We start from the raw sequence: 112,387 nt of genomic DNA, 5'->3' as shown, positions 1-112,387 counted from the left end.
TGGAAACGGTGGCTTTCGACTACTCGGTCATTCCCGGCATCACCAGCATCCAGGCGCTGGCCGCCAGCCACAGGATACCGCTCAATCTCGTCGGCAAGCCTGTCGAGATCACCACCGGACGGCGTCTTTCGGAGAGCTTTCCACAGAGAAGCGAGACTGTCGTCGTCATGCTTGACGGCGAGCAGGCCTTCATGAGGATCGAGGATCCGGATGCGCGTATCTACTGGGGCGCCTATCTCGGCACGGAACAGGAGATCGTCATTTCCGGCCGGCTGGCCGAGGTGAAGGAGGATATCCTGGCATCCAGAGCCGAGGCTCGGGCGCGGCATGGCTGGATCATGGATATCTATCTCCTGCAGAAGGGCGCGGATTTCGAAGAGTAGCCGTTGTACCAGGGTGCGCGGTTGCTTTGCAAAGTGGCATGGCGGCCGGTTTGTGTGTGCTGTAGAATGACTGTATTGACGGCCCGGCGTATTGATTGCGCCTTGAAACACTGAGGATGGCCAACCACCCGTAATGACGTTCTGTGCCGCACCATTTGAGGGATCGACGGATTCGGGGCATCGATCACCGATGCGCCGTGGAGCCTGTCCGTCACTCGCGACGCCGATGGTGACCGGCGACGGTCTCCTGGTGCGCCTGCGGCCCGTCAGGCCGGGATTCACGCCTGGCGAACTGATCGAGATCGCGAACGCAGCCGCGTTCTGCGGAAACGGTATTCTCGAAATCACGGCGCGTGGCAATCTGCAGATCCGCGGGCTGACGGCGGAAACGGTGCCGCTGCTGGCTGAAAAGATAGCTGATGCCGGGATAGAGATCGCGGAAGGCCTTGCGATCGAAACGCCGCCTCTGGCCGGGCTGGACCCTTCCGAAATTGCCAATCCCGTTTTCCTTGCAGAGCGGCTCCGTTTAACAGTCGCGGCACATCAGCCGCCGCTGAGCCTGGCGCCGAAACTCTCCATCGTCATCGATGGCGGCGGCCGCCTGAATCTCGGTGAACTGACAGCCGATATCCGCCTGCGCGCCGTTCGTACCGGCGGAAAGATACTCTGGCTGCTGGCTCTTGCCGGCACGGAAGCAACGGCCCTACGGATTGCTACCCTGGAGGAAGCCGCTGTCGTTCCGGCCGTCATGGACATTCTCGAAAGCCTTGCCTTGATGGGGAAAGACGCTCGTGCCCGAGATATTGATCCTGCGGCTTTCAACGTCCGTTTGGCTTCGGTGGTCGATCCCCATGACATCGAGTCAATGAAGCCCGCACCGAATTCTGCCGGCATCCATGAGCTTGGCGCAGGTCGTTCTATTCTGGGTGTTGGCCTTGCATTCGGTCAGATTCAGGTGCAGGGCCTTCGAACATTTCTTGAGGCGCTGGAGATTGTCGGCGCAACTGAAATCCGGCTGGCGGCCGGCCATGCAATGATGGTGATCGGAATTGCCGCTGATCGGATAGCCGTCGCGCAGGCCTTGGCACTCGGACACGGGTTGCGGGCCTTCCCGCGCGACCCGCGCAATCACATCGCCGCCTGCGCCGGCATGGGGGCCTGTGCTTCAGCTTTGATCGATACGAGAGCGATAGCGCAAATGGTAATCGATACCGCACCGTCGCTGCTCGACGGATCGCTGACGGTTCATGTCTCCGGCTGCACAAAGGGCTGCGCAAAACCGTCCGCCTCGGCGCTGACGATCACGGCTGCGTCAATAGGCTATGGGCTTGTCGTAAATGGCCCTGCTTTCGCTGCGCCAAACGCCTACATCGAAGAAAACAAGATAAGAACCGCGATGGCGCACCTCCACAAGCTGGTGTCCGAGGGGAAACAGGCTGGCGAATCGGCACGGTCCTGCCTTACACGGCTCGGAGCGGACGTGATCACAACCGCGGTTCAACAGGGATAGAGATGCCTGAATACGATTACATCCGGGATGGCGATGCCATCTACGAGCGCTCGTTTGCCATCATCCGCAACGAAGCCGATCTTTCGCGCTTTTCCGATGAAGAGGCCGATCTGGCCGTCCGCATGGTGCATGCCTGTGGGCTGGTCGATGCCGCGCAATATTTCGAGTTCTCTCCGGGTTTCGTTCCGGCAGCGCGTCAGGCCCTGAAAAAAGGTGCGCCGATTTTCTGCGATGCCTTCATGGTCTCCCACGGGATCACCCGCGCGCGCCTTCCGGCCGACAATGAGGTCGTCTGTACCCTTCGGGAGCCAAGGACTGCGGAAATCGCCAGCGAAATCGGCAATACCCGCTCCGCGGCGGCGCTAAAACTCTGGGTCGAGCGTCTGGCCGGATCCGTGGTTGCCATTGGCAACGCGCCGACAGCACTTTTCTTTCTGCTGGAACTGTTGCGAGACGGTGCACCGAAGCCGGCGGCGATCATCGGCATGCCGGTTGGCTTTGTCGGTGCCGCGGAATCCAAGGATGCGCTGGCTGAAAATTCCTATGGCGTACCCTATGCCATCGTGCGCGGCCGTCTCGGCGGCAGTGCGATGACCGCGGCGGCCGTCAATTCGCTGGCGAGGCCGGGTCTTTGAGCGCGCCGTCCGCAGGCAGGTTGATCGGCGTTGGCACAGGTCCGGGCGACCCGGAGCTTCTGACCCTCAAGGCGGTCAGGGCGCTGGAGGCCGCCGATGTGCTCGCCTATTTCGCCAAGGAAGGGCGGCGCGGCAACGGACGCGCGGTCGTGGATGGGCTGCTGAAGCCGGGTCTCCTCGAATTGCCGCTTTACTATCCAGTCACTGTCGAGATCGACAAGGATCACGACGACTACAAGAGCCAGATCACCGGCTTCTACGATGCGTCGGCGGCTGCCGTTGCCGAACATCTGGAAGCCGGACGCACGGTTGCCATCCTCAGCGAAGGTGACCCGATGTTCTACGGCTCCTACATGCATCTGCATGTGCGGCTTGCGGGTCGGTTTCCGGTCGAGGTCATTCCGGGCATTACCGCCATGTCCGGCTGCTGGTCGCTGGCCGGCCTGCCGATCGTCCAGGGCGACGATGTTCTCTCGGTGCTGCCCGGCACGATGGCCGAAGACCAACTCGTTCGCCGTCTCGGCGATACCGAAGCCGCCGTGATCATGAAAGTCGGCCGCAACCTGCCGAAGATCCGCCGGGCGCTCGCCGCCGCCGGCAAGCTCGGCCAGGCTGTCTATGTCGAGCGCGGCACGATGGCGAATTCCGCCATGATCCCGCTCGCCGAGAAGGCCGACGACATCGCACCCTATTTCTCGCTGGTGCTGGTGCCCGGCTGGAGCGGCAGGCCATGAGCGGCACATTATATGTGATCGGTACCGGGCCGGGTGGGCCACAGCAAATGACGCCGGAAGCGGTCGATGCCGTGTCGAAGTCAACCGATTTTCTGGGTTATGGCCCCTACCTCGACCGCTTGTCGCTGCGTCCCGACCAGAACCGTATTGCCTCGGATAATCGGGAAGAACTCGACCGCGCACAGGCAGCGCTCGTTCGTGCTATTGCCGGCACCAATGTCTGCGTCGTCTCTGGCGGCGACCCCGGTGTCTTCGCCATGGCCGCCGCCGTTTGCGAGGCGATCGACAACGGGCCGGACGAATGGCGCACGGTGGAGCTCGTCATCGTGCCGGGGGTTACCGCCATGCTTGCGGTTGCCGCCCGCATCGGTGCGCCACTGGGGCATGATTTCTGCGCCATCTCTCTTTCGGACAATCTAAAGCCCTGGCATATCATCACCCGGCGCCTGAAATTGGTGGCGGAGGCGGGCATGGTGATCGCGCTCTACAATCCGATCAGCAAGGCGCGGCCCTGGCAACTGGGCGAGGCCTTCGACATCCTGCGCACCGTGCTGCCGGCCGAAACGCCGGTGATCTTCGGCCGCGCTGCCGGCCGTCCGGATGAGCGCATGCTGGTCATGCCGCTCGGGGAAGCTGACGCCCAGAAGGCCGATATGGCGACCTGCGTGATCATCGGTTCGCCGGAAACAAGGATCATTCCCCGTCCGGGAAAATCCGATCTCGTCTATACGCCACGCTTCGTCTCAGGGGAGAAAAGGTGATCGACAAGGCCGAGCGCTTCTTCGACAGTATAAACCGCGCGGACATCGGCCGGTTGCTGGCGCTCGACCATGATTACCGCGATGCCGAGCGCACGGGCAGCGGCGATCTTGCCGTAGGTCGCCGTGCCGCCGCTGTTCTTGGCGACGATCACCTCAATCCGGTTCTCCGTCAGGAGGCCGCGTTCAGCGGCTTCCTCGAACGGGCCGGTGGCGAGGATGTAGCGCGCATCGGGAACGCCGAGGGGCGGTATCAACGGATCGACACTGCGGATGATGTAGTGATGCTGCGGGGCGCTCTCGAAATGGAACGCCTCCTGTCGTCCGATGGCCAGGAAAACACGCTTCGGCGATTCGCCGAGTGCACTGGCCGCATCGGCGACAGAACGGACGCTGGTCCAACGATCGCCAGGCTGCTGTTTCCAGGCAGGGCGGCGCAGGGCAAAAAGGGGAATGCCGGTTTTGCCCGCCGCAATCGCCGCGTTGTGCGAGATGCGCGCTGCAAAGGGATGCGTTGCGTCGATCAGAAGCTCGAAATTCTCCCCTGTGAGGAAGTTGGCAAGTCCGTCGCTGCCGCCGAAACCGCCGCTGCGCACCGGAACCGGTTGGGCCATGGGCTCCGCCGTCCGTCCGGCAAGCGAGAGCAGCAAATCGCAATCCGTGCGACAGGCCAGAGCGGCAGCGAGTTGCCGCGCTTCCGTGGTGCCGCCGAGGATCAGGATGCGGTGTTTGCTCATGGATGACGGTCAGACCTTTTCTACCGGTTGCATTACGCCTTGGCTGACGATCATCGGCCTTGGCGAAGACGGTTTAGCGGGTCTCGGCGACGAGGCCAAGCGTTGTATAGGGGCCGCCTCGGTCGTCTTCGGCGGCGCGCGCCATCTTGAACTCACCGCAACTCTCATCACTGGCGAGAGACGCCGCTGGTTGAGTCCGTTCGAGCGTTCCGTCGAGGCTGTGATCGCGCTTCGCGGCACATCCGTCGTGGTGCTGGCATCGGGCGATCCCTTCTTCTTCGGCGTCGGGGTGACGCTCTCGCGGCATATCGATCGCTCGGAAATGCGCGTTCTTCCGGCCCCATCCTCCTTCAGTCTTGCCGCTGCCCGTCTCGGCTGGGCGCTTCAGGATACTGTGACGGTCTCCCTGCATGGCCGTCCGCTCGATCTGATCCGGCGGCATCTGCAGCCGGGTTCCCGCGTCTTGGCGCTGACATCCGACGAGCATGGTCCGGCGGAGCTTGCCGCATTGCTCGCTGCAAGCGGGTTTGGGCAATCGAAATTGACGGTTCTTGAGGCTTTGGGTGGCGCCCACGAGCGGATAACGTCCCAAATTGCGGCTGACTTTTCACCCACATCCGTCAACCCGCTCAACGTCTGTGCGGTCGAGGTCGTGGCCGGTGTCGATGCGCGCATTCTGCCGCTGGCCAAAGGACTGGATGACGGCCTGTTCGAACATGACGGCCAGATCACAAAACGCGAGGTCCGTGCGCTGACCCTGTCGGCTCTGGCGCCACGACGCGGTGAACTCTTGTGGGACATCGGCGCGGGCTCGGGTTCGATCGGCATCGAATGGATGCTGTCCGCCCCGGCGATGCGGGCGATTGCCATCGAAGGCTCTGCGGAACGTGCAGAACGCATCAAAAGGAATGCAGCGCTTTTCGGCGTGCCGGGGCTTGCTGTCGTTCAAGGCTCTGCACCTGCCGCCCTGGCCGGGTTGGCTCGACCGGACGCGATCTTTGTGGGCGGTGGCGGCAGCGAAGAGGGCGTCATGGCGGCGGCGATCGCAGCGCTTGCTTCCGGCGGCCGGCTGGTGGCCAATGCCGTGACGACGCAGATGGAAACTGTGCTTCTGGAGCATCATGCCCGGCTGGGCGGCTCGCTGATCCGCATCGATATCGCCCGCGCCTCGCCTGTGGGCTCGATGACCGGCTGGCGCCCCGCGATGCCGGTGACGCAGTGGTCATGGGTCAAGCCATGACGTCGGAATTTCAAAAGGAAGCAGCATGACCGTTCATTTCATCGGCGCCGGCCCCGGGGCCGCAGACCTGATCACCGTTCGCGGCCGCGATCTGATTGCCCGCTGCCCGGTCTGCCTCTATGCCGGTTCGATCGTCTCGCCGGAACTGCTGCAATATTGCCCAGAGGGAGCGCGTATCGTCGATACGGCGCCCATGTCGCTGGATGAAATTGAGGCGGAATATGTGAAAGCAGCGGAAGCAGGCCATGATGTCGCGCGGTTGCATTCCGGCGATCTCTCGGTCTGGAGCGCCGTCGCCGAACAGGTCCGCCGGCTGGAAAAGCATGGGCTCGACTACACGATGACGCCCGGTGTTCCGGCATTCGCCGCCGCAGCCGCAACCCTTGGCCGTGAACTCACCATTCCTGCCGTCGCCCAGAGCCTCGTGCTGACGCGCGTTTCCGGCCGTGCATCGCCGATGCCGAATGCCGAGACGCTGGCCGGCTTCGGTGCCACAGGCGCGACGCTGGCCATTCATCTGGCGATCCATGCGCTGGGGCAAGTGGTCGAGGAACTAACGCCGCTTTACGGCGCGGATTGCCCGGTCGCCATCGTCGTCAAGGCGTCCTGGCCGGATGAACGAGTAATCCGGGGCACGCTTGCCGATATCGAGGCCAAGGTCGCGGCCGATCCGATCGAGCGCACGGCGCTGATCTTTGTCGGCCGCACGCTCGGCGCCACCGATTTCCGTGAAAGCTCGCTCTATGATGCGGCCTACCAACGCCGTTTTCGAGGGCGGGATAGCCGGTAGTCAGATATCGGCGGCCGATGTGTCGGCGTCCTCGCCGGTAGCCTTGCGCGGCACGTCGTTACTGCCTTCGATCCGGTCTCGGTAGAGCGCCGATTGGCCGAGCAGCATCAGCGTTACCGGCGTCGTCAGGATGACGAAGACAATGATCAGGACTTCGTGGATGATCCAGCGGTTCTGCAGGACGGCGAAGGTTATCATCGAGGCAAGGCAGATCAGGATGGTGCCGGCGCTGGCACCGAGCGTCGGTGCGTGCAGGCGGCCGTAGAAGGTCTTCAACCGGATCAGCCCCATCGAGCCGGCAAGTGTGATCGCGGAGCCTAGGAGGAGGAGAATGCAGACCGGGATTGCCGCCCAGACTGGAAGGTCGGTCAGATGGTTCATTCGATCACCTCGCCGCGCATCAGGAATTTCGCAAAGGCGATCGAAGAGACGAAACCCAGAAGTGCGATGATGAGGGCCGCTTCGAAATAGATCGAATTGGCCGTGCGTACTCCGAATGTCAGCAGCAGCAGCATGGCGTTGATGTAGAGCGCATCGAGTCCGAGGATACGATCCTGCGCGCGTGGCCCGCGGGCCATCCGAAACAGCGCGCAACCCATCGCAAGGCCGAGCAGCACCTGCGAGGCCAGGATCGACCAGATGATGAAGAGTTCGTTCATTCGAATATCTCCTTCAGCGGGGCTTCGTACCGGCGCTTGATCAGGTCTATCCAGTTCTGGCCGTTTTGGAGATCCAGCACGTGGATGAGCAGGACGCCTGTCTGCCGGTCGAATTCGAGCCAGGCGGTTCCAGGCGTCGCCGTCAGGATGCAGGCGAGCAGGGCCAGCGCGTTCTCGTCGCGCAGGCTGATGTCGATTGCCACGAAGCCAGAATTCACGGGTCGTGTTTTCGTGCGCAGGATCACGCTCATCACGGCGATGTTCGAACGGACGACGTCGACCGCGACATGGCCAGTCAGGATGACGATACGCCCGAATGTTTTCAGCCGGGTCTTGTCGGGCTGGAGGTTGACCATAACCCAGGCGAACGCAATGCCAAGCATGGTGCCGAGCACGATATGGCCCGGCGAAAGCGACTGGTTGATCAGCAGCCACAGGGCAAGCAAGGACAGAGACAGGAGCGGGTAGGGAAACCAGTAACGCATGATTTTACTCCCCTCCCGCCGGGCCGGCGCGGGGCGCCGACATCACCCGCCCGATGTAGTTCTGCGGCTCGCCGAGCGATTTTGCGGTGGCGTCCATGTAGCGCATGGCGGGGCCGGCCTGGAGGCTCAGAAAGATGCAGGCGACGAGAAGCAGGAGAACCGGGGTGATCTCGATCAGGAACACACGCGGAATGGTTCCTTCGATCGACGTCCAGAAGGTACGGATGCCGACGCGGTTCATGGCGATCATGGCGGAAAGGCCCGACAGGATGAGCAGGGCGGTGTAGGTCCACTCCGCCCCGGAGACCGGCGCATCGCCGCCAAAGCTTCCGGGATTGAAAAGTCCATGCAGCATCGCGAATTTGGCAAGGAACCCCGATAGCGGCGGCAGGCCGGAGAGAAGGATGGCGCAGATGCAGAAGCACAGGCCGAGAACGGCCATGGTCCCGGGTACGGCCACGCCACCTTCCTTTTCCTCCTCGTTTTCGTCGACATCGCCATAGGCTTCCATCGTCACGGCCAGAACGTCGGCGCCGGCATCGCGGGCACGCTCCACCAGTTCGATCAGCAGGAAGAAAGCACAGATCGTCAGCGTCGAACTGACGAGATAGAACAGCGCGCCGCCAATGACCGCGCCATTGCCGAGACCGATCGCGGCCATCAGCGTGCCGGAGGATACCAGCACGCAATAGCCTGCAAGCCTGCCCATGGCCTGCGAGGCAAGCACACCGATCGCGCCGAAGCCGATGGTCAACAGGCCGCCATACAGAAGAATGGGCTGCCCGAAGCCGAGAGATGCGCCCGCATCGCTGCCGAACAGCAGCATTGAAAGACGAAGAAGGATATAGACGCCGACCTTCGTGAGGATGGCGAAGATCGCTGCGACCGGCGGCGTCGCAGCGGAATAAGTGGCGGGCAGCCAGAAACCGAGCGGCCACATGCCGGCCTTGACGAGAAAGGCGATGCCGAGAATGGCCGCGCCGGCCTCCATCAGCATGCGGCTTTCCGGGCCGATGGTGGAGATCTTCAGGGCAAGATCGGCCATGTTGAGCGTGCCGGTCGCACCATAGATCAGGCTGACGCCAATGAGAAACAGCGAAGACGCCGCAAGATTGACGGCGATATAATGCAGGCCCGCCTTGACCCTCAATGGTCCCGAGCCGTGCAAAAGCAGGCCGTAGGACGCTGCCAGCATCATTTCGAAGAAGACGAACAGGTTGAACAGGTCGCCGGTGAGGAAGGCGCCGTTCAAGCCGGCCAGCATGAGCTGGAACAGAGAATGGAAGTGGTGGCCGGCACGGTGCCATTTCGCCATCGAGAACACCTGCGTCGCCAGCGCAAGAACAGCTGTGAGCCCAAGCATCAGGGCCGATAGCCGGTCGAGTACGAGGACGATGCCGAAGGGGGCCGGCCAGTTGCCAAGCAGATAGACGCTGGCGCCAGAGCCGCTATCGCCAGACGCCGCGACTGTCCGCATCAAAAGGACGCTTAAAAGGAAGACGATCAAGGTCGAGGCGAAGCCGATCACGCCCTTCAGCGTCCGATTGCGTTCATCGAGCGGGATCAGGCTGGCCGCCGTGATGATCGGCAGCAGGATCGGCAGGATGATCAGGTGGTGGAGCCAGTTCATGCGGTACTACTCCCTGCCGTCCACGTGGTCGGTCCCGGTCAAACCGCGCGAGGCGAGCAAGACCACAAGGAAGAGGGCGGTCATGGCAAAGCCGATGACGATGGCCGTGAGCACCAGGGCCTGCGGAATGGGATCGGTATGGGTCAACAGACCGCCGGTACCGCCCGGTTCAAGCACCGGCGGGGCGTTGACCCGGAGCCGCCCCATGCCGAAGATGAAGAGATTGACGGCATAGGAGAGCAGCGACAGGCCGATGATGACTTGATAAGTGCGCGGCCGGAACAGGAGCCAGGCGCCGGAAGCAGTCAGCACGCCGATGCCTGCGGAGAGAACCAGTTCCATTATGCGGTCTCCTTCGCAGCCAGCTTCGCCGCCCTGATCTGCGCGCGCGGCGCACGTACCGACTGGTGGGCAAGCGCGATCAGGATCAGCACGGTAGCGCCCAGCACCAGCGAGAAGACGCCGAGATCGAACAGGATGGCGGTTGCCAGCGGTATCTTGCCGATCACCGGCAGGGAGATGTATTGCGCGTGTGATGTCAGGAACGGATAGCCGAAGATCCAGGAACCGAGACCGGTCGCGGTGGCAACAAGCAGGCCTATCGCCATCCAGCGCAGGGGGTGGATGCGCAACCGCTCCTCGACCCAGCGTGTGCCGCCGGCCATGTATTGCAGGATGAAGGCGATCGACATGGCGATGCCGGCGGCAAAGCCGCCGCCCGGCAGATCATGGCCGCGGAAAAACAGGAAGGCGGCCAGCATGCCGATGACCGGGAACATCCAGCGCATGATGACCGAGGGAACCAGCAGATACTCGGCGATGCTGTCGCCCTTCTTGCGGTCCGGGTGATCGTCATCGAACGCGTTCTGCACACGCTGCTGTTCGGGCGTCTCCAGGCTCTCGGTGGCCGGACGGAAACGCAGCAGCAACGCGAATACGGTCAGCGCGACGATGCACAGCACGGCGATTTCGCCGAGCGTATCGAAACCGCGAAAGTCGACGAGAATGACGTTGACGACATTGGTGCCGCCGCCTTCGCTATAGGCGCGCTCGAGGAAATAGCTCGAAATCGTCTCCGGCATTTCCCGGCTCATGATCGTATAGGAGACGAGCATCATGCCAAGTCCGGCGAAGACCGCGGTGGCGAGATCGCGCAGACGGCGCAGGCGCGTGGAGATCGTCATCATCTCCGGATCGTCCGGATCCTCGATCCGCTTCGGCAGCCAGCGGAGACCGAGCAGGATGAGAACCGTCGTGACGATCTCCACGAGCAATTGCGTGACCGCGAGGTCCGGAGCGGAAAGCCAGACAAACGTGACGCAGGTGACGAGCCCGGCGCCGCCGAGTAGCACGAGGGCTGCCAGGCGGTGGAACTTGGCTTGATAGGCAGCACCGACGGCGCAGATCATGCCGATCAGCCAGAGCAGCGCGAAGGCCGGGTCGATACTGCGGAAGGCGATCACTGCCGGCTTGAAGCCCTGCGACAGGAGCGTCACCGCGCCGGCGACGAGGGCAACGGCGACGAGAATCCGCATCTGCGGCTGGAGGCGGCGGGTGCCAGCGCGCATCTCGATCGACCGCGCCCATTTCCATGACAGGGTGACAAGCACGCGCTCGAAGATGCGCTGGCCTTCCAGTCGCCGGAAGTAGGGCGGTCCTTCGGTGCTGGTGGCAAGATAGGGCCTCATGATCAGGAACAGCCCGACGCCGCCGGCAAGTGCGATCAGACTCATGAACAGCGGCAGGTTCCAGCCGTGCCAGACGGCGAGGCTGTAGACCGGGGTGGCGTCGCCGAGAACGGATTTGACCGCCGTATGCAGGAAGGGACCAATGGTCAGCGCCGGGATGACCCCGACGACGAGGCAGGAGAACACGAGGAAATAGATCGGCGCAAGCATCCAGTGCGGCGGCTCGTGCGGCGTCTTCGGCAGGTCACGGGGCGGCGGGCCGAAAAACACGCTGTAGATGAACCGCAGCGAATAGGTGACGGCGAACATGCTGGCGAGCGTCGCGACATAGGGCGTGATCGTGTCGAGCAGATTGTATTTGTGCGTTTCGATCGCTTCGGCGAAGAACATTTCCTTCGACAGGAAGCCGTTCAGCAGCGGCACGCCGGCCATCGAGGCGCTGGCGACCATGGCAAGCGTCGCGGTGATCGGCATGTATTTGAACAGGCCGCTCAGCCGCCGCATGTCGCGCGTGCCGGATTCGTGGTCGATGATCCCGGCCGCCATGAAAAGCGAGGCCTTGAAGGTCGCGTGGTTCATGGTGTGGAAGATCGCAGCGACTGCCGCCAGCGGACTGCCGAGACTGAGAAGAACGGTGATGAGGCCGAGATGGCTGATCGTCGAATAGGCAAGCAGTCCCTTCATGTCCTGCTGGAAGATGGCGAAGTAAGCCCCGAGCAGCAGCGTGCTGAGACCGGCGAGACCGACGATCCAGAACCATTGGTCGGTGCCGGCCATGACCGGCCAGAGGCGGGTCAGAAGAAAGACGCCCGCTTTGACGAGTGTGGCGGAGTGGAGATAGGCCGACACCGGCGTCGGCGCCGCCATGGCGTGCGGCAGCCAGAAATGGAACGGGAACTGCGCGCTCTTGGTGAGCGCTCCCAGAAGGATGAGGATCAGCACGGTCGTGTAGAGCGGATCGTTGCGGATCAGGTCGCCGGAATTGAGCACCACGTCGAGATCGTAGCTGCCGACGATATGGCCGATCAGCATCAGGCCGACGAACATGCACAAGCCGCCCGTGCCGGTAACCGTCAGTGCCATGCGGGCGCCGTCGCGGGCATGCGCGTTGTGATGCCAATAGCCGATCAGCAGGAAGGAGATGATGCTGGTCAGTTCCCAGAAGATCGCCAGCAGGATCAGGTTACCGGAAAGGACCACGCCAAGCATCGCGCCCATGAAGGCGAGGAACAGGGCGAAGAAACGCGGTACGGGATCGCTGGCCGACATGTAATAGCGTGCATAGATGACGACGAGCAGGCCGATTGCCGTGACCAGGCTTGCAAACATCCAGGCGAAGCCATCCATGCGCAGCGAGAAATTGAGCCCCAATTCGGGAAGCCAGTTTACATCGTAGCGAAGAACCCTGTCCGAAGCGACGATGGGGTAGAGCCCTGCCGATGTGACAAGGCAGAACAAGGAGATCGATCCGGAAAGCCAGGCGCTCGCGGTGCCCTTGTGCGTCGGAATACAGATTGCAGCAAGGCTTCCCGCGAAGGGTGCAAGAACCAGAACCAGAAGCAATGTCGCTGCGATCTCTATGTGCCCGTTTCCTTAAAGCTTTCCGACTGAAAAGAACCACCAGGGTTCGCGAAGGCCGCGGCATCTGCGCGCTACGACCGGAGCCCGAAGCGCACCGCAAAGCGGCGCGACGGCATGGTGTTTTTATGTCTGCTTTCGACCGCGATGCCAACCCGCAACGACGATAAAAATCGGCCCCTGCGGCAATTCGTTACCTGGAATTCTGCGAAACCATAATCCGTGGGTTCAGCCACCGCGCGCGCCGGGTTCGCCGTATCGGGAAATATTCGGGCGTGATTTTTGTAACGAAATGTACGTTCGGCGCGGCTGGAAATATTTCGACACTGAAAACGGCTGACTGCAAAGGCGGACCGCGTGCGTTTTGGCGCGCGGCTGATATAAATGCCCCATGGATACAACACCGCATATTCTTGTCGTTGACGATGACCCCGAGATTCGCCGCCTGCTCGGAAAGTACCTTGACGGACAGGGCTTTCGCGTTTGCCTGGCCGGGAGCAAGGGGGAGTGCGAGGCGAAGCTTGCCGAGCTGAAGATAGACCTCCTGGTTCTCGACGTCATGCTGCCGGACGGTTCCGGGCTTGACCTCTGCCGTGAGCTGCGTGGGCGGATGCCGCAGTTGTCGATCATCCTGCTGACGGCGCTGAAGGAAGATGTCGACAGGATCATCGGGCTTGAATTCGGCGCTGACGACTATCTGGGAAAACCGTTCAATCCCCGTGAACTGTCCGCCCGCATCCGTGCCGTACTGCGGCGGGGCCGCAGCGAGCCGCAACCCGCAGGCAGCCGTCAATACGTCTTTGCCAACTACGTCGCGGATATCGAAAGCCGCACCTTGCTTGCACCCGATGGCAGCGCCGTCGATCTGACCGGTGGCGAGTTCGAGCTGCTGATGGTGTTTCTCCAGCGCCCGGGCCGGGTCCTTTCGCGGGACTCTCTGCTTGATCTCACGCAAGGGCGGCCAGCCGATCCATTCGACCGTTCGATCGATATTCTGGTCAGCCGTCTGCGCCGCAAACTCGGCGATGCCAGCGTTTTTGCCATGTTGAAGACGGTGCGCAATAAAGGCTATCAGCTCGCGGTCCCTGTCGAACGGAGCAACTAGAGATGTTGTCCCTGCGCACGCGGTTTACGGCGCTGTTGGTCATCTCGGTCGTTCTTGTGCTGGTGATCGCCGCATTCGTCACGGCATCGCTCTTGCGGAAGCCGCCGGAGGCGATGTTCGATCGTGTTATTGCCGAAAAGGCCGAATTCGCGCTTCTGCTGCTTCGCGCCGATCCTTCGGCGGCGGAGATCATGCACATCCAGATCCAGGAGAAACCCGAGCAGGATCGTATCGACCAGGAACGGACGGACAGCATCCAGGAAGAGGGCCGGCGCCAAGGCTACACAGCCAATGTCATCGCGCTCAAGAGCTTCAATACGCATCGCAAGGATATCGCTGTCCAGCTCGACGGAACGCGCTGGGCCTATCTCGATTTCCCAGGCCCCGGTCCGTTTCCATATCTGCCGCTCGCGGCTTATCTGGCGCTGGTTGCAATCGGCATGGCCGGTATCTCGATTTATGCCAGCAATGTGATGATGCGGCCGTTGCGTATTCTCGACGAGACGATCGCCAAAATCCGCCCCGATGGCATTATTCCGGAATTGCCGGAGACGGGGCCGATGGAGGTGCGCACGACCGCAAAGACCATTAACCGGCTGGCCACACGCCTCAATGCCGCGGTTTCCAGCCGTATGCGCATGATTGCGGCTGCGGGACACGATATGCGCACGCCGATGACGCGCATGCGCCTTCGCGCCGAATTCGTCGGTGACGGAGACGACCGGCAGTCCTGGCTGAAGGATCTCGATGAACTCGATCATATCGCCGACAGCGCCATCCGGCTGGTGCGCGAGGAGGTGAGCCCCGCCGCCCAGGAGCAGGTGTCGCTGGACACGGTTCTGCGGTCAGTCGCCGAGGAGGTCCGCGAAACGGATATGCCGATCGAGCAGGGGCTGGTCACGCAGGTTTTGGTTAAGGGATCGCCCTTCGCGCTGAAGCGCGCTGTGCGCAATCTAGTGGTGAATGCCGCGACCCACGGCCAGGGCGCTCGTGTTTCGCTTTCCAGCAATGGTGTCGAGGCCGTTTTGACGGTTATGGACAGCGGACCCGGTATCCCACAAAACCTGCTCGATCGTGTGTTCGAACCGTTTTTCCGCGTCGACCAGGCACGCCGGCAGCTTGTGCCGGGTGCGGGGCTTGGGCTCGCCATTTCGCGCGAGATCATCGAGAACCATGGCGGCACGATCACCATCGTCAACCGCTTGGAGGGCGGTCTACTGCAGACTGTACGCTTGCCGCTGTGTGCGGCAGCGCAGGTTTGATCGAACCCGAAACTGGTGGCTTTCCGTCGGCCGGGAAAGGCAGATCAATTCCAAGTGCCCTGTTATGCAGATGCCGGTCCTGCGTCGCGAAACTGCGCTTTCGGTGTCGGCCGCGAAGTGCCGCCAGCCTTTCGTTTGCGCGGTTGGATGTTGAAGGCCATCACGCTGTTTGCTGACAGCGCAATGCGCAACGGGAGAGGTCGATCCAGCTTCATCTGTCTCCATGCGATGGCTTCAAATGCAGCAAACAGCGTAGACCCCAAAGAAAAGCGCAGTGGATCGAAGTCCACCGCGCTTTTTATTCTTGCATGAGCCCGCCGATACCAGCGGGCGTATCGCCTTCGGCTTATTGGCCGACGGCTTCGATACCCGCGCCGCCGCCGATGGCGACATTGAGGGAGACATAATTGTTGGCCAGATTGCGAATGCCGGATGCGAGCGCGATACGCGAGGTCGCGAGCGAGCGTTCCGCATCCAGAACGTCGAGCAGCGAGGTCGCGCCGCCCTTGTAGCTTTCACGCGCCAAGCTCAAAGCCTCTTCGTAGGAGTCGACCACTTTACGCAGCGCTGCGACGGTCTGGTAGTTGTTGCGCAGTGCGACGAGGGCGTTCTCGACTTCTTCCACACCATTCAGAACGGTCTGCTTCCAGGCGAGATACTGCTGCTGCGCCCCAGACTTGGCGATATCGACGTTGGCCTTCAACCGGCCGCCGTTGAAGATCGGGAGGCTCAGGCTCGGGCCAAAGGACCAGCTGCTGAGGCCGCCGCTGGCAGCGGAAGCGACGATCCGCGAACCGTCGATCGAACCGCTCAGGCTCAGGCTCGGATAGAGCTGCGCTTCAGCAACGCCGATCGATGCCGTTGCAGCCGCCAGCAAGCGTTCCGCCTTGCGGATGTCCGGACGGTTGCGCACCAGATCTGCGGGAATGCCGATTTTGGTATTGTAGCGCGGCGAGGGCTGCGAAGAGCCATTTCGCAGGCTGGCGGTGACGGATGTTGCCGGCAGGCCGAGCAGCGTGGCGATATGGTTTGCCGCCTGATTGAATCCGGTTTGATAGCCGGGCAGTTCCGAGAGCGTCGAGTTCACGAGGCCTTCAGCCTGAACGACGTCGAGGCTGGAAGCGGCACCGGCCGCCTTGATGTCGTTCGTCAGCTTGAGCGTTTCGCGCCGTGAGGCAAGGCTCTTCTGCTGAAGTGCGTAGGCTTCCTGGTTATAGCGCGCCTCTATGTAGGACGAGGTCAGGTCGGACAGGTAGGCAAGGCGAGCGACATTGACGTCGGCATAAGCGGCATCGAGCGATGCGTTCGCCGATTCCTTGGCACGTCGATACTGGCCGAACAGATCGATCAGCCAGGATGCGTCGCCGCCGGCGCCGATCGTCTTGGTTTCGCTATGGTCATTGCCGCTGGTGTTGCGAGGATATGAGCCATCCTGGCCGGCAACACTCCCCGATCCGCTGGCGCTGATATCCGGCAGGCCGCCGGCTGCCGCAACGATCACATTCGCACGGGCCTCGATGATGCGCTCGATCGATTGCTGGACGTCGAGGTTCTCGCCCAAGCCCTGGGCAACGAGGCTGTTCAGTTTCTTGTCGCGGAAGGCTTCCCACCACGGCTTGAGGGTCACGTCGTCAGCTGTTGCTTCGCCGCCCGCCGAGAATTTTGCAGGCAGGGCTGCGTTCGGAGATTGATAGTCAGGGCCAACGACGCAGCCGGAGAGAAGCAGCAGGCTCAAGGGAAGGAGCACATTTACAATTTTCATCTGGGTCCCCATCCGGCCCGAAGGGTCGGTAACAAACGATTCACTTTTTTCGTCTTTAACATTTTCCGCGCCGCTTGCGAGGGAACAATTGCAAAGATGGGGCTGAAAAGGACTATCCCCAGCTTTGGTGTTTCCCAAGTGCCACGGCTTTGGACATTCCGGCCGTGATTTCAAGGGTAGCGTAGAAAATTTCCTTGCACACAATTCACTTTCGTCCAGCCAACGCACCAACACGAGAATGACAGGCAGCCTGACCCATTAAAGGCTGTATATGTCTGGTGTTTGTCGGTCCGGTGTCGAGTTGTTTCCTGCATGGCCACACAGCGACCGGGTGGTTGTGCCGAATGTGCATGAGCAACATGCGCTTGGCAATCATTGCCGAAGGATGTCATGTTGCTCATGATATAGATCGCGGGGAAACGTCATGCTCCCCAAGGTCGTAAAGAGATCAGACCCAGATTTCGCGGCTTCCGAACTGCTCGCCATCCTGGAAGTTGCGGGTACCGATCAGCGATGCCGGTTCTTCCTGGCCGCTTTGGCCATTCGATGCCGCCGCTTGCTGAGCCTGGGCTTTTCGAACCTCTGCCGCTTCCAGAGCCTTGAGCTTTGCCTGCAGTTCGGCGATCTCTTCGGTTACCTCCGCCTTGTCGTCGTCGGTCTTTGCTTCTTCCAGTTCCGTCTGCTTGGCCTGAATCTGCGCTTCCAGAGATGCTATCTGCGCACTGCTGCTGCTGCTTGAACTGCTGGTGGTCAACGTCGACAGGAGTGAGGTGCTTGATATCGCTCCAACCATTATAAATCCTTTGCGTTTTCGTTTCGGGAGATATGAGAAACGCATCGATCCACTAACGAAAACTGACTTCAATCTTCAAGAAATCACCCCTGTTTTCCTGAGAAAAGCTGGGCTGGAAACATTCCGGAAATGCCGATCCATTTTCGACTTGAGCAAGATTTGACTACCACGGACGGCAGACCTCTGCTGTTTCCGGAAGAATATTCTACACCTTGGCATAAAGGCACACCGAAGCTCCCGCGTTCCAAGGCGGCGTACTTGTAGAGGGTTCCGGAGATTTTGCTTTCCAGACATATTCCGTCGATATCGCGACATGAACAGGAAACTCTAGAATACAAAAATGCCGCTCTAGGAAACAAATCGATACACGTTCGGCGTTGGATTTGCCCGCGCGCGGCCCTTGAAATGAGGCTTGCTGCGTTACGGTCAGCCCCGTCTGGGCGAATCAATCAAATATTTTCCGGTTCAGGCCGCGAGCCACCGGCGTTCGCGTGCGAAGTTTGCGAGGTCGTTGGCGCTCATCGGCCGGGCAAAAGCGTAACCTTGGAGCCCGTGGCAGCCCAGGTCTTTCAGGATACGCGCATGTTCCATGGTTTCGACGCCCTCGGCGATGACCTCGATACCGAGCGAAATGCCGATGTCGATGATCGAGGCGACCAGCTGGCGCTGTTTTTCGGAGGTCAGAATCGGGATGACCAGCTGCCTGTCGATCTTGAGGCGGCGCGGGGTGAGCTTCAAAAGGCTGGTGATCGAGGCATAACCGGTGCCAAAGTCGTCGATCTCGATATCGATGCCGAGGTTCTTGATCTGCTCGATATTCGAAAGCACGGTCATATCGCTCTCGTCGAACGAGATCGATTCCAGCAGCTCGAATGAAACTTTGCCTCTCGGAATGACCATCTGGTTGAGGCGGTCGATCAGCTTTTCGTCGTGCAAACGGTGATAGGAGAGATTGACGGATATTTTCGGGATGTCGATCCCGCTTGCTTCCCAGCGGGTTGACTGGAAAAGCGCCTGCTCGAAAATCCTCTGGTCGATCTCGGCAAGTACATTGATGCCTTCCGCCGTCTTCAGGAAGGCGTAGGGTGCAAGCAATCCCTTGGTCGGATGGTCCCAGCGGGCCAGCGCTTCGACCCCGATGATGTCGAGCGTGGCGGGACAGAATTGCGGCTGGAAATGGGCAATGAACTCGTTCTGTTCGAGCCCGCGCAGGATTTCATCCGCCGTCTGCTTGGTTTTGAAAACCGCGGTTTTCAGGGAATGAGTGAAGAACTCACACCGGTTGCGGCCGCGGCGCTTGGCTTCATAAAGAGCAATGTCGGCATTGACGAGAACCTGGGTCAGCTCCTCTTCCAGCCTTGCCTGGTGGGCGATACCGATGCTGACCCCGATACGGCACTCTTGCTCCTTGTATGTAACCGGTATGCTCATCGCGTCGATGATGCGCTGGGCAAGTGCCGCGTCATGGCCCTCGATGCCACCGCTGCGCGAAATGATGACGAACTCATCTCCACCGATACGGCCGACGAAATCATCGTCTCCGGTATTGGCGCGAAGGATCTTGGCGGCGTGCCGGAGGATTTCATCGCCCGCCGCATGGCCCAGAGTGTCGTTGATTTCCTTGAAACGGTCGAGATCAATGTGGAAAATGCTGGCGAGGCCCTGTTTCGCTGCGCTGGAATGCTTTTGCGCCAGGATCTCGTCAAGGTAACGCCGGTTCGGCAGCGCCGTCAAAGGATCGTGCAGCGCGTCGAATTCCATCCGGTGCCGCGCGGCCTCAAGTTCCGCGCTGTGTGCCTCCGCCTGTCGCTTGGCCGCTTCAAGCCGCTCGTTCTTTTCGACATCGACTGTGACATCCCAGTTGACGCCGACGATTTTCTCCGTGCCACTCGCGCCGATATATTTCGAGCCGACGGTGCGAATATGCCGGGTCCGGTTGCCGGAAAGGCGGATGCGGAATTGCGAGACGTAACTCGCGCCGTGGAGAAGGGCGCTGCTGAACTCCTGTTCGGCCCTTTGCAGATCGTCCGGATGCAGCGCGTCGCGCCAGTCCTCATAGACCTCGCGCGCGTCCTTGCGCAGGCCGTAGAGTTCTTTCATGCGGTCGTCCCACAGAAGCTTGCCGGAGGAAATATCGAGTTCCCAGATGCCGATCTGCGATGCGTCGAGTGCGATCTTCAAGCGGTGGGACAGCTCCTGCAACTGATCCTCGTTGTTTTCGAGTACCTGGATATTGCGCTTCCGCTCCTCCATCAGCTGTCCGCTGACGAACATCGGCACGATGATGAAAAGCCCCCCGAGTACGGTGAGGGTTCGAACAAGCCAGGCATTTGGCGGCGTATCGATCCATCCTCCCTTCGGGATGGCGCTAATTATCCAAGATCCGCCGGGTAGGAAGACGCTGACTTCGACCGGGTCGGCTGTCTTGACGTGGCTGTTACCGTAAAACAACGCGCCGTCTTCGCCCAGGCCGTCGCGGCCGGAAATCGCCACGTCGATGTCGAGTACCTGCGAAAGAAGGCCACTGTCCCGATAGAGCCGATCAACGTCGATGACCGCGGAGACGATACCCCAGAAGCGATTGGATTCGCCACCATTGGAAAGGGAGACGGGAAAGCGGCCGATCAGGCCTTTGCCGCCCTGAACCAAGTCGAGAGGGCCGGCGAGTACCATGTTGCCGAGATTGCGAACCCGCAGCGCGGCAGCGCGCTGGTTCTCGTTCTTGCGGTAATCCAGGCCGAGAACCTTTTCATTCCCTTCCAGCGGATAGACGAGGGAGACGACGAGGTCCGGGGCGGCGGCAAGGTTGCGCAGCCGCGAGCGCTCGGTGAAGATGTTGCGCGCCAGATCGGAGAACCGCTTCTGGTTCATGCCGGGTTCGGTGGAGATTGTCGCGATCAACCCGCGGACGAGCTGAATGTCGCCATTGATATTGGCTTCGAGCTTCGAGCGGATCGGATTGAGTTCCGCAGCGACTGCCGCCCGCATTTTTGCAGCTTGAACGACGCGGTTTTGCTGTTCGGCAAATATAGCCGTTGCGATCACCACCATCAGCGCAACATAGGTCGGCAAATAGTTCGGCTTAAAAAGACGAACTATTGTTGATTTTCTGAGTACGCTTGACAGTTCCGAAAACACGAAATCTCCAACGCCGTTCTTTTACTCGACAGCAGTCGGTCGGCATTGTCGCAAAGTCATCTTAACAATATGTACTGCGCAGAGCCGGGAATTCGGGCGTGCGCCTATTTGGATTCTTTCTTTTCCGGCAGTTCGTTGCGGTCGGTTTCCGCAAGGTCCTTCAGTTCCTTCTCCGACATGGACTTCTCCATGCTCCTGGAAGCACCCTTGAGCATGGATTTCTTCGTGTCGCCGCGCTTCGCCGACAGGGCGGCACCGGCGGCTTTCTGTTGGGCTTGGGATTTTGCAGGCATCGTCTTTCTCCTTCGATTGGATGCTGCAGATTAACAATCATTTTCTAGATTGGTTCCCCAGTTCCCGTTCGATCAACGTCTGGCCCCCCGATCATTGCAAGCAACGTTTCCAGCCTGTCCGCGTCGCGCGGCAGCTTGTCGGTCCGCAGCCGCGATATGCGCGGAAAGCGCATGGCGACGCCGGATTTGTGCCGGGTGGAGACGTTGATCCCTTCGAAGGCAACCTCAACCACGAAGCCGTGGTCAGCTTCGGCGCGGATGGAGCGAACCGGGCCGAACCGTTCGATGGTATTGTTGCGCACATAGCGATCCAGCACTTCAAGCTCCGCGTCGGTAAAGCCGAAATAAGCCTTGCCGACGGGCACGAGAATGTTCTTGCCGTCGCTTTGTGTCCAGACGCCGAAGGTGAAATCGGAGTAGTAGCTTGATCGTTTGCCATGTCCGCGCTGGGCATACATCAGCACTGCATCGACATTATAGGGTTCCCGCTTCCACTTGAACCACGGTCCCTTCGATCGGCCGGAGGTATAGGGCGAATCCAGACGTTTCAGCATGATGCCTTCGATGACCGGATCGGGCGGATCGGCGCGCAGGCGGTCGAGTTCCTCCCAGCTTGAGAAGGGGACCAGCGGCGACAGGTCGAAATGGGAAGGCGCGGCCTTCTCGATCAGGACGGAAAGCTCCGCGCGCCGTATGAGAAAACTTTCCGGCCGGATATCCCGCCTGCCGGAAAACAGCAGGTCGTAGCCGCGGATGAAGGCCGGATAGTCCTCCAGCATCTTGCGCGTCACGGTTTTCCTGTTCAGGCGCTGTTGCAGGTCTGAAAAGGTCCGGGTGGCGTTGTTGGTGCGCATCGTCCCACCGACCAGAAGTTCTCCGTCGATGATGCCCTCGAAATCGGCCGCCTCGAGAATGTCCGGGAAAGCACCGGAAATATCGTCGCCGCTGCGCGAATAGAGCCGCCGGGTGCCGGCCAGATTGGCAAGCTGCACGCGAATGCCGTCCCATTTCCATTCGGCAGCAAAGTCCTTCGGGTCCAGCGCGGCAAGATCGTTGTCGCCGACCGGCGTTGCCAGCATGACCGCATGGAAAACGGCCGGCATGTCCAGCTCGGGTTTGTCGGCCTTTCCGTCAAGCCAGCGAAAGAGCGCGGTATAGGGCGGTGACAGGCCGTGCCAGAGCGTTTCGATTTCGGTGATATCGACATTGCCCATGTCGGCAAGCGCCTGTTTCACCAGCCGCGCCGAGACGCCGATGCGCAGGCCGCCGGTGATGAGCTTCAGGAAGGCGAAACGGCTCGATCCCTGGAGTTGATCGAGCAAATCGCGGACGAGACCGTGCACGTTGGCCCTGCCGGCGGTCTCCAGTTGATGCATGACGGCGCCGAGCGAGAGATCGGACACGGACGTCTCTTCATCAGCCGGTTTTTCCCAGACCAGCGAAATCGTTTCGGCGAGATCGCCAACATAGTCGTAGGAATAGCGAAACAGCACCTCGTCCATTCGCTCCAGCACGAGTTGCCGGAGCACATTCGGTTTCACGGTCTTGAGTGTCAGCGTGCCGGCGATGGCCGCCAGCGCATAGCCGCGATCCGGGTCGGGGCTCGCGCGAAAATAATCCGTCATCATCTTGATCTTGGCGTTGCGCTGCGGGGTCAGGACCAGACGGTCGAGCAGTTCGGCGAAGGCGCGCATCCACTACTCCCCTTCGTCATCATAGCCGACGAGATGCAGCGGCCGGGCGGCGATGCCCTGCAACTCGCACCAGCGGACCAGAGCTTCCTCGCGGCCATGCGTTACCCAGACCTCGCCCGGCTTGATCTCGTTGATCGTTTCGGTCAGTTCCGGCCAGTCGCAGTGATCGGAGATAATCATCGGCAGTTCGACGCCGCGCTGCTTGGCGCGCTGGCGCACCAGCATCCAGCCGGAGGCGAAGATGGATACAGGATCGGGAAAGCGCCTGGCCCACTTGTCGGCGAAGGCGGAGGGCGGGCCGATGACCACGGCGCCGGCAAACGATTGTTTGTCCCCTTGTGCCAGCGTCGCGGGGCGGATGTCGCCTAGGTTTAAGCCTTCGCTCTCGTAGTAGTCGCAGAGTTTGGTCAGCGCGCCGTGGATGAAGATGGGATCGTCGTAACCCGCTTCGCGCAACAGGGCGATGATCCGCTGGGCCTTGCCGAGGGCATAGGCGCCGACAAGGTGAGCGCGCTCGGGAAATTGCCGGAGCGACGTCAACAGCTTGGCGATTTCGCCCTGATCGTCGGGATGGTGAAACACAGGCAGGCCGAACGTCGCCTCGGTGATGAAAACATCGCAGGGCACAGGCTCGAAGGGGAGACAGGTCGGGTCGCGGCGGCGCTTGTAGTCTCCCGAAACGACAATGCGCATACCGCTGGCCTCCACCGTGATCTGCGCGGAGCCCAGAACATGGCCGGCGGGATGAAAGCTGACGGTGACGTCGCCAATGCTGGTTCGTACACCGAGCACGGCTTCCTGCGTGCTGACGCAGAACGCTTCGCCGTAGCGGATGCGCATGATGTCCAGTGTCTCGCGCGTTGCCAGCACATGAGTGTGTCCTGCGCGCGCATGGTCTGCATGCCCATGGGTGATCAGCGCCCTTTCGACGGGCTGGACGGGGTCGATATAGAAGCCGCCCTTCTCGCAATAGAGACCCTTGGGCGTCGGATAGAGCAGCGTTTCCGGTTTCATGGAAACGAAGATAGCTGGCAATCGGCCGACTGCCAGCTATCACGATGAATTTTTACCGGCTCAGGCTGCCGGGTTCAGTCCAAGCGTTTCAGAGATAAGATCGAGAACCCCCTCCGCATCGATGCCGATGCAGACGTTCTGGCTCGGCAGGTTGTCCCAGGCGCTCGGCGGAAACAGATGGTCGTCGGCCTTCTGGATGGTCTGGCCATCGGCGATGCCACCGCAGACGACGCGGATCGCGCCGCTGCGCAGCGTAAAGAGATGCGGCGCGACGACGTAGACGCAGGCGCAGCTGTCATGGATCACCATGCCGTCTTCGACATGCTGCTCGTAAAAATCGATGTAGAATTGCGAGATGTCGGAGAGCAGTTTTGCCCGCTTGCCGCCGGTAGCGACGATGTCAGCCAGCCGTTTGCGCGTCATCACGGTCTTCTCAGTCACATCAAGCCCGACGACCACGACGGGCCAGGGCGCCGTCATCACCGCGTCGGCGGCTTCCGGGTCGCCATGGATATTGGCTTCGGCGGCGGGCGTGATATTGCCGCGCATGTCGAAGGCGCCGCCCATGATGACGACGTCCTTGACGAGCACGGCAATGTCCGGATCGTCGCGAAGGGCGAGCGCCAGGTTGGTCATGCGTCCGACGGCAACGATGGTCACTTCGCCCGGGTTGGCGCGCACGGTGTCGATGATGAAGCGGTGGGCGGGCAGGGGATGGCAGGGGAGATCCACGACTGCCGGTGCGCCGATGTTGCCCAGACCGTCATCACCATGGATACCGGTCGGCCAGTCGACATGCGGGCGAGAAGGGTCGAGCGTTTCGCCCAGTCCCCGGGCGACGGGGGTGGCAATATCCCATTGCTGCTTCAGATACAGCGCGTTGCGCGTCGTCGTTTCGATCGAGGCATTGCCGAAAACGGAGGTGATGCCGATCAAGTCGATCTCTGGATGATTATGCAGGAAAAGCAGCGCCATCGCATCGTCGACGCCGGGGTCCGTATCAAAAATTACCTTGTGCATGATGTCTTCTTTTCGTTGTTCTGAAAGGCTGCCGCAGTTTTGGCGAGTGAAGGTGGCGCGGATGTGAAAGTCAACCGCACCTGTGTCGCTCCTGGTTATTGGAAGCGCTGGATGCTGAAGGGCGCGAGTTCCTCCGTCTCCCCCGACTTCAGCAGTTCGGCGATCTTCCTGCCGGTAACGGCCGACAGTGTCAGGCCGAGATGGCCATGGCCGAAGGCAAGCGCGATGCGTGGATCGTGCGGGCAAAGGCCGATCACCGGCACCGAATCCGGCGTCGATGGCCGGCGGCCCATCCATTCCGTGCCGCCTGTCTCCGGCAGGCTCGGGACATAACGGCGCATCTTCTGGCGCATGGCGGCGGCACGAGCGTAGTTTGCGGGTGCTTCCGGTTTTGCCAGTTCGACCGCGCCGCCGACCCGAAGGGCATCCTTTAGCGGGGTAGCGACGAAGCCATGTTCGGCGAAGAATACGGGCAGTTCGAGTGTCAATTGGGGGTCGGTGAAGGTGGTGTTGTAGCCGCGCTCGTTCTCAAGCAGGACCTTCATGCCGAGGCCGCGAACGAGTGTCCGCGACCAGACGCCGGCGGATATCACCACCTTGTCGAAGGTCATGGGCGTTTGACCCCGGGCGAGGAACGTGACGCCGCTATTCTCCTGCCGAACGCTCTGCACTTCGGCATCGACAACCGTGCCGCGCTGGCGGACATAGGCCTGGAGATGCCGAAGCAGTGCGAGCGGATCGAGGAAAGTCTGGTAGCCGGCGGAAAAGACACCGCCGGCGAAGTTTCCTTCAAGTGCCGGTACCCGCGATCTCGCTTGCGCTGCATCAAGCTTCTCGACCGCATAACCAAGCAAGGCTGCATTCTCGCTTTCATGGCGGAAAGCGGCCTCGACTGCCTTTTCACTGTCGAAAATCGTCAGCGCGCCGCTTGGTGTCATATGCCCGGTAAGGCCGGTCATGCGGGCAAGATCATCATGGGCGGCGAGCGCCTGGCGCATCAGCCCCAAAAGGGCTGCCCGCGAGCGTTCGACCCTGGCGGGCGTAGCGGCCATGAGAAGATTGACCAGCCACGGCGTCAAGGCAGGCAGGTCCTGCCACCGCAGGGTCAAAGGCCCCAGCGGATCGAGCAGCCATTTCGGCGCGGACAGGATCATGTCGGGGCGTGCCAGCGGATCGATCTCGGGCACGGCCAGAATTCCCGCGTTGCCGACCGACGCGGGGAGGCCGCCGATGTCCTTCTCGAACACCGTGACCTCGTGACCCTGGTCGATCAGATGAACGGCGGCGGCGCATCCGATGATGCCTGCCCCTGCGATGCCAATGCGCGCCATGATGCTGGAGATATCCTTGTGCCGACCGGAGATGCGAACACCGGTTTTAGCGGGGCGGCGGCCAAGAGCAACCGATTTTGCAGGCGAGTTTGAGCAATGTGCGAAAACAAAGCAAATCCGCCCGTTAGCGATACGAAACTCCTTGAACGCTTAAACTTTCCGAAACGTGGCCAAGGTAGGGTTGGAAGCTCAATCAGAATATGGGGCGAGCCGCGCATCCGACCCGATGCGCGGCATTCCGGTGAAAGACCATGGAGTTGAAGCTGATGACGGAGCAGCGCGCGTGAAGTCGGTCTTTAAAAAGATACGCCTGCCCCGGAAGGTGATGTTCTTCATCGCCGGCGTCCTCGTGCTGTCCGGCGCCTCCGGCGCTTTCGCCGTTTATTCCGTCAAGGATGCTTTTCTCGGCGCGGGCGAGCCGGATGCGCCTTCGCTCTCGGGTCTTGCCTGCACCACCATTGAAACGCTGAAAATGCGCCGCAACGGACAGCGCTGGATTCGCAAATATGTCAGCACGGAATCGGCCTCGGGCGTCGATCGTGTCCGTACGGCATTGCGCATCACCGGCCTGCTCGCCAAGGAAGAAAAGGCCGATCTCTATCAGGTTGTCGTTCTAGACGCCGCCGGCCCCCTGGATCGTGCCGAACGGCGAGGCCCGGCCATCGGTGCCGAGGTACTTTTCGCGCCCGACCCGAGCAAATTGTCGGGGATGACGACGCCTTTCGTCGCGCGCTACAACGAAAGCAAGGCGAATACGGTCGGCTTGTTCTATGGTCGCGAAGTCGCTCTTTCCACCGACGATATCAAGAACACGATGATGGCGATGGACGACAAGTCCGATTGCTTCGACCCGGTTGCTGCCGCCGCAGCCGCAATCGCTGGTGCTGCCGGATCGGAAGCCGGTGCGCACGGCGAAGAAGCGGTTGCATCCGAACATGGCGATGAGGCAACTCCTGCGGCGCACGGCGAAGACGCTGTCTCTCCTGATCACGGCGAGGCGGTTGCTCCGGAACACGTCAAGGCCGAACCAAAGGGTTTTCTTGGTTCCATGATCGCGATGGTTCTGGGCGACAAGGAAACGCCGGCGGCCGATGTCGCTGTCGATCAAGCGACTGATCAGCCTGCCGGCGAAGACACCGGTCATTAGCCGGTACTGCAAGGTCATCACGGAGATGGTGGCGGGACTGGCAGCCCGCCATCTGTCCCGTTGATCCCGTTCGCGTCAGATGACAGCGCTGCCGGCCATGAAGGCAAGCACCACGAAGATCAGGAAGACGATCAGGGCGATTGCGAACAGCACGCGCGCGATCGTCGCGGTTGCGGCCGAAACGCCGGAAAAACCGAGAAAACCTGTAATCAGCGAGATGACCAGGAAGATAAGCGCCCATTTCAGCATGGAAGGTTCCTTTTTGGATTCTGCGGGGATTGACGCGCAGGATCGGGAAAAGTTCCATCTGCCGGGTCGAACGCGCCAGTCCCCGAAAGGTTTGGCGCGTTCATGATGCAGGCCGGAAGTCTCAGTCCGCCTTGTTGCGGCGGGCCGGGAAGAGGATGATGTCGCGAATCGACGGCGCGTTGGTCAGAAGCATGATCAGGCGGTCGACGCCGATGCCTAAGCCCCCGGCGGGCGGCATGCCCTGGTCGATGGCGTCAAGGAATTCGTCGTCGAGCTGCTTGTCTTTTTCGCCGCGGGCATGGGCCTGCTCCAGCTGCTCGACCATGCGCTTGCGCTGCTCTTCCGGATCGTTGAGTTCCGAGAAGGCGTTGCCCAGTTCCCAGGCGTTGCAATAGGTCTCGAAACGCTCGACCAGGCGTGGTTCGCCGGGCACTTCCTTGGCAAAGGGCGAGATGTCCTTCGGGAAATGCGTGACATGGCTCGGCTGGATCAGCGTGCCCTCGACCTTTTCCTCGAAGATGAACGCAAGGCATTCGCCCCAGGTCCAGTCCTTCTCGACCTCGAAGCCGGCAGCCTTGGCGGCGGTGCGGGCTTCCTCGTCGGTTTTCATCGCCAGGAAGTCGATGCCGGTGGCTTCCTTGACGGCGTCCGGCATGGGCACGCGCTTGAACGGGCCCTTGAAGGAGATTTCCTTGTCGCCGAACATGAATTCGGTGGTGCCGTGAATGCTCATCGCCAGCTTGGTAAAGAGCCGTTCGACGAGGTCCATGATGTCCTCATAGTCGGCATAGGCCCAGTAGCATTCCATCATGGTGAATTCGGGATTGTGCCGGGTGGAGACGCCTTCGTTGCGGAAGTTGCGGTTGATCTCGAACACCTTGTCGGTCAGGCCCGACACCAGCGTGCGCTTCAAAAACAGTTCCGGCGCGATGCGCAGGTACATGTCGAGCTTCAGCGTGTTGTGATGCGTCTTGAAGGGTTCGGCGGTTGCGCCACCATAGACCGAATGCAGCATCGGCGTTTCGACTTCCATGAAGCCATCGTCTTCCATGAAGCGGCGGATGCCGGAGACGATCTTCGAACGCTGCTGGAAGCGGAGCTTGGAGTCCTCGTTGGTCATGATGTCGAGATGGCGCTTGCGATAGCGCTGCTCGATGTCGGAGAGGCCATGCCACTTCTCGGGCATCGGCAGCAGCGACTTGGTGAGCATGGTGATTTCCTGCGCATTGATCGACAGCTCGCCGCGCTTGGTGCGCCGGACAACACCGGTGACGCCGATGATGTCGCCGAGATCGATCAGCGGCAAAAGGTTTCTTGCCTCTTCCGGGGTCGTGTCCTTGTGGGAAAAGATTTGGATCTTGCCGCCGGCGTCATGGATATCCATGAACATGCCGGAGTTGCGCGACGAGTAGACTCTGCCTGCGACGGTGACGACATCGTCCGTCACCACGTCCGCTTCCAGGTTCTCATATTTGCTGGCCAGTTCCGCATTGGTGATGGTGCGGTGGAAATGTGCCGGATAGACGTCGCCGATCTTTTCGCGCAGCATCTTCAGCTTTTGCGCGCGCACTTCGGTGACGTCGGAGGAGAGGGCGATTTCGGTCTTGTTGTCAGACATGGTTCAGTTCCGTCTCACGGTTCCCGGTCTCCGTCATTCCTGTGCTTGTCACAGGAATCCAGTGCGCCCAAGTCTTTGGGCGCGGGAGACCCTTGATGTTCATTCACGGCGCAGACGCACCGTGGCTGGATTCCTGTGACAAGCACAGGAATGACGGAGGAAAGAGGTATGCTCCATCAAGTCCTGCGTGTCCTGCCGTTCGAAAACGGCGACCTTCTATTTCGAGCCAGCCATCGACGCAGCAACCTGGCCGGCCACCTTCAGGCGCTGGCGCACGACCGAGCGGCCGAGGATCGCCATCGAGTCAAACAGCGGCAGCGAGCGGGTCGAGCCGGAGACGGCGACAAACAGCGGCGCCACGATGACCTTCAGCTTCTTGCCCATGCGGTCGGCGATGGCGCGAAGCTCGGCTTCGATCGACTCGACGTTCCATTCGAGGATCTTTTCCAAATCCGGCTGAACTGTGTTGAAAATCTCGACCAGTTCCTCCGGTGTCGACTTGACCTTGGCGAAGGATGAGGCGTCAAGCGCGAGATCGGATTTGAACAGGAAGCCTGCCAGATCCGGCAGTTCGCCGAGCTTGGAAATGCGCGACTGCGAGAGCTTGAGCCCCTGCTTGATGCGGTCGTTTTCCATCGCCCAGGCAAGCACGCGGGCAGCAAATTCGTCTTCGGTCAGGCCTTCGCGCAGCCAGCGGCCGTTCAGCCAGTCTAGCTTCTGGATATCGAAGATCGCGCCTGCCTTGGAAAGATTGGCCGGATCGAATTTTTCCGCCAGCTGATTCATGGTCAGCATTTCCTCGCCTTCGGCAATCTGCACGAAGAACAGGCCGAGGAAGTTCATCAGTGCTTCCGGCAGGTAGCCGAGCGCGGTGTAATACGAGATCGAGGTCGGGTTCTTGCGCTTTGACAGTTTCGACTTGTCGGCATTGCGCATCAGCGACAGATGCATGAACACCGGCGGCTCGAGACCGAGATACTGGTAGATCAGGATGTGCTTGGGCACCGAGGACAGCCATTCCTCGCCCCGCGCCACATGGGTGATCTTCATCAGATGGTCGTCGACGACATTGGCCATGTGATAGGTCGGCATGCCGTCGGCCTTGAGCAGAACTTGCATGTCGACCGCATCCCACGGGATATCGACTTCGCCATAGACGCCGTCGACGAACTTGCAGGAGCCTTCGGTCGGAATCTTCATGCGCACGACGGTTGGTTCGCCGGCAGCCATCCGCGTCGTGACTTCCTCCGCCGAAAGCGTCAGGCAGCGGCCGTCATACTTTGGCGGCTTGCCGGCGGCGCGCTGGGCTTCGCGCATTTCGGCCAGCCGCTCGGGCGAGCAGAAGCAGCGAAAGCCGTGGCCGTTGGAAACGATCTTCTCGACGAAAGGGAGGTAGGTGTCCTTGCGGTCGCTCTGGCGATAGGGGCCGTAGGGGCCGCCGATATCCGGGCCTTCCGACCATTTCAGGCCGCACCATTTCAGCGCGTCGAGAACCTTCGTTTCGAACTCGGGCGTCGAGCGGGTCGCATCGGTATCCTCGATGCGCAGGATGAACTCGCCACCCATTTTCTGCGCGAAGAGATAATTGAACAACGCGATGTAGGCGGTGCCGACATGGGGCTCGCCGGTGGGAGAAGGTGCGATGCGCACCCGGACTGGTCTGTCTGTCATGATCCTGGCCCGTGCTTTACGTGCTTTCGGCCTTCCTGCCGGGAGAGGGATATCCGGACGCGAAGGCGCATGCTTTTAAGGGAAGGAAGTGCCCGATCGATGCCTGAAACGGCGGAAAATACCGGAAATTCCATATGGCTGGCGTGAGACCATATTCAAAAGGGCGCGTCAAGGAAAACTGCGCTGTGATAGGCGGTGGCAGCGCTTCAAAAGGCAGTTGACAAAATCTCTGTTGCCTTATATTTAACCGACAAGTTAATTAACTATTTGGTTTAATAGTCATGACTCAGGATCGCCTCAGCATTACCCTGTCGGCGCTCGCCGACCCGACGCGGAGAGCAATCCTGGCGCGGCTGGCATCGGGCGAGGCGTCGGTCAACGAATTGGCTGAGCCTTTCGCCATGAGCCTGCCGGCCGTTTCCAAGCATCTGAAGGTGCTGGAAAAAGCCGGCCTGATCAGCCGTGGACGGGAGGCGCAGTGGCGCCCCTGCAAACTGGAAGCCGGGCCGCTGAAGGATATCAATGCCTGGCTCGATAACTACCGGCAATTTTGGGAGGAGAGTTTCGACAGGCTCGATCTCTACCTGCAAAAACTTCAAAAGGGAGATGAGAATGACCGCAAGAGCTGAATTCGTGCCGGCCGACAAGGCCAACCTCGTCTTGACCCGGACGTTCAACGCTCCGGCTGCGCTGGTCTACAAGGTCTGGACCGACCCGTATCATCTGGCTCAGTGGTGGGGGCCGCACCACTTTACCAATCCGGTCTGCGAGGTCGATCTCAGGCCCGGCGGCGTTATTCGCATCCATATGAAAGGCCCTGACGGGCAGATGTATCCGTCGAACGGCACCTTCAAGGAGATCGTCGAAAACGAGCGCCTTGTCTTTACCAGTACCTATGACGGCGAAGATGGCGTCCCCATGCTCGAAGCGCTCAATACGGTGACGTTCACAGAGAAAGACGGCAAGACCCAGGTGACCCTGCATGCGCAGGTGCTCAGGGCAACCGAAGCCGTGCTGCCCGCTCTCGATGGCATGGAAGAAGGCTGGAGCCAGAGCCTCGAAAAGCTTGCAGCCGTCATCGCCACTGTCACCGCCGCCTGAACCCTCTCCACCCGATATTCCCCAGAATCGCGCGCACGGCTCTTCAGGGGAGCCTATTTCAATACTCAACAGGAACCCGAATATGTTGAAAATTCTGCTGATCATCCTCGCCGTCATCGTTGTGCTGCTGCTCGCCGTCGTCGTGTTCGCATCGAGCAAGCCAGATACGTTCCATGTCGAACGCAGCGCGACCATCAATGCGCCGCCGGAAAAGATCTTCCCGCTGATCAATGACTTCAACCAGTGGCAGTCCTGGTCGCCTTATGAAAAGAAGGATCCGGCCATGAAGCGCACGTTCGATGGCGCGACAAGCGGCCGGGGTGCCGTCTACAGCTGGGACGGCAACAACAATGTTGGCGCCGGACGCATGGAGATCACCGAAGCGACGCCGTCCTCGAAGGTGCAGATCAAACTCGATTTCGTCCGTCCGTTCGAAGGGCATAACGTCGCCACGTTCACGTTTTCGCCGGCGACACAAGGCACGGCGGTCACCTGGGCGATGGATGGACCGAGCCCGCTCATTGCCAAGGTCATGGGTCTGTTCTTCAACATGGACACGATGATCGGTGGCGATTTTGCCCAGGGGCTGGAGAACCTGAAGGCTATCGCCGAGAAGTAGGCCGCATAGGCGGGAACCATTGCGGGCCTGGTCCGTTTTCCCAATGAGGAGTGCGGACCGTGCCAACCGGACCCGAGGGAGATGGAGAACGCGGAGATTTTTCCGGTTTCTCTTCGCGGCCAACGAAAAGGCAGGCGAGCTTCTTACCCCTTCGGCTTCGTATCCTCATCGATCGATATGAAAAAGGCCCGGGACTGTTGTCCCGGGCCGCTTCAATTTCTGATGCTACGTATGGTTAGTGCTTTGCAGCCTTGTCCCGCTGCCGCTTGCGGCGCGACAGCATGTTGAGCACTTCGACCAATGCCGAGAAGGCCATGGCGGCATAGACGTAGCCCTTCGGCACGTGGATGCCCATGCCTTCGGCAATCAGTGTCGTGCCGATCATCAGCAGGAAGCCGAGTGCCAGCATGACGATGGTCGGGTTCTTCTCGATGAAGCGGGCGAGCGGGCCGGAGGCGACCAGCATGACGGTCACGGCGACAACGACAGCAACCACCATGATCGGCAGGTGCGGCGTCATGCCGACGGCGGTGATGATGCTGTCGACGGAAAAGACCAGGTCGAGCAGCAGGATCTGGCCGATGGCGGCGGTAAAGCCGGTGGTCACCGAGCTTGCAATGAAATCTTCTTCATGGTCGGCCGGGTCGACGTTGTGGTGGATTTCCTTGGTGGCCTTCCAGACGAGGAACAGGCCGCCGGCAATCAGGATCATGTCCTTCCAGGAGAAGCCATGGCCGAACGCCTCGAAGACGGGCGTCGTCAACTGCACGATCCAGGCAACGGTGCCGAGCAACGCAAGCCGCATGACCAGCGCCAGGCCGATGCCGATGCGGCGTGCCTTTTCCCGGTTTTCTTCCGGCAGCTTGTTGGTCAGGATCGAGATGAAAATGAGATTGTCGATGCCAAGCACGACTTCCATCACGATCAGCGTGATGAGGGCGATCCAGGCAGTCGGATCTTGCATGAGGAGCGTAATGTCCTGCATCGGGGGTAGTTCCTTCCTCGATTCAAAGGGCACATAAGGGAACCCGCGCAGCCGATGGGCAGCGCGGGCGAAAAATGACTTACCCTATGTATGCGGAATCTGCGCCATGACAAGCGCTGCAGGTGGATCAGGCAGCCTTTGATACCGTTAACTCTTCACTGGAATCCAGATTTCGGTGAGCCCCATGCCCGTCCGGGGATCGAACCGGTCGTCATAGCGCTCCATCAGGTCCGGAAGTCCGGCGTGCTTATAGCCGGATTTGGGAAGCCATTCGGTAAAGATCACGTGGCATGTGGCGCTGATGCCGGAGATATGGCCGCGATGGGCAAAGATCGCATAGGTCTGGGCGGGAAGCTTCATGCTCTCGAAGCCTTCAGGCAATTCGCTGGTGTCGCGAACCTTGGCGGCGGACATATATTGGAAGCTGCTGTCCTGACCGTCCTCCTGCGTGCAGATGCCGTAGGCAACATTGCCGACCTGGCCCGGAATAGTGCCGAAATGCTCGTTGAACCGCTGCCATAACGAGGGAATGCCGGCATTGCCGCCGTAGCTGTAGGTCTGCTGCAGCCCGGCCATCAGCATGGCAGGTGCGGTTTCAAAGCGGGGCTCTTCAAGTTTGGGAAGGGGTGCGGTGTTCATGCGGATGGGCTCCATGAGCTCGAGATCGCCAATGTGCCCCCGGTTGCGAACCTCCTCCGGCGTCACGCCGAAATGATCGCGGAAGGCACGGGTGAAGGCTTCATGCGAGCTGTAGCCCGCATCAAGGGCGACTGCGAGGATGCTGGATGCGCCATCGGCAAGGGACAGGGCCGCCGCGCTCAGGCGTCGTGCCCTGATATAACCACTGATGGAGCAGCCTGTTGCCAGGCCGAAGACGCGCGACAGGTGATAGCGGGAAAGCCCGGCCGTCTCCGCGATCTCCTCCAGCGAAATGTCCCTGGCGTAATGGCTCTCGATGAACCAGAGCGCCTTGCCGATTGCATTCATCCAACCTCCCGCAGCAAACCGGATACCGTCTTAGCGCTGATCGTCGGAGCGCATTTGATCGTGGTTGCTGGATTGATGCCGGCATGACCGCAGTTCGGTAGCTTTCAGTCGTCCGTGGTTTGCCGTACTCCGTATGCGGCCATGAAGACGCGAACGGCGCCGCCGATGACCCGATCGATTTCCTCCGGCGGCGGCGGGGTCTCCATGGTTCCGAAAAGGCGGAGCTTGAAGAAGCCTCCACTGGAAAGATCGAGAAACTGGCCAGCCGCCAGATCGAGGTCGTCGATCTTCAGGCTGCCGATGTCGACCTGGTGTGCCAGGAACTCCTGGATGACCGTCCGCAGGTTTTCCGGTCCTTTGAAGAAGCGCTTGCACAGATCGGGCATGCGATCGCGGACACCGAGAACGGTGCGCATCGCGGTGATCACTTTTTCATCGGTCATATGGGTGACGAAGCTGACGCCGAATTTGTAAAGGCCGGTTTCGACATCCTCATGGGCGGCCAGCACCGTGCGAACTGCCGCGAGAAAAAGAGCCCGCTCCTTTTCGATCATCGCCGAAAACAGGTCTTCCTTGTTCTGGAAGTAGACGTAGATCGTGCCTTTGGAAACGCCTGCTTCCCGCGTTATGTCGTTCATGCTGGCGGCGTCGAAACCGACGCTCATGAACACGCGTTTTGCGCCCTCGATGATCTGCTCGCGCTTTGCCGGATCCTCGCCGGCGGCACGGCGTCCGGAAAGGGAATACGCTTCGCCGGGGCAGTCGAGGGTGCCTGCTGGTTCTGCCAATTTTTCGTTACCTTCGGACATTTTTGTCTCATTGTTAACTTTTCGAACCGAACGGTTCGATTTGACTTGATATGTGAGTGAATTCGCATTATGTCAATCGAACTGAACGGTTCGGTTCGAATTTCTCACATTAGGGCTGGTAGTGCAACATGTCAGTTTCAAGCAAATCCGGTGCCGCTCATGTTCGCCCCGTCGGCGATGATTTCGTGGCGCCGAGCGAGCAGGTCGAGGCTCCCCAGGCCAAGAGCGTAACCGAGCCGGCGGCCGAAGCGCAGGCGGCGCCGCAAGATGTTGTTGCTGCAGAAAAGCCTGCGCCCAAGCGCCGCAAGATGGTGATGCCGGTGATCGTTATTGCCGCACTCGCCGCCGGTGGCTGGTATGGCTACGAATGGTGGACCAACGGTCGCTTCATGATCTCGACGGACGATGCCTATGTCGAAGGCGATATCGCGTCGATTTCGCCGAAGGTCTCCGGTTATATCGAAAAGGTCAATGTCGTTGCCAACCAGCATGTCAAGGCCGGCGACGCGTTGATCACCCTCGACAAGGAAGACTACCGGATCGCTGCCGACCAGGCGCAGGCGCAGATCGATACGGAGAAGCTCTCTCTGAAGCGTTTCGATGCGCAGATTGCAGGTGCTGAAGCTAGCGTGCAGCAGGCAGAAGCTCAGAAAACCGCCCTTGAGGCGACCGTCCGGGGTGCCGAAATCACGCTCGCGCGTGCCAGCGACCTCCAGTCAAAGGCAGTCGGTACGGTCGCCTCCCTCGATGATGCCAAGGTTGCGGTCGATCAGGCCAAGGCCAATCTCGTAGGCGCGGATGCCAGCATCGCGACTGCCAAGGCCAATATCGCCGTTCTGGTCGCCCAGCGCGCCGAGGCCGAAAGCACAATCCGGTCGCTGCAGCTCGCCCATGACAAGGCTGTGCGCGATCTGGGCTTCACGGTTCTGAAAGCGCCCTATGACGGCATCATCGGCAATCTTGCGGTTCAGGACGGCGATCTGGTCTCTGCCGGTCAGCGTCTGGCTGCTCTGGTTCCGGTCGACCAGCTCTATATCGACGCCAATTTCAAGGAAACGCAGATCGCCCATATGGTTCCGGGTTCGAAGGTCAACATCCACGTGGATGCCTTTGATGAGGCGCCGATCGTCGGCACCGTGCAGTCGATCTCGCCGGCCTCCGGTTCGGTGTTCTCGCTGCTGCCGGCCGAGAATGCCACGGGCAACTTCACGAAGGTGATCCAGCGCGTTCCGGTTCGGATCGTCTTCCCGAAGGAAGTGCTTGATAGCGGCCGTCTGCATGCGGGCCTGAGCGTTGTCGTCGATGTCGATACCCGCACGGCGCCGAAGACGCAGGATACCGCCGCGGTCAAGTGATCCGTGTACCGCGCCGGTTTAGGCGCGGCTTCAACGGTCGATAAACGTCCCGAGCAGATGTGCCGGGGCGATGTGATGCACCATTTTTCATGATTACGATGGCTGCCCTGTTCACTTGAACGAGAGTCACGCCAGGAGCAACGCCGATGGCTGCCACTGCAACAGCGGGTACCATGCCGCTTCCCGCCGCCCGCGTGGAAGAGAAGATGGATCCGAAACGCCTGATCGCCTTCTTCGCGATGGTGTTCGGCATGTTCATGTCGATCCTCGACATCCAGATCGTCTCGGCCTCGCTCGCAGAAATCCAGGCGGGTCTGAGCGCCGGCTCGGACGAGGTCGCCTGGGTCCAGACGGCCTATCTGATCGCGGAAGTCATCATGATCCCGCTGTCGGGCACGCTGGCTCGCATCGTTTCGACGCGCGTGCTGTTCTCGGTCTCGGCTGCGGGTTTCACGGCCGCCAGCGCTCTTGCCGCGACCGCGACCAACATCGACCAGATGATCATTTATCGGGCGTTGCAGGGTTTCATCGGCGGCGGCATGATCCCGTCGGTGTTCGCGGCCGCCTTCACGATCTTCCCACCGTCCAAGCGCAGCATCGTCTCGCCGATCATCGGCCTTGTCGCAACGCTGGCTCCGACCATCGGCCCGACCGTCGGTGGTTATCTCAGCCATGCCTTCTCCTGGCACTGGCTGTTCCTCATCAATGTCATTCCCGGCATCATCGTCACCATCGTCACCTGGAATTTCATCGATTTCGACAAGCCGGAACTCAGCCTGTTTAAGAAATTTGACTGGTGGGGCCTGCTGTCGATGGCGGTTTTTCTCGGCGCACTGGAATATGTGCTGGAGGAAGGCAACAAGAACGACTGGTTCAGCGACGAATACATCTTCATGGGTGCGGTCGCATCCGGGATCGGTGCTCTGGTGTTCTTCTATCGTGCGTTCAAGGTCGATTTCCCCATTGTCGATCTCAGAGCCTTCGCCAATCGAAATTTTGCGTTCGGGTCGCTGTTTTCGTTCGTCATGGGCATCGGGCTCTATGGCCTGACCTATCTCTATCCGGTCTATCTCGGCCGTATCCGCGGCTATGATTCGCTGATGATCGGCGAAACGATGTTCGTGTCGGGGCTGGCGATGTTCTGCACGGCGCCGATCGCCGGCAAGGTATCGACCAAGCTCGATCCGCGCATCATGATGGCCATCGGCTTTTCAAGCTTTGCCATGGGCACCTGGCTCATGAGTTCGCTGACGGCCGACTGGGATTTCTACGAGCTCCTGCTGCCGCAGATCCTGCGCGGTTTCGGACTGATGATGTGCATGGTGCCGATCAACAATGTCGCGCTTGGCACATTGTCGCCAGCCCGTATTCGCGGCGCCTCCGGTCTCTTCAACCTGACGCGCAACCTCGGCGGTGCCGTCGGTCTCGCCGCGATAAACACCATTCTGACGCAGCGTCAGGAGGAACACTACGCCCGCCTGCAGGAACATGTGCAATGGGGCAATCCCGAGGCCATGGACCAGATGAACAACATGATTGCCAAGTACAATTCGCATGGTCTCGACGGCGCAACCATCGCCATCCAGAAGCTGTCCGGGATCGTGACCCAGCAGGCGATGATCATGTCGTTCATCGATGTCTTCCTGATCCTCACCTGCCTGTTCGGCGCCCTGGTCTTCTGCGCCTTCCTGATCCAGAAGCCGCAACCTGCGCCAACGGGAGCTGGAGGTGGTGGAGGTCATTAGCGATCGGCCGCCGACGAAACCTTCGCCCTGTACGTCTTTGAGATCATCAGCCAGAATGCCCTGAAGGCAACTTCAGGGCATTTTGCATGAATGGTCGTACAATCTTTCCGCTGTCCAGGCGGTCGCTTCTCACCAATCTTCTTGGCCTCGGCGTTTTGTCGTCAGTCACTCCGGTATTTTCCGCGACAGGACCGAAGCCGGCTTGGCCGCCGATCGATGCGACTTTCATTTTCACGGCCGATGTCCACACCTGCCTGGTTTCCGGTGGCACGCTCAGCCCCAATTGCGCGCAGGAAGGCAAGACTGACGCCAACCTCCTGAGGCATGTTGCGGCGGTCAATCACATTGCGGAGTATAAATGGCCGAAGGAAATCGGCGGTTTGGCCACCGGTCTTGCCGGCGCGGGACAGAAGATCGCCACGCCGCTCGGCATCGTGATTGGCGGCGACATGACCGATGATGGCGGCGGCCAGGTAAAGGTTCCCGGCGAAGGCCATCAGCTGCTGCAATTCTCCAGCCGCTATCAGCAGGGTACAGGGCCGGATCGTGTGCACTTCCCGGTCTACAATGGCCTTGGCAATCACGACCTCGATCAGGACGGCGCTCCGCCGCATATCGACTGGTACCGCCGCGAACTGCGCGACTATGTCGAGCTCAATCACCGCCAGACCGTGTTCTACAAGCCGCCGGTGGCGGTCGCCAACTACGATATCGATTCCGACAATTATTCCTGGGACTGGGGCGGGCTGCATCTGGTGCAGTTGCAGCGCTTCGGCGGCGACACTAACAAGGGCGCGATCAGCGGGTTGGACTGGCTCAAGCAGGATCTAGCCAACTTCGCAGCCGATGGCCGCCCTGTCGTCCTGTTCCAGCATTATGGCTGGGATCCGTTCTCGCTGGAGAAATGGGACCCGGCGAAGATGACCTTTGATGACGAGGGTTCCGGGCATGCCCACTGGTGGAGCGAGGACGACCGTGCGGCCCTGCTTGCCGTGCTGAAAGGCTATAATATTATCGGCCTGTTTCACGGGCACGAGCACGATACACCGATGATCTACAAACAGGGCGACCTCGATCTGTTCAAGCCGATCGCCACCTATATGGGCGGTTTTGCGCTCGCCCATATCACTGCGGATTACATGGATGTCGTCCTCGCGCAGGCGCATGGGAATACCGGTGAGGTGACGTTTCTCAAGGCGTTCAGCAAACGGATTTCCTGACATTCAAGACGACAATTAGCCAAAGTCGAGCCTGGAAAAATTTTCTGATTTACGTACATCAAATTTTCCTCTAAGGCTCTTTCCCGGAGGAAACATGCGCCCGACAGTTCACGATATTGCCGCTGCGGCAGGGGTCAGCCTTGCGACCGTCGACCGGGTTTTGAACCGGCGTCCCGGTGTGCGCGGGGTTACCCGCGAAAAGGTCGAACAGGCGATCGAGCGCATTGGTTACATCAGAGACGTGGCGGCTGCGAACCTTGCCAAGAGCCGTGTCTACCCCTTTGTCTTCATTCTGCCATCCGGCGACAATTCCTTCATGCGCGGGCTCGAAGCGCAGGTGCGCGCCGCGATCGGCCGCTCACCGGCGGAGCGCACGGCAATTTCCATCGTCACTGTCCCCGCTTTCAATCCCGAAGCGCTGGTCGCAGCACTGGATGAGGCGCGCGCGACATCGCCTTCCGGCGTGGCGGTCGTGGCGATCGATTCTCCCGATGTGATTGCCGCCGTTGATCGCCTGCGGGGTGAGCGTATCCCGGTCGTGACACTGGTTTCCGATCTGGCCGGTTCCAAACGCGATCATTTCGCAGGCGTAGACAACATTGCCGCGGGCCGCACGGCGGCGAGCCTGATGGGCCGCTTTCTCGGAGGCCGGTCAGGGCCTGTCGCGGTGTTGGCCGGTTCCATGCTGGTGCGCGACCATCGCGAACGGCTCGATGGATTCAGCGCGGTCATGAATGAGAGTTTTCCAGGCCATGCCCTGTTGCCTGTCCTCGAGGGGCAGGACGATCCTGCCCTGGCGGAACAGCTTGTTGGCGAAGCGCTTGCGGCATCGCCTGAGATCGCGGGTATCTACAGCCTCGGCGCCGGCAATCGCGGCCTGATCGCGGCCTTGAAACGGCGAAGGAATGGCGTGCCGGTGTGCGTGATCGCGCATGAACTGACACAGCACACGCGGGCGGCACTGAACGATGGGTTGATCGACGCGATCCTCAACCAGGATGCCGGCCATGAGGTGCGCAGCGCCATCCGTGTGCTGAAGGCCAAGGCTGACGGCGTCGCAGTGATCGGCGCGCAGGAGCGCATCCGGATCGATATTTTCCTGAAAGACAACCTGCCCTTCGAGCGGGACGGTCATGACAATCAAGAGCCCGAACCGGGCAGACAAGACTAGGGAGACCATCATGTATCTGGGCATCGACCTCGGCACATCCGGGGTGAAGGCACTGCTGATCGATGACGGCCAGAAGGTTGTCGGTTCCGCATCCGGCGCCATGGATGTTTCGCGCCCGCATCCCGGCTGGTCGGAGCAAGACCCGGCGCACTGGATCAGGGCAACGGAAGAGGCGATCGCCGGTTTGAAGGCCTCGCATCCAGCCGAGCTCGCAGCTGTCAAGGGCATCGGTCTATCGGGTCACATGCATGGGGCGACATTGCTGGATGATCAGGACAGGGTGCTACGCCCTTGCATTCTCTGGAACGACACCCGCAGCGCAAGCCAAGCCGCGGCATTGGACGCGGACCCGCAATTCCGGGCGCTGACCGGCAATATCGTCTTCCCCGGCTTCACCGCGCCAAAGCTCGTCTGGGTCGCTGAAAACGAACCGGACATCTTTGCGAGGGTACGCTGGGTCCTTCTGCCCAAGGATTATCTGCGTCTCTGGCTGACGGGTGAACATATCTCCGAAATGTCGGATTCGGCCGGCACGTCCTGGCTCGATACCGGCAAGCGCGCCTGGTCGGATAGCCTGCTTTCCGCGACCGGCCTCGACAGGAAGCAGATGCCCGACCTCGTGGAGGGCACCGAGTATGGTGGGACGCTGAAGGGCGATCTGGCGGCAAAATGGGGAATGAACGCCAATGTCGTCGTCGCCGGTGGCGCGGGGGACAATGCAGCGTCCGCCTGTGGCATGGGCACGGTCGGCGAAGGCCATGCCTTCGTGTCGCTCGGCACCTCCGGCGTGCTGTTCGCCGCCAATTCCAGCTATCTGCCCAATCCCGCCAGCGCCGTTCACGCCTTCTGCCACGCGCTGCCCAACACCTGGCACCAGATGGGTGTCATCCTGTCGGCAACCGATGCACTCAACTGGCATTCCGGCGTCACCGGCCAGAGCGCCGCCGACCTGACGAGCGAGCTTGGCGATACGCTCAATGCCCCCTCCGGCGTCACCTTCCTGCCCTATCTTTCCGGTGAGCGTACGCCGCACAACGATGCTGCCATCCGGGGCGTCTTTGCCGGGCTTGGCCATGAAAGCAGCCGGGTCGTCTTGACCCAGGCAGTTCTGGAGGGCGTGTCCTTCGCATTGCGCGACAGTCTCGAAGCGTTACGCGCTGCCGGCACCAACCTGTCCCGCGTCACCGCCATCGGCGGCGGCTCGCGCTCGCGCTACTGGCTCAAATCGATCGCAACCGCGCTCGACCTGCCGGTCGACGTTCCCGCCGATGGCGATTTCGGCGCCGCATTCGGCGCCGCCCGTCTCGGCCTGGTTGCCGCCGCCAAAGCCGACCCACTCTCGGTCTTCACAGCGCCGGTGACCGCCGAAACCGTCCAGCCGGACGTTTCGCTGCGCGGCGCCTACGAGGATGCTTATCACCGCTATCGCCGCCTCTATCCGGCGATCAAGTCGGCGACTGCAAACTAGAAGTTGCTCCTCACCCTAACCCTCTCCCCGCAAGCGGGGAGAGGGGACAACAGAAGGTGCGGCATCTCCTTCGCCCCGCTTGCGGGGAGAAGGTGCCCGAAGGGCGGATGAGGGGCAGAACCATACACTCGAATTCCAATCCAAGGAGACAATACCATGAGCACCGGTTTCTTCGGCGATATCGCCAAGATCAAGTATGAAGGCCCCGACAGCACCAATCCGCTGGCCTATCGCTACTATCAGCCTGACGAGATCGTCATGGGCAAGCGCATGGAAGACCATCTGCGCTTCGCGGTTGCCTATTGGCACACCTTCACCTGGCCCGGCGGCGATCCCTTCGGCGGCCAGACGTTCCTGCGCCCCTGGTTCGAAGACACGATGAAGGCCGCCAAGCTGAAAGCCGATGTTGCCTTCGAATTCTTCCAGCTGCTCGGCACGCCTTATTACTGCTTCCACGATGCCGACGTGCGTCCGGAAGGCAAGAATTTCGCCGAGAACACAAAGAACCTCAACGAGATCGTCGACTACTTCGCGGAGAAGCAGGCCGCCACCGGCGTGAAGCTGCTCTGGGGCACGGCAAACCTCTTCTCCAACCGTCGCTTCATGTCGGGTGCCGCGACCAATCCGGATCCGGATGTCTTTGCGTTCTCTGCCGCGACGGTGAAGACCTGCATGGATGCAACGCAGAAGCTCGGTGGCGAGAACTATGTTCTCTGGGGCGGCCGCGAAGGCTACGAGACCTTGCTCAACACCGATCTCAAGCGCGAACTCGACCAGCTTGGCCGCTTCCTCAATCTCGTCGTCGAATACAAGCACAAGATCGGCTACAAGGGCACGATCCTGATCGAGCCCAAGCCGCAGGAGCCGACCAAGCATCAGTACGACTACGACGTCGCGACGGTCTACGGCTTCCTCAAGAAGAACGGCCTCGAAAACGAGGTGAAGGTCAATATCGAGCAGGGCCACGCGATCCTTGCCGGCCATTCTTTCGAGCATGAACTGGCGCTCGCCAACGCGCTCGGTATCTTCGGCTCGATCGACATGAACCGCAACGACTACCAGTCCGGCTGGGATACCGACCAGTTTCCGAACAACGTTCCAGAAATGGCGCTCGCCTACTACCACGTTCTGGAAGGCGGCGGCTTCAAGACCGGCGGCACCAACTTCGATTCGAAGCTGCGCCGCCAGTCGCTCGATCCGGCCGATCTGCTGATCGGCCATATCGGCGGCATGGATTGCTGCGCCCGCGGTCTGAAGGCGGCGGCAAAGATGATCGAGGACAAGGCACTCTCCAAGCCGCTCGCCGATCGCTATGCCGGCTGGGATTCGGCCGAAGGCCAGAAGCTGCTCGCCGGCGGTTACTCGCTGGACGAGATCGCGCAGTGGGTCGAAGCCAAGGACGTCAACCCGCAGCCGCGATCCGGCAAGCAGGAGCTGCTGGAAAACGTCGTCAACCGCTACGTTTGATAAGGCCTGGTTTTCGAGGAAGGGCCGGGGAGCGAAAGCTTCCCGGTTTTTTGTGAGAGAAGACCATCAACGGGATTTCCTCCGAACGAGCCTGCCGCCGATGGCGTGTTGTCGATCCGCTCTGCGTTCAATCACCGCGTCGCTGCTGTTTTCGTCGCCCGCAGTTGGGCGGTTGACGTGTTCAGAACCACGGCGGCAAGAATGAGGGCCTTCAACGCCTCTTCATCAATCTTGTCGCCCTCATGGAAATCGATGGCGCGCCTGGTATTGCCTTCGAGGCTGGAGTTGAAGAGGCTTGAAGGGTCCTCCAGGGAGGCACCTTTGGCGAAGGTCATCTTCACGGCATTCTTGTAGGTCTCACCGGTGCAGATGATTCCCGCATGCGACCATACCGGAACTCCTCTCCACTTCCACTCTTCGATCACTTCGGGGTCGGCCTGCCTGACAAGGGTTCGGAGCCGAGCAAGCGTCTCGCCCCGCCAGCCGCCCAGCTCCCTGATTCTTTCATCGATCATCTCTGATGGAGACACTTCCTTCCGGGGCTCGTTCTTGCTCATTGTGTTCGTTCCCCTGCGCAGGCGCGTCGCTCGCTGCGCCACTTGGCGGTATAAGGCGCCATGAACATGTACAGACCACTGAACAGGAGCAGGAAGAGTGGAGCCAGCGGCGAGTAGACCACCCAGAGCGGAGGTTCTCCCAGTGCACGGGCGACGAAATTGGCGATGACGCTCACCGTAAAGGCAATGGACAGCCAGCGGTGGCCCTGCCGAATCCATAAGTTCATATGCACTGGAACCTCCTTATGATTATGCGCCGAAGCGGCTCGGGCGAATTTCAGTCGATCCGTGCCAGGACCTGCTCCAGATTTGCAAAGAACTTCGGCCACCCGTATGTGGCGCCCTGGTAGGCTTGCTGCTGATCCGGCCGGAAGCCAGACTGCTCCATGCGAAGGTGGGTCCCAGTGCTTGTTGGGGCGAGACGCCAGGTGACGACACTCTCAAGACCATGGGCATCCCAAGTGTAACGCAGTGTCTTGTTCGGCTCAACTTCCAGAACCTTGCAGTCGACAGAGCCCCACTCTGCGCTAAGTTTGAAATCGTGGTCCACGACGGGCTTGAAGTCGCTCTTCATGAGCCATTCCTCGATCAGATGTGGTTGCGTGAGCGCGCGCCAGATCTTTTCCGGCGGAAAAGCCAGCTCCCGTTCGACAACGACGGAGAGCCTTTCGGTCGAGATTTCGTTCATTGGTCCATCCTTTTGAGTAAATCTTCGAGGTGATCGAACCGGGTCTCCCAGAAGCTGGCCATTTGGCTTGTCCAGTCGACCAGAGGGGCCAAGGCGCCGAGTTGCGCGCTGTAATGCGTCTGGCGTCCCTCGTGGCGGTCGCGCACCATCCCGGCTCGCTTTAGAACCGCAAGATGCTTCGAGACGACCGGTTGCGAGACACCTGCCCGAGCGGTCAAAGCCCCGACGGTCTTTTCTCCTTCGCGGCACAGCCGTTCGAAGAGAGCTCGCCGAGTGGGGTCGGCGAGCGTTTTGAAGAGTACGTCGTGAGTGTTGGACATCTGGAATTCATACCTTTTCGGCTATTGATTAACGTATAGCCATGGAGGTATGAATGAGTCAAGCGGTAGCGTGAATTGACGCAATGAGGGACTTCACGGGAGTCTCCGGCCATGTGTGTCGGAGAAGGTCTCTTCCATCGATTGCGGAGTTCATCGCGCAGTCAGCGCGTCGCCCATTCCCGTGACGGCGCGGAGACGGAATTGCGCACCACAAGATCGGGCCGAAGCAGAATCTCCGTCTCGGCCGGCTGGCCGTCGGACAGGAGTTCCAGCAGCAGTGCCATGGCGTGCTTGCCGATCAACGTGCGCGGCTGGCGGATCGTCGTCAGCGCGGGGGACATGAAGGCGGCCTGCGGCACATCGTCGAAACCCGTCACCGAAAAGTCCCGCGGAATATCATAGCCGCGCGCGCCAAGGCCGATCATCACGCCGATCGCGGTCTGGTCGTTGACGCACATGAAGGCCGTCGGCAGCGTGTCGCGCATGAAAAGCTGCTCGACCGCCAGCCTGCCGCTTTCGATCGTGCCGTCGCCTTCGAGCACGATGCGCAGATCGGCGCCGACGCCTGCCGCGTCCATTCCTGCCTCATAGCCCATGCGTCGCCGCGTATAGGCCAGCCGCGTGCGGGAATCACCGATGAAGGCGATCTTGCGATGCCCTTCGGCGAGCAGAAGGTCGACCGCCTTGCGGGCACCTTCGATATCGTCGACGCCAACATAGGGAATGCCGCCGTTGAAGACCGGTTCGAAGACACCGACGCTGGGTGGCAATCGGGCGGTCATGGTCTGATGGCCGAATGGCAGGATGCCGGTGAACAGGATCAGCCCGGCTGCCTGGTTGGAGTTGAGGAACTTCAGATATTCCAGCCCGCGCTGGGCATCATTCTGGGTGTGTCCAATCAGGATGCCGTAGCCATGCGAGCGGGCCTCGTTCTCCAGACCCACCAGGATGCTGGAGAAATTGGGGTCGCCGATATCCGGTGCAACGACGAGAATCATGTTGGACCGGCCGAGCCGGAGGCTGCGAGCCATGGCATTGGTCGTATAGCCGGTGATGGCGATCGCCTGGCTGACCTTCAGCCGCGTCGAGTTTGCGACTTTCTCCGGCATATGGATGGCTCGCGAGACTGTCGCGATCGAAACCTCGGCAATCCGGGCGACGTCTTCGATGGTTGCCGGCGTGGAATTCGACACTGCGCTCTGCCTTGGGTTTAGTCTCGGCGGGACACTACACAGAGTTCCCGAGAGGTCAAAGCCCGCTTGGATAAAATCTCCGTCATGTCCAGATGTAAACCTTTACATCATCTATGTAAAGGTTTACATAGCATCTCAAGCGGACGGGAGCCGCAGGGAGGGACTATGAGTTCGGAGACCATCGACGCCGGTGCCGGCGCGGTCGTGCTGTCCGCGCGGCGGATCAGCAAGTCGTTCAACGGCGTGCAGGTGCTTTTCAGCGTCAATTTCGATCTGCGTGCCGGCGAAATCCATGCGCTCATGGGTGAGAACGGCGCCGGAAAATCGACGCTCGTCAAAATCCTCTCCGGCTTCGAGCAGCCAACCTCCGGCGAAATCATTCTTGATGGCAATCCGGTCAAGCTGCCGCCCAACGGCGCGGCCGAGGCGCTCGGCATCGTCATCATCCACCAGGAATTCAATCTGGCCGAACACCTGACCGTCACCGAGAGCCTGTTTCTCGGCCGCGAGGTGACGCGCTTCGGCATGCTCGATCGCAAGCATATGCGGGCGGAAACGCGCCGGGTTCTCGATCTGCTCGGCTCGCATGTCGATGAGAATGCAATGATCAGTTCGCTGTCCATCGCCGACAAGCAGATGGTGGAAATCGCCAAGGCCATCAGCCGCGATGCCCGGGTGGTGTTCATGGACGAACCGACCGCGGTGCTGTCGCGCGAGGAGACCAATTACCTGTTCAAGCAGGTGCGCAAGTTGCGCGATCAGGGAACGAGCTTCGTCTTCGTATCTCACAAGCTCGACGAAGTGATGGAGCTGACGGATCGGGTCACGGTGCTCCGCGACGGGCAATGGATCAAGACGTCGCCGACAGCGATCCTCGATGGTGAATCGATTGCCCAGTTGATGGTCGGGCGCGAACTTTCCAAGCTTTTTCCGGCCAAGACCGAGCCCGATGTCGATGAAGAGATCATGCTCAGCGTCAATTCGCTATCGACCGGCTATGTCCGGGATGCGAGCTTCGAGGTGCGCAAGGGCGAGATCCTCGGTTTTTCCGGCATGATCGGCTCGGGCCGCACGGAACTGATGGAGGCTGTTGCCGGGTTGCGGTCTCGCGCTTCCGGCGAGGTGGTCATCAAGGGGGAAACCGTGCCTTCGGGTGACGTGCACGCGGCAAACCGTTGCGGCCTCGCCTACATGACCAAGGATCGTAAGTCGAAGGGGCTGCTTCTCAATTCGCGCATGACGGCCAACCTGACGCTGCAATCCCTCGAAAATCACGGCAAGCTTGGTTATCTCAACCCGGCCAGCGAGGCTGCCGCGCTGGAGCGCGCGCGCCGCCGCTTCGACATCCGGGTGCGCGACGGCAACGTCGTCGCCGGCCGCATGTCGGGCGGCAACCAGCAGAAGCTGCTGCTCGCCAAGGTCATGGAAACCGAGCCGGACATCATCATCATCGACGAGCCGACGCGCGGCATCGATGTCGGTACCAAGCAGCAAATCTATCATTTCATCTCGGCGCTCGCCCGCGATGGGCGGGCGATCATCGTTGTATCGTCGGAGATGCCCGAGGTAATCGGTCTTTGCACGCGCATCGCGGTCATGCGCGAGGGGCGGATCGTCGGCATGCTGGAGGGGGATGAAATCTCCGAACAGGAGATCATGCGCTATGCGGCGGGTTTGAAGAAAAAGGCTGTCGCCTGACCGCGCAAAGACGCGGGCAGGGACGGGATGTGAATTCCCAGAGACAATGGGACGGGAGGTTGGTTTGAATATGAGCGTGAATGAGGACACCAGGGAAGTCCGGCGTCGCAACTGGCGGGATGTCGACCTTCGGGCCGTCGCACCCTTTGCAGCTTTGGTGCTGCTTCTCATCCTCGGGGCGATCGTCAACCCGAATTTCATCGGAATAAACAACCTCGCCAATGTCGCGACCCGCAGCGCCTTCATCGCCATCATCGCGATCGGTGCGACGTTCGTGATCTCGTCGGGCGATCTCGATCTGTCCGTCGGGGCGATGGTCGCGTTCGTCGCCAGCCTGATGATCCTGTTCATGAATTCGGGTGTCATCGCTGATCCGGCCTTGATGCTGACCGCCGCCGTCGCCTTCACGCTTGTGGGCGGCGCCGCTTGCGGCCTGGTCAATGGATTGATCACGACAGTGGGCAGGATCGAACCGTTCATCGCCACCCTTGGCACGATGGGTATCTATCGCGGCCTGACCACCTGGCTTTCGCAGGGCGGGGCGATCACGCTGCGCGACCCTCAGCTGCAGGAGCTCTACCGTCCGGCCTATTTCGGCTCGATCCTTGGCTTGCCCGTGCCGATCGCGGTAATCTTGGCGGTCACCTGCGTTGCGGCTTTCATTCTCTATCGCACCCGCTACGGCCGGCATGTCGTCGCCGTCGGCTCGAACAGCGACGTCGCTCGCTATTCCGGCATTCCGGTTAACCGCGTCCGCACCATCGCCTTCGTGATCCAGGGGCTCTGCGTCGCCATTGCCGTCCTCCTCTACGTGCCGCGGCTCGGATCGACCTCGGCAACGACGGGTATCCTCTGGGAGCTGCAGGCGATCACCGCCGTGGTGGTTGGCGGCACGGCGCTCAAGGGTGGCGCTGGACGTGTCTGGGGCACGATCTGCGGTGCCTTCATCCTCGAACTTGTCGGCAACATCATGCTGCTTTCCAACTTCATCAGCGAATATCTGATCGGGGCCATCCAGGGTGCGATCATCATCATCGCCATGCTCGTTCAGCGCTCGCTGGTGCGGAAATCGTGAATAACCGGGTTCATGGGTCGCCCGGTCACCGACTGCCAGACCCGCATTCACTAGGGAGAGAGAAACATGCGTAAAGGAATTTTGGGCGCTGCAGCCGTCGCCATGATGGCGCTGACCAGTGTGGCCCAGGCGGAAGACAAGAAGGTCACGATCGGCGTTTCGATCCCGGCCGCCGACCATGGCTGGACCTCCGGTGTCGTGTTCCATGCCGAACGCGTCGCCAAGCTTTTGATGGAACAGCATCCCGGCCTCAACGTCATCGTCAAGACGTCGCCGGACCCGGCAAGCCAGGCCAATGCCGTGCAGGACCTTGAGACGCAGGGCATCGATGCGCTCGTCATCCTGCCGTCCGACCCGGATCCGCTGGTCAACGCCATCAAGGAAGTCAAGAGCAAGGGCACGTTCGTCGCCATCGTCGACCGCGCACCGAGTGTCAACGACAACACGGTTCGCGACCTCTACGTCGCCGGCAACAACCCGGCGCTTGGCCAGACGGCCGGCGAATATATCAAGGCAACGACGCCGGACGCCGAAGTCGTCATCATCCGCGGCCTGCCGATCCCGATCGACCAGCAGCGCCAGGACGGTTTCGACAAGGGCATCGAAGGTTCCAACGTCAAGGTTCTCGATCGCCAGTTTGGCAACTGGAACCGCGACGACGCCTTCAAGGTCATGCAGGATTATCTGACCAAGTACCCGAAGATCGACGTGGTCTGGTGCCAGGACGACGACATGGCTGTCGGCGTGCTGCAGGCCATCGACCAGGCCAAGCGTACCGACATCCAGTATGTCGTGGCCGGTGCCGGTTCGAAGGACATGATCAAGAAGGTCATGGACGGCGACAAGATGATCCCGGTCGACGTGCTCTATCCGCCGGCAATGGTTGGTACCGCACTCGAAATGACGGTCGCCAATTTCTACGGCCAGGTTCCTGTTCGCGGCGTCTACACGATCGACGCCACGCTCGTCACCAAGGAGAATGCCAAGGACTTCTACTTCCCCGATTCACCGTTCTGATCGGCCAGCAGAAATACCGGGCGCCCGCGAAAACGGGCGCCCATTTTTATTACCTGGAATCGCATCCGTTATATTTGCGGCACGTACCTCTTGCCGTTGGGGGAAGACCGTGATTAGGTTCCGGCGCACTGGAATTCTGGCCATCTCCGCTGGCCCGCTATTGTCGGACAGAGGCGTCTTGCCCTCGACAAATGGCATGTTAAAACACTTCGAAAACGTTTACGGTCGATAATCAGGGAGGAATCTGACATGAAGACCATCAAGGGCCCGGCGCTTTTTCTCGGGCAGTTCGCGGGTGATGCCGCTCCCTTCAATTCCTGGGATTCGATTACCAAATGGGCGGCCGATTGCGGCTATATCGGCGTTCAGGTGCCGACCTGGGCCAGTCAGCTGATCGACCTGAAAAAAGCAGCGGCGTCGAAGGATTATTGCGACGAGTTTGCCGGCAAGGCCCGCGAAAACGGCATCGAGGTGACTGAGCTTTCGACCCATCTCCAGGGGCAGCTGGTCGCGGTCAATCCGGTCTATGATGAAGCCTTTGATGGTTTTGCCGCCCCCGAAGTGCGCGGCAATCCGAAAGCGCGCCAGGAATGGGCTGTCGAACAGGTCAAGATGGCGCTGACGGCATCAAAGCATCTCGGCATCAAGGCACATGCGACCTTCTCGGGTGCGCTTGCCTGGCCGTTCATGTATCCGTGGCCGCAGCGCCCGGCCGGTCTGGTCGAGACGGCCTTCGACGAACTGGCCCGCCGCTGGAGGCCGATCCTTGATCATGCCGAAGATTGCGGTGTCGATGTCGCCTACGAAATTCATCCCGGCGAAGACCTACATGACGGTGTTACTTTCGAGATGTTCCTCGATCGGGTCGGCAACCATCCGCGTGCCAACATGCTCTACGATCCCTCGCACTACATTCTTCAGTGCCTGGATTATCTCGACAATATCGATATCTACCACGAGCGCATCAAGATGTTCCACGTCAAGGATGCCGAGTTTAATCCGACCGGGCGCCAGGGCGTCTATGGCGGCTATCAGGGCTGGGTGAACCGGGCCGGGCGCTTCCGCTCGCCGGGCGACGGTCAGGTCGATTTCGGCGCCGTATTTTCGAAACTGACGGCCCATGATTTTGATGGCTGGGCCGTGGTCGAGTGGGAATGCGCGCTGAAGCACCCGGAAGACGGTGCGCGGGAAGGCGCGGAATTCGTCAAGCACCACATCATCCGCGTGACGGAAAAAGCCTTCGACGATTTTGCCGACAGCGGCACGGATGAGGCGGCCAACAGGCGCATGCTGGGACTTTAGGTTTAAACCCTCCCCTTGAAGGGGAGGGTCGGCGCAAAGCGCCGGGGTGGGGCGACTTTTCGCGAAACGCAACGGATTACCCCCACCCGCAGCTTCGCTGCGACCTCCCCCCTCAAGGGGGAGGTAAAACTCTCCGCGAACACAAAACACAATTGAGGAGACACTCTCATGGCAATCGAAGGAACCACAGAGGTTCGCGAAAAACGCATTCGCCTCGGCATGGTCGGCGGCGGCACCGGCGCCTTCATCGGCGCGGTCCACCGTATGGCGGCGCGTCTTGACGATCATTTCGAGCTGGTCGCCGGCGCCCTGTCGTCGACGCCGGAAAAGGCCAAGGCCTCGGGCGCCGAGCTTGGTCTCGACCCATCGCGCAGCTATTCCGATTTCAAGGAAATGGCGATCCGCGAGGCCAAGCTGAAGAACGGCATCGAGGCCGTTGCCATCGTCACGCCGAACCATGTGCATTACGAGGCGGCCAAGGAATTTCTCAAGCGCGGCATCCATGTGATCTGCGACAAGCCGCTGACCTCGACGCTATCGGATGCGAAGAAGCTGAAGAAGCTGGCGGACGAGAGCGACGCGCTGTTCGTGCTGACGCACAACTACACCGGTTATCCGATGGTGCGTCAGGCCCGCGAGATGATTGCCAATGGCGATATCGGCGCGGTCCGGCTGGTGCAGATGGAATATCCGCAGGACTGGCTGACGGAAAATATCGAGCAATCCGGCCAGAAGCAGGCTGCATGGCGCACCGATCCGTCGAAGTCCGGTGCCGGCGGTTCCACCGGCGATATCGGCACCCACGCCTACAATCTCGGCGCGTTCGTCTCCGGCCTGGAACTGGAAGAGCTTGCCGCCGATCTCGACAGTTTCGTCAAGGGCCGGGCGCTGGACGACAACGCCCATGTCATGATGCGCTTCAAGGAAAAGAACGGTGAGCGCGCCAAGGGCCTGCTCTGGTGCAGCCAGGTCGCTCCCGGCCACGAGAACGGCCTGATGGTCCGCGTCTATGGCACCAAGGGCGGTCTCGAGTGGACGCAGAAGGATCCGAATTATCTCTGGTATACGCCGTTCGGCGAACCGAAGCGGCTGATCACCCGCGCCGGTGCCGGCTCCGGCCCGTCCGCCGCCCGCGTCTCCCGCATCCCGTCTGGTCATCCGGAGGGTTATCTCGAGGGTTTCGCCAATATCTATACGGAAGCCGCCCGCGCCATCTTTGCCAAGCGCAAGGGTGTGGCCGTCGATCCGGCTGTCATCTATCCGACAATCGACGATGGCATGAAGGGCATGGTGTTCGTCGATGCCTGCGTGCAGTCGTCAAGGCGCAACGGTGCCTGGGTGAAGGTTTAATTTGTTCGGGCAATCTTTATCCGGTTCGCGCTTGCTGTTATGCTAACTGTTATTGTTTCTGTCGGCAGACAAACAGGAAACGACATGGCAAGCAGCGCGAACCTCGGACAGCATCTGGAAGACTATGTAACCGATCTGGTGAAAAACGGACGCTACAATTCTCGCAGTGAAGTGCTGCGGGAAGGTGTCCGGATGATCGAGGATCGCGAAAAGAGACTGGCCGCGCTCGACCTTTCGATCGCCCGTGGGCTTGCGGATGTGGAGGCTGGCCGGGTGAAGCCTGCAAAGGATGTGCTTGCGCGCCTCGTCGCCAAATATGAGAATGAGGAAAAAGACGGCAATTCGTGATCGTCGTTTTTACCGACGCGGCCGAGGCGGACATCGAGCATATCGCCGATTATATTTCTCACGATAATCCGGGTCGCGCGGTAGTCTTTGTTCGGGAGTTGATCGATCGCTGCGAGCGACTGGCTCAATCGCCCTATGCTTTTCCGCTTGTTCCGCGCTACGCGAACACTGGTGTTCGAAGGCGTCCTTATCGAGGCTATCTGATCTTTTATGCGGTCGGCGCTGACAGGGTTGAAATTCTGCATATTTTGAACGGCGTTCAGGACTACGAGGCCATTCTTTTTCCTGAAACATGAATATCGCATTTTCGCCGCGAGCAAATCCTACCGCGTTTCTCAAAACGCGCGGTTGACTTTCTCAAAAACCATTTTACTGCAACGTTGCAGTTTGTGTTGCCTATCCGGAGAATTTCATGATCGATCCCAAGACCCTTGCAGACCGTTTCCCCGGCGATTTCATTTTCGGCGTGGCGACCGCCTCGTTCCAGATCGAGGGTGCGACCAAGGCTGATGGCCGCAAGCCCTCGATCTGGGATGCCTTCTCCAACATGCCGGGGCGCGTCTACAAGGGCCACAATGGCGATATAGCCTGCGATCATTACAATCGGCTGGACGAAGACCTCGACCTGATCCAGAGCCTCGGCGTCGAGGCCTATCGCTTCTCCGTCGCCTGGCCGCGCATCATCCCGGAAGGTACCGGCCCGATCAACGAGAAGGGGCTGGATTTCTACGATCGTCTCGTCGATGGCCTGAAGCAGCGCAACATCAAGGCATTCGCCACGCTCTACCATTGGGACCTGCCACTGGCGCTGATGGGCGACGGCGGCTGGACGGCGCGCTCGACCGCCTATGCCTACCAGCGCTATGCCAAGACCGTGATTTCCCGGCTGGGCGACCGGCTGGATGCGGTGGCGACCTTCAACGAGCCCTGGTGCTCCGTCTGGCTCAGCCATCTCTGGGGTATCCATGCGCCGGGCGAACGCAACATGGATGCAGCACTGCACGCGCTGCATTTTACCAATCTCGCCCACGGCCTCGGCGTCGCCACGGTCCGCGAGGAGCAGCCGAATCTGCCGGTCGGCATCGTCATCAACCCGATGCACGTCTATGCGGGCAGCGACAGTGCCGAAGACACGGCCGCCGCCGAACGCGCCTTCGATTTTCATAACGGCGTCTTTTTCGGCCCGATCTTCAAGGGTGAATATCCCGACAGCTTCCTTTCCGCTCTTGGCGACCGCATGCCTGTTATCGAGGACGGCGACATGGCGACGATCAGCCAGAAAACCGACTGGTGGGGCGTCAACTACTACACGCCGATGCGTGTTTCCCACGACCCGTCTGAGGGCGCCGAATTCCCGGCAACGGTCAACGCCAAGCCGGTCAGCGACGTCAAGACCGATATCGGCTGGGAAGTCTTTCCCCAGGCGCTCGGCGACCTCATCCGCACCGTCAATGATCGTTACGAACTGCCGGATTGCTACATCACCGAGAATGGCGCCTGCTACAATATGGACATCGAAAACGGCGTGGTCGACGACCAGCCACGCCTCGATTATATCTCCGATCACCTCTCGGTCGTGGCAGACCTGATCGCCGAAGGCTATCCGATGAAGGGCTATTTCGCCTGGAGCCTGATGGACAATTTCGAATGGGCGGAAGGCTACAGGATGCGCTTCGGCATCGTCCATGTCGATTACGACACCCAGGTTCGCACCATCAAGAAGAGTGGCCATTGGTACAAGGAACTGGCTGAAGAGTTTCCGAAGGGTAATCACAAGGCTGGGTGACAGCCTTGTTCGATTGAGAACGACGCGTCACAATTGACATCGAATGATCCGGCATTCTAAGCCGGATCATGGCCCTTCAACTTTCCCTTTTCGATGGCGAACTGCTGGCCGGTATCCACGGCGAGGCGGCGGCCTTCTGCATGCGGCTACTGACGCGTTTTGCCGAGGCGGTCGAGGCGGAAAGCTTCATCGATATCGAGGCAGCCCATATCGACGGCTGTCTTTATCTCGGTCAGGTCAGTCTCGATTTCGTCGAGCATCTGGTGCGCCTGAAGGGCCGCGTTCGCGTGCCGACGACGTTGAATGTCGGATCCGTCGATCTCATCCATCCGGAACTGTTCCACGGCGACAAGGAGATCGGCGCCAACGGCGCGCGGCTGATGAAAGCGCATGAGGAACTCGGCTGTATGCCGACGTTTACCTGCGCGCCCTACCAGACGATGTTCCGGCCGCGCTTCGGCGCGCAGATCGCCTGGGCGGAATCCAATGCCATCGTCTTTGCCAATTCGGTCATCGGTGCCCGCACCAATCGCTATGGCGATTTCATCGACCTCTGTTGCGCGCTGACGGGCAGGGCACCCTATTACGGGCTGCATATGCCGGAAAACCGGCGCGCGCAGGTTCTGGTCGAGATCGAAAGCTTGCCGGAGGAGTGGTCCGACGCTGGTCCTGCTTGCGTCGCGGTCGGCCACACGATCGGCAAGCGCTGTGGCAGTCTCATCCCGGCCATCACCGGTTTGCCTGTTCATACGCGGGAGGACGACCTGAAGGCGCTCGGCGCCGTTGCGGCCTCGTCGGGAGCTGTCGCCCTGTTCCATGCGGTTGGCCTGACGCCGGAGGCGCCGACCGTCGAGGCGGCATTTCAAGGCCGGCAACCCATCGAAACGATCCGGCTGACCACGGATGACCTGCGCCGGACCGTGCGTGGCCTGTCGACCGTGCCGGATGGCACGCCGCTCGTCGGCGTCAGCTTCGGCACGCCGCATTTCTCGCTGGAGGAATTCGTCCGGCTGATGCCTCTTGTCGAAGGGCCAAAGCCCGTTATCGACATTTACATCAACACCCATCGCGGCGTTCTCGAAGAACTCGGCAGGCGCGGCTGGGATCGAACGCTGGAGGCTCACGGCGTGACGCTCGTCATCGATACCTGCACCTATGTTACCGCGATCATGCGCGACATGTCCGGTGCGATCATGACCAATTCCGGCAAGATGGCCTACTACGCTCCCGGCAATATCGGCGTCGATATCGCCTTCGGATCGCTTGCGGACTGCATCGCCTCGGCCCGCGCCGGAAAGGTGGTGCGGCTGTGACCGATTTCATCGCCGCCGTCACGCTCGTTCCCGGACAGGCGCAGGGGCAAACCTTCGTGCTGTCGGAACCCTTGAGCTTTTGGGGCGGTCTTGATTCCGCCACCGGCCGGATCATCGATCGGTGGCATACGCAGAAGGACGAGGTTCTGTCCGGCCGCATTCTCGTCATGAAAGCCGGGCGCGGCTCCAGTTCCGGCAGTTCGGTTCTAGCCGAGGCGATCCGCCGGGGAACCGGACCGGCGGGTATCGTCCTGATGACGCGGGACGCGATCGTGACGGTCGGCGCGATGGTGGCTGCCGAATTGTACGGCGTGTCCTGTCCGGTGGTGCTGGCATCGGAATTCAATTGGCAATTGGTCAGCGATAGCTGGGGTCTTGCGCTGGATGCAAAAACGTCGGAAGCAATGCTGCAAGTTCTAGCCGCGGTCTTGTAAAAACCTTTTTTCAGCAACTGCTGTAAAACATTCCGAAATGTTTTTCCTGACACTGTGCGCGCAAGATGCGCGAACTTTTGACACCATTCCTGAATTCGATCCGGCTGAAGCGGCAACATGTCGTGCTGCTTCTGCTTGTATCCTTTGCCGTGGTCGTCGTCGCCGCCGTGGCGGTGGTGCTGACGGCACTCCAGACTGTCGCTGTTACAGCCAACGCGCTTGATGAAAGCCGGTCCCGCCAGGCGGTATCCGGTGCGTTGGCGACGCTGCAGAGCCAGATGGCCTCGACCATGGTCGATTATACGGTCTGGGACGCCGCTGCCCAGGCGGTCTATTCTTCAGGGGCCAAGGACTGGGTTCTTCAGAACTACGACCTTGCCAACGCCGCGTCGGATATTTTCGATACGGCCTATCTTCTCGGCCCGGACGATAAGATACTGATGGCATTCCAGCGGGGAGAACTGTTCCTCACGTCGCCGTCCGAATTCCTGTCGCCGGCTTTCGACGGCATGATGCAGACGGTCCGCAATGCCGGCATTGGCGCCGGTGCGCAAGCATCCGGTTTTGTTCAGGCAAGCGATGGCATTGCGATCGTCGGCGTATCGACTGTTCGCGCGGCGTCGGCGGATATTCCGGTGCCGTTGGATCGGCTGCAACGGCTGGTGTTCGTCCGTCATCTGGATCAGGCAAAAATCGACGGTATCGCCGAGACGTATCTCATTCAGGGCCTGCATCTGATTGACGCTTCTTCCGTTCCTCCCGGTTCAGCCGTGATCACCGATCCGGCTGGACGTGCCATCGCGGGTCTCGCTTGGACTGCACAGTCTCCCGGCGATATCAGTTACCGGCAGGTGCGTCCTTACGTCTTTGCCGCGATGATGATTGTTGGTGTTTTCGTCGCGCTGCTGGTCCTCGCCGGCTCGCTCGTCATCGGCAAGTTGCGCGGCGACGAGATCGCGGCGCGCAGGATGGCGCTGACGGATAGGCTGAGCGGCCTTTCAAATCGCATGGGGCTCTTCACCGGGTTGAAGGACATGATCGGCGCGGCGCGCGACAGCCGCGACGACGTGATGCTGTTCTATCTGGACATGGACGGCTTCAAGGAGGTCAACGACGTGTATGGGCATGCGACCGGAGACCGGCTGATCATCAGCGTGGCGGCGGGTTTGACGCATCTTGTTCCTCAGGAGGCCATTCTGGCCCGTTTCGGCGGCGATGAGTTTGCCATCGCGCTGCCGGTTCAGCGAGGCCTGCAACCAAGCCGATCGCTGGATACGCTGGTTCTGGATTTCTTCTCCGAGCCCTTCATGATCGGTGAACTGGTCGTGGTGGTGGGTGTCAGCGTCGGAACTGCGGTTTCCGCGCTTGGCTCTGTCGATGCCGAGGAGCTGTTGCGGCGCGCCGATATCGCTATGTACAAAGCAAAAGCGGAAGGCCGCGGCCGCGCTATTGCCTATGACAGGGAGATGGATATTGTCCTTGCCGAGCGCAAGGCAATGGAAGTGGCTCTTCGCGCCGGCATCCAGGACAACCAGCTTTTCGTCGTCTACCAGCCTGTCGTCGATGCCCGGACAAAGGCGATTGTCGGGCTTGAGGCCCTGTTGCGGTGGAATTCCCCGCAAATGGGCATGGTCTCGCCGGAGGTGTTCATACCGCTGGCGGAATCGTCAGGATTGATCGACAGGCTCGGCCTGTTCGTGATGCGGGAGGCCTTGCGGGTGATGCGGACATGGCCGCAGATCGGCATCTCCATCAATATTTCACCGGCGCAGTTCCGCAATCCCTTTTTCATTCCAAATGTGACGCGGCTGCTTGACGAGAGCGGCATACGCTCCGCTTCGGTGACGCTGGAAGTGACGGAAGGCTATTTCATCCACAATCCCGCCCATGCCCGCGGGACGATCGAAGCGCTCAACGCGCTTGGCGTGCGCATCGCGCTCGATGATTTCGGTGCCGGGTTTTCCAGCATCGGCTATCTCCGGCAGTTCGGTTTCGACCGGTTGAAACTCGATCGTTCGATGATCAACGCCCTGGAGGACATCCCGCGCGGGCGGGAAATGCTGCAGGCGACACTGGCACTTGCAGCGGCGCTCGATATTCCGGTGACGGCGGAAGGCATCGAGACGGAGGAACAGGCGCTCTTCCTGCGGCTGTGCGGATGCGACCAGCTGCAGGGCTATTTCTACTTCCGCCCCGTCGAAGAGGCCGATCTGCCGGCGCTCCTGGCCGAGAACGCGGCCGCTGGGATCGTATCGCTTTCGGCGTAAGGCCTCTCAGCTTCCCAGATGCCGCTCGCCGCGCGTCTTTGCCAGTTCCATCTGCCGCTGCCGCTGGCGATAGCGCAGACGGTCTTCCTCGGTGCGGGTCTCGTGGCAGCGGATGCAGGAGACACCGTGTTCGTGGTGGGGTGACAAAAGGTCTTGCGGTGTCAGCGGCTGGCGGCATGCGTGGCAGAGCGTATGCTCGCCCTCTTTCAGACCGTGGGTCACCGACACCCGGTCGTCGAAGACGAAGCAGGCGCCGTCCCACAGGCTTTCTTCCTCGGGCATTTCCTCCAGATATTTCAGGATGCCGCCCTTGAGATGATAGACCTCGTCGAAACCCTGTTCCTTCATGAAGGCCGTCGCCTTTTCGCAGCGGATGCCGCCGGTGCAGTACATGGCGATCTTCGGCTTGGCTGCGAGGTCCGCATTGTTCTTCACCCAGCCGGGAAAATCACGAAAGCTCTTGGTGTTTGGGTCGACCGCGCCGCGGAACATGCCGATCGCCGTCTCGTAGTCGTTGCGGGTGTCGATCACCAGCGTCTCCGGATCGGAGATCAGCGCGTTCCAATCCTTCGGCGCCACATAGGTGCCGACGATCCTGTTGGGGTCGATATCCTCGACGCCCATGGTGACGATTTCCTTCTTCAATCGCGCCTTCATGCGCAGGAACGGCATGGACGAAGCCCAGCTTTCCTTGTGCTCGAGGTTTGTGAACTCGGGCTGGGCGCGAAGGAATGCCAGGACGGCTTTGATGCCCTCTTCGGGGCCGGCGATCGTGCCGTTGATGCCCTCGTGGGCGAGCAAAAGAGTGCCCTTGACCTGATTGTCGTCGCACATCTGCTGGAGCGGTTGCCGGAAATCGGCGAAGCGCCCGAAGGAGGCGAAATGATAAAGCGCGGCCACCAGAAACTGGCCACCGGCTTCCGGGCGAGGAATTTGAAGCGCGTCTGTCATGCGGCGTGAAATACAGCTTTCGGCTCTTTCGCGCAATTGCCATTGCGGCCCGGCTGTTCGCGCCGGGCCGCAACACCCTTGATCAGATGCCTTCAGGCGTGAAGACGCGCAGGCGGTGGCCATCCGGATCGGCGCCGGTAAAGGTATAGCCGAAGTCCGCGGCGACGGGTTCCTGCAGGATGGTGACGCCCTTCTTGCTCCATTCGGCGTGCAGCGCATCGACGCCCTCGCGTCCGGCGACCGAAATTGCCAGCTCGCTGCTGCCGGCGGTGCCGGTGACTTTCGGCTCCATCGTCTTCCGGGACCAAAGGCCGAGCTTGGTGCTCTCGTTCATCTTGAACAGCGCGAAGGTCGGCGAGAGTTCCAGTGGCGTCGTGCCGAGAACAGTCTGGTAGAAATTCGCGCTTTCGGCAGGGCTGTCGACGGCAAGCAGGATGTAATCGGCTGTCATGGTGATCTCCTTCGTGTTTACGGAGACCGTTTTAAACGGGCATACTGTCAGTTTATGGCAGTAGTATCACATGTCGTGGACAATGTTATGCGCCCGCCGCCAATCCGCCAGCAGGCGCTCGCGTTTTCGCGGAACACGGATGTCGGTCACTGTCATCGAAGCTATCCGCTCGGCGCGAAAATGGCGAAAATCCTCACGCAGCTCGCACCAGGCGGCGAGAACGCGGGTTTCCTCGAAATAGCCCAGCGCAAACGGCCAGATGCGCCGGCTCGTGGTTTGGCCATTGACGTCGCCATAATTGATATCGAGCTTCAGGCCCTGCCGGATCGCTTCGCGGACCGCCGATAAATCCGTGGTCCCGACATTGGGTTTCCTGGCGGAGGAGACGAGCAGGGAGTTGGTTTCCAGCTCATGGCGAAGATCGACCGGCAGCACGGCGGCAATTTTTGCCAGCGCATTGCGGGCCGCGTCCTTCAGTTCGTCATCCGTCCGCGCCGCCACCCAGCGCGCACCCAGGACCAAGGCCTCGATCTCTTCTTCGCTGAGCATCATCGGCGGCATCAGGAAGCCGGGTTTCAGGACATATCCAAAGCCCGGCGCACCCTGGATATCAGCGCCCTGCGCCTGCAGCGTGGCGATATCGCGGTAGAGCGTCCGGATGCTGATGCCCATGCGCTGGGCCAGCGTGCTGCCGCTGACGGGGCGGCGGTAAGTGCGCAGAAGCTGGATAAGGTCGAGAAGGCGGGTGGAACGGGACATGACTGAGTGTACTGCCAGCAAATGGCAGCATCAATCCCGAACGTGACGAGACGTTATTGGCTCAGGCGGCGTCCTTCCACAACAGCCGGATTTTACGGCTCTCGGCTTTCGGATCATCGCGGAAAACGGAATCGGCGAGCTTCAAAGCAGCCTCCCTCAGCGCCTCCTGCCGGGTAATCACCGCGGAGAGAAGATAGGCCAGATCCTCGCTCTTTCCGAAAAGATGCGGCTGCTCGTTGACGAGAGAGGCAAGCAGCGCCAGATCGTTGTGGTGGCCCAGCAGATCGACCATCTCCGTCGCCTCGACCCGCTTTGCGTGCATCGCCGAAGGCCAGAGCCGCTGTAGGAGGTCGAGATAGAGCCGGTAGTCCTGGCCGCGCTTGCGCAGTTCGTGGAAAAGATGTGCGTCTGTCGTGTTCTCGCAGGCAGCGCGTGCGGTCGCTGCACGTTCCAGCGCCTTGCGCCAGCCCTTGCCGATACGTTTGGCGCCGGCGCTGCGGCCGTCCTCGAAAGTGATGCGGGAGAGCGCCTCCAGCGCGCGGCCGCAAGTGGCAATGGCCGCCGCCACGCTTTCCTCGACTGGTTTCCCGTCGGCGGCTCGTTCGTCGCTCCGGGCGGCCAGCACCTTGGCGATCCGCTTCAGTGCCGCGCGTTCTTCACCGTTTTCAGCATTGCGTATCAGGTATTGGCTGACTTCGACGAGAGCCGTCGCATCGCGAAACGCAGAGAGTGTCCTTGCCATGTTGCGGATGCGCGCATTTTCCGTGCGGCGGAAAGCCGGCACGTCGGCGGCGGCGAGGCGATAGAGGGAGCGCAGCCTCTTGAAATTCTTGCGGGCATCGTGGATCGCCTCGACAAGACCGTCCGGGCGCTCCGTCAGCACGGTGATGGCGAGCTTCAACTGCTCGACGCCGACAGCTTTGAATTCTTCCGTGAAATTTTCAGAAGGGCGAATATGATAACTCATGATCTGCCTTCGAAACCAATGGGTTGGTTGAAAGATACTGGTTCGAGTAATGCGGGTCGCCGGTCACCTCTGCACCCAGCCATGCCGGAAGATCGGGCACGTCGCCTTCGGACCCGAGCTCGACTTCAGCGACAACAAGACCCTCATGCGCGCCGCTATAGACATCGACTTCCCAGACAAAACCGCCATGCTTCACCTCATAGCGGGTCTTTTCGATGACGAGGCCGACGGCTTTCGACATCAGGTCTTTCGCGTCGGCGATCGGGATCTCATACTCGAACTCGTCCCGCGTCATCGAGCCTGTGCCGATCTTGATCGTCAGTTTCGCCCGCTTTTCGTCCATCAACCGTATCCGCGCGGAGCGGTCGTCCATGGTGACGATATAGGCTTGCAGAAAGCGCGTGCCGCCATCCGCGGTATCGCGCCAGCCGTCGGATGCCACCAGAAACTTGCGCTCTATTTCCTTGGCCATTGAGAAGTCTGCCGTTTTTTCCCGTCAATCAAACGCAGACTACAGGATTGCGGCGACGGGACAAGCAAGCCCTTCGGGCGAGCTGGGGCTTGGGCGAAGCGTCGTGCCGCGCCGGTTGTCAAGCGTGCGTCACCATGTCCGAATAGGCTGGACAATCCCGTTTGGTATCGACAAAAGCGGATGGGAAGAGTATTCGAACCTCACTTCAATCGTTTTAAAAGGGCTGTCCGGCATGAGCGAGAAAACCGATAGACTTCTTTCCGTCCTGAAATTGCAGCCGGTCGTTCCTGTGCTGATCATCGATGACGTCGCGACTGCCGTGCCGCTGGCGCGGGCTCTCGTCGCCGGTGGATTGAAGGCGATCGAGATCACCCTGCGCACGACGGCCGCTCTCGAAGCCATCCGCGCAGTTGCCAACGAAGTTGAGGGCGCCGTGGCCGGTGCCGGCACCATCCTCAATGCCGCCCAATATGAGGCGGCGGTCGAGGCCGGCTCGCAGTTTATCGTCAGCCCCGGCACGACGCAGGAACTGATCGATGCCGCCAACGATTCCGAAATTCCGCTGCTTCCGGGTGCGGCGACCGCAAGCGAAGTCATGGGCCTGCGCGAAGAAGGCTACAAGGTGATGAAATTCTTCCCGGCCGAACAGGCTGGTGGCGCTGCCTACCTCAAGTCGCTGTCCTCGCCGCTGGCCGGCACGCTGTTCTGCCCGACCGGTGGCATTTCGCTGTCGAATGCGAAGGATTACCTGTCGCTCCCCAACGTCGTCTGCGTCGGCGGCTCCTGGGTCGCGCCGAAGGAGCTGGTCGCCAGGGGCGACTGGGCCGGCATCACCAAACTCGCCGCGGAAGCTTTCGCGCTGAGGGGTTGATCCAACCGCCAAGGTATTCAAAAGGCCGGAGCGCTTGCGCCCGGCCTTTTCATATCATGCGTCTTTTATTTGTATTCCTTTCGTCGCATTCCTATGTCTCAATCCGACTTCAACCGGCCAAGGGAGTGTGACCGAATGTTTGACGCGAAGAAATTGCTGGACCAGTTTTTAGGCTCGCAGATCCCCGGTGCCGGCGGCACGGTGCGTGATCGCGCCGGCCAGGTCACGCAACTGGCCAAGGACAATCCGCTCGCCGCTGGCGCTATCGCTGCCGTCCTGCTTGGCACCGGTACCGGCCGGCAGGTGACGGGCTCCGCCCTGAAGCTCGGCGGTCTCGCCGCCATCGCCGGTCTTGGCTATCAGGCCTACAAGAACTATCAGGCAGGCAAGGAGCCGGTCGTGCAGCCCGAGGCCCAGGCCCAACCGGAACTCCTGCCGCCGCCGGCGGATTCCGGATTCAGCACCGAACCCGCCGCCATTCGCAACGATTTCGTCCTTGTTCTGGTGCGTGCAATGATCGCCGCTGCTCGTGCAGATGGCCATATCGACGATGCCGAGCGCGCCCGCATCATGGACAAGGTCAAGCTCTCCGGTCTCGATTCGGAAGCGGAAAGTTTCTTGCATGACGAACTGAACAACCCGATCGATCTCGACGGTATCATCGCAGCCGCAACGACGGAGGAGGAACGGGTCGAGCTTTATACGGCTTCGCGTCTTGCTATCGATGCGGATACGCGCGCCGAGCGCGGCTATCTCGATCTTCTCGCCGGACGTCTCGGCCTTGCCGATGCGCTGATCGACCATATCGAGGCAACGGTCTCGGCGGCCAAGACACCTGTCATTGAGGCGCAGGCGAACGCTCCCCAGACATCCGTGCCCCAGGTCGGCGAACCGCCGATAAAGTCGCCCTGGTGATAGACCCATCACCACTTTGCATTTGTACGGATGCCTGAGCTGTCCTATGCCAGCGCCAAAGCCTTTGATGTAACCGGTTTGGGCCCTTGCCCGAACCGGTATCAAGGCCGGTGGTGTGGTCTCTCCGGGAGGTGCAAATGCGTGATTTGACGAATTGGACCGGCTGTCCTGCCCCGAAGCCGGTGACACTGGAAGGCTGCTACGTCCGCATCGTACCCTATGACCGTGCGGTGCACCTGGAAGCGCTGTGGCAGGCCTTTGGCGGGCTCGATATCAATGCGCGTCTTCAGTATTTCGCGCAGGACGACTTTCGGAGCATCGAGGATTTTGATGCTTGGCTGACCGGCGTGCAGAAAGCCGGCTGGATCACCGAGGTGTTTTCCGACAAGGCAAGCGGCGACGTTGTCGGCATGGCCAATTACATGCGGCCGGATCCGGCCAATGGCGTGGTTGAGGTCGGTGGTGTCGCCCATTCGTTCTCGATGGCCCGCTCGCCACTATCAACCGAGGTGCACTATCTGATGGCCAAGCACGCCTTCGAGGACCTCGGTTATAGGCGTTACGAGTGGAAATGCGACAACCGCAACGAGGCGAGCAAGAAGACCGCGAACCGTCTTGGTTTCACCTTCGAAGGTGTTTTCCGGCAGCATATGCTGTCCAAGCGGGCGAACCGTGATACCGCTTGGTTCTCGATCATCGATGGCGAGTGGCCCTTGCTCAACGCCGCCTTCGAAGCCTGGCTGTCGCCAGAGAACTTCTCAGGCGACGGAACGCAGAAGCGCAAGCTCGAAGACATCCGCGCAGAGCTTGCTGAAAAGGAGACGGCATGAATATGCCAGAGAAAAAGGAGCGCTCGCCGGCCATTGCCGCCGCGGTCATCCTGCTCGTCGTCGGGGTGGGGTTCTTCATCCTGCCGAAAATCATGCTCTGGCTCGGCGATTTCTCGCCGTGGCTTGCTGCCGCATTCGGCGCGCTGTTCGTACTCGGCTTTTTCCTGATCTTCTGGCTGCGGGCTCACTACCAGCGCCGGCGCGGGCTCTGACTTTTTATTTTACGCAATTCCGGACGCAAAACCGCTGCGCATTTTTGCTGGAATTGCTTTAGGCCTGCAGCGACGCGCCCAGGAGTACGAAACCCAGCACCAGCACCAGCAAAGCGCCGGAGATTTCGATGCCGTTGCTGATGCGCATGGCCGAGTTTTCGCTTGAAGCGTAGCGAACGGCCAGATCCTTGGCGGTTACCGCCAACGTCGCCAGCGCCGAAACAGTAATGGCGGTGCCGATCGACATGGCAAAGACCGAGAGCACGCCGCCGAGATAGAGCCCGTTCAGCAAAGCGAAGCTCAGAACGATCAGCGCCCCGGAACACGGTCGCAACCCCACGGCGATGATCGCCGACCAGGCTTCCCGGAGCGCAAAACGATCGCCTTTCAGCATCGATGGATCGGGCGCATGCGCGTGGCCACAGGTGTCGCAGACTTCGCCAGGCCCATGGCTGTGGCCGTGGTCATGCGAATGACCGTGATCGTGCGAATGTCCATGGTCATGGTGCGCGTGGTCATGGTGGTGTCGATGATCGTGATGATCATGTGCCATCGCCGGTGCCAGGCTGCGTGCCCGCATGCCTCGCAGCTTGCGGAACAGCAGCCAGCCGCCAAAGGCCGCGATCAGCGCGTAGCTGACCACCTCAAGGAAATGCGTCGCCTGCGTCATCGAGATCGACGATCCGCGCAGCACGAGATAGGCGGCGCCGACGAGAAGGATGGCAACCCCGCCCTGCATCATCGAGGACAGGAACGACAAAAGCACGCCGCGCTTCAGTTCGGTCTCGTTGGCAATCATGTAGGAGGAGATCACCGCCTTGCCGTGGCCGGGGCCGGCTGCGTGGAAAACGCCATAGGCAAAGGACAGCCCGATCAGCGACCAGAGATGCCACGGGTTTTCCCGCATGCCTTTGATCGCTTCCGTCAGCGTGTGATAAAAACGCTGCTGCTCCATGTTCACCCAGGCGAAAAATCCGCCGAATATCCCGGTGGTCTGGAAAGACGGTTCGGCCGTGCCAATGCCGAGCGGCGACTGGGCGTGAGCCATCGTCACGCTGACGGCCGCGAGTACCAGCGAAAGGCCGATCAGGCGCGCGGAGTTGCGTGCCGTCAGCATTTGAATTCGATCCTGGTCGCAAACATTTTCGACATATCGGTTCCTGTTGGATCGTTGAAAAAGGCGTCGGTCAGGCTGGCCTGGTTCTGGGAAAGCACTTCGTCTGGATCCGGACGAACCACCTTGTGTTCGCAGGCATTCAGCTGGTTGCCAACAGGAACAAGATCGCCGTCCGTCGGAAAATCCATCGCCGTGTACATGGTGGGGTCATAAATGCCGAAGGAGAACTTGCCCTTGAGCGGTATTGCTTCCGAAGGTTTGACGGCGAACATCAAAAGCAGCTGTCCGTCCTTGTAATCAGCCTGGATCGCGTCCGGCTTGTTGACCTTCACGGTTTTGCCATTGTCCATGATCGTGGTGTAATAATTGTACTCTGCGAGGGAATCGAGAACGGTCTGGCCGACTTCCTTCAGCTCATCCGGGTCAAGCTGGGCATTCGAGTTCTTGTCGAAATCCATGACGACGCTAGCCGAAAACAGCTCGTCGAAGCGCCACACGTTGCGCAGTTCGGTGATCTGGTTCGTCGCGTCAGCGACGATCTCAAGTCGTGCTTCGGCGAAGATATGCGGATGGGCTAGGGCGGCACAGGGGACAAGACATGCCGCTGCCGTCAGCATCAGGGACGATGATTTCATACTGTCGCAATTCCCTCGGCTATGCCGACGCAACGCCAGCGTTCATGCAATGTAGCGGCAAATGGGACGGAATTGGGACGCGGCACCTGCGGCAAAGTCGTCAATTTTCCGTGTTCTTGCGGAACCAGGCATGCAGGAAATCGACCAGGGTCCGCACCTTCGTCGGCAGATAGCGGCGGTGCGGATAGATCGCATAAATGCCGCGATCCTTGGGAAGGTATTCTTCAAGAAGGGAGACAAGCGTTCCCGCTGCGATCTTCGGCCGGGCGATGAAATCGGGGACGCTGGAAATGCCGATGCTGGATTCGGCCGCGCGCACGGCTGCAAGCGGGCTGTTGACCTCGATCGGTCCGCCGACGGGAACGCTGAAGCCGGTGCCGTCCTTTTCGACGAAGCGCCAGTTGCTATAGGACCGGCCATTGGTGTCGATGATGCAGGCGTGCCGCGATAGTTCCGAGGGATGATGGATCGGTCCGCTTTTTGCGAGAAACTCCGGCGACGCACAGATCTGCACCTGGAAGTCGTCGAGCTTGCGGGCAATCAGCGTCGAATCCTCGAGCCTGGTGATACGGACCGCTACGTCGAAGCCTTCCTCGACCAGATCGACGAAGCGATCGTCCGAGACGATTTCCAGAGACAGTTCCGGATGTGCCTTGCCGAAGTCGATCAGCGACTGGCCGATCTCGGCATCGACGAAGGTGCGCGGCGCGGAAATGCGCAGGCGTCCCTTGAGATCGGAATTGCTGGCGCGAACCAGGTCAGCAAGATTGTCTATCTCTTTCAGGATTTCCGATGCCGTGCGGTAATAGGTGTGCCCGGCTTCGGTCAGCGAAAACTGACGGGTCGTTCGGTTGAGCAGCAGGGCGCCGAGTTCGTCTTCCAGTTCCCGCACATATTTGGACAACAGCGCCTTCGAGCGCCCGACGCGCCGTGCTGCGGCCGAAAAGCCTTCCGCATCGACCACATCGATGAAGGCGCGGATGCGGGTCAAAGTATCCATGATTGGCCATTTCCTGCGAAGAGAGGGCCGCTGCCCTCGGTTGATTCGGTCAATAGGCCTCTTCGGCGCGCCTTGCGGTGCAGGCTGCTGTTCTCACGGCGGCCTTGGCGTTAACACTTCCTTGGCGCGGCGGATGCGATCATCTTTGTTGGAAAATGAACTTAAAACAAGACGTTGGGCTTTGCGAGGCCCTGATCCGGCTTGTTCGGGAAATTTGAACATATTAATTGCCGCTCCCTGAGATAAAAATTCTACGGCGAATTCGAAAAAAGTCTTGATTACGACAAGGTTTTTTCTTATCTCCACGTCAGCCCAAAGTCGCACGTGCCCATGGGTGTCCGCCGATCCCTCGTTTGGTGAGGAATTGGTAAGGTACCTGGAACTAACCCCTCCAGTCGCTATCCCGGCCAACCGGAAATGCGAGGACATTCGAAGCAACGACGGTGCGGGCCTTTTTGTTCTCTGCCGGCTTTCCATCAGCCGGGGTTACTGAAGAGGCACACCATCATTGCCGGACGTGCGGTAGGTTCTCCTTCCAATCAATGGCAGACAAAGCGGATCGAAGCTCTTGGCGGAGCGTTGATCCATCATTCGCGCATCGTGCGCATGTCTGGATCCGGGGTCTCCACCGGCTGGTTCCAGGACGTGAGCACGTATGTCCTTTGTCCTCCACGTTTTCGTGGAGCGTACCTGATTGGGGATAGAACCATGACGACTGCACGCATCATCGACTTTTTGAACACCCGACGTCCCGAAGGCCCATGCCTTGTGGTTGACCTCGATGTCGTGCGCGACAATTTCAAGGCTTTCCGTCACGCCCTGCCGGACAGCTCGATCTACTATGCCGTCAAGGCAAACCCGTCGCCGGAAATCCTGCGCCTGCTCGCCTCGATGGGCTCCAACTTCGATTGCGCCGGCGTGGCCGAAATCGAAATGGCGCTCGACGCCGGTGCGACCGCTTCGCGCATCTCCTTCGGCAACACGATCAAGAAGGAACGTGACATTGCCAAGGCGCATGCGCTCGGCGTCTCGCTGTTTGCCGTCGACAGCCATGAGGAAGTCGAAAAGATTTCTCGTGCCGCTCCCGGCGCCCGCGTATTCTGCCGTGTTTTGACCGATGGCGAAGGCGCCGAATGGCCGCTGTCGCGCAAGTTCGGCTGCGTGCCGCAGATGGCCGTCGACGTTCTCGTCTACGCGCATCAGCTCGGTCTCGTTTCGCACGGCGTCTCGTTCCATGTCGGTTCGCAGATGACCAAGGTCGATGCCTGGGATTCGGCTCTTGCCGATGCCAAGCGCGTCTTCGTGCAGCTGGCCAAGCAGGGCATCGAGCTGAAGATGGTCAACATGGGCGGTGGTTTTCCGACCAAGTACCTGCGCGACGTGCCGTCGGCGGAAGCCTATGGCAAGGCGATCTTCTCGTCGCTGCGCAAGCACTTCGGCAACAACATTCCGGAGACCATCATCGAGCCGGGCCGCGGCATGGTCGGCAATGCCGGCGTGATCAAGGCGGAAGTCGTCCTGATCTCGAAGAAGTCGGACAACGATAACCACCGCTGGGTGTTTCTCGACATCGGCAAGTTCGGCGGTCTCGCCGAAACCATGGACGAGGCGATCCGTTATCCGATCCGCACCATCCATGACGCCGACGAAATGGAGCCTTGCGTTCTGGCTGGCCCGACCTGCGATTCGGCCGATGTGATGTACGAGAAGAACATGTATCCGCTGCCGGTCACGCTGACGATCGGCGACGAGGTTCTGATCGAAGGCACCGGCGCCTACACGACGACCTATTCGGCCGTCGCCTTCAACGGTTTCGACCCGCTGAAGTCTTACGTCATCTGATTGGCGTTATCTGACAAGTCTGCTCCGGGTTAAACCGGAGCAGCCAATTCACAATTCGTTATAACCGCCGCTTATCACGGTATTGGGTACGGGAGGCCAAAATGGCCGCTGTTCTTGATTCTGTTCGCGCCTTCTTTGCGCAGAATGCTTTCACCATCGACACCGAAAATCCGGGCGACGTCGTCGCGCGTGAAAACCTGCTTGACCGTGCCATGGGCCCGAACCGCCGCCGCAAGTCGTCCGAGACGCTGCGCCGCGGCCGCGTACCGGCCGAAGGCCTGGCTCTGGTTGCCCGCGATGCGGATGGTCATGTCATCGGCACGGTGCGCCTGTGGAATGTCGAAGCCGGCGTTAGCCGCGACGGTGTGCCGATCGAAGCCCTGATGCTTGGACCGCTGGCTGTCGATGGCCACCATGAGGGCAGGGGTATCGGCGGTGCGTTGATGCGCGCGGCCATCGGTGAGGCAAAGAGCCGTGGCCACGGCGCCATCCTGCTGGTCGGCGATGCACCTTATTACGAGCGTTTCGGTTTCTTTGCCGCCAAGGCGCGCCATCTGGTGATGCCCGGTCCGTTCGAGCGTGACCGCTTCCTGGCGCTGGAATTGAAAGAGGGCTGGCTGGACGGCGCTGCCGGCATGCTGGTCGGCAGCGGTCGCAAGCTCGCCATGCCGCGTTTGCGGCGCGCTGCTTGATAATGGGGGTGCCGTGTCTTCAGGGCATGGCATCCCTGTTCAGAAGGAACCGCTGACGCGCGCGGTGATCTCGCTGCCCTTGTAGTTTGCGCTCGGGTCTGCCTCCGTCTGTTTGACATGGGCATAGCCGATTTCGAATTGCGGTGATTTTTCCTGTCCGAGCGTCAGCTTCGCCGACACGTTCCTCGTTGTGCGGTCGTAAACATAATAGATATATTCGCTTTCGGTTCGACTATACGCGAGCGTGATTTTCGCCCACGGATTGAGCTGGCGCGACACCGAGATCTTGTAGCTGTCGACGATTTCCGCCAGCGCATCGTCGATATCGCCAATGGCGATGTCATGTTTGTAGGCGGCGGCGAATTCGAGGTCGGCGAAGGTTGTCCATTTGGCTTCCCCGCGCAGATAGGGTCTGCTTTGCCGGTTGCCGTGACTGAGGTCGTCGCTTGAGAGCACGATAATGCCAGCTTCTGCGATCAGTGACAGGCCAGCGCCGAATTCTTTGCCATAGGCGAGGGAGCCGCGCAAAGTCGATGCCGGAAAGCGGGAGTAGATGGCCTGTTCGTCCTTGTTGATCATCGATTGGTTATACTCGAGACAAAAACACAGTTCGCCGCCCTTTGCCGAGGCGTAGTGGTTGACACCAAGTGTCAAAAGCCCGACGTCCGGATCCAGTTTTGCCGGCTTCAAAAGGTCGATCGTGAAGTGCGCGTCGCCTTTGCGCAACTCGGCTATCTTTGCTGTGAAAGCCGTCTTGCCACCAAACGCAGTGGTTGTAATCTTGCCGCCGGCCTGAACGGCGCTGTCGACGGCCCGGTATCCGATGATGTTTCCCGGAAGTTGCAGGAAGACGTCTCCGGAGCTGTTGCGGATATAGGACGTCTCCAACTCCAGCACTGTATCTTTTCCGAGTTGCTGTGCATATCCCAGGTTGAATCCGGTTTCGTGCGTGTCACCGAACCGATAGGCACCGGTCCGCAGCTCCTTCTGATATATTCCATAGCTGAGCTTTGCACCGTCTTGACCGATCGTCCCCTTCAATTTGAGGGATCCCTCCCAGAATGGGCCAGAAAGTGGTTCCGGACTCTCCAAAAGATTGCTCGAATATCCCTGCTTGGTCCAATATTCGATGGTTGGTTCGCTATGCGCCACCGATGCCAAAGGCACGATTGCCATAGACACCGCAATGATCAGCAATAGGCGCATCCGCCGTTTCCTCAACGCAAGGTTTCTTAAGGGCAGTCTGCATTTAGATGGTTAAATAACTCCTAGGGTTGCTGGCGGCCTATAGTCATGTGCGCGTAAAAGAATGCATATGTCTAGTTATTCGCCCTATGAGAGAAAATCTTAAAGTTGTATTTATTATGGTTAACAATTTATGATGAATATCATCTTCGCTTGAGTGTTTTGATTTCAGGCATATCCTTCTGGTTGTGCACAAGGGATGCACATCCAACGGAGGTAACACCATGAGCTTCAAGTCCGCATTCATCGCATTCGTCTCTCTCGCAGCTGTCGCAGCAACGGTTTCGCCGGCTTCTGCCGGTGGCCTGTCGCTCAACCTCTTCAATGGCAAGAACAACGGCATCGCCAATGGCGGTATCGTCATTGCGCCGGCCGTGGGCGTCGGTGACGTTCTCTCCGGCAACAACATCCTCAACAACGCGCTGAACGGCAATGGTGTCAGCGTCCTGAGCGGAATCCTGTCGGGCAATGGTACCGATCTGGACCTCGGCCTCGGTATCCTCTCTGGTGGCGGCGGCAAGAAGCGCCGTTGACACTTGAGGCGCAGGGAGAGGTGTAGCCCCGCCTCTCCCTGCGGCCAAAAATATCTGACACGACTGACGGTGGATGATATCGAAACGGTATCGTCCACCGTTTCTTATTGTAGGCGATATTTGACACGGCTCACATAATGAATTACACGCCGCGGCAACGGGTGAGAGCCCCGGCCGTCCGCAAGCTTCAAGCTTTTGGTGAAGTCTCTCGTTCCCATTTTCGGTCGTCCATCATATGGCGTGCGAACGGTGGCAAGGCGGGCTCCCTCCGAATGACTGCACGCTCCATGTTGGAGACTTGAAGATGCGCGGATCGGTCCCGCTACCCTCACTCGATGCCCTGAAAGACCAGGCGAAGCGGTTGCGCGCCGGTTTGGCTGTTGACGGCCGGGACATCACCCACTCGAAATCGCTGGAGCTTCTGGCCGCGCAATACGGTTTTCGCGACTGGAACACGCTGCATGCGATGGTCGGCAACCGGCCGCCGCTCAATCCATGGATGCTCGGCTCGCGCGTCAGGGGCCACTATCTCGGCCAGCCGTTCGAGGCGAAAATCCTCGGTGTCCAGGCCATCACCGCCCAACCTGGGCGTTACCGGCTGATACTGGATTTCGACGAGCCCGTGGATGTCGTGACTTTCGATAGCTTCTCGGCCTTCCGAAAGCGGGTCCAGTGCACGATCGACGAAACCGGCCGGACGGTCGAGAAAACCTCGAACGGACGGCCGCAGGTGGAATTGATGTGGTGAGCCGGTGCGGGACATGTGTGGTGCACTGATCCGCGCCACACATGCAATGGACATCAGCCCGCGATATCGACCACGCCGCTGTCGCCGGCTTCACTGCCGAAGGCCAGCTGGCGGCCGGTCTTGTTCCAGGCCATGGCGGTGATCGCCCCCTTGCCGGGGCGGCGAAGGAGGACTTCCTTGCTGTCGGTAAAGCGGACTACCATGATCATGCCGTCGGCATAGCCGATTGCCGCGATCTCCTCGGCCGGATGGCAGCAGACCTGCGTCACCATGATGTTGGCGCGGGTGCCGAGCTCAAGCGGCGCCTTGCCCATCGGGCCGTCCTTGGCCTGGAACGGCCAGACGATCGCGGCAGGCGCGCCGGATGATGCGAGCCATTTGCCCTTGGCCGACCAGGAAACGGACTTGATCTTGGCCGGATAGCCGGTCATGCGCATATGCCGCGTCTCGGCGCCGGGTTTGGTGTCGAGCTTCCAGCCGTGCAGTGCGTTTTCCTGCATCGAGGTGACAACGAAGCGTCCGTCGGGCGAGAAGGTCACGCCAGTATGCGCGCCCTTCCATTCGAGATCGACCGGCTGACCGGCGATTCCCACCCAATGCAGCGACACGCCGTTATAGCGGGCAACAGCAATCCGCAGGCCCTTCGGCGCAAAGGCGATGCCTTCGACCGTGCGCTCCTCGGTGAAATCCTTGACGGTGCCGTCCGCCAGCCTGACATGCGCCGTCTTGCCATAGGCATAGGCGACCGCACCTTGCGGCCCGGCGGCGACCTGAGAAATCCATTTGCGGGGCACATTGGCGATTTCGCTCGCCGTGCCATCCGCCCGAATACGCAGCACCTTGCCGTCCTCACCGCCGGTCAGCAGCGTCTCGGTCGCGTCGTCGCGAATGCACGACAGCAGACCTTCATGCGCTTCCACGGTCTTGTGACCATGATCGAGGCGATGGATGAGGCCGGAGGATTCGGCGAAAAACGGCACGTCGCCGAGAAAGGCCACGCCGGCGACATGGCCTTCGAGATCAAGGGGGGCAACTGTGGGCATCAGGCAGGCTCTTCTTTTGATATGGCTTTCCAATGTTCCGAATGGAAGCTCAGGTTTGTCTTCCAGCTCTTTGCATTGAAATACAGGGTCATCAACTCAAATCCGTCCTCTTGGTAGGGCAGCCATGAAACCAGAATGCGTTCACGGCCGAGGTCGATATCCGGCGCGATCGCGGTCATCTCGATGAAATGCCCCGCTGGCTGGGCCAAGAGGATACGGATTTCCGCCGGGCGTGGTTGTATCATTCTATCGCGCGCATTTTCCAGCGCTTGATTTGGATCATACGGCTCCTCTTCATCGAGGAGGCTGTACGAAGAGATAACGCTGGCGCCATCAGCCGGCATTGGCTGATCAACAGAGGAAAACCGGAACCACTGGTCCCAGTTTTCCAGCAGCCAGCCCGCGGACAGGCCGCCATGCTCGCTTCGGCTCTCGCTCGGAAAAATGCAGAACGTCTGGCCGGACTTGTGACCTGAGACAACCATAAGACCGGGGCCGCAATCATCATCGGGTGGGTCGAAGACGAGCAGATCGACGGGCCCCGAGCCCGGTCCAAGATCATAGTTTTCGGGCAGCCGAAGAACGTCACCGATCTCCAGTTCGAATCCTCTTAGATCCTGAAGCGGTGTCGCCATTCAAGCCGCGCAGGCGTTGAAAGTGCGCTCCAGCTTTTCCTTGTCCAATTCGCGGCCGATGAAGACGAGGCGGCTTTCGCGCTTCTCGCCATCCTTCCAGGCGCGCTGGTGATCGCCTTCGATGATCATGTGAACGCCCTGGACGACATAACGGTCGGCGTCGCCCTTGAAGGCAATGATGCCCTTGAGCCGCAGGATATTCGGGCCTTCCGTCTGGGTGATCTTCTGGATCCACGGGAAGAAGCGGTCCGGGTTCATCTCGCCGCCGCGCAGCGAAACGGATTGCACCGTCACGTCATGGATCGGCGAGGGGGCGTGATCGTGGTGATGGTGGTCGTGCCCGTGATGATCATGATCATGGTGGTGATGGTCGTGATCGTGGTGATGATGATCGTGGGTGCAGTCCGGGCCGCAGGCATGATCATGGTCATGGTGATCGTCGTGGTCGAGGAAGTGCGGCTCGTTTTCCAGCGCCCGTTCCAGATTGAAGGCACCCTGGTTGAGGACTTTGGTCAGGTCGATGTTGGAGCGCTCGGTGCGGTGGATGCGGGCGGACGGGTTGATGGCGCGCACGGTCGCCTCGATCTTCGCCAGCTCTTCCGGCGTGACGAGGTCGGTCTTGTTCAAAAGCACGACATCGGCAAAGGCGATCTGGTCCTCGGCCTCGCGTGAGTCCTTCAGGCGCAGCGGCAGGTGCTTGGCATCGACCAGCGCGATAACGGCGTCGAGCTCGGTCTTGGCGCGCACGTCGTCGTCCATGAAAAAGGTCTGGGCGACGGGTACCGGATCGGCAAGGCCGGTGGTTTCGACGATGATCGCATCGAAGCGGCCGGGGCGGCGCATCAGGCCTTCGACGACGCGGATCAGGTCGCCGCGCACCGTGCAGCAGACGCAGCCATTGTTCATCTCGTAGATTTCTTCGTCGGATTCGACGATCAGGTCGTTGTCGATGCCGATCTCGCCGAACTCGTTGACGATGACGGCGTATTTCTTGCCGTGGGCTTCCGTCAGGATGCGGTTGAGCAGCGTCGTCTTGCCGGCGCCGAGATAGCCCGTGAGCACGGTGACGGGAATGGGCTTGGCAGCTGTGGATGCTTCGGTCATGGGAGCCTCGGAAATTTTTGACGCCTTCCGGCATGGGGTTGGTGTTGATATAGGAGATGGAAAGCGCCAGCGCAAATGCCGGCATGATCTTCATGTTGCTTTTTCCGGATCAGGGACAGGAGGCGATTGCCGGTTGTTACCGGAGGATCGAAAGATCGAAGGCTGCGACATCCTCCAGCAACTCGATGATGCCGGACACCGCATGGGCGACCAATTGCTCGCCCCGTTCAGCCGTAGCAGCGGAAGCATCACCGGCGACACCTTTAGCGTTCAGGTCGGACATCTTCCAGCCGAAGGCATGCGGGCCGTAGGCGCGCAGATGTTTGAAACGATGCGCGAACTCGGTTTGGCGCGACCCGAACCGCACCGCTTTCCCCCTGTCGACATTCTCCGGATACATCGCCAGCATCACCGACGTCTCGATATCGCCGCCGTGAATGTCGATCGCCTTGTCTTCCGGCGAGATCCAGCCATCCGGCTGCCCGAAGCGCGTCCAGCTCGTGGCGACCGCCAGCATGTTGAACCGTGTGCGTGCCTCTGTTGCGACGATCGTCATCAGCGGCGCGTTGCCACCATGGGCATTTAGCATCACGAATTTGCGGATGCCCTTGGCGTTCAAATCCTCGGCAATGCCAAGCCAGCGCCGCACTGCTTCATCGTAATCAAGAGACTGCGTACCTTCGACATCCATATGTTCGATGGAATAGCCGACCGGCTCCGTTGGCAGGAAAGTCGCGGGCAGCGCAGCCGGCATCTGGGCGATGATCCGCGCGACGAGCCCCTCGGCGATCAGCGTATCGGTATCGAAAGGCAGGTGCGGCCCATGCTGTTCATACGCGCCCAGCGGAAGCACGGCGATCCAATCTTCCCGGGCGGTGGGTGGAAGATCGGAAACATTGTCTTTCCAACGCGGTGCCGGGAATGTCATGCTTTTTTTATGCCTTTCGGTTGTACTTGCGGTGGCTGTGTTATTCGAGTCATACAGTGGACAGGTAGCCGCGCAAGAAATTTGGTGGAGGACCGATGGGAAAGAAGAACAAGGCCGAAAAGAAAGCCAAGGGAGGCAAGAAGAAGCATGACGTTGCCGTCCACGCGCAGGATCTCGCGTCGGTGCTGGTGCAGGCGGCCCGGTCGATGCGGACTGTGTTGTCGCGCAATCTGCTCGAAAGCGGTCTTTATGCCGGGCAGGACGGCGTCATGCTGGCGCTGGCTGAGACGGATGGCCTGACGGCCGGCGTTCTGGCGATGAAGCTTGGCGTCAAGGCTCCGACGATGACCCGCACGATCGGCCGCATGGAAGCGCAGGGATTCCTGGAGCGACGGGCCGACGACGAGGATGCCCGCCTGACAAAGGTCTATCTGACCACAAGTGGCCGCGACCGATTGCAGATCATCGGTGAAGCCGGGAAAACCTCGGAAGACATGGCAACCAGAGGTCTCACCGAAAAGCAGATCAAGACACTGATGAAGCTGTTGCGTGCCGTCGACGGCAATCTGCAGAACTCTGCCATCGCGGAGTGAAGCCGGCTCAGGATTGGAGATTGCGACATCAATTTAAAGAGTTTAAAGAGGATTTAAAAATAGCGGTGTCCAGCCGGCGAAATTTAAGGGGGAAACGTGGCGCAGAAGATCAAACTCTCCACCATTGCGGAAACGCTTGGTGTGTCCACGGCCACGGTTTCACTGGCATTGCGCGACAGCCCTCTTGTCGCCGCCATGACAAGGGACAAGATCAAGGAACAGGCCCGCGCGCTCGGCTACATCTATAATCGCCGTGCCGCCAGCCTCCGTACCTCCCGCTCCGGCATCATCGGCGTCGTCGTGCACGACATCATGAACCCGTTCTATGGCGAAATCCTCAAGGCCATCGAGGCTGAACTCGATCGCGACCGGCAGACCTTCATTCTTTCCAACCATTACGATTCCGTCGAGAAGCAGCGCGCTTTCATCGAGACTTTGCTGCAGCTGGGCGGCGATGGCGTGATCATGTCGCCGGCCATCGGCACGCCGCCGGAGGATATCATGCTTGCGGAAGACAACGGCATGCCGGCCATCCTGATCGCCCGTTCGATCGAGGGCCTGGACGTGCCGATCTTCCGGGGCGATGACGCCTATGGCATTTCGCTTGCCACCAATCACCTGATCAGCCTCGGCCATCGCGTCATCGCCATGGTCGGCGGCACCGACCAGACGTCCACTGGGCGCGACCGGTATCAGGGTTATGTCAACGCGTTGCGCAAGGCCAATATCGACGTCGATCCGGACCTGCGCATTCCCGGCCCCCGCTCCATGCAGGGCGGCTTCGAGGCTGCGGTGCATCTGCTTTCCCTGCCGCAGAAGCCAACGGCGGTCGTCTGCTGGAACGATCTCGTCGCCATCGGCATGATGAACGGAATTGCCCGCGCCGGCCTCGTTCCCGGTCGCGATGTGTCGGTCACCGGTTACGACGACCTCGAGGAAGCCTCGATCTCGACGCCAGCACTCACCACGGTCTGGAACGGCCAGTCCGATGTCGGCCGCAGTGCCGCCCGCGCGCTGCTCGACAAGCTCAACGGCAGCCACGAGCCGGACGGTATCCACCTGATCAAGCCCGAAATGCGAATCCGCCAGTCGACTGGACCGCTTCGGCCCAATTCAACCGAATAATCGATCCCATCCCGGAAGGAGCGAATCATGCCGCAAGGCCGCCCCCGTATTCTCGTGCCCGGAAAGATGAGCCAGCGTGTGCTCGATCGCCTGCCGGATCATTTCGAACCGGTCTTCGTCGCTGCCGCCGATCCCGCATTGGTGACGGCGGATCTGGCCACCGGGGTTTCCGGTATCACCGTACAGGGCAAGATCCCTGTCAGTTTCATGGATGCCTTTCCCAACCTCGAAATCGTTGCGAATTTCGGCGTTGGCTATGACGGCATCGATGCCACGCATGCGGCAAAGCGCGGTGTCGTGGTGACAAACACGCCGGACGTGCTGACGGAAGAAGTGGCGGACACGGCGATCGGCCTGCTGCTCAACACCGTGCGCCGGCTTCCTGCTGCCGAACAGTGGCTGCGTCAGGGGCGCTGGGCCAGGGAAGGCGCCTTTGCGCTGTCGCCGCTGACCTTGCGCGGCCGCACTGTCGGTCTTTATGGCCTTGGTCGCATCGGCCTGGCAATTGCCAGACGCCTCGAAAGCTTCGGCGTTTCCATCGCCTATCATACCCGCACACCGCGCGACGGACTTGCCTATACTCATTATCCGACGCTGAAGGGTATGGCCGAGGCGGTCGATACGATCATTGTCATCGTGCCTGGCACCGACAGTACCCGCAGAACGGTGAACGCAGAGGTTCTTCAGGCACTGGGGGCGCAGGGCGTGCTGATCAATGTTGGACGCGGCACCACCGTGGACGAGGCGGCACTTGCCGATGCGCTTCAGCGTGGCGTCATCGCGGCTGCAGGTCTCGATGTCTTCGAGAACGAGCCGTTTGTGCCGGATGCCCTTTTGGCGCTGCCGAACGCCTCGCTGTTGCCGCATGTCGGCTCCGCGTCACAGGCGACGCGAAACGCCATGGCCGATCTGGTCGTGGACAATCTGATTGCCTGGTTTGAAACAGGATCGGCGTTGACGCCGGTGGCAGAGACGCCTTTCAAGCGGAAGACAGCCTAACAGCCTGACGGACTCCGCCGTCAGCCCTTCGTTTTCGCCTCAGCATAGGCGCGCACTGCATCGCCAAATGCCTTAAACAATGTCGATGACGGGCCGTCACGGCCGACCCAGTATTCCGGATGCCATTGCACGCCCACGGCAAAAGCCTTCGCATCGATGACCGACACGGCCTCGATCGTCCCGTCTTCGGCAACGGCCTCGACGGCGAGGCGCGGTGCGGCCTTTGAGATCGCTTGCCGGTGCAGCGAATTCACCTGCACTTCGCCGGCGCCGAGAACGGAAGCAAGGCAGCTTCCTTCCTTGACGATGACATTCTGACGGATGCCGTAGGCCGTATCGAGATCGGATACGTCGGGTTTGCGGTGATCCCAGATGCCGGGCATGTCCTGGATCTCGCTTGCCAGCGTGCCGCCGAGTGCAACATTCAGTTCTTGGATGCCACGGCAGATGGCCAGCAACGGGACGCCGCGCTCCAGCGCGCACCGGATCAGGGGAAGGCTCGTCGCGTCGCGGCCCGGATCGAAGGGGCCGTCATTCTCCGTGGCCTCCTTTCCATACAGGGAGGGGTGCACGTTGGTGCGGGATCCACTGACAAGAACACCGTCCACCCGGTCGAGGATCGCATCGGCATCGTTGCCGTTCTCGAGCGCGGGGACCAGGAATGCCATGACGCCAGAGCCTTCGACGGCGGCGCGGACATATTGATGTGGCGTGGCGTGCCAGACGTTGCCATCGAACGTCCTGAAGTCAGCCGGTATCGCAACAACGGGTTTAGGCATTGCGGGTCTCCACCTGCGGCTCTTCGCTCTCTGTTCCGGGCGAGTCACAGCCTTATGTCAAGTTACCAAGCCATTGCCGCGAGCGGCAGGATAAAGTCAACTCTGTTGGTATTTTGGAGGTGCATCCGACTGTCCGGCTGCGACGGGCAAGATTTGACATATTTTCCTTAGAATTGCAGTAACCATTCCGGCAGTTAATTTATCGGACAACGGTTTGAAGGAATCTCCGCGCTGGAAAATACGAATAACCAGTTCGCGGTTGAATCTATGCATGGTTGCAGAAAAGCAATATGCTTTAGAAATGGCTGCAATACTGGGTTGAAATCTTTCAATAAGGCCGCATCCCGACCGTCAGGCCCAATATATGGGAAGATTTTTTCCGGTAAGCGCTCGAAATCTTTCGTTAAACCCTCGGGAATAACACTTCGCCAAACCGGAGCAGGGGGTTCATGAAATCAAATGAACAGAGCGCTCTTCCGAGCGATGTCTATCTTTCGTTCGTAAGCTCTCTCTACGAATACCGTCAGACACTTTTGATCGGCATGCTGTCGCATGTCGTGACGTTCATGCTCGTCCTGGCGAAAACAGATGACTTCTTTTACCTCGCCTGCGCCGCCTCCATCGTCCTGATCTGGTTCATACGTAGCATCGGCATGCGTCAGTTTGACCGCGAAAACCTGGCAGCGCTGGATTTCAGAGGCATTCGCCGCTGGGAAAACCGTTACAATGCGGGTGCTGTCTGCGCGACCGTCACACTCGGCACGGCCTGCGGATATGCCATTCTCGTCAGCCGGGACCCGTTTGCCGAACTCGCCTGCATTTCCGTTACGCTTGCCACCATGGTTTCTCTCGTCGGACGTAACTACGGCTCGGCGCGGGCTGTCGTCGTCATGTCCCTGTCGGCCTGTGCCCCAATCATCATCGGCCTGCTGGCCCTGATGGACGGCTTCATGGCTTTGCTTGCGCTGCTGATGGTGCCATTCATCCTGACGACCTGGTCGATGGCGCGAGGGGTGCGGGAAACCTTGCACAAAAACGTCCTGGCCGCCCGCGAAATATCGACGATCGCGGGCCGTTTCGATCTCGCCCTCAACAACATGCCGCACGGTCTGTTCATGCTGGATGCCGACAACCGCATCCTCGTTGCCAATCGGCGGGCATGCGAGCTTCTCAATCTGGGTGATCAGGCACACGTCAAGGATTGTCATCTCGATACCGTGTTGCGCTACGGCGTCCGTCACACGTTTCTTGAACAGGATCAGGCAAAGCAGGTTCTGAAACAGCTCGATCACTTGATGAAGGGCATGCAGTCGCGCGCCCTCATCCCGTTTTCGGACGACCTCTTTCTGGAGTTTTCTGCAAGTAGGCGCGCCGATGGCGGCGTCGTGCTGATTTTCGAAGATGTGACGGCGCGTGTGCGGGCGGAAAAGAAAATCCTGCAGATGGTCCGCTTCGATACGCTGACCGGTCTTCCCAACCGCGATTATTTCAGCGAACTGGTGAGCAATGCGCTCGCCGATCGCAAAAGCACCGGCCACGCGGGCTTTATGATCCTCGATGTCGCCGAGTTCAAGCATGTCAACGATACGCGCGGTCACATCGTTGGCGACCGGTTGCTGTGCGCGATTTCGGAGCGGCTGAAGAATGTGACGGGAGACAGGGCGGTTGCCGCGCGCCTGATGGGCGACGAATTCGTGTTGTTCTTTCCAGGCGAGACCAATCGACGCGACCTGGAGGAACGGATACGGACGGTGCACGCCCAGATGAGGGGCTCGTATCTCGCCAGCGGCTTCACGTTCAATATCTTGATGAGCGCAGGTTATGTGATTGCCGATAGTACCGATTTCCGGCTGGAGGATATGCAGGTCAAAGCGGATCTGGCGCTGTTCGAAAGCAAGAGCCGCGACAAGGGAAGCTGCACCGCGTTCGAAGCGGAAATGGACGCGCACTATCTCGACCGGCAGAAGTTGAAGGCCGATCTGCGGGAAGCCCTGGAAACCGATGGCCTGTCGGTTGCCTACCAGCCGATGTTCGTCTCGGACGGGTCGCGCATCGAATGCTGCGAAGCGCTTGCCCGCTGGACCCATCGCGAGCGCGGCCCGGTTTCGCCCATCGTCTTCATCCAGCTTGCCGAAGAAATCGGCGTCGTTTCCGATATTACCCATTTCATGCTGCGGCAGGCCTGTCGCGACTGCCTGACATGGCCGAAGCACATAGCCGTTTCCGTAAACCTCTCTATCCTTGATCTGCGCAACAGCGAAATCGTCTCGATCGTCACGGACATTCTTTCCGAAACGGGGCTGGATCCGTCGCGGCTTCATCTGGAGGTCACGGAGAGCTGCCTGATGGAAGAGGCTGCCAAGGTGCGGTCTATCCTGCAGGAACTGCGCGCATGCGGGATCACCATTGCCATCGACGATTTCGGGACGGGTTACTCGAGCCTCAGCTATCTCGATGCGTTGCCGCTGGATATCATCAAGATCGACCGTTCCTTCGTTCGCAACATCCGCGAGGACGCGCGCCGCTTCAAGCTTCTGCGCGGCATGGTCAATCTGTCGCGTGAACTCGGACTGAAGATCGTCATCGAGGGTGTCGAGACAAACGATCAACTGGCTTTGATCAATGAGTATAAATGCGCCGATCTGGTGCAGGGCTATGTCTTCGCGGCCCCCATGCCGTCCGTGGCGATCGAAAGCCTGTCGGACACTCTCCTGAAAAAGATCGTTGTGCCAAAAAGGCGCAACCGACGCGTCGTCCAGGCGTTCTAGGCCGGTTTTCGGGGCATTTTTCACCCAGGCGTTGATATGCCGAAAGGCTGCTGAAATCATCCGTTGCAAGGTGTTTCGCAGTTAAATCAGGTGTTTATAATTTAGCGTTAATAATCTGTTAACCTTAACAAATGGTTTATGGTTAGCAGTTTATTAAAACATTGTGAGGTGCCTCCGTTTATAAGATGAATGCCCCCTTAACAGGGGCATTTGATGAAATGAAAGCGGAGCAGCAGAACAGGTTTTCAGGGCGACTGCTCGAACTGTTGGACCATGTCGAATATCGCCGGGTGGAATCGGGGGAGGACATGGAGGATGTCGCCCGCATTCGTTTCAAGGCATACAAGATGGCTGACATCCTGCCCCTTTCGGGCACGATGCTCATCGACGACATCGATTTTGACAGTCATGCCTATGTCTTTGGAATCTATTTTGAAGAGCGGCTGATCAGCACGGTGCGGGTTCATCATGTGACGCCCGAGCACCGGGTCAGCTCATCCGGCTCCATCTTCGGCGCGGAGATCGCCAGCTTTCTTGATGCCGGCATGTCGCTGATCGATCCCGTTCGCCTTGCAGCCGATCCGGAAATCCTCAAGGAATTGCCCGCAATCCCCTATCTGACCCTGCGTGTCGCCACCATGGCGTCCGAGCATTTCGACGTCGATCGCTGCCTGTCGCTGGTCAAGCCGCAGCATGCGGCTTTCTACAGGCGTGTTTTCGATGCCGACACGATCGTCTCGCCCCAGAAAAACTGCGGCGACTACAAGATCGATCTGACGTTGCTCGCCGCTCGCGTCCGCGAAATCCGGCCATGGCTCTACACGCGCTTTCCGTTCTTCGATTCGGAGCCGTTCGAGCGGCGCATGATGTTCGGCGAAAGCGGGGCGGAGCGACACACGCCGCTGACCGTCCTGCCGACGGCGCGCCTCGCGCTGACAACACAGAGCCGGTCGCGCGTCCAGGTCTGATCAGGTTTTCACGCCGCTGCAATCGGCTGCGGGCAAACCCTTATGCCGCAGGTGTCCACCTGCGGTTTTCGTTGCGTTTGACTGTGGCTTTGTGTAAGGCCACCTATGTGCGATCGATGCTGCAAGGCACTCGGAAGCGCCTATGATGGATTTGAGACGAGATGCGGTACTCGCCGGTGTAATAGCAGGGCAGAGCGCGGCGGAACTTCAGGGAGATATGGACGATGGCTGAACATCATTCCGGGCCGGCCGAAACAGGTGCGCCGATGGATTATGCCGAACATGAGAAGACCTACAATTTCTTCCTCGAAGCGACGAAGATCCTGACGATTTTCTGCGTCGCGCTGCTGATTGCCATGGCTGCCGGTTTCTTCACCAGCGCCGGCTTCTTCACGGCCCTCGTTCTCTTCATTCTCCTCAATGTCGGCGGCTTCGTGCTGCTGCGCTGATCGGTTTTCCAACGTTTTGACCAAAACGGCACTTGGGAGTGAGGTGCCGGTTTTTCCGTGGCCGGCAATTGGTGGGCCATGGAATGCATGCGCGCCGATAAAGGCTCTGCGCGCGAATATCGAATGTGCGGGAATTTGGGAATCGGCGGTCCGGCCGCGTTCCGAAAACCCGTCTCAGGGAGGAACCTGTGGCAGATACCGTATTCATACCTGTGGAAACCGCCTCTGGTGAAGGCCGCGTTGGCGGTTCTCCCGAGAGTGTCAAGAAGCTGAAGACGCTTGGTTTCGATGTCGTCGTTCAGGCGGGTGCCGGTAACCTGTCGCGCATTCCCGACAGCGAGTTCGAAAAGGCCGGCGCCCGGATCGGTTCTGCTGCCGATGCGGCGAGTGCCGATGTGGTGCTGAAGGTTCGGCGACCTTCGTCCGCCGAAGTCGCGGGCTACAAGTCCGGCGCCATCGTGCTGGCGATCATGGATCCCTATGGCAACGAGCAGGCGCTCGCCGATATGGCCAAGGCCGGTGTTTCCGCCTTCGCGATGGAACTGATGCCGCGCATCACCCGGGCGCAGTCGATGGACGTTCTGTCGTCCCAGGCCAACCTTGCCGGCTATCAGGCCGTCATTGATGCCGCTTGCGAATATGATCGCGCCATGCCGATGATGATGACGGCTGCCGGCACCGTTCCGGCTGCGAAGGTCTTCGTCATGGGGGCGGGTGTCGCGGGCCTGCAGGCGATCGCCACAGCGCGCCGTCTCGGCGCCGTCGTTTCGGCGACCGATGTTCGTCCGGCCTCGAAGGAGCAGGTTGCCTCGCTCGGCGCCAAGTTCATCGCCGTCGAAGACGAGGAATTCAAGGCCGCCGAAACCCAGGGCGGCTATGCCAAGGAAATGTCGGCGGAATACAAGGCCAAGCAGGCCGCGCTGACGGCCGAGCATCTGGCCAAGCAGGATATCGTCATCACCACCGCCCTGATCCCGGGCCGTCCGGCGCCGCGGTTGATCACCCGCGAGATGCTCAAGGCCATGAAGCCCGGCTCGATCGCCGTCGATCTGGCCGTCGAGCGCGGCGGCAATGTCGAGGGTTCCGTGGCCGATCAGGTCGTCGAGGTCGAAGGCGTCAAGGTCGTCGGTTATCTCAACATGCCGGGCCGTATCGCCGCTTCAGCCTCCGCGCTCTATGCCAAGAACCTCGTGACCTTCCTTGAGACCATGATCGACAAGGAGACGAAGACGCTTGCCCTCAATATCGAGGACGAACTGGTCAAGGCGACGATACTGACGCATGGCGGCGCGGTCGTGCATCCGAACTTTGCCGCGGTACCGGCGGCGATCGCAGCAACAGCTTAAAGATTGGAGAGGACGGTTCTCGGGCTTCAGGGAGAAGTGCGACCGTCCAAGGGAGATGTTTGATGGCGAATGAGCTTCTCGACAAGGCGATCGGCGACCTCGACCGGGCGGTCGAAGCGGTGCGCACGGCAGCCGAATATGTGCCGGATGCCGCCGGCAACGTGGTGCACGGCCTGTCCGGCGGCGCGATCGATCCCTTCGTCTTCCAGCTGGCGATCTTCGTGCTGTCGATCTTCGTCGGCTATTATGTCGTCTGGTCGGTGACCCCTGCGCTGCACACGCCGCTGATGGCCGTTACCAATGCGATTTCCTCCGTCATCGTCGTCGGCGCGCTTTTGGCGGTTGGCATTTCGGCGTCCGGCCTTGCCACCGGCTTTGGCTTCGTCGCGCTGATCCTTGCCTCGGTCAACATCTTCGGCGGCTTCCTCGTCACCCAGCGCATGCTGGCCATGTACAAGAAAAAAGAGAAGTGAGGGCCTGAGCCGATGTCACCCAATATCGCAGCCTTCCTCTACCTCGTCTCCGGCGTGCTGTTCATCATGGCGCTGCGCGGCCTGTCGCATCCGACCACCTCGCGCCGTGGCAATATCCTCGGCATGGTCGGCATGGGCATCGCCATTGTCACGACGCTGCTGCTCGCAACCCCGTCCTTCGGCGGTCTGGTGCTGATCATCCTCGGCCTTGCCATCGGCGGCGGGGCGGGCGCCTATATCGCCCGCTCGATCCCGATGACCTCGATGCCGCAGCTGGTCGCCGGCTTCCATTCGCTGGTCGGCCTTGCCGCCGTGCTGGTCGCAGCCTCCGCACTCTATACGCCGTCCTCGTTCGGCATCGGCGAGATCGGCTCGATCCATGCGCAGGCGCTGGTCGAAATGGCACTCGGTGTTGCCATCGGCGCCATCACCTTTACCGGCTCGATCATCGCCTTCCTGAAGCTCGACGGCCGCATGTCCGGCAAACCGATCATGCTGCCCTTCCGGCATGTCATCAATATCGCGCTTCTGGTGCTGATCGTCTTCTTCATCGTCGGCCTTGCCGTCTCGGAAAGCCATTTCGACTTCTGGGCGATCGTCGTGCTGGCCTTAGCGCTCGGCGTTCTGCTGATCGTGCCGATCGGCGGCGCCGACATGCCCGTCGTGGTCTCGATGTTGAATTCCTATTCGGGCTGGGCGGCCGCCGGCATCGGCTTCACGCTCGGTAACCTGGCGCTGATCATCACCGGCGCGCTGGTCGGTTCGTCCGGGGCGATCCTGTCCTACATCATGTGCAAGGGTATGAACCGCTCCTTCATCTCGGTCATCCTTGGCGGCTTCGGTGGCGACGCCGCTGCGGCCGTCAGCGATGACGGCGTGAGCCGCACGGTCAAGCAAGGCTCGGCGGATGATGCGGCCTTCCTGATGATGAATGCGTCGAAGGTAATCATCGTACCGGGATACGGCATGGCCGTCGCACAGGCACAACATGCGGTGCGCGAGCTTGCCGACAAGCTGAAGGAAAACGGCGTCGAGGTGAAATACGCCATCCATCCGGTCGCCGGCCGCATGCCCGGCCATATGAACGTGCTGCTCGCCGAAGCCAACGTGCCCTATGACGAGGTGTTCGAGCTGGAGGATATCAACTCCGAATTCGCCCAGGCCGACGTTGCCTATGTCATCGGCGCCAACGACGTTACCAATCCGGCCGCTCGCGACGACAAGGCCTCGCCGATCTACGGCATGCCGATTCTCGATGTCGACAAGGCCAAGACCTGCCTGTTCGTCAAGCGCTCGCTCGGCTCCGGCTATGCCGGCATCGACAACACGCTGTTCTACAAGGACGCAACCATGATGCTGCTCGGCGATGCCAAGAAAATGACCGACGATATCGTCAAGGCGATGGCGCACTGAGCCTTTAGACGACTGTAAGTCCGATACAGAAATGCCCGCCATCGAGGCGGGCATTTTTGCGACTGGAGGTCAAAGAGGTCAGATCGAAGCCGGAGCCAGCGTCATCTTTTCGACGCCGACGGCGATGTTAAGTCCTTCCTGGACCTGTACATTGACCGGCTGCAGCATGAAGGCCTTGTCCATGCCGCCACCGAGAACCTTGGCTCCGGCACCGGCTGCAAAGCTTGCATCGGCACCAACGCCGTAATATTCGCCGCTTAGCGGGAAGTTGGCGTCGCTGGCGCCGGTCTTTGCCAGGACATCCCAGATCATCACGCTCTTGCCGGTCTGGCCGATATCGATGCCGAATTTCTCGATCTTGCCGTCATAGACCGCAGCGGGGCCACCGGCTGTCGAGGTGTAGGTGCATCTCAGTGCTTTTTCCGACGTAATGATCATGCCAACGCCGCCTTCGGAGCCGCAGACCAGTCGGCCAAGGGTCACATAGTTGGCGGCGCCCGCAGGGACCGTCCATACGGCGGCCAAGGCGGCTGCGGCGATGATTGTGCGTTTCAACATGGTTTTTACTCCTGTTCAGGCCGGCCGCCTGGAAATGCTGGCGGCATATTCGGTCTCGTCGTTCTGTAATGGCGCGCGGCAGATGTCCGATCGTTTCAGGCATCAGCGCGTTGAGGACGACACGATAACGGTCCGCATGGATGATGGTTCCGTTTGCCGCGAACGACCGGCAAGAAAAAACCCGCTGCGGTGGCAGCGGGTTCGGTTTCGTCCGGTAACGTATGTCGGCTTTTTCAGGCGCCGCCAGCCTTGACGCGGGCAAGGCCTGCGCGGGCCGGCTCGTATTTCGTGTCGAGCGACAGTGCATGCGAATAGGACTTGGCAGCCTTCACCTTGTCGCCGCGGCGTTCATAGACCAGCGCCTGGTTGGCCCAGGACTCGGCGATCTTGCCGTTCAGCGTGATGGCGGTGTTGAAGTCCGAAAACGCGTTATCGTCGTCATTCAGGGCGACATAGGAAATGCCGCGGCCGTTGTACGGTTCGGGCGAACTGGGTGACAGCGAGATCGCGGTGGAGAAATCCTCGATCGCCTGCGCGTGCTGCTTGCGGGCCTGATAGATCAGGCCGCGATTGTGATAGGCGCGCGGATCCGTGGTGTCGAGTTCGATCGCCTTGTTGAAATCGGCGAAAGCCTGATCCAGCTGGCCGGCCTGGCGATAGAGATTGCCGCGGCCGATGAAGGCGACGTCATAGCGCGGGTTGAGCTGCAGAGCTGCGTTGTAGTCGGACTGCGCCGCGGACTGGTCGCCCATGTTGCGCTCGACCAGAGCCCGGTTGGCATAGGCCTGGTAGAATCGCGGGTTGAGTTCGAGCGCCTTGTTGAAATCCGCGAGAGCCCGGCGGAATTCGCCGGCGCGACCATAGGCTGAACCGCGAACGTTGTAGCCTTCAGGATCGCTCGGATTGGCAGAGATCACGGCAGACAGCGAGGCGATGTTCTCCTCGGAGCCTTGCGCCCGCTCGACCCGCATCACATTGCCCGATGTATCCCCGGTCGTGCAGCTGGAAAGCATCAGCGCTCCGGCTACGGCCAGCATGGATACGACGGTGAAACCGCGTGTGCTGGCACGCCCGGTGTTGATGCCGGTGTGGTCGGAAAAATCCGCAGTCCTGGCAGTCGATGTCAAGATCGATCCCTCAATTAAGCGAAGCCTCTTGGCATGCCCCGCGCCTGAAGCGGCAGATCGGGCCAGCATGCACAGTTTCAAAGTCGAGGAGCACATCAGATGCACCACTGTGGGTGCCGGCTCCATGTCCGAAGACAGTGTAGCACGCTATGCGCGCTGGTCGCATGCATCCGGCTTCATATCCGGTCGCATCGCGTTTGAATCGGATGCCGGGCATCGTTTCAAACAGAAAAAGCGGTGGCGACCATGTCGCCCCCGCCTGAATTACGCGTCTGATGCGCCGAGAGCGCTGATCAGCGTGCCGGAGGAGCCGCAGCAGGGCGACCGCCGCCGGTGACGATGCCACCTTCGCGCTGTGCACGCTTGCGAGCCAGCTTGCGAACGCGGCGAACGGCTTCAGCCTTTTCGCGAGCGCGCTTCTGGGAAGGCTTCTCGTAGTAATCACGCATCTTCATTTCGCGGAAAATGCCTTCGCGCTGCATCTTCTTCTTGAGTGCGCGAAGCGCTTGATCGACGTTGTTGTCGCGGACTAGTACCTGCACGTTAATCCCGTTCCTTTGGTTTCGAGTGATGCCTCATGAAGTCAGGTCAACGAGGCAAAAAAATAAGGTTCGCGGAGCCCGAAGGCTTTACGATTGAAAGAGCGGATACCAGATCGGTTGTTCAAAGTCCAGCCGCGAGTTGGTCTCGATGACTGAAAATTGCCTGGACCCCGTGTTTCTTCCATCTGAGCCGTGGGACTTGTGTTCACGCGGCGTCGTGTCGGTCTTGGTGTATAGTGTTCCAGCCGATGTGCAATGCCTTTATGATGCCGGGGTGCATATGATGCCAAGGTGCGGCATGTCGCAACTCGTGCGACAAGCGCCGTCTCGCGTCGCAAAAGAAACGTTGCGGAAGGCCGGGATTTGCGATTTCTAAAGTCGACCAGGGAAATTCACCGGCCTTTTTGGCAGGACTACGGAGTGTGAAGGCGGATGCGCAAATATTCGGTTTTTGCTGTCGCTCGCGAGGCGATGCGCGGCCACAGGGGATGGGAGGCGCAGTGGACCTCTCCCGAGCCGCGCAAGGAATATGATGTCATCATCATCGGCGCCGGCGGCCATGGACTGGGCACGGCCTATTACCTTGCCAAGGAACATGGCATCACCAATATCGCCGTGCTGGAGAAGGGCTGGCTCGGCGGCGGCAATACCGGCCGAAACACCACCATCATCCGTTCCAACTATCTCTATGACGAGAGCGCTGGGATCTACGATCATGCCCTGAAGCTCTGGGATGGCCTCAGCCAGGACCTCAACTACAACGTCATGTATTCGGCGCGCGGCGTGATGATGCTGTCGCACAACATCCATGACCAGCAGGTGTTCAAACGCCATATCCATGCCAACCGCCTGAACGGCATCGACAATGAATGGCTGACGCCGGAGCAGGCGCAGGAATTCTGCCCGCCGCTCGATATTTCCAAAACCGCCCGCTATCCGATCAACGGTGCCGCCCTGCAGCGCCGTGGCGGTACGGCCCGTCACGATGCCGTCGCCTGGGGTTATGCCCGCGCCGCTGCCGATCGCGGCGTGCACATCATCCAGAACTGTGAGGTCACCGGCATCCGCCGCAACCCGGACGGTTCCGTTGCCGGCGTCGATACCAATCGTGGCCAGATCAATGCCAAGAAGGTCGGCGTCGTGGCCGCCGGTCACACCTCGGTGCTGATGGAAATGGCCGGCGTGCGCATGCCGCTGGTCAGCTATCCGCTGCAGGCGCTGGTCTCGGAGCCGATCAAGCCGATCTTCCCCTGCGTCGTCATGTCCAACACCGTGCACGCCTATATCTCCCAGTCCGACAAGGGCGAACTCGTCATCGGCGCCGGCACCGACCAGTATTCGTCCTATTCCCAGACCGGCGGCCTGCAGATCATCACCCATACGCTGGATGCCATCTGCGAACTGTTCCCGATCTTCCGCCGCATGAAGATGATGCGCTCCTGGGGCGGCATCGTCGACGTGACGCCGGACCGTTCGCCGATCCTGGCAAAGACCCCGGTTCAGGGGCTCTACGTCAATTGCGGCTGGGGCACCGGCGGCTTCAAGGCAACACCCGGCTCGGCCAATGTCTTTGCCCACACCATCGCCAATGACGCGCCGCACAAGATCAACGCGCCGTTCACGCTGGAACGCTTCCGCTCGGGCCGCCTGATCGACGAAGCGGCCGCCGCCGCCGTTGCGCATTAAGGGGAACACACAATGCTTCTGATCTATTGCCCCTATTGCGAGGAAGAGCGTTCCGAGCTCGAATTCCGCCAGGCCGGCGACGCCCATATCGCCCGGCCGACCAATATGACCGAGATGACCGACGAGGAATTCGAGGCCTTCTTCTTCCTGCGCGACAACGTCAAGGGCCTGACCTTCGAACGCTGGCGGCACCTGAACGGTTGTGGCCGATTCTTCAACGCGGCCCGCGATACCGTCAGCGACAAATTCCTGACGACCTACAAGGCCGGCCTGCCGAAGCCGGATCTCAGCACGTTGCGCCCGGCGACCGAAGCCACAGTCGAAACCTATGAAGCCACGGAGTCTGACGCGAAATGAGCGGCGCCAATCGTATCCCCGGTGCAGGCCGTCTCACTCCTGCAAAGACCGCCCGTTTCTTCTTCGACGGCAAGAGCTATGCCGCACTCGAAGGCGACACGGTCGCCTCGGCGCTGCTGGCCAACGGTGTCCATCTCGTCGGCCGATCGTTCAAGTACCATCGTCCGCGCGGCATCGTGTCGGCTGGTGCTGAAGAGCCGAACGCACTGATCGGTGTCGAGCGCGACGCCGCCCGCAAGCAGCCGAACGTGCGGGCCACTGTGCAGGACGTCTTCGACGGCATGAAGGTGATCTCGCAGAACCGCTGGCCGTCGCTCGCCTTCGACGTCGGCGCGGTCAACAATATTCTGGCGCCGTTCTTCGCCGCCGGCTTCTACTACAAGACCTTCATGTGGCCGAAGCAGGCCTGGAAGCACGTCTACGAGCCGCAGATCCGGGCTGCTGCCGGTCTCGGCGTATCGCCGACCGAGGACGACACCGACCATTACTCCAGCCGCTACGCCCATTGCGACGTGCTGGTGATCGGCGCCGGTGTTGCCGGTCTTTCAGCCGCGCTTGCCGCTGCCAAGACGGGTGCCCGCGTCATCATCTGTGACGAGCAGCCGGAAGTCGGCGGTGCGCTGCATTACGACAAGAGCGTCACCATCGATGGTCAGGATGGCTTCACCTGGGCTCAAGCGACGGCCGCCAAGCTGGCCAGGATGGAGAACGTCAAGGTCCTGCCGCGCACCACGGCGTTCGGCTATTACGCCCAGAATTTCGTCGGCCTCAACGAGCGCGTGACGGAGCATCTGGCCAAGCCCGATCGGAAGCTGCCGCGCGAGCGCCTCTGGCAGGTCCGTGCCAAGCGCGTCATCATCGCCACCGGCGCCATCGAGCGCCACATGGTGTTCGCTAACAACGACCGTCCCGGCATCATGCTGGCCTCGGCCGCGCGCACCTTCCTCAACCATTTCGGCGTCGCCGTCGGCAAGAAGGTTGGGGTCTATACGGCCAACGATTCGGCCTATGAAGCCGCCTTCGACCTGAAGCGCGCCGGCGTCACCATCGCCGCCATCGTCGATAGCCGCGAGCAGCCGGGTGAGGGTGTTCTCACGGAGGCCCGTTCGCTTGGCATCGAGGTTCTCACCGGCCACGGCGTCGTCGATACCGGCGGCAAGCTCAGGATCTCGTCCATGTCCGTTGCCCGCAACGGCGGCGGGGCTGCCCGCAAGATCGCCATCGACGCGCTGTTGATGTCGGCCGGCTGGACGCCGTCTGTGCACATGTTCTCGCAGTCGCGCGGCAAGGTTGCCTATGACAACGAGACCCAGCGCTTCCTGCCCGGCACCTATGCGCAGGATTGCCTGTCCGTCGGCGCCTGCAACGGTACCAACGACCTGCAGGCAACCATCGAGGAATCGCTGGCGGCCGGCGAGCTGATGTCGAACGCATCCGGCTTCACGGCTTCTGAAAAGCTTGCGCTTCAGGGCGCAAATGCCTTCGCGTGGACCGGCGGAATGGCGGGTGCGGCCGAAGGTGCGGGACCTGACACGACGGTCAAGGCCTTCATCGACTTCCAGAACGACGTCTGCGCCAAGGATATCCGCCTTGCCGTGCGCGAAGGCATGCACTCGATCGAGCATATCAAGCGCTTCACCACCAACGGCATGGCGACCGATCAGGGCAAGCTGTCCAACATCCACGGTCTGGCGATCGCCGCCGAAACGCTCGGCCGCGAAATTCCCAAGGTCGGTCTGACCACCTTCCGCGCGCCCTATACGCCGGTGACGTTCGGCACGCTGATCAACCATTCGCGCGGCGACCTGTTCGACCCGACCCGCAAGACGCCGATGCATGCGCTGGAAGAGGCGCAAGGGGCTGTGTTCGAGGATGTCGGCCAGTGGAAACGCGCCTGGTACTATCCGCGCGCCGGCGAGGACATGCATCAGGCCGTCAACCGCGAATGCAAGACCGTGCGCGATGTCGCCGGCATCTTCGATGCCTCGACGCTCGGCAAGATCGAAGTGGTTGGCCCCGATGCGGCGCAGTTCCTCAACCTGATCTACACCAACAGCTGGGATACGCTTAAAGCCGGCCGCTGCCGCTACGGCATCATGCTGCGCGAAGACGGCTTCGTCTATGACGACGGCGTTGTCGGCCGCATGGCGGAGGACCGCTTCCATGTGACGACGACGACGGGCGGTGCCGCCCGTGTCATGAACCACATGGAAGACTATCTCCAGACCGAGTTCCCGCATCTGAACGTCTGGCTGACTTCGGCGACCGAACAGTGGGCGGTCATCGCCGTGCAGGGTCCGAAGGCCCGCGAGATCATCGCGCCGCTGGTGGAGGGCATCGACCTGTCGAATGAAGCCTTCCCGCATATGAGCGTTCGCGAAGGCAGGATCTGCGGCGTGCCGACACGGCTGTTCCGCATGTCGTTTACCGGCGAGCTTGGCTTTGAAGTCAACGTTCCCGCCGACTTCGGCCCGGCGATCTGGGAAGCGATCCGCGCTGAGGCCGAACCGCTCGGCGCCTGCACCTACGGCACGGAAACCATGCACGTGCTGCGCGCCGAAAAGGGCTACATCATCGTCGGTCAGGACACCGACGGCACGGTGACCCCGGACGACGCATCGCTTGGCTGGGCCGTTGGCAAGAAGAAGCCCGACTTCGTCGGCATCCGCGGCCTGCGCCGTCCGGATCTGGTGGCCGATGGCCGCAAGCAGCTCGTCGGCCTTCTGACCAAGGATCCGACGGTGGTGCTGGAAGAGGGCGCGCAGATCGTTGCCGATCCGAACCAGGCGCTGCCGATGACGATGATCGGGCACGTGACCTCGGCCTACTGGTCGGAAAACTGCGGCCGCTCGATTGCGCTGGCGCTGGTTGCCGGCGGCAAGGCGAAGATCGGCCAGACGCTCTATGTGCCGATGCCCGACAAGACGATCGCGGTCGAGGTGAGCGACATGGTGTTCTTTGACAAGGAAGGAGGCCGCATCAATGGCTGATCTGGCTAACCGTACCCTGCCGCTCTCCGGCTTCCATGGCGGCTCCGGCGCGGCTTCGCTTTCCGTCGCCGCACCCGCAACCCGGATCTCGCTTCGGGCCAAACCGGATGCCGTCTCCGCGCTCTCCGGTGCGCTCGGCCTGTCGCTGCCGACCAAACCGAAGACCTCGGCATCGGCAAACGGCCGCCACGCCCTGTGGCTCGGCCCGGATGAATGGCTTGTCATCGACGAAAACGAAGCGGACCTGATGGCGGCGGTCGCATTGAGCGGCGTGCTGCATTCGGCGACCGATATCTCCCACCGCAACACGGCGATCCTCGTCAAGGGGCGCGGTGCCGACGTCGCTGTCAATGGCGGCTGCCCGCAGGACCTGTCGCTTACAGCCTTCCCGGTCGGCGCCTGCTCGCGCACGGTTCTCGCCAAGGCGGAAATCGTGCTTCTGCGCACGGCCGAAGATGCGTTCCGGGTCGAGTGCTGGCGGTCGTTCGCGCCTTACGTTTCGGCGCTTCTGAATGAGGCTGCCGAGGACGCGGGGAACTGATCGTCGGTTTCGTGGGGGGAGTTGGTCCGCCCCTCATCCGCCCTGTCGGGCACCTTCTCCCCGCAGGCGGGGAGAAGGGACAAGCGGCAACCTCTGTTATCCCCTCTCCCCGCTTGCGGGGAGAGGGTTAGGGTGAGGGGCCGTTGCCTCACTGTCGAAGCCACCGCACCTCAATGAACCCGAGGCCAGCCGCTCCATTCCACCCAGCGGCCGTGAAAATCGGCGCGGCCGATCGGGTGTTTTTCGCCGGATGGCCAGATCTGCAGCGTCAGTGCTGCGCCATTGTGTTTCTGATCGTCCGCTTCCATTTGCAGGCGGGCCAGAGGTGCGCTCGCCGTTGCGCGCTCTCCAGCCGCAGTGATCAGTGCCTCGCCCTCTGCCTTTGATGGCGCGGGTAGATATTGCCAGGCGATCGTATGATAGATCACGTGCGCACGGCCCTCGTGAACGGGCTGAAGCCGCCGCTGCAGCCAGTCCACCGCATCAGCCTTTTCGACCGTCTGGCGGTTGGCCGTGGCAATCGAGAGGGCAAAGCGGGTGCGATCCAGCCTGTCCTGCTGGTCGGCCCAGATGTAGGACAGGAGCCGCAGGACATCGTCGCTACTCGCCGGGTTGAGCGGATTGAGATCGCATCCGGCGCGGCTTTCGACATGCAAGGGGACGTCGGGCGGCGGGAGCCCGCGCCACTCCGGCGCGATCAGCACCGGCGAGGGCTGCAAGGCCCAGCTCCTGTCGCCAAGCCTGTAGTCGTAGTGATCCCATTGCAGATTGAGCCCGGCGCTGGCACCGACTTCCGACAGGACCAGCGGCTTGTGGAACAGGCTGGAGATCGTCAGGAAACCCGGCAAAAGGGCAGCGGAACGGCGCACCTCGTTGGTCTGCGGCGCCGATTTTAGCCGCTCAAGAATGAAAGCCGAATGGGTGCGGCAGGCATTGTCGACAGCGGCCCAGAGCTCCTTATCGCTTGCCGATGCGGGCGGATAGACGGCGGCCAGAACACGGTCTGTGCGGGGCAGCACCAGCGCATGCAGGGCTCCTGCAAGGCGGAGCGGCACGGAATCGCCGCCCGGCGAGGGGTCGCCGCGCCATGACAGGATTGTCTTGCCGACGGAATGGGATGCGGTCAGCCGTTCGGCTGCAAGCGTGCACAGCCGCGCGGTAAAGGGCGAGCCGAGTTCGCGGCAGGCGCTTGCCTGCCTGACGAAAGCGAGGCGGACCGCCTCGTCTGTCACCGGCTCGTCAGGCATCGGCCGGCCTGTCCTTCGGGTCGAACTGGATGATCGTCAGCCAGTTGGCTGTTAGCGCCGGCTTACGTTCACCCTCGATATCGACGGTAACGTCATAGGTGACCATCAGCATGCCGGCGCCGCGAAAGCGGGCTTCGGCCATGGTGAAGCGACCGCGCACCTTGGCGCCGCTTTTCACCGGCGTCATGAAGCGCACCTTGTCGAAACCGTAGTTGATGCCCATCGTCTGTTCGCGCACGCGCGGCAGGCAGTTGTAGTTCATCGCCGAGAGCAGCGACAGCGACAGGAAACCATGGGCGATGGTGCCGCCGAACGGCGTTTCGGCTGCGGCGCGCACCGGGTCCGTATGGATGAACTGGTGATCGTCGGTGGCGCCGGCAAAATTGTTGATGGTCTCTTGCGAGACTGTGATCCAGTCGGAGATCCCGACCTCGGTGCCCACCAGGTTCTTGACGTCAGATAGCGAAATTTCCTGCGGCATTCTCTTTTCCGATCAAAAACATCCCCCCCGTTTCTCTATATGCCGCTCTTTCGAAAAACGGCAATCGGGGGAGCAGTATAGGCTCATAAAATCTCGACGTGGAAACCGACACTGCGCGCCGCGACCATGCCGATACCGGCGTTGGCGGAAGGCAGCAGGCTCTGCCAGCCGGAGCCGGGCCGGACCGGCAGATGGACTGCGTGCGGGGCATGGCTGCGGTTGATGGCGATGGCAAGCCGGGTGCGTCTGTCCTGGACGCTGTCGCCGGTCGACAGCAGCATGACCAGATGGTCGGCCGTGGCACTTTCCCAGTCGCCCGTCGTCATCGGCTGGCCGTCGAACCGCAGCCACTCGACGTCGCCGTTTCCGGTGAAGAACGTGGTATCGCGGAAAACATCGAAGCGCGCGCGGATTTGCGAAAGCGCGGTTGTATGGGCGATCAGCGTCTCATCGAGCGCCGTCCAGTCGACCCAGGTGATGGCGTTGTCCTGGCAATAGGCGTTGTTGTTGCCGCGCTGGCTGCGTCCGGCTTCATCGCCGGCCGTCAGCATGATGGCACCGCGCGTGGCAAACAGGGTCGACAGCAGGCCCATGACGTCGCGGCGGCGGAAGGCCAGAACCTCCGGATCGTCGGTCGCGCCTTCGGCGCCGTTGTTCCAGGACTGGTTGTCGCTGTGGCCGTCGCGATTGTCCTCGCCGTTCGCCTCGTTGTGTTTGCCGGCATAGGAGACGAGATCCATCAGCGTGAAGCCGTCATGGGCGGCGATGAAATTGACGCTGCGGGTGGCGCTGCCGCCATTGCGGGAGAAGATGTTGGACGAGCCGGCCAGCGCCGTCGCCAGATCTCCGATCGTGTGGCGGTCGCCGCGCCAGGTGCGGCGCAGGTCGTCGCGGGCACGGTCATTCCATTCGAGGAAGGGGGCGGGGAAATTGCCGAGCTGGTAGCCGCCCGGGCCGATATCCCAGGGCTCGGCGATCAGGACGCGGTCCTTCAGCACCGGATCGGCCAGCATTTCGATGAAGAGGGCCGCATCGGCGCGAAAGCCGTTGATGTCGCGGCCGAGGATGGAGCCGAGATCGAAGCGGAAACCGTCGATGCCGGCGGACAGCACGAAATGGCGCAGGCTGTCGAGGATGAGCCGGCGGACGACCGGGTGGTCGCAGGCAATCGTGTTGCCGCAGCCGGTGTCGTTGACCAATTCGCGAAGCTCACCGTGCTCGCCGGGCCGGGCGGTGGCGTGGCGATAGTAGGTGTGGTTGTCGAGGCCGCGCATGGAGAGCGTCGCGCCGAAGCGGTCGCTTTCGCCGGAATGGTTGAAGACCAGATCGAGGATGATGCCGATGCCTGCTTCATGCAGCGCTGCCACGGTTTCACGCAGCTCGGTCATGCCGCCGGGCACGAGGCGCGGGTCGAGCGCCATGAAGGCAATCGGATTGTAGCCCCAGCCGTTGGTCAAGCCCAGCGGCGGCAGGTGGCGCTCGTCGATCCAGGCGGTGATCGGCATCAGCTCGACGGCGGAGACGCCGATGCGCTGCAGATGGGCGATGATGGCGGGATGGGCGAGTGCCGCGACCGTGCCGCGCAGGGGCTCGGGAATGTCCGCATGCAGCATGGTGAAGGGGCGGACGGCGATTTCGTAGATCAGTCCGCCGGCCTCAAAAAGTGGTGCCTGGGACGGTACTGTCTGGGGTTCCGTGACGATGGCTCTCGGCACGAGGTCGGCGGTATCGTCGCCGAAGACCGACAGGCGCGGATCGTAATGGAAGGGGCGGTCGAGTTCGCTTGCATAGGGATCGACCAGCAGCTTGGCCGGATCGAACCAGAGGCCCTGATCCGGATCATACTGCCCCCAGGCGCGAAAACCGTAGCGGGTGCCGGCGGGGGCGTCGGCGACGGTGAGGCTGTGGACGCCATCCTCATTGCGCTGCATCGGCAGGCGGCGCAGTTCGCGCTCGCCCGCCTCGTCGTAGAGGCAGAGTTCGATGCCGGAGGCGGAGCCGGACCAGACGGCAAAGGTGGTGCCGCGATCATCGAGCGTGGCGCCGAGGGGGGAGAGAGTGGTCGGGTTCTGCATCGGGGTCACCTTGGGATGGTCTGGCGGGCATTTGACGGACGAGAGTGTCGTATCAGTCTGGTTTGACAGTGATTTGTCTCTGCTTTGGCGGATGTTGCAAGCGGTATGTTTACCCTCCCCTCGAGGGGGAGGGTCGGCACGCGGTGCCGGGGTGGGGTGGTTCGCGGCATAGGCAATTGTCTCTCGTGCTCGCGGTGGTCACCCCCACCCGCCGCGTTGCGGCGACCTCCCCCCTCAAGGGGGAGGTGGAACTCCCTCTTCTCCCCGGCGGGGGAGAAGAGCCGAGCGACTGCGAGGCGATGAGGGGGCGGCATATTCGGAGCGTGTGGCCCCCTCATCCGGCCCTGCGGGCCACCTTCTCCCCGCCGGGGAGAAGAGGGAGATTGCAGCAGCTTCAACGCCCTTCAGCCACGCCCGGAAAATCCGCCGTGGGTTTGCTCTTCGTTTACCTGGCCGGGGCGCTGGAAAGTGCCGCAGTTAAGTAAGTTTATATGACGCCTTCCAGCGCCCCGTTCGATGGTCGTCGGCGGCAACTCCGGTTCCTCTTTGACCGACATTCGCGTCAACCTTCTGTACCGCACAGGCACGTCCGCAGCCGCAACAGCCTGCGGAGGGGAACCATTTTCTGCTCGCCCACCGGATGAAGGCCTACGTCCTTCCCGCACCCGGCACCGGCCCCGCCTCACTGCCACGCCTGGCAGCGTATCCATGGGCGGAACGACGTCAGGATGGCACAGGTTTCAAGGGCGGGGATCAGCGGGGATGATTTTTTGTGGGGGGGAGGCGTGTTGGTCATGGCGTATTAAGCAGTCATTCGACTGGTGACTTCCGTTTTCGGCCCAAACCCGCATAAGCGACTGGTCGTTGCTAGGACGGCGGAAATGGTGACCGCCAAGGGCCAAGTTTCGCGAGGGCTATGGATTAGAAGAAAGTTCGCTTTTAGCGAACTTTCTTCTTGATTTTTGATCATGACTTCCTTATGTTCCTGTCCAGATCATGAGCGGAAGAAGTCGTCATTTTCAGGCCATTCTCAGAAATGCGAATGCCGTGGAGGACCTTCGTGTCCTCTGATCTTACCCGGACGCCCGAGGACCCGAGAGGGGACGGCGGCGGCGGGCGAAGCAGAAGCAGTCCCGACGAGCGGGCTGCTTCTAGGTAGAAGGTGCGTGCTGCTGGTTCCGACACTGTTTGGCGACGACCCTTAGGGATGGTCCCGAGGGCAAACAGAAGGAACTCTATATGTCTATAGAAGAAAGTGATCGCCAGCAGCAGCGGTTAAAGAGTGGAACAACGACGCGCTGGAAACGGTTCGTCTCCTGGTGCTGGAAACAGCTGAAAAATCCACGAATGTTGAAGTCGGCTTTTCAGTTGGCTTTGACCATATACCGCATTTTGCGGGTATGCCTCGATATCTTCGGATCGTCGTGATAGGCCGTTAACCTAATATCTACAAGGAAAGGAGTTGTACTATGTTATCCGAAGCCTTGAGATTAATACGAGTTTTCCACGACCTGAAGCAGGTCGAGGTTGCTGAAAAGTTGGGAATCTCTAAGTCTCACCTCTCAGAAATCGAGAGTGGAACCAAGACGCCTTCTATTGATATAATTGAGCGTTATTCGAAGACGTTTGGAATTCCTATGTCCTCGATACTTTTCTTTTCTGAGAATATTGAGAAAGCTGGCAAAGGCGAAAAAGCTAAGACGTTCATTGCCTCCAAGGTGATCAATTTCCTACAGCTCATTGAGCAAAAGTCTTCATCACATGCCGCGTAAGGCCTTCCCGTTCCACAAATTGGAAGCCAGCGCACTCTTCAATGTGCGCACTCGAAAGAAGCTTGCAGACATTTTAATGTGTTCACCAGCGCACTTAAAGTCCGTCGATGCGATTGAGATTCGTTATAAGAAGCGATGGAAGCCAAAGGATAGCGATACCGCTCCTTGGCTGAAGCAGCCCCCACCCGCTGAAAAAGCTGGGAACTATCGCCCAATCGACATACCGGTTGATCCGTTAAAGAAACTGCAAACGCGGATCGCGAATCTGCTCTCTCGTATCGAGCCGCCCAGCTATTTGTGTAGCCCGGTAAAGGGTGTGTCCTATGTCGACAACGCTAGAAGGCATGTAAACAGCAACGCTTTTTGGCTGCTCGATATCGCTGACTACTTCCCCAGTTGCACCGCAGACCGGGTTGCTTGGTTTTTCAGCACCGTAATGAAGTGCGCACCGGATGTGACAGCAGTCCTTGTGTCTCTCGTCACTGATAGTGGCAGGCTGCCCCAAGGATCGCCATGCAGCCCTATTCTCGCGTATTTTTCAAATAAGAAAATGTGGGACGATGTAGCTGAGGCGGTAGCATCCGCTGGCTGCATCCTAAGCGTTTACGCCGACGATATCACTTTGTCAGGCACCACTGTCCCGGGCGCTCTGGTGTGGGAAGTGAAGCAGATCATTGTCAAAAATGGCTTCAAATTGAAGCGCGAAAAGGAAGTTAGTCTCGTGGGGTCGCCAGCAGACATCACAGGCGTGATTGTTCGCAATGGCACGCTGAAACTGCCAAACCGCCAACTTAAAAAACTTGCCGAAACCAAAAAACTTCACAAGCTTGCGACAGACAAGGTCACGTTGATCAAGCTCGAACATCAGGTCAAAGGCCGTCTGGCCCAGCGTCGCCAGATTGAAGAGGCTCTAAAGCCATAGTCGTGGCATGGCGTTGAAACCGACGCCCTTCGTCGCTCAACCCCAGTCCGTCAACGCACTTTTTAACCCGATAGCCGCTTTTGGCGCAAAGCTGCCGCTAAAGAACGGCCTATCTCGAACAGCGTGATGCCTGAACGGCATAATCCAGCGAATTCATGCACACCCCTCGTCACCCCAGCAATTTCACCAGCTGCCACTCACCGTTCGCGTCCTTCTCGACGCGCTTGTTTCCCCGGTAGCAGCGGAGCTTGCCGGCCTGCTTGTCCATGACGAGGCGGGTGGGGGTGGATTTGGATTTGCCGTTTTGGCCGATGGCGGCCGTCAGCGCTTCCTTGAATTTTCCGGCCTTGTAGAGGGCGACAAGATCGTCGTCGGTCATTGTCGCGGTTCCTTGTGCGGCTGGGTTCGGTTTGGCGGATCACCCCACCCGGCGAAGAGCGCTATCGTATATGAAAAGTCCCCTCCCCAACCCCTCCCCACAAGGGGGAGGGGCTTGGCCTGCCGCTCTGCCCGTGGCTTAAAACGAAGCCGTGCGGCAGGGTCTCTCCCCCCTTGTGGGGGAGATGGCCGACAGGCCAGAGGGGGTCTCCATATACAATGGCCCTCACCCTCAAGGGAGGATGAAGAGAGGCTGTGGCCTCCCCTTTAGGCTATTCCATCAGGTAATGACAGTCGGTTCGGTGCGGCCGGTGCGGGTCTTGATGCCGGCGATCTCGTCGGCGACGGTGATCAGGTCGGCAAGGGCTTCCTGCGTCTCGGTGTCATGCTTGGAGGCGTCGGGTTCGTAGCGTTCGATATAGACGCGCAGGGTCGCGCCCGAGGTGCCTGTGCCGGACAGGCGGAAGACGACGCGGGAGCCGCCTTCGAACAGGATGCGGATGCCCTGGTTGTTCGAGACCGACTTGTCGATCGGGTCATGATAGGAGAAGTCATCGGCGGTGGCGACCTTGAGCTTGCCGAAGGTCTTGCCCGGCAGGGTGGCGAGCTGGTCGCGCAGCGCCGTCATCAGGCCGTTGGCGGCGTCCGAATCGACTTCTTCATAGTCGTGTCGGGAATAGTAGTTGCGGCCAAAGGTCGTCCAATGCTGGCGGGCGATATCCTGGACGCTTTCCATGCGGACGGCGAGGATGTTGAGCCAGAGCAGCACCGCCCAGAGGCCGTCCTTTTCGCGCACGTGGTTGGAGCCGGTGCCGGCACTTTCCTCGCCGCAGATGGTGACGAGGCCGGCATCCATCAGGTTGCCGAAGAATTTCCAGCCGGTCGGGGTCTCGTAGATGCCGATGCCGAGCTTTTCGGCGACCTTGTCGGCGGCCGCGCTGGTCGGCATCGAGCGGGCAATGCCGGCAAGGCCCTTGGAATAGCCGGGGGCGAGGCTGGCATTGGCGGCAAGCATGGCAAGGCTGTCGGACGGGGTGATGAAGATGCCCTTGCCGATGATCAGGTTGCGGTCGCCGTCGCCATCGGAGGCGGCGCCGAAGTCCGGCGCGTCGTCGCCCATCATCTCCTCGTAGAGGGCGCGGGCGTGGACGAGGTTGGGATCGGGATGATGACCGCCGAAATCGGGCAGCGGGATGAAGTTCAGCACCGAGCCCTTAGCGGCGCCGAGCCGATTTTCGAGGATTTCCTTGGCATAGGGGCCGGTGACGGCGCTCATCGCGTCGAAGACGATGCGGAAGCCGCCGCCGATCAGGTTGCGGATGGCTGGAAAGTCGAACAGCTTTTCCATCAGCTCGGCATAGTCGGAGACCGGGTCGATGACCACGACCTCCATGCCGGCGATATCCTGGCTGCCTGCGCTGTCGAGATTGATGTCGGCGACCTCGGCGATGCGGTAGGTCTCGATCGTCCGTGTGCCGGCATAGATGGCGTCGGTGACCTTTTCAGGCGCCGGGCCGCCATTGCCGATATTGTACTTGATGCCGAAATCCTCGGTCGGGCCGCCGGGATTGTGGCTGGCCGACAGCACGATGCCGCCGAAGGCCTTGTACTTGCGTATGATGTTGGAGGCGGCCGGCGTCGACAGGATGCCGCCGCGGCCGACGAGCACGCGGCCGAAACCGTTGGCAGCCGCCATCTTGATGGCGATCTGGATCACCTCGCGGTTGTAGTAGCGGCCGTCGCCGCCGATCACCAGCGTTTCGCCCTTGAAGCCCTCGAGGCTGTTGAAGATCGACTGGATGAAGTTCTCGGCATAGTTCTTCTGCTGGAAGACCGGCACCTTCTTGCGCAGGCCGGAGGTTCCGGGCTTCTGGTCCAAATAGGGAGTGGTCTGAACGGTTCTGATCATGGGTCTTAGCCTTTCGCAAGAAGACTGGAATACAGATCGGCATAACGATGCGCGCTCATATCCCAGGAAACGTCTGATTTCATGCCCTGGGCCTGGAGGCGGGCCCAGATTTTCGGTTGCCGGTAGGCGGCAAAGGCGCGGCGCAGCGCCTGGCGCAGGCTCGCAGCGGAGACCGGCGAGAACTGGAAGCCGGTGGCGACCTTGGCGGCAAGGGCCGCCTCGTTGGCGTCGATGATGGTATCGGCAAGGCCGCCGGTATGGGCGACGATCGGCACGCAGCCGTAGCGCAGGCCGTAGAGCTGGGTGAGGCCGCAGGGCTCGAAGCGCGAGGGGATGAGGATGGCGTCGGCGCCGGCCTGCATCAGATGCGACAGCGGCTCGTTGTAGCCGATCACCATGCCGACCCGGCCGGGATGGCGCGTTGCGGCGGAAATGAAGGCATTTTCAAGCACCGGATCGCCGGAGCCGAGCACGGCGAGCTTGCCGCCATTGTCGACGATATCATCGATCACTTCGGCAAGCACGTCCATGCCCTTCTGCCAGGTCAACCGGCTGACGACGCAGAAGATCGGACCGGGGGCGTTGTCGAAGCCGAAATGGGCCGACAGGGCCTTGCGGTTGGCTTCGCGTTTTTTCAGCGAATTGGGGCCGTAGGTCTCGGTGATATTCTTGTCCGTCTGCGGGTTCCAGACATCGGTGTCGATGCCGTTGACGATGCCGGAAAGACTGGAGAGCCGGGCGGTCAGCAGGCCTTCGAAGCCCATGCCGAATTCGGGCGTCAGGATTTCCTGGGCATAGGAGGGGCTGACGGTGGTGATGGCATTGGCCGTCTGCAGCCCGCCTTTCAGAAAACCGACATCGCCGAAATACTCGACGTAGCTCATCGAAAAGGCTTCCCGTGGCAGAGCCAGTTCCGGAAAGACGTCCGGGCCGAACTGGCCCTGGAAGGCGATGTTGTGGATGGTCAGCACCGTGGGCGTCGCATGGGCCGGGCCGAAGCGCATGTAGACAGGGGTCAGCGCCGCCTGCCAGTCATGAACATGGACGAGATCGGGCTTCCAGCTCGGCAACAGGCCACCGGCGATCTCGGCCGCCGTCAGCGACAGGGCGGCGAAGCGGCGGAAATTGTCGACATAGTCCAGTCCCGTCTTATCGACATAGGGGCCACCGTCGCGATCGAACAGTTCCGGGGCGTCGAGCACGAGAAGATCGAGGCCGTCATGATCGACGGCGAGGATCGAGGCGGGGTAGCCGAAGAGATTGTCGAAGCCGCCGATTTTCTGCGGCTTCTTCAATTTCTGCATCACCACGGGATAGCCCGGCATCAGCGTGCGCATTCGGACGCCGTGCGGCTTCATCGCCGCCGGCAGGGCGCCCGCCACATCGGCGAGGCCCCCTGTCTTGATCAGCGGAAAGACTTCCGATGCGACGGAGAGGACTTCCATCCTTACATGTCCAGCTTGTCGATCATCGCCTGGGTAATCAGGCAGATGCCGTTTTCCGAACGGCGGAAGCGCTTGGCGTCGAATTCCGGATCGTCGCCGACGACGAGGCCTTCCGGGATGACGACGCGGCTGTCGATGACGACGTTCTTCAAGTTCGCATGCCGGCCGATCTTGACGTTGGGCAGGATCACGGCGCCGTCGAGACGCGAGAAGGAATTCACCCGCACGCCGGTAAACAACATCGAGCGGTTCAGCGAGGCACCGGAAATGATGCAGTCGCCGGAGACGAGCGAGGAGGTCGCAGATCCACGGCGGTTCTCGTCGTCATGGACGAATTTCGCCGGCGGCTTGATTTCGGCGAAGGTCCAGATCGGCCAGGTGCCGTCGTAGATATCGAGTTCCGGCGTGACATGGGTGAGGTCGATATTGGCCTGCCAGTAGGCGTCGATCGTGCCGACGTCGCGCCAATAGGCCTCGCGCTCGAAATCGGAGCGGACGCAGGACTGGTTGAAGCGGTGGGCGACGGCTTTGCCGTGCTGGACGATATAGGGGATGATGTCCTTGCCGAAATCGCGCGAGGAGGTGGGGTCGGCGGCATCGCGGCGCAGTATGTCCATCAGGAACTTGGTGTGGAAGACGTAGATGCCCATCGAGGCCAGCGCCATTTCCGGATTGCCGGGAATGCCCGGCGGGTCGGCCGGCTTCTCGACGAAGGCGATGATCTGGTCCTTGTCGTCGACATGCATGACGCCGAAGCCGGTGGCTTCCATGCGCGGCACTTCCAGGCAGCCGATGGTGACGTCGGCGCCGCTGTCCACATGCTGCTGGAGCATGAGTTCGTAGTCCATCTTGTAGATATGGTCGCCGGCAAGGATGACCATGTATTCGACGCCATGGTCCTCGATGATGTCGATGTTCTGGTAGACGGCGTCGGCCGTGCCTTCGTACCATTGCGTTTCAGAGACGCGCTGGGAGGCCGGCAGGATGTCGAAGCTCTCGTTACGCTCGGGGCGGAAGAAGTTCCAGCCGTTCTGCAGGTGGCGGATCAGCGAATGCGCCTTGTACTGCGTGGCGACGCCGATGCGGCGAATGCCGGAGTTCATCGCATTCGACAGCGCGAAGTCGATGATGCGGGCCTTGCCGCCAAAGTAGACCGCAGGCTTGGCGCGACGATCGGTCAGTTCCTTCAGGCGGCTTCCCCGGCCGCCGGCAAGAACGTAGGCCATGGCGTCACGGGCGAGTGGCTGTATTCTCTTTTCCATTGATTTTCCTCCCGATAGTATGGTTCCGGGAGCGGTTCACCCGCCCTTTGGAACAGTGTTCTCTCCAAATATTCTTCTGACGCATCGCATCGACAGGCCTTGGGAGCCCGCCTTGCCGTGCGCTAATCCTGCTCCAGCATCAAAGTCGCCAGAGGCGGCAAGGTGATGGTGGCCGTAATGACGCCCGAACTGTTCTTTGTCGCCTGGACGGCGCCTCCGTTGCCCTTTCCGCTGCCGCCGTAAATCTCGGCGTCGCTGTTGAGGATCTCCTTCCACCGCCCCTCCACGGGCAACGGTATCGTGTAGTTTTCCCGGTAGACCGGGGTAAAGTTGCTGACGACGGCGATCATTTTTTCACCGGGCGCCTTGCGCAGCCAGGCAAAGACCGAATTCTCGCGGTCATCGGCGATCAGCCATTCGAAACCATCGCCTTCGCAGTCACGCGCATGCAGCGCCGCCTTGTTGCGATAGGTCCCGTTGAGATCGCGCACCAGCCGGCGCATGCCCTCGTGCAGGGGGTATTCGAGCAGGTTCCAGTCGAGCGCGCGGTCTTCGGCCCATTCCTGCCACTGGGCGAATTCCTGGCCCATGAACAAGAGCTTCTTGCCGGGATAGCCCCACATGAACCCGTAGTATGCCCGCAGGTTGGCGAATTTCTGCCAGTCGTCGCCGGCCATCTTGGCGATCAGCGAACCCTTGCCGTGCACCACTTCGTCATGGGACAGCGGCAGCACGAAATTTTCGCTGAAGGCATAGAGCAGGCCGAAGGTCAGGTCGTTGTGGTGGTGCTTGCGGTGGATCGGCTCGCGCTGCAAATATTGCAGCGTGTCGTGCATGAAGCCCATGTTCCACTTGAAGCCGAAGCCCAGGCCGCCGGCATGAACGGGCGCGGAGACTTTCGGCCAGGAGGTGGATTCCTCGGCGATGGTGATGATGCCGGGATGGCTGCCGTAGACTTCCTTGTTCATGGTCTGCAGGAAGCGGACCGTGTCGAGGTTCTCGTTGCCGCCGTATTCGTTCGGCACCCATTCGCCGTGCTTGCGCGAATAGTCGAGATAGAGCATCGAGGCCACCGCATCGACGCGCAAACCGTCGAGGTGGAATTTCTCGGCCCAATAGAGCGCGTTGTTGACGAGATAGGAGAACACCTCGGCCCGGCCGAAATTGTAGATCGCGGTGTTCCAGTCGGGGTGATAGCCCTGACGGGGGTCTTCGTGCTCGTAAAGAGCGGTGCCGTCGAACCAGCGCAGGCCATGGGCGTCGGTCGGGAAATGGGCCGGCACCCAGTCGAGGATGACGCCGACGCCGACCTTGTGGGCGCCGTTGACGAAGCGGGCAAAACCTTCCGGCTCGCCGAAGCGGGCGGTCGGCGCATAAAGGCCGGTGGTCTGGTATCCCCAGGACGGATCGAAGGGATATTCGGTGACCGGCAGGAACTCGATATGGGTGAAGCCCATATCGACGCAATAGGGGATCAGCCGGTCGGCCATCTCGTCCCAGGACAGCATGCTGCCGTCATCGCGCAACTGCCAGGAGGCGGCATGAACCTCGTAGATCGAGATCGGCTGACGCCGCGCATCGACGCTTGCCCAATGGGCCCGATGCGCATCGTCCTGCCAGACCTGCGCGATTTCGCCCGTCGTCATCGACGCATTTTTCGGACGCAGCTCGGAGCGGCGGGCAAAGGGATCGGCCTTCAACGGCAGCAGTTCGCCGTTCTTGCCGACGACCTCGTATTTGTAGATCGCACCGGACTGGACATCGGGAATGAAGATTTCCCAGATGCCGGTGTCCTGGCGCAGCCGCATCACATGGCGGCGGCCGTCCCAGTCGTTGAAATCGCCGACGACGGAGACACGCTTTGCATTGGGTGCCCAGACGGCGAAGTGAAAGCCGTCGGCGCCGTCATGCTTGATCGGATGCGCGCCCATCTTGTCGAACAGCCGCAGGTGCGAGCCCTCGCGGATGTAGTAGTCATCCATCGGGCCGAGTACGGGGCCGAAGCTGTAGGGATCGGTAACGGTCCATTCGCCGCCCGAATTGCGGGCGCGATAGCGGACCGGCTGGATCTTCTTGACGGCGATCGGGCCTTCGAAGAACCCGGCATCGTCACGCCGGGTCAGCGTGCCGATCTCCTTGCCGGCCAATGTCTCGGCCGCAACGGTTTCGGCGCCCGGGATGAAGCAGCGGGCAACAAACTCCTTGCCGGCCGGATGGACGCCGAGTGCTGCGAACGGATTGGTATGAGTGCCAGCGAGGATCGCCGCAATCTCTTCCGTCGACAGGCTTGCTGGCGGGACGGTAGGCGTGGCGTCTTTTGGCACTATTGTCATCCAGCTCTCCAGATTTCCCCGGCATATTGCCGGATTGTACGGTCGGAGGAGAACCAGCCCATGCGCGCGGTGTTGCGGATGGTCTTGGAATACCAACTGGCCGGCTCCGCCCAGATGGCGTCCACCTCACGCTGCGCCTTAGTGTAGGCGTCGAAATCGGCCGCCACCATGAACCAGTCGTGATTGTAGATTCCGTCGATCAGGGCGGTGAAGCGATTGCGGTCATCAGGGGAGAAGACGCCGGAGGAGATGGCAAACAGCGCCTGCGACAGTTCCCGCGATTGCTCGATGATGGCGCGGGGATTGTGGCCTTCGGCGCGCACCTTGGTGACTTCGTCCGCCGTCATCCCGAATATCTTGATGTTTTCCTCGCCGACCCAGTCGCGCATTTCGACATTGGCGCCATCCAGCGTTCCGATGGTCAGCGCGCCGTTCAACGCGAACTTCATGTTCCCGGTTCCCGACGCTTCCATGCCGGCCGTCGAAATCTGCTCGGAGAGATCGGCGGCGGGGACCATGATCTCGGCGAGGGAGACGTTGTAGTTGGGGATGAAGACGATCTTCAAAAGGCCGCGCACGGACGGGTCGTTGTTGATGACCTTGGCCACGTCGTTGGCAAGCTTGATGATGAGCTTGGCGTTGTGATAGCTCGGCGCCGCCTTGCCGGCGAACAGCTTGACCCGCGGCACCCAGTCGAGTTCCGGATGCGAACGGATCTGGTCGTAGAGCGAAATCGCCTCGACGATGTTGAGGAGCTGGCGCTTGTATTCGTGGATGCGCTTGATCTGGATGTCGAACATTGCCGACGGATCGAGCCGGATGCCCATGCGGCTCTGGACCAGCTGGGCCAGCTTGACCTTGTTGGAGCGCTTGATCCTTGCGAATTTCTCCTGGAAGTCAGGCTTGTCGGCAAAGGCGTCGAGTGCCTGCAGGGCTTCCGTGTTGTCCATGAACTCGTCACCGATCGCCTCGCGGATCAGCGTCACAAGGTCCGGATTGCACTGCATCAGCCAGCGGCGCGGAGTGATGCCGTTGGTCTTGTTGTTGATGCGTGTCGGATAAAGCCGGTGGAGGTCGGCGAAGACAGTTTCCTTCATGAGTTCGGTATGTAGGGCGGAAACGCCATTGATCGAGTGCGAACCGACAAAAGCGAGGTTGCCCATGCGCACGCGGCGGTCGCCGCTCTCGTCGATCAGCGAGATATTGCGCACTTCCTGATCGGTATGGACCTTCTGCTTGCGGGCTTCGAGCAGGATCTTGGCGTTGATCGCATAGACGATCTGCATGTGACGCGGCAAGAGACGTTCGAACAGCGGCACCGGCCAGGTTTCGAGCGCCTCGGGCAGAAGCGTGTGGTTGGTATAGGAGAAGGTGTGGCGGGCGATATCCCAGGCGGCTTCGAAATCCATGCCGTGAACGTCGGTCAGGAGGCGGACCAGTTCGGCGACGGAGACGGCCGGATGGGTGTCGTTGAGCTGGATGGCGACCTTGTCGGCGAGCGACGTGAAATCCGGATATTGCTGCAGATGGCGGCGCAGGATGTCCTGCAACGAGGCGGAGGAGAAGAAGAATTCCTGACGCAGGCGCAGTTCCTGACCGGCCGGGGTGGCGTCGGCCGGATAGAGAACGCGGGCAAGGCTTTCCGCCTTGTTGCTTTCTCTGAGAGCGCCGATGTGGTCGCCGGCGTTGAAGGCGTCGAGCAGGATCGGGTCGATCGGATGGGCGGTCCACAGGCGCAGGGTGTTGACGCGCTTGGCACGCCAGCCGACCACCGGCGTATCGCAGGCCGTGGCGATGACGCGCTCGGCCGGTTTCCAGACGTAACGGGTGACTTCCTCGTCGACGTTGACGGTTTCGACCGAGCCGCCGAAGCCGATTTCGTAGGAGCTTTCGCGGCGCTCGAACTCCCAGGGGTTGCCGTGGGCCAGCCAGGTTTCCGGCAGTTCGACCTGCCAGCCATCGGCCATCTGCTGGCGGAAGAGGCCATGCACGTAGCGGATGCCGTAGCCATAGGCCGGGATATCGACCGTTGCCATCGATTCCATGAAACAGGCAGCCAGACGGCCGAGACCGCCGTTGCCGAGAGCCGCATCCGGTTCCAGGGCGGCAATGACGTCGATATCGACGCCGAAGGAGGCGAGCGCCTGGCGCAGTTCGTCCATCAGGCCGATATTGGTGACGGCATCACGCATCAGGCGGCCAATCAGGAATTCGAGCGACAGGTAATAAACGCGCTTGGCATCGGTCGCGTAGGTCTTGCGCGTCGATTCCATCCAGTTGTCGGTAATGCGGTCGCGCACGACCAGGATCGCGGCGGTCAGCCAGTCATGCGGCTTGGCGACTTTCGGGTCCTTGCCGATACGATAGGTGAGGCGTTCGATAATTTCCTGAGCCAGGACTTCGGAGCTCGATTCGCGGGGTGCGGCGCTGGGAATTTTTTCGTTGGACAAACGATCGATCATGGAAAAGGCTTACCCTCTGCTTGCGGTTTGGGAGACCGGAGGCGAACACCAACGGGGCATATGAGCGATTTATGCACCGATACGAAGCGCTTGCAATAGCGTTTTCAATAAGATGAAAATTGATCCGGCGGCAGCTTCGAAACGGCTTGCGGATTGCCGGACGCATGGAGACAGATGTGTCGGCGGGGGTGGCGACAACACGCAAAAAAGCCCGCCTCGATGTCTCGGGCGGGCTTGT

The 112,387-nt window shown here is 60.7% G+C and carries 106 protein-coding genes (1 of these 106 running past the window's edge); 54 read left to right on the top strand and 52 right to left on the bottom strand.

Going from position 1 to position 112,387, the window contains the following annotated elements; all coding sequences use genetic code 11:
- The 5 genes from cobF to J2Z75_RS13475 all read left to right on the top strand — a co-directional run.
- A protein-coding gene (gene cobF, locus J2Z75_RS13495) for a precorrin-6A synthase (deacetylating) (protein WP_209853131.1) crosses the window boundary here: on the top strand, positions 1-383 show its final stretch. It extends 388 nt beyond the left edge of the window; 383 of the gene's 771 nt are visible here — the last part of the coding sequence; the start codon falls outside the window, past its left edge; its stop codon occupies positions 381-383.
- A 133-nt stretch (positions 384-516) separates the two neighbouring features.
- Positions 517-1,893 (top strand): precorrin-3B synthase, encoded by a 1,377-nt coding sequence (gene cobG, locus J2Z75_RS13490; RefSeq protein WP_209853129.1) that lies wholly within the window; start codon positions 517-519, stop codon positions 1,891-1,893.
- Positions 1,894-1,895: 2 nt separating this feature from the next.
- Positions 1,896-2,528 (top strand): precorrin-8X methylmutase, encoded by a 633-nt coding sequence (locus J2Z75_RS13485; protein ID WP_209853127.1) that lies wholly within the window; start codon positions 1,896-1,898, stop codon positions 2,526-2,528.
- Positions 2,525-3,262 (top strand): precorrin-2 C(20)-methyltransferase, encoded by a 738-nt coding sequence (locus J2Z75_RS13480; protein ID WP_209853124.1) that lies wholly within the window; start codon positions 2,525-2,527, stop codon positions 3,260-3,262. Before J2Z75_RS13485 ends, J2Z75_RS13480 begins: the two co-directional genes overlap by 4 nt.
- Positions 3,259-4,023, top strand: coding sequence for a precorrin-3B C(17)-methyltransferase (locus tag J2Z75_RS13475; RefSeq protein ID WP_209853122.1), 765 nt, complete (start codon positions 3,259-3,261; stop codon positions 4,021-4,023). Before J2Z75_RS13480 ends, J2Z75_RS13475 begins: the two co-directional genes overlap by 4 nt.
- On the opposite strand, the gene J2Z75_RS13470 is transcribed toward J2Z75_RS13475, so the two are convergent.
- Positions 3,987-4,757, bottom strand: a complete 771-nt coding sequence (locus tag J2Z75_RS13470) for a cobalt-precorrin-6A reductase (RefSeq protein WP_209853120.1) — start codon at positions 4,755-4,757, stop codon at positions 3,987-3,989. The genes J2Z75_RS13475 and J2Z75_RS13470 overlap by 37 nt on opposite strands.
- On the opposite strand from J2Z75_RS13470, the gene cbiE reads away from it, so the two are divergent.
- Positions 4,756-5,997, top strand: a complete 1,242-nt coding sequence (gene cbiE, locus J2Z75_RS13465; RefSeq protein WP_209853118.1) for a precorrin-6y C5,15-methyltransferase (decarboxylating) subunit CbiE — start codon at positions 4,756-4,758, stop codon at positions 5,995-5,997. The genes J2Z75_RS13470 and cbiE overlap by 2 nt on opposite strands.
- 25 nt (positions 5,998-6,022) lie before the next feature.
- On the top strand, positions 6,023-6,787 hold the full coding sequence (cobM, locus tag J2Z75_RS13460; RefSeq protein ID WP_209853116.1) for a precorrin-4 C(11)-methyltransferase: 765 nt from the start codon (positions 6,023-6,025) through the stop codon (positions 6,785-6,787).
- Here the strand turns inward: cobM and mnhG are convergent, their stop codons facing one another.
- The 6 genes from mnhG to J2Z75_RS13430 are packed head-to-tail and all read right to left on the bottom strand — an operon-like array spanning position 6,788 to position 12,830.
- The gene (mnhG, locus tag J2Z75_RS13455) at positions 6,788-7,168 is read right to left on the bottom strand and encodes a monovalent cation/H(+) antiporter subunit G (RefSeq protein WP_209853114.1); all 381 of its coding nucleotides are present in this window, start codon (positions 7,166-7,168) and stop codon (positions 6,788-6,790) included.
- Positions 7,165-7,446 carry a K+/H+ antiporter subunit F gene (locus J2Z75_RS13450; RefSeq protein ID WP_209853112.1) on the bottom strand — a complete coding sequence of 94 codons (282 nt, stop codon included), beginning with the start codon at positions 7,444-7,446 and terminating at the stop codon, positions 7,165-7,167. The genes mnhG and J2Z75_RS13450 overlap by 4 nt, the downstream gene beginning before the upstream one ends.
- A complete protein-coding gene (locus J2Z75_RS13445; RefSeq protein WP_209853110.1) occupies positions 7,443-7,931 on the bottom strand; it encodes a Na+/H+ antiporter subunit E in 489 nt (162 codons plus the stop codon). The genes J2Z75_RS13450 and J2Z75_RS13445 overlap by 4 nt, the downstream gene beginning before the upstream one ends.
- Before the next feature lie 4 nt (positions 7,932-7,935).
- On the bottom strand, positions 7,936-9,561 hold the full coding sequence (locus J2Z75_RS13440) for a monovalent cation/H+ antiporter subunit D (protein WP_209853108.1): 1,626 nt from the start codon (positions 9,559-9,561) through the stop codon (positions 7,936-7,938).
- Between the two features lie 6 nt (positions 9,562-9,567).
- On the bottom strand, positions 9,568-9,903 hold the full coding sequence (locus J2Z75_RS13435) for a Na+/H+ antiporter subunit C (RefSeq protein ID WP_209853106.1): 336 nt from the start codon (positions 9,901-9,903) through the stop codon (positions 9,568-9,570).
- Entirely contained in the window at positions 9,903-12,830 is a 2,928-nt protein-coding gene (locus J2Z75_RS13430) for a monovalent cation/H+ antiporter subunit A (RefSeq protein WP_407692765.1), read from the bottom strand. The genes J2Z75_RS13435 and J2Z75_RS13430 overlap by 1 nt, the downstream gene beginning before the upstream one ends.
- A gap of 388 nt (positions 12,831-13,218) precedes the next feature.
- Here J2Z75_RS13430 and J2Z75_RS13425 point away from each other — a divergent pair, with 388 nt between their 5' ends.
- Both J2Z75_RS13425 and J2Z75_RS13420 read left to right on the top strand, forming a co-directional pair.
- On the top strand, positions 13,219-13,932 hold the full coding sequence (locus tag J2Z75_RS13425) for a response regulator (RefSeq protein ID WP_209853102.1): 714 nt from the start codon (positions 13,219-13,221) through the stop codon (positions 13,930-13,932).
- A 2-nt stretch (positions 13,933-13,934) separates the two neighbouring features.
- Entirely contained in the window at positions 13,935-15,194 is a 1,260-nt protein-coding gene (locus J2Z75_RS13420) for an ATP-binding protein (protein WP_209853100.1), read from the top strand.
- Between the two features lie 346 nt (positions 15,195-15,540).
- Here the strand turns inward: J2Z75_RS13420 and J2Z75_RS13415 are convergent, their stop codons facing one another.
- The 8 genes from J2Z75_RS13415 to J2Z75_RS13380 all read right to left on the bottom strand — a co-directional run bounded on the left by J2Z75_RS13415 (position 15,541) and on the right by J2Z75_RS13380 (position 26,239).
- Positions 15,541-16,956, bottom strand: coding sequence for an efflux transporter outer membrane subunit (locus J2Z75_RS13415; protein ID WP_209853099.1), 1,416 nt, complete (start codon positions 16,954-16,956; stop codon positions 15,541-15,543).
- Positions 16,957-17,404: 448 nt separating this feature from the next.
- Complete coding sequence (locus J2Z75_RS13410; protein WP_209853098.1) at positions 17,405-17,749, bottom strand: FlxA-like family protein; 345 nt, start codon at positions 17,747-17,749, stop codon at positions 17,405-17,407.
- Between the two features lie 465 nt (positions 17,750-18,214).
- Positions 18,215-20,800 (bottom strand): bifunctional diguanylate cyclase/phosphodiesterase, encoded by a 2,586-nt coding sequence (locus tag J2Z75_RS13405; protein ID WP_209853387.1) that lies wholly within the window; start codon positions 20,798-20,800, stop codon positions 18,215-18,217.
- Between the two features lie 191 nt (positions 20,801-20,991).
- Positions 20,992-21,180, bottom strand: a complete 189-nt coding sequence (locus J2Z75_RS13400) for a DUF3008 family protein (protein WP_209853097.1) — start codon at positions 21,178-21,180, stop codon at positions 20,992-20,994.
- A 44-nt stretch (positions 21,181-21,224) separates the two neighbouring features.
- Positions 21,225-22,874 (bottom strand): cisplatin damage response ATP-dependent DNA ligase, encoded by a 1,650-nt coding sequence (locus J2Z75_RS13395; protein ID WP_209853096.1) that lies wholly within the window; start codon positions 22,872-22,874, stop codon positions 21,225-21,227.
- A gap of 3 nt (positions 22,875-22,877) precedes the next feature.
- Complete coding sequence (locus J2Z75_RS13390; RefSeq protein ID WP_209853385.1) at positions 22,878-23,888, bottom strand: ligase-associated DNA damage response exonuclease; 1,011 nt, start codon at positions 23,886-23,888, stop codon at positions 22,878-22,880.
- Positions 23,889-23,948: 60 nt separating this feature from the next.
- Positions 23,949-24,908, bottom strand: a complete 960-nt coding sequence (locus J2Z75_RS13385) for a nucleoside hydrolase (protein ID WP_209853095.1) — start codon at positions 24,906-24,908, stop codon at positions 23,949-23,951.
- Between the two features lie 95 nt (positions 24,909-25,003).
- Positions 25,004-26,239 (bottom strand): NAD(P)/FAD-dependent oxidoreductase, encoded by a 1,236-nt coding sequence (locus tag J2Z75_RS13380; protein WP_209853094.1) that lies wholly within the window; start codon positions 26,237-26,239, stop codon positions 25,004-25,006.
- 283 nt (positions 26,240-26,522) lie between these two features.
- Between J2Z75_RS13380 and J2Z75_RS13375 the strand changes: the two genes are divergently transcribed.
- On the top strand, positions 26,523-27,386 hold the full coding sequence (locus J2Z75_RS13375; protein ID WP_234937322.1) for a hypothetical protein: 864 nt from the start codon (positions 26,523-26,525) through the stop codon (positions 27,384-27,386).
- Positions 27,387-27,461: 75 nt separating this feature from the next.
- Here the strand turns inward: J2Z75_RS13375 and J2Z75_RS13370 are convergent, their stop codons facing one another.
- The 3 genes from J2Z75_RS13370 to gltX all read right to left on the bottom strand — a co-directional run bounded on the left by J2Z75_RS13370 (position 27,462) and on the right by gltX (position 30,924).
- Positions 27,462-27,635 (bottom strand): DUF1328 domain-containing protein, encoded by a 174-nt coding sequence (locus J2Z75_RS13370; protein ID WP_209853093.1) that lies wholly within the window; start codon positions 27,633-27,635, stop codon positions 27,462-27,464.
- A gap of 121 nt (positions 27,636-27,756) precedes the next feature.
- A complete protein-coding gene (gene lysS / locus J2Z75_RS13365; RefSeq protein WP_209853091.1) occupies positions 27,757-29,253 on the bottom strand; it encodes a lysine--tRNA ligase in 1,497 nt (498 codons plus the stop codon).
- A gap of 216 nt (positions 29,254-29,469) precedes the next feature.
- Positions 29,470-30,924 carry a glutamate--tRNA ligase gene (gene gltX, locus J2Z75_RS13360; RefSeq protein ID WP_209853089.1) on the bottom strand — a complete coding sequence of 485 codons (1,455 nt, stop codon included), beginning with the start codon at positions 30,922-30,924 and terminating at the stop codon, positions 29,470-29,472.
- Positions 30,925-31,205: 281 nt separating this feature from the next.
- On the opposite strand from gltX, the gene J2Z75_RS13355 reads away from it, so the two are divergent.
- The 3 genes from J2Z75_RS13355 (at position 31,206) to J2Z75_RS13345 (ending at position 32,644) form a co-directional block, all read left to right on the top strand.
- Positions 31,206-31,553: an ArsR/SmtB family transcription factor gene (locus J2Z75_RS13355; RefSeq protein ID WP_209853087.1), complete on the top strand. Its 348-nt coding sequence runs from the start codon at positions 31,206-31,208 to the stop codon at positions 31,551-31,553.
- Complete coding sequence (locus J2Z75_RS13350) at positions 31,537-32,025, top strand: SRPBCC family protein (RefSeq protein ID WP_209853085.1); 489 nt, start codon at positions 31,537-31,539, stop codon at positions 32,023-32,025. Before J2Z75_RS13355 ends, J2Z75_RS13350 begins: the two co-directional genes overlap by 17 nt.
- 82 nt (positions 32,026-32,107) lie before the next feature.
- Positions 32,108-32,644, top strand: coding sequence for an SRPBCC family protein (locus tag J2Z75_RS13345; protein ID WP_209853083.1), 537 nt, complete (start codon positions 32,108-32,110; stop codon positions 32,642-32,644).
- 235 nt (positions 32,645-32,879) lie between these two features.
- On the opposite strand, the gene J2Z75_RS13340 is transcribed toward J2Z75_RS13345, so the two are convergent.
- The 3 genes from J2Z75_RS13340 to J2Z75_RS13330 all read right to left on the bottom strand — a co-directional run bounded on the left by J2Z75_RS13340 (position 32,880) and on the right by J2Z75_RS13330 (position 35,425).
- Complete coding sequence (locus tag J2Z75_RS13340; protein ID WP_209853082.1) at positions 32,880-33,629, bottom strand: TerC family protein; 750 nt, start codon at positions 33,627-33,629, stop codon at positions 32,880-32,882.
- 147 nt (positions 33,630-33,776) lie between these two features.
- Positions 33,777-34,616, bottom strand: a complete 840-nt coding sequence (locus J2Z75_RS13335) for an AraC family transcriptional regulator (protein ID WP_209853080.1) — start codon at positions 34,614-34,616, stop codon at positions 33,777-33,779.
- Between the two features lie 104 nt (positions 34,617-34,720).
- Positions 34,721-35,425: a TetR/AcrR family transcriptional regulator gene (locus J2Z75_RS13330; RefSeq protein WP_209853078.1), complete on the bottom strand. Its 705-nt coding sequence runs from the start codon at positions 35,423-35,425 to the stop codon at positions 34,721-34,723.
- A 128-nt stretch (positions 35,426-35,553) separates the two neighbouring features.
- Here J2Z75_RS13330 and J2Z75_RS13325 point away from each other — a divergent pair, with 128 nt between their 5' ends.
- The 6 genes from J2Z75_RS13325 to xylA all read left to right on the top strand — a co-directional run bounded on the left by J2Z75_RS13325 (position 35,554) and on the right by xylA (position 43,851).
- Positions 35,554-36,780 (top strand): HlyD family secretion protein, encoded by a 1,227-nt coding sequence (locus J2Z75_RS13325; RefSeq protein WP_209853071.1) that lies wholly within the window; start codon positions 35,554-35,556, stop codon positions 36,778-36,780.
- A gap of 146 nt (positions 36,781-36,926) precedes the next feature.
- Positions 36,927-38,525, top strand: a complete 1,599-nt coding sequence (locus J2Z75_RS13320) for a DHA2 family efflux MFS transporter permease subunit (protein WP_209853069.1) — start codon at positions 36,927-36,929, stop codon at positions 38,523-38,525.
- An 86-nt stretch (positions 38,526-38,611) separates the two neighbouring features.
- On the top strand, positions 38,612-39,745 hold the full coding sequence (locus tag J2Z75_RS13315) for a metallophosphoesterase (protein ID WP_209853067.1): 1,134 nt from the start codon (positions 38,612-38,614) through the stop codon (positions 39,743-39,745).
- Between the two features lie 94 nt (positions 39,746-39,839).
- Positions 39,840-40,916 carry a LacI family DNA-binding transcriptional regulator gene (locus tag J2Z75_RS13310; protein WP_209853065.1) on the top strand — a complete coding sequence of 359 codons (1,077 nt, stop codon included), beginning with the start codon at positions 39,840-39,842 and terminating at the stop codon, positions 40,914-40,916.
- Between the two features lie 10 nt (positions 40,917-40,926).
- Positions 40,927-42,384 (top strand): xylulokinase, encoded by a 1,458-nt coding sequence (gene xylB / locus J2Z75_RS13305; RefSeq protein ID WP_209853383.1) that lies wholly within the window; start codon positions 40,927-40,929, stop codon positions 42,382-42,384.
- A gap of 156 nt (positions 42,385-42,540) precedes the next feature.
- On the top strand, positions 42,541-43,851 hold the full coding sequence (gene xylA, locus J2Z75_RS13300) for a xylose isomerase (RefSeq protein ID WP_209853063.1): 1,311 nt from the start codon (positions 42,541-42,543) through the stop codon (positions 43,849-43,851).
- A 131-nt stretch (positions 43,852-43,982) separates the two neighbouring features.
- Here the strand turns inward: xylA and J2Z75_RS13295 are convergent, their stop codons facing one another.
- The 5 genes from J2Z75_RS13295 to J2Z75_RS13275 form a co-directional block, all read right to left on the bottom strand.
- A complete protein-coding gene (locus J2Z75_RS13295; RefSeq protein WP_209853060.1) occupies positions 43,983-44,408 on the bottom strand; it encodes a DUF1801 domain-containing protein in 426 nt (141 codons plus the stop codon).
- A complete protein-coding gene (locus tag J2Z75_RS13290; protein ID WP_209853059.1) occupies positions 44,405-44,641 on the bottom strand; it encodes a hypothetical protein in 237 nt (78 codons plus the stop codon). Before J2Z75_RS13290 ends, J2Z75_RS13295 begins: the two co-directional genes overlap by 4 nt.
- Before the next feature lie 44 nt (positions 44,642-44,685).
- Positions 44,686-45,096 carry an SRPBCC family protein gene (locus J2Z75_RS13285; protein ID WP_209853057.1) on the bottom strand — a complete coding sequence of 137 codons (411 nt, stop codon included), beginning with the start codon at positions 45,094-45,096 and terminating at the stop codon, positions 44,686-44,688.
- Complete coding sequence (locus J2Z75_RS13280) at positions 45,093-45,416, bottom strand: ArsR/SmtB family transcription factor (protein WP_209853055.1); 324 nt, start codon at positions 45,414-45,416, stop codon at positions 45,093-45,095. Before J2Z75_RS13280 ends, J2Z75_RS13285 begins: the two co-directional genes overlap by 4 nt.
- Positions 45,417-45,577: 161 nt before the next feature.
- Positions 45,578-46,609, bottom strand: coding sequence for a LacI family DNA-binding transcriptional regulator (locus J2Z75_RS13275; RefSeq protein WP_209853053.1), 1,032 nt, complete (start codon positions 46,607-46,609; stop codon positions 45,578-45,580).
- A 165-nt stretch (positions 46,610-46,774) separates the two neighbouring features.
- Between J2Z75_RS13275 and J2Z75_RS13270 the strand changes: the two genes are divergently transcribed.
- The 11 genes from J2Z75_RS13270 (at position 46,775) to J2Z75_RS13220 (ending at position 59,199) form a co-directional block, all read left to right on the top strand.
- Positions 46,775-48,307 (top strand): sugar ABC transporter ATP-binding protein, encoded by a 1,533-nt coding sequence (locus tag J2Z75_RS13270; protein WP_209853046.1) that lies wholly within the window; start codon positions 46,775-46,777, stop codon positions 48,305-48,307.
- Positions 48,308-48,377: 70 nt separating this feature from the next.
- Positions 48,378-49,382 (top strand): ABC transporter permease, encoded by a 1,005-nt coding sequence (locus J2Z75_RS13265; protein WP_209853043.1) that lies wholly within the window; start codon positions 48,378-48,380, stop codon positions 49,380-49,382.
- Between the two features lie 66 nt (positions 49,383-49,448).
- Positions 49,449-50,399 carry a substrate-binding domain-containing protein gene (locus J2Z75_RS13260; protein WP_209853042.1) on the top strand — a complete coding sequence of 317 codons (951 nt, stop codon included), beginning with the start codon at positions 49,449-49,451 and terminating at the stop codon, positions 50,397-50,399.
- 249 nt (positions 50,400-50,648) lie between these two features.
- The gene (locus J2Z75_RS13255; protein ID WP_209853040.1) at positions 50,649-51,701 is read left to right on the top strand and encodes a sugar phosphate isomerase/epimerase family protein; all 1,053 of its coding nucleotides are present in this window, start codon (positions 50,649-50,651) and stop codon (positions 51,699-51,701) included.
- A 168-nt stretch (positions 51,702-51,869) separates the two neighbouring features.
- Positions 51,870-53,051, top strand: a complete 1,182-nt coding sequence (locus J2Z75_RS13250; RefSeq protein WP_209853037.1) for a Gfo/Idh/MocA family protein — start codon at positions 51,870-51,872, stop codon at positions 53,049-53,051.
- Positions 53,052-53,135: 84 nt separating this feature from the next.
- Positions 53,136-53,399, top strand: a complete 264-nt coding sequence (locus J2Z75_RS13245; protein ID WP_209853036.1) for a type II toxin-antitoxin system ParD family antitoxin — start codon at positions 53,136-53,138, stop codon at positions 53,397-53,399.
- The gene (locus J2Z75_RS13240; RefSeq protein WP_209853034.1) at positions 53,396-53,695 is read left to right on the top strand and encodes a type II toxin-antitoxin system RelE/ParE family toxin; all 300 of its coding nucleotides are present in this window, start codon (positions 53,396-53,398) and stop codon (positions 53,693-53,695) included. Before J2Z75_RS13245 ends, J2Z75_RS13240 begins: the two co-directional genes overlap by 4 nt.
- Before the next feature lie 116 nt (positions 53,696-53,811).
- Positions 53,812-55,185 carry a GH1 family beta-glucosidase gene (locus tag J2Z75_RS13235; protein WP_209853032.1) on the top strand — a complete coding sequence of 458 codons (1,374 nt, stop codon included), beginning with the start codon at positions 53,812-53,814 and terminating at the stop codon, positions 55,183-55,185.
- Between the two features lie 68 nt (positions 55,186-55,253).
- The gene (locus J2Z75_RS13230) at positions 55,254-56,498 is read left to right on the top strand and encodes an aconitase X (RefSeq protein WP_209853030.1); all 1,245 of its coding nucleotides are present in this window, start codon (positions 55,254-55,256) and stop codon (positions 56,496-56,498) included.
- Entirely contained in the window at positions 56,495-56,932 is a 438-nt protein-coding gene (locus J2Z75_RS13225; protein WP_209853028.1) for an aconitase X swivel domain-containing protein, read from the top strand. Before J2Z75_RS13230 ends, J2Z75_RS13225 begins: the two co-directional genes overlap by 4 nt.
- Before the next feature lie 65 nt (positions 56,933-56,997).
- Complete coding sequence (locus tag J2Z75_RS13220) at positions 56,998-59,199, top strand: putative bifunctional diguanylate cyclase/phosphodiesterase (protein WP_209853026.1); 2,202 nt, start codon at positions 56,998-57,000, stop codon at positions 59,197-59,199.
- Positions 59,200-59,205: 6 nt separating this feature from the next.
- Here J2Z75_RS13220 and trhO read toward each other — a convergent pair whose 3' ends face one another.
- The 5 genes from trhO to J2Z75_RS13195 all read right to left on the bottom strand — a co-directional run bounded on the left by trhO (position 59,206) and on the right by J2Z75_RS13195 (position 62,799).
- Entirely contained in the window at positions 59,206-60,150 is a 945-nt protein-coding gene (gene trhO / locus J2Z75_RS13215) for an oxygen-dependent tRNA uridine(34) hydroxylase TrhO (protein ID WP_209853024.1), read from the bottom strand.
- 82 nt (positions 60,151-60,232) lie between these two features.
- Positions 60,233-60,601, bottom strand: a complete 369-nt coding sequence (locus J2Z75_RS13210; protein WP_209853022.1) for a VOC family protein — start codon at positions 60,599-60,601, stop codon at positions 60,233-60,235.
- Between the two features lie 66 nt (positions 60,602-60,667).
- Positions 60,668-61,360 (bottom strand): helix-turn-helix transcriptional regulator, encoded by a 693-nt coding sequence (locus tag J2Z75_RS13205; RefSeq protein WP_209853020.1) that lies wholly within the window; start codon positions 61,358-61,360, stop codon positions 60,668-60,670.
- A gap of 61 nt (positions 61,361-61,421) precedes the next feature.
- Positions 61,422-62,327: a CHAD domain-containing protein gene (locus J2Z75_RS13200; RefSeq protein WP_209853005.1), complete on the bottom strand. Its 906-nt coding sequence runs from the start codon at positions 62,325-62,327 to the stop codon at positions 61,422-61,424.
- Entirely contained in the window at positions 62,302-62,799 is a 498-nt protein-coding gene (locus J2Z75_RS13195) for a CYTH domain-containing protein (RefSeq protein WP_209853003.1), read from the bottom strand. The genes J2Z75_RS13200 and J2Z75_RS13195 overlap by 26 nt, the downstream gene beginning before the upstream one ends.
- A 232-nt stretch (positions 62,800-63,031) precedes the next feature.
- Between J2Z75_RS13195 and J2Z75_RS13190 the strand changes: the two genes are divergently transcribed.
- From J2Z75_RS13190 to J2Z75_RS13175, 4 genes are all read left to right on the top strand, one after another.
- Positions 63,032-63,670, top strand: a complete 639-nt coding sequence (locus tag J2Z75_RS13190) for a 2-dehydro-3-deoxy-phosphogluconate aldolase (protein WP_209853001.1) — start codon at positions 63,032-63,034, stop codon at positions 63,668-63,670.
- Positions 63,671-63,805: 135 nt separating this feature from the next.
- Positions 63,806-64,585, top strand: coding sequence for a tellurite resistance TerB family protein (locus J2Z75_RS13185; RefSeq protein ID WP_209852999.1), 780 nt, complete (start codon positions 63,806-63,808; stop codon positions 64,583-64,585).
- Positions 64,586-64,722: 137 nt separating this feature from the next.
- Positions 64,723-65,415 (top strand): GNAT family N-acetyltransferase, encoded by a 693-nt coding sequence (locus J2Z75_RS13180; protein ID WP_209852996.1) that lies wholly within the window; start codon positions 64,723-64,725, stop codon positions 65,413-65,415.
- Positions 65,412-65,627 carry a hypothetical protein gene (locus tag J2Z75_RS13175; protein ID WP_209852994.1) on the top strand — a complete coding sequence of 72 codons (216 nt, stop codon included), beginning with the start codon at positions 65,412-65,414 and terminating at the stop codon, positions 65,625-65,627. Before J2Z75_RS13180 ends, J2Z75_RS13175 begins: the two co-directional genes overlap by 4 nt.
- A 58-nt stretch (positions 65,628-65,685) precedes the next feature.
- On the opposite strand, the gene J2Z75_RS13170 is transcribed toward J2Z75_RS13175, so the two are convergent.
- From J2Z75_RS13170 to J2Z75_RS13160, 3 genes are all read right to left on the bottom strand, one after another.
- Positions 65,686-66,744, bottom strand: coding sequence for a nickel/cobalt transporter (locus tag J2Z75_RS13170; protein ID WP_209852991.1), 1,059 nt, complete (start codon positions 66,742-66,744; stop codon positions 65,686-65,688).
- Positions 66,738-67,379 (bottom strand): DUF1007 family protein, encoded by a 642-nt coding sequence (locus J2Z75_RS13165; RefSeq protein WP_209852989.1) that lies wholly within the window; start codon positions 67,377-67,379, stop codon positions 66,738-66,740. Before J2Z75_RS13165 ends, J2Z75_RS13170 begins: the two co-directional genes overlap by 7 nt.
- 100 nt (positions 67,380-67,479) lie before the next feature.
- Positions 67,480-68,379, bottom strand: a complete 900-nt coding sequence (locus J2Z75_RS13160; RefSeq protein ID WP_209852987.1) for a LysR family transcriptional regulator — start codon at positions 68,377-68,379, stop codon at positions 67,480-67,482.
- Between the two features lie 708 nt (positions 68,380-69,087).
- Between J2Z75_RS13160 and odc2 the strand changes: the two genes are divergently transcribed.
- Together odc2 and J2Z75_RS13150 are read left to right on the top strand one after the other, a co-directional pair.
- Positions 69,088-70,221, top strand: a complete 1,134-nt coding sequence (gene odc2 / locus J2Z75_RS13155) for an ornithine/lysine decarboxylase (protein WP_209852985.1) — start codon at positions 69,088-69,090, stop codon at positions 70,219-70,221.
- A gap of 101 nt (positions 70,222-70,322) precedes the next feature.
- Positions 70,323-70,913, top strand: a complete 591-nt coding sequence (locus tag J2Z75_RS13150) for a GNAT family N-acetyltransferase (protein ID WP_209852983.1) — start codon at positions 70,323-70,325, stop codon at positions 70,911-70,913.
- Between the two features lie 39 nt (positions 70,914-70,952).
- Here J2Z75_RS13150 and J2Z75_RS13145 read toward each other — a convergent pair whose 3' ends face one another.
- Positions 70,953-72,110, bottom strand: coding sequence for a hypothetical protein (locus J2Z75_RS13145; protein WP_209852981.1), 1,158 nt, complete (start codon positions 72,108-72,110; stop codon positions 70,953-70,955).
- A gap of 272 nt (positions 72,111-72,382) precedes the next feature.
- Here J2Z75_RS13145 and J2Z75_RS13140 point away from each other — a divergent pair, with 272 nt between their 5' ends.
- Positions 72,383-72,691 (top strand): hypothetical protein, encoded by a 309-nt coding sequence (locus J2Z75_RS13140; RefSeq protein WP_209852979.1) that lies wholly within the window; start codon positions 72,383-72,385, stop codon positions 72,689-72,691.
- 304 nt (positions 72,692-72,995) lie between these two features.
- Positions 72,996-73,439, top strand: a complete 444-nt coding sequence (locus J2Z75_RS13135) for a glyoxalase superfamily protein (RefSeq protein ID WP_209852977.1) — start codon at positions 72,996-72,998, stop codon at positions 73,437-73,439.
- 53 nt (positions 73,440-73,492) lie between these two features.
- On the opposite strand, the gene J2Z75_RS13130 is transcribed toward J2Z75_RS13135, so the two are convergent.
- The 4 genes from J2Z75_RS13130 to J2Z75_RS13115 all read right to left on the bottom strand — a co-directional run bounded on the left by J2Z75_RS13130 (position 73,493) and on the right by J2Z75_RS13115 (position 77,149).
- Positions 73,493-74,482, bottom strand: a complete 990-nt coding sequence (locus J2Z75_RS13130; protein WP_209852976.1) for a WD40 repeat domain-containing protein — start codon at positions 74,480-74,482, stop codon at positions 73,493-73,495.
- Complete coding sequence (imm45, locus tag J2Z75_RS13125) at positions 74,482-75,117, bottom strand: Imm45 family immunity protein (protein WP_209852974.1); 636 nt, start codon at positions 75,115-75,117, stop codon at positions 74,482-74,484. Before imm45 ends, J2Z75_RS13130 begins: the two co-directional genes overlap by 1 nt.
- Positions 75,118-76,221 (bottom strand): CobW family GTP-binding protein, encoded by a 1,104-nt coding sequence (locus tag J2Z75_RS13120; RefSeq protein ID WP_209852972.1) that lies wholly within the window; start codon positions 76,219-76,221, stop codon positions 75,118-75,120.
- Between the two features lie 136 nt (positions 76,222-76,357).
- Complete coding sequence (locus J2Z75_RS13115; protein ID WP_209852970.1) at positions 76,358-77,149, bottom strand: creatininase family protein; 792 nt, start codon at positions 77,147-77,149, stop codon at positions 76,358-76,360.
- Positions 77,150-77,244: 95 nt separating this feature from the next.
- Between J2Z75_RS13115 and J2Z75_RS13110 the strand changes: the two genes are divergently transcribed.
- The 3 genes from J2Z75_RS13110 to J2Z75_RS13100 all read left to right on the top strand — a co-directional run bounded on the left by J2Z75_RS13110 (position 77,245) and on the right by J2Z75_RS13100 (position 79,866).
- Positions 77,245-77,742 carry a MarR family winged helix-turn-helix transcriptional regulator gene (locus J2Z75_RS13110; protein ID WP_209852968.1) on the top strand — a complete coding sequence of 166 codons (498 nt, stop codon included), beginning with the start codon at positions 77,245-77,247 and terminating at the stop codon, positions 77,740-77,742.
- 96 nt (positions 77,743-77,838) lie between these two features.
- Complete coding sequence (locus J2Z75_RS13105) at positions 77,839-78,867, top strand: LacI family DNA-binding transcriptional regulator (RefSeq protein WP_209852966.1); 1,029 nt, start codon at positions 77,839-77,841, stop codon at positions 78,865-78,867.
- A 27-nt stretch (positions 78,868-78,894) separates the two neighbouring features.
- Positions 78,895-79,866, top strand: a complete 972-nt coding sequence (locus tag J2Z75_RS13100) for a 2-hydroxyacid dehydrogenase (RefSeq protein WP_234937320.1) — start codon at positions 78,895-78,897, stop codon at positions 79,864-79,866.
- 20 nt (positions 79,867-79,886) lie between these two features.
- Here the strand turns inward: J2Z75_RS13100 and J2Z75_RS13095 are convergent, their stop codons facing one another.
- Complete coding sequence (locus J2Z75_RS13095) at positions 79,887-80,645, bottom strand: gamma-glutamyl-gamma-aminobutyrate hydrolase family protein (RefSeq protein ID WP_209852964.1); 759 nt, start codon at positions 80,643-80,645, stop codon at positions 79,887-79,889.
- Positions 80,646-81,094: 449 nt separating this feature from the next.
- On the opposite strand from J2Z75_RS13095, the gene J2Z75_RS13090 reads away from it, so the two are divergent.
- The 6 genes from J2Z75_RS13090 (at position 81,095) to J2Z75_RS13065 (ending at position 88,062) form a co-directional block, all read left to right on the top strand.
- On the top strand, positions 81,095-83,413 hold the full coding sequence (locus J2Z75_RS13090; protein ID WP_209852962.1) for a putative bifunctional diguanylate cyclase/phosphodiesterase: 2,319 nt from the start codon (positions 81,095-81,097) through the stop codon (positions 83,411-83,413).
- Positions 83,414-83,631: 218 nt separating this feature from the next.
- The gene (locus tag J2Z75_RS13085) at positions 83,632-84,381 is read left to right on the top strand and encodes an N-acyl amino acid synthase FeeM domain-containing protein (protein WP_209852960.1); all 750 of its coding nucleotides are present in this window, start codon (positions 83,632-83,634) and stop codon (positions 84,379-84,381) included.
- A gap of 224 nt (positions 84,382-84,605) precedes the next feature.
- Positions 84,606-84,830, top strand: coding sequence for an aa3-type cytochrome c oxidase subunit IV (locus J2Z75_RS13080; protein ID WP_209852958.1), 225 nt, complete (start codon positions 84,606-84,608; stop codon positions 84,828-84,830).
- A gap of 188 nt (positions 84,831-85,018) precedes the next feature.
- The gene (locus tag J2Z75_RS13075; RefSeq protein ID WP_209852956.1) at positions 85,019-86,176 is read left to right on the top strand and encodes a Re/Si-specific NAD(P)(+) transhydrogenase subunit alpha; all 1,158 of its coding nucleotides are present in this window, start codon (positions 85,019-85,021) and stop codon (positions 86,174-86,176) included.
- 62 nt (positions 86,177-86,238) lie between these two features.
- Positions 86,239-86,649: an NAD(P) transhydrogenase subunit alpha gene (locus J2Z75_RS13070; protein WP_209852954.1), complete on the top strand. Its 411-nt coding sequence runs from the start codon at positions 86,239-86,241 to the stop codon at positions 86,647-86,649.
- Positions 86,650-86,661: 12 nt separating this feature from the next.
- Entirely contained in the window at positions 86,662-88,062 is a 1,401-nt protein-coding gene (locus tag J2Z75_RS13065) for an NAD(P)(+) transhydrogenase (Re/Si-specific) subunit beta (RefSeq protein WP_209852952.1), read from the top strand.
- 78 nt (positions 88,063-88,140) lie between these two features.
- On the opposite strand, the gene J2Z75_RS13060 is transcribed toward J2Z75_RS13065, so the two are convergent.
- On the bottom strand, positions 88,141-88,620 hold the full coding sequence (locus J2Z75_RS13060) for a DUF992 domain-containing protein (RefSeq protein ID WP_209852950.1): 480 nt from the start codon (positions 88,618-88,620) through the stop codon (positions 88,141-88,143).
- On the opposite strand from J2Z75_RS13060, the gene J2Z75_RS13055 reads away from it, so the two are divergent.
- Positions 88,601-88,873, top strand: coding sequence for a hypothetical protein (locus J2Z75_RS13055; protein ID WP_209852948.1), 273 nt, complete (start codon positions 88,601-88,603; stop codon positions 88,871-88,873). The genes J2Z75_RS13060 and J2Z75_RS13055 overlap by 20 nt on opposite strands.
- Here the strand turns inward: J2Z75_RS13055 and J2Z75_RS13050 are convergent.
- On the bottom strand, positions 88,854-89,657 hold the full coding sequence (locus J2Z75_RS13050) for a tetratricopeptide repeat protein (RefSeq protein ID WP_234937343.1): 804 nt from the start codon (positions 89,655-89,657) through the stop codon (positions 88,854-88,856). The genes J2Z75_RS13055 and J2Z75_RS13050 overlap by 20 nt on opposite strands.
- 383 nt (positions 89,658-90,040) lie before the next feature.
- Positions 90,041-90,289 (bottom strand): 30S ribosomal protein S21, encoded by a 249-nt coding sequence (rpsU, locus tag J2Z75_RS13045; protein WP_209852944.1) that lies wholly within the window; start codon positions 90,287-90,289, stop codon positions 90,041-90,043.
- A gap of 432 nt (positions 90,290-90,721) precedes the next feature.
- Here rpsU and J2Z75_RS13040 point away from each other — a divergent pair, with 432 nt between their 5' ends.
- Genes J2Z75_RS13040 through J2Z75_RS13025 form a run of 4 tightly spaced genes read left to right on the top strand, consistent with a single transcriptional unit; the run spans position 90,722 to position 95,863 of the window.
- Positions 90,722-91,975 carry a sarcosine oxidase subunit beta gene (locus J2Z75_RS13040; RefSeq protein ID WP_209852942.1) on the top strand — a complete coding sequence of 418 codons (1,254 nt, stop codon included), beginning with the start codon at positions 90,722-90,724 and terminating at the stop codon, positions 91,973-91,975.
- A 12-nt stretch (positions 91,976-91,987) separates the two neighbouring features.
- The gene (locus J2Z75_RS13035) at positions 91,988-92,332 is read left to right on the top strand and encodes a sarcosine oxidase subunit delta (RefSeq protein WP_209852939.1); all 345 of its coding nucleotides are present in this window, start codon (positions 91,988-91,990) and stop codon (positions 92,330-92,332) included.
- Positions 92,329-95,322, top strand: coding sequence for a sarcosine oxidase subunit alpha (locus tag J2Z75_RS13030; RefSeq protein ID WP_209852938.1), 2,994 nt, complete (start codon positions 92,329-92,331; stop codon positions 95,320-95,322). Before J2Z75_RS13035 ends, J2Z75_RS13030 begins: the two co-directional genes overlap by 4 nt.
- Entirely contained in the window at positions 95,315-95,863 is a 549-nt protein-coding gene (locus J2Z75_RS13025) for a sarcosine oxidase subunit gamma (RefSeq protein WP_209852937.1), read from the top strand. The genes J2Z75_RS13030 and J2Z75_RS13025 overlap by 8 nt, the downstream gene beginning before the upstream one ends.
- 170 nt (positions 95,864-96,033) lie before the next feature.
- Here J2Z75_RS13025 and J2Z75_RS13020 read toward each other — a convergent pair whose 3' ends face one another.
- The 3 genes from J2Z75_RS13020 to glgX form a co-directional block, all read right to left on the bottom strand.
- Positions 96,034-97,110, bottom strand: a complete 1,077-nt coding sequence (locus J2Z75_RS13020) for a DUF2332 domain-containing protein (RefSeq protein ID WP_209852936.1) — start codon at positions 97,108-97,110, stop codon at positions 96,034-96,036.
- Positions 97,103-97,591, bottom strand: a complete 489-nt coding sequence (locus tag J2Z75_RS13015) for a MaoC family dehydratase (RefSeq protein WP_209852934.1) — start codon at positions 97,589-97,591, stop codon at positions 97,103-97,105. Before J2Z75_RS13015 ends, J2Z75_RS13020 begins: the two co-directional genes overlap by 8 nt.
- Positions 97,592-97,674: 83 nt before the next feature.
- A complete protein-coding gene (gene glgX, locus J2Z75_RS13010; protein ID WP_209852932.1) occupies positions 97,675-99,666 on the bottom strand; it encodes a glycogen debranching protein GlgX in 1,992 nt (663 codons plus the stop codon).
- Between the two features lie 1,469 nt (positions 99,667-101,135).
- Here glgX and J2Z75_RS13005 point away from each other — a divergent pair.
- Together J2Z75_RS13005 and J2Z75_RS13000 are read left to right on the top strand one after the other, a co-directional pair.
- Complete coding sequence (locus J2Z75_RS13005; RefSeq protein ID WP_209852930.1) at positions 101,136-101,438, top strand: helix-turn-helix transcriptional regulator; 303 nt, start codon at positions 101,136-101,138, stop codon at positions 101,436-101,438.
- Positions 101,428-102,360, top strand: a complete 933-nt coding sequence (locus J2Z75_RS13000; protein ID WP_209852928.1) for a reverse transcriptase family protein — start codon at positions 101,428-101,430, stop codon at positions 102,358-102,360. The genes J2Z75_RS13005 and J2Z75_RS13000 overlap by 11 nt, the downstream gene beginning before the upstream one ends.
- A 169-nt stretch (positions 102,361-102,529) precedes the next feature.
- On the opposite strand, the gene J2Z75_RS12995 is transcribed toward J2Z75_RS13000, so the two are convergent.
- The 6 genes from J2Z75_RS12995 to J2Z75_RS12970 form a co-directional block, all read right to left on the bottom strand.
- Positions 102,530-102,739: a hypothetical protein gene (locus J2Z75_RS12995; protein WP_209852926.1), complete on the bottom strand. Its 210-nt coding sequence runs from the start codon at positions 102,737-102,739 to the stop codon at positions 102,530-102,532.
- Positions 102,740-103,018: 279 nt separating this feature from the next.
- Complete coding sequence (locus J2Z75_RS12990) at positions 103,019-104,647, bottom strand: alpha-D-glucose phosphate-specific phosphoglucomutase (protein WP_209852922.1); 1,629 nt, start codon at positions 104,645-104,647, stop codon at positions 103,019-103,021.
- Positions 104,648-104,652: 5 nt separating this feature from the next.
- Complete coding sequence (gene glgA / locus J2Z75_RS12985) at positions 104,653-106,092, bottom strand: glycogen synthase GlgA (RefSeq protein ID WP_209852920.1); 1,440 nt, start codon at positions 106,090-106,092, stop codon at positions 104,653-104,655.
- Between the two features lie 2 nt (positions 106,093-106,094).
- On the bottom strand, positions 106,095-107,354 hold the full coding sequence (glgC, locus tag J2Z75_RS12980; protein WP_209852918.1) for a glucose-1-phosphate adenylyltransferase: 1,260 nt from the start codon (positions 107,352-107,354) through the stop codon (positions 106,095-106,097).
- Positions 107,355-107,476: 122 nt separating this feature from the next.
- Positions 107,477-109,687: a 1,4-alpha-glucan branching protein GlgB gene (gene glgB / locus J2Z75_RS12975; protein WP_209852916.1), complete on the bottom strand. Its 2,211-nt coding sequence runs from the start codon at positions 109,685-109,687 to the stop codon at positions 107,477-107,479.
- The gene (locus J2Z75_RS12970; protein ID WP_209852914.1) at positions 109,684-112,149 is read right to left on the bottom strand and encodes a glycogen/starch/alpha-glucan phosphorylase; all 2,466 of its coding nucleotides are present in this window, start codon (positions 112,147-112,149) and stop codon (positions 109,684-109,686) included. The genes glgB and J2Z75_RS12970 overlap by 4 nt, the downstream gene beginning before the upstream one ends.
- Positions 112,150-112,387 lie beyond the last annotated feature (238 nt).

It is taken from the genome of Rhizobium herbae, assembly GCF_017873135.1.
GTDB lineage: Bacteria > Pseudomonadota > Alphaproteobacteria > Rhizobiales > Rhizobiaceae > Pararhizobium > Pararhizobium herbae.
This window is presented reverse-complemented; position numbering and strand designations above follow the sequence as displayed.

What these genes read in the sequence shown, in the direction of transcription:
- J2Z75_RS13415 (WP_209853099.1), bottom strand. Translation starts at nt 16,956, where the DNA reads ATGAAAATTGTAAATGTGCTCCTTCCCTTGAGCCTGCTGCTTCTCTCC.
- J2Z75_RS13385 (WP_209853095.1), bottom strand. Translation starts at nt 24,908, where the DNA reads ATGCACAAGGTAATTTTTGATACGGACCCCGGCGTCGACGATGCGATG.
- J2Z75_RS13080 (WP_209852958.1), top strand. Translation starts at nt 84,606, where the DNA reads ATGGCTGAACATCATTCCGGGCCGGCCGAAACAGGTGCGCCGATGGAT.
- J2Z75_RS13230 (WP_209853030.1), top strand. Translation starts at nt 55,254, where the DNA reads ATGGCCCTTCAACTTTCCCTTTTCGATGGCGAACTGCTGGCCGGTATC.
- J2Z75_RS13020 (WP_209852936.1), bottom strand. Translation starts at nt 97,110, where the DNA reads ATGCCTGACGAGCCGGTGACAGACGAGGCGGTCCGCCTCGCTTTCGTC.
- J2Z75_RS13115 (WP_209852970.1), bottom strand. Translation starts at nt 77,149, where the DNA reads ATGACATTCCCGGCACCGCGTTGGAAAGACAATGTTTCCGATCTTCCA.
- cobG (WP_209853129.1), top strand. Translation starts at nt 517, where the DNA reads ATGACGTTCTGTGCCGCACCATTTGAGGGATCGACGGATTCGGGGCAT.
- glgA (WP_209852920.1), bottom strand. Translation starts at nt 106,092, where the DNA reads ATGGAAGTCCTCTCCGTCGCATCGGAAGTCTTTCCGCTGATCAAGACA.
- J2Z75_RS13450 (WP_209853112.1), bottom strand. Translation starts at nt 7,446, where the DNA reads ATGAACGAACTCTTCATCATCTGGTCGATCCTGGCCTCGCAGGTGCTG.
- gltX (WP_209853089.1), bottom strand. Translation starts at nt 30,924, where the DNA reads ATGACAGACAGACCAGTCCGGGTGCGCATCGCACCTTCTCCCACCGGC.
- J2Z75_RS13335 (WP_209853080.1), bottom strand. Translation starts at nt 34,616, where the DNA reads ATGAATGCAATCGGCAAGGCGCTCTGGTTCATCGAGAGCCATTACGCC.
- J2Z75_RS13000 (WP_209852928.1), top strand. Translation starts at nt 101,428, where the DNA reads ATGCCGCGTAAGGCCTTCCCGTTCCACAAATTGGAAGCCAGCGCACTC.
- J2Z75_RS13400 (WP_209853097.1), bottom strand. Translation starts at nt 21,180, where the DNA reads ATGCCTGCAAAATCCCAAGCCCAACAGAAAGCCGCCGGTGCCGCCCTG.
- cbiE (WP_209853118.1), top strand. Translation starts at nt 4,756, where the DNA reads ATGGATGACGGTCAGACCTTTTCTACCGGTTGCATTACGCCTTGGCTG.
- J2Z75_RS13065 (WP_209852952.1), top strand. Translation starts at nt 86,662, where the DNA reads ATGTCACCCAATATCGCAGCCTTCCTCTACCTCGTCTCCGGCGTGCTG.
- J2Z75_RS13025 (WP_209852937.1), top strand. Translation starts at nt 95,315, where the DNA reads ATGGCTGATCTGGCTAACCGTACCCTGCCGCTCTCCGGCTTCCATGGC.
- J2Z75_RS13085 (WP_209852960.1), top strand. Translation starts at nt 83,632, where the DNA reads ATGAAAGCGGAGCAGCAGAACAGGTTTTCAGGGCGACTGCTCGAACTG.
- J2Z75_RS13410 (WP_209853098.1), bottom strand. Translation starts at nt 17,749, where the DNA reads ATGGTTGGAGCGATATCAAGCACCTCACTCCTGTCGACGTTGACCACC.
- J2Z75_RS13130 (WP_209852976.1), bottom strand. Translation starts at nt 74,482, where the DNA reads ATGCCCACAGTTGCCCCCCTTGATCTCGAAGGCCATGTCGCCGGCGTG.
- J2Z75_RS13185 (WP_209852999.1), top strand. Translation starts at nt 63,806, where the DNA reads ATGTTTGACGCGAAGAAATTGCTGGACCAGTTTTTAGGCTCGCAGATC.
- J2Z75_RS13380 (WP_209853094.1), bottom strand. Translation starts at nt 26,239, where the DNA reads ATGGCGCGCATTGGCATCGCAGGGGCAGGCATCATCGGATGCGCCGCC.
- xylA (WP_209853063.1), top strand. Translation starts at nt 42,541, where the DNA reads ATGAGCACCGGTTTCTTCGGCGATATCGCCAAGATCAAGTATGAAGGC.
- J2Z75_RS13180 (WP_209852996.1), top strand. Translation starts at nt 64,723, where the DNA reads ATGCGTGATTTGACGAATTGGACCGGCTGTCCTGCCCCGAAGCCGGTG.
- J2Z75_RS13470 (WP_209853120.1), bottom strand. Translation starts at nt 4,757, where the DNA reads ATGAGCAAACACCGCATCCTGATCCTCGGCGGCACCACGGAAGCGCGG.
- J2Z75_RS13060 (WP_209852950.1), bottom strand. Translation starts at nt 88,620, where the DNA reads ATGTTGAAACGCACAATCATCGCCGCAGCCGCCTTGGCCGCCGTATGG.
- glgX (WP_209852932.1), bottom strand. Translation starts at nt 99,666, where the DNA reads ATGCAGAACCCGACCACTCTCTCCCCCCTCGGCGCCACGCTCGATGAT.
- J2Z75_RS13190 (WP_209853001.1), top strand. Translation starts at nt 63,032, where the DNA reads ATGAGCGAGAAAACCGATAGACTTCTTTCCGTCCTGAAATTGCAGCCG.
- J2Z75_RS13110 (WP_209852968.1), top strand. Translation starts at nt 77,245, where the DNA reads ATGGGAAAGAAGAACAAGGCCGAAAAGAAAGCCAAGGGAGGCAAGAAG.
- J2Z75_RS13425 (WP_209853102.1), top strand. Translation starts at nt 13,219, where the DNA reads ATGGATACAACACCGCATATTCTTGTCGTTGACGATGACCCCGAGATT.
- J2Z75_RS13040 (WP_209852942.1), top strand. Translation starts at nt 90,722, where the DNA reads ATGCGCAAATATTCGGTTTTTGCTGTCGCTCGCGAGGCGATGCGCGGC.
- J2Z75_RS13445 (WP_209853110.1), bottom strand. Translation starts at nt 7,931, where the DNA reads ATGCGTTACTGGTTTCCCTACCCGCTCCTGTCTCTGTCCTTGCTTGCC.
- J2Z75_RS13340 (WP_209853082.1), bottom strand. Translation starts at nt 33,629, where the DNA reads ATGCAGGACATTACGCTCCTCATGCAAGATCCGACTGCCTGGATCGCC.
- J2Z75_RS13260 (WP_209853042.1), top strand. Translation starts at nt 49,449, where the DNA reads ATGCGTAAAGGAATTTTGGGCGCTGCAGCCGTCGCCATGATGGCGCTG.
- J2Z75_RS13035 (WP_209852939.1), top strand. Translation starts at nt 91,988, where the DNA reads ATGCTTCTGATCTATTGCCCCTATTGCGAGGAAGAGCGTTCCGAGCTC.
- J2Z75_RS13150 (WP_209852983.1), top strand. Translation starts at nt 70,323, where the DNA reads ATGGCCGCTGTTCTTGATTCTGTTCGCGCCTTCTTTGCGCAGAATGCT.
- J2Z75_RS13090 (WP_209852962.1), top strand. Translation starts at nt 81,095, where the DNA reads ATGAAATCAAATGAACAGAGCGCTCTTCCGAGCGATGTCTATCTTTCG.
- cobM (WP_209853116.1), top strand. Translation starts at nt 6,023, where the DNA reads ATGACCGTTCATTTCATCGGCGCCGGCCCCGGGGCCGCAGACCTGATC.
- J2Z75_RS12995 (WP_209852926.1), bottom strand. Translation starts at nt 102,739, where the DNA reads ATGACCGACGACGATCTTGTCGCCCTCTACAAGGCCGGAAAATTCAAG.
- J2Z75_RS13265 (WP_209853043.1), top strand. Translation starts at nt 48,378, where the DNA reads ATGAGCGTGAATGAGGACACCAGGGAAGTCCGGCGTCGCAACTGGCGG.
- J2Z75_RS13005 (WP_209852930.1), top strand. Translation starts at nt 101,136, where the DNA reads ATGTTATCCGAAGCCTTGAGATTAATACGAGTTTTCCACGACCTGAAG.
- J2Z75_RS13030 (WP_209852938.1), top strand. Translation starts at nt 92,329, where the DNA reads ATGAGCGGCGCCAATCGTATCCCCGGTGCAGGCCGTCTCACTCCTGCA.
- trhO (WP_209853024.1), bottom strand. Translation starts at nt 60,150, where the DNA reads ATGACAGACGCGCTTCAAATTCCTCGCCCGGAAGCCGGTGGCCAGTTT.
- xylB (WP_209853383.1), top strand. Translation starts at nt 40,927, where the DNA reads ATGTATCTGGGCATCGACCTCGGCACATCCGGGGTGAAGGCACTGCTG.
- J2Z75_RS13070 (WP_209852954.1), top strand. Translation starts at nt 86,239, where the DNA reads ATGGCGAATGAGCTTCTCGACAAGGCGATCGGCGACCTCGACCGGGCG.
- J2Z75_RS13235 (WP_209853032.1), top strand. Translation starts at nt 53,812, where the DNA reads ATGATCGATCCCAAGACCCTTGCAGACCGTTTCCCCGGCGATTTCATT.
- J2Z75_RS13250 (WP_209853037.1), top strand. Translation starts at nt 51,870, where the DNA reads ATGGCAATCGAAGGAACCACAGAGGTTCGCGAAAAACGCATTCGCCTC.
- J2Z75_RS13100 (WP_234937320.1), top strand. Translation starts at nt 78,895, where the DNA reads ATGCCGCAAGGCCGCCCCCGTATTCTCGTGCCCGGAAAGATGAGCCAG.
- J2Z75_RS13170 (WP_209852991.1), bottom strand. Translation starts at nt 66,744, where the DNA reads ATGCTGACGGCACGCAACTCCGCGCGCCTGATCGGCCTTTCGCTGGTA.
- J2Z75_RS13160 (WP_209852987.1), bottom strand. Translation starts at nt 68,379, where the DNA reads ATGGATACTTTGACCCGCATCCGCGCCTTCATCGATGTGGTCGATGCG.
- J2Z75_RS13220 (WP_209853026.1), top strand. Translation starts at nt 56,998, where the DNA reads ATGCGCGAACTTTTGACACCATTCCTGAATTCGATCCGGCTGAAGCGG.
- J2Z75_RS13475 (WP_209853122.1), top strand. Translation starts at nt 3,259, where the DNA reads ATGAGCGGCACATTATATGTGATCGGTACCGGGCCGGGTGGGCCACAG.
- J2Z75_RS13325 (WP_209853071.1), top strand. Translation starts at nt 35,554, where the DNA reads ATGTCAGTTTCAAGCAAATCCGGTGCCGCTCATGTTCGCCCCGTCGGC.
- J2Z75_RS12990 (WP_209852922.1), bottom strand. Translation starts at nt 104,647, where the DNA reads ATGATCAGAACCGTTCAGACCACTCCCTATTTGGACCAGAAGCCCGGA.
- mnhG (WP_209853114.1), bottom strand. Translation starts at nt 7,168, where the DNA reads ATGAACCATCTGACCGACCTTCCAGTCTGGGCGGCAATCCCGGTCTGC.
- odc2 (WP_209852985.1), top strand. Translation starts at nt 69,088, where the DNA reads ATGACGACTGCACGCATCATCGACTTTTTGAACACCCGACGTCCCGAA.
- J2Z75_RS13095 (WP_209852964.1), bottom strand. Translation starts at nt 80,645, where the DNA reads ATGCCTAAACCCGTTGTTGCGATACCGGCTGACTTCAGGACGTTCGAT.
- J2Z75_RS13055 (WP_209852948.1), top strand. Translation starts at nt 88,601, where the DNA reads ATGATTGTGCGTTTCAACATGGTTTTTACTCCTGTTCAGGCCGGCCGC.
- J2Z75_RS13350 (WP_209853085.1), top strand. Translation starts at nt 31,537, where the DNA reads ATGACCGCAAGAGCTGAATTCGTGCCGGCCGACAAGGCCAACCTCGTC.
- J2Z75_RS13280 (WP_209853055.1), bottom strand. Translation starts at nt 45,416, where the DNA reads ATGTCCAACACTCACGACGTACTCTTCAAAACGCTCGCCGACCCCACT.
- J2Z75_RS13120 (WP_209852972.1), bottom strand. Translation starts at nt 76,221, where the DNA reads ATGACCGAAGCATCCACAGCTGCCAAGCCCATTCCCGTCACCGTGCTC.
- J2Z75_RS13345 (WP_209853083.1), top strand. Translation starts at nt 32,108, where the DNA reads ATGTTGAAAATTCTGCTGATCATCCTCGCCGTCATCGTTGTGCTGCTG.
- lysS (WP_209853091.1), bottom strand. Translation starts at nt 29,253, where the DNA reads ATGTCTGACAACAAGACCGAAATCGCCCTCTCCTCCGACGTCACCGAA.
- J2Z75_RS13270 (WP_209853046.1), top strand. Translation starts at nt 46,775, where the DNA reads ATGAGTTCGGAGACCATCGACGCCGGTGCCGGCGCGGTCGTGCTGTCC.
- J2Z75_RS13315 (WP_209853067.1), top strand. Translation starts at nt 38,612, where the DNA reads ATGAATGGTCGTACAATCTTTCCGCTGTCCAGGCGGTCGCTTCTCACC.
- J2Z75_RS13175 (WP_209852994.1), top strand. Translation starts at nt 65,412, where the DNA reads ATGAATATGCCAGAGAAAAAGGAGCGCTCGCCGGCCATTGCCGCCGCG.
- J2Z75_RS12970 (WP_209852914.1), bottom strand. Translation starts at nt 112,149, where the DNA reads ATGATCGATCGTTTGTCCAACGAAAAAATTCCCAGCGCCGCACCCCGC.
- J2Z75_RS13310 (WP_209853065.1), top strand. Translation starts at nt 39,840, where the DNA reads ATGCGCCCGACAGTTCACGATATTGCCGCTGCGGCAGGGGTCAGCCTT.
- J2Z75_RS13395 (WP_209853096.1), bottom strand. Translation starts at nt 22,874, where the DNA reads ATGCGCGCCTTCGCCGAACTGCTCGACCGTCTGGTCCTGACCCCGCAG.
- J2Z75_RS13015 (WP_209852934.1), bottom strand. Translation starts at nt 97,591, where the DNA reads ATGCCGCAGGAAATTTCGCTATCTGACGTCAAGAACCTGGTGGGCACC.
- J2Z75_RS13195 (WP_209853003.1), bottom strand. Translation starts at nt 62,799, where the DNA reads ATGGCCAAGGAAATAGAGCGCAAGTTTCTGGTGGCATCCGACGGCTGG.
- imm45 (WP_209852974.1), bottom strand. Translation starts at nt 75,117, where the DNA reads ATGGCGACACCGCTTCAGGATCTAAGAGGATTCGAACTGGAGATCGGT.
- J2Z75_RS13320 (WP_209853069.1), top strand. Translation starts at nt 36,927, where the DNA reads ATGGCTGCCACTGCAACAGCGGGTACCATGCCGCTTCCCGCCGCCCGC.
- J2Z75_RS13165 (WP_209852989.1), bottom strand. Translation starts at nt 67,379, where the DNA reads ATGAAATCATCGTCCCTGATGCTGACGGCAGCGGCATGTCTTGTCCCC.
- J2Z75_RS13355 (WP_209853087.1), top strand. Translation starts at nt 31,206, where the DNA reads ATGACTCAGGATCGCCTCAGCATTACCCTGTCGGCGCTCGCCGACCCG.
- J2Z75_RS13370 (WP_209853093.1), bottom strand. Translation starts at nt 27,635, where the DNA reads ATGCTGAAATGGGCGCTTATCTTCCTGGTCATCTCGCTGATTACAGGT.
- J2Z75_RS13205 (WP_209853020.1), bottom strand. Translation starts at nt 61,360, where the DNA reads ATGTCCCGTTCCACCCGCCTTCTCGACCTTATCCAGCTTCTGCGCACT.
- J2Z75_RS13200 (WP_209853005.1), bottom strand. Translation starts at nt 62,327, where the DNA reads ATGAGTTATCATATTCGCCCTTCTGAAAATTTCACGGAAGAATTCAAA.
- J2Z75_RS13435 (WP_209853106.1), bottom strand. Translation starts at nt 9,903, where the DNA reads ATGGAACTGGTTCTCTCCGCAGGCATCGGCGTGCTGACTGCTTCCGGC.
- J2Z75_RS13330 (WP_209853078.1), bottom strand. Translation starts at nt 35,425, where the DNA reads ATGTCCGAAGGTAACGAAAAATTGGCAGAACCAGCAGGCACCCTCGAC.
- J2Z75_RS13285 (WP_209853057.1), bottom strand. Translation starts at nt 45,096, where the DNA reads ATGAACGAAATCTCGACCGAAAGGCTCTCCGTCGTTGTCGAACGGGAG.
- J2Z75_RS13485 (WP_209853127.1), top strand. Translation starts at nt 1,896, where the DNA reads ATGCCTGAATACGATTACATCCGGGATGGCGATGCCATCTACGAGCGC.
- J2Z75_RS13295 (WP_209853060.1), bottom strand. Translation starts at nt 44,408, where the DNA reads ATGAGCAAGAACGAGCCCCGGAAGGAAGTGTCTCCATCAGAGATGATC.
- J2Z75_RS13255 (WP_209853040.1), top strand. Translation starts at nt 50,649, where the DNA reads ATGAAGACCATCAAGGGCCCGGCGCTTTTTCTCGGGCAGTTCGCGGGT.
- J2Z75_RS13140 (WP_209852979.1), top strand. Translation starts at nt 72,383, where the DNA reads ATGAGCTTCAAGTCCGCATTCATCGCATTCGTCTCTCTCGCAGCTGTC.
- J2Z75_RS13135 (WP_209852977.1), top strand. Translation starts at nt 72,996, where the DNA reads ATGCGCGGATCGGTCCCGCTACCCTCACTCGATGCCCTGAAAGACCAG.
- J2Z75_RS13390 (WP_209853385.1), bottom strand. Translation starts at nt 23,888, where the DNA reads ATGAAACCGGAAACGCTGCTCTATCCGACGCCCAAGGGTCTCTATTGC.
- glgB (WP_209852916.1), bottom strand. Translation starts at nt 109,687, where the DNA reads ATGACAATAGTGCCAAAAGACGCCACGCCTACCGTCCCGCCAGCAAGC.
- J2Z75_RS13245 (WP_209853036.1), top strand. Translation starts at nt 53,136, where the DNA reads ATGGCAAGCAGCGCGAACCTCGGACAGCATCTGGAAGACTATGTAACC.
- J2Z75_RS13050 (WP_234937343.1), bottom strand. Translation starts at nt 89,657, where the DNA reads ATGCTGGCCGTAGCCGGAGCGCTGATGCTTTCCAGCTGCACGACCGGG.
- J2Z75_RS13210 (WP_209853022.1), bottom strand. Translation starts at nt 60,601, where the DNA reads ATGACAGCCGATTACATCCTGCTTGCCGTCGACAGCCCTGCCGAAAGC.
- J2Z75_RS13420 (WP_209853100.1), top strand. Translation starts at nt 13,935, where the DNA reads ATGTTGTCCCTGCGCACGCGGTTTACGGCGCTGTTGGTCATCTCGGTC.
- J2Z75_RS13405 (WP_209853387.1), bottom strand. Translation starts at nt 20,800, where the DNA reads ATGGTGGTGATCGCAACGGCTATATTTGCCGAACAGCAAAACCGCGTC.
- glgC (WP_209852918.1), bottom strand. Translation starts at nt 107,354, where the DNA reads ATGGAAAAGAGAATACAGCCACTCGCCCGTGACGCCATGGCCTACGTT.
- J2Z75_RS13440 (WP_209853108.1), bottom strand. Translation starts at nt 9,561, where the DNA reads ATGAACTGGCTCCACCACCTGATCATCCTGCCGATCCTGCTGCCGATC.